Here is a 104,288-nt window from a genome sequence, read left to right as displayed (position 1 = left end):
TGGCGGGGGTGTTTGGGGGGGGGGGGGGGGGGGGGGGGGGGGGGGGGGGGGGGGGGCGCCCCCCCCCCCCCCCGCGGCCGGTGACGGGTCCCGCTCCGCGCGCCCCCGTCCCGCCATCCGCCGGCCGGCGTCCACCGGAGGCCGCGGCCCCGGGGCGACGGGCGTGACGGGCCGCAGCAGCGGCGCCTCGGCGCGGACCGGCGAGGCCGGACGTGGAGCCGGGTCGAACGGGCCCCGCTCCGTGCGTACGACGGTGCGCTCCCGTTCCGTGTGCGTACGGGTCTCGGCGACCGCCGGGCGCGGTGCGTCCGGCGGCGGTACGGCCGCCGGCGCGGTGGCCGGCCACAGCAGCGCGTCCTCGTCCGGTGCCGGTGCGGCGGCCCGTACCGCCTCGACCCGCTCGAACGGGCCGGGCAGCCGGGGCCGTACCCGCGCCGCGGCCGGTCTCGGGGCGGCGTGCCGTGCCAGCAGCCGATCGAAGAAGTCGGGGCCGTCCGGCGCACCCTGGGTGTCAGACATCGGCACACAGCTCCAGGTAGTAGCGGCGCCGCGTCGGGCTGAGCGCCAGGATCTCCGGCTCGGTCCAGCCGTAGGCGGTGGCGAGCAGATGGACGTCGAGCAGTACGTCCCGTGCCCAGGCGTCCAGTTCGGTCCACAGGTAGGAGGCGATGTCGAGTTCGGATCGGGTGGCCTCGCCGCACTCGGGGCAGGCGACGTTGAGCGCCAGGTCGGCACCCGGGTCGGCGGCCTCGACGGCTTCGGCGATCCGGCGCTGCACCGGCGCGGGCAACTCCCCCGCCGGTACGGCCGTCCCGTGGTGCACGGCCGAGACCAGGCACCGGGCGAGCAGCGCGGCACGCGGGTGCGCCGAACGGGCCGCGGTCTGCAGGTCGGCGACCCCGGGCAGCCTGAACTCGACGTCCCAGCCGTCCTGTTGCACCCGCACGACAGACTCACCCGAAGAGCCCACCGACCCCGCGAGCTCCCCGGCGTCCAGGTCGAACTCCATGTCCGCCCCGCACGCGGCGCACTCCAGCCGCACCTGCATCCGCTCGCCGAACAGCGCCCGGCGCAGCGCGAACAGGTCCGCCTCGCGCTCGCCCACCGGAAGCTGCGGCAGCCTCCCGGTGTCGACCTCCGGACGCGCCGTGCGGTGCAGCAGCAGCGCCCGGCCGACCGGCGGCTCGCCGAGCCCCGCCTCCCAGGCGGCCAGCAGTTCGGCCGCCCCGGTGATCGCCATGCCCCTCCCCGTTTCCCTCGGAGCCCGTGTCATATCCCCGGCCAGGCATCGCGCGCCCGGCCGGGGATATGACAGGGGCTCTCAACTACCAGCTGTTCATGCCGGGTTGAGGAACGACGGCTCCTCGGGCTCGGGCACCTCGTAGTCCCGCTCCCAGCCCTCGCACTCGAGCTTCAGCGACTGGATGGCCACCGCGTTGGCGTTGGCGTCCAGCTCGCCGAGGACCTGGTACTCGCTCGGCCAGGTCCGGTAGAGCTTGTGCGAGACAGCCACCTGGCCGGCCTCGTTGAGGACCTGGATGACGATGTCCTTGCGGAAGTCCGCGAGGGACACCTCCGAGCCGAGCCCCGCGCCGACCTGCCAGACCTTGTTGGCCCAGCGGTCGAACTCGGGGTCGTGGGTCACCCCGCGCTCGAGGGTGATGCCCTCGAACTCGGAGCGGCCCGGCGACTTGCGCGGGGAGGAGGGGTCGCCGCCGTGACGGTGCTTGACGACCTCCGTGGTCCGCTTCAGCGGACTGATCTTGCTGATGCCGGCGACCGTACGTCCGTCCCACAGGACCAGGAACTTGAAGTTCTTGTACGGGTCGAAGCGATGGGCGTTGACCGTGAACTCAGCCATCGATTTCCTTCAGCTCTCCGAGATTGACGGGCCGCTAGAGAGCGAACTGCCCGGACGTCTGCTGGATCTTGACGACCACGAACTCGGCCGGACGGACCGGCGCGATGCCCACGAGCACGTTGACGACGCCGTTTTCGACGTCCTCGTCGGTCGTGGTCTCGCTGTCGCACTTGACGAAGTACGCCTCGCGCGGGGTGCTGCCCTTGAAGGCCCCCTGGCGGAAGAGCGTGTGCAGGTACGAGGAGGCGGACAGCCGGATCTGCTGCCACAGGCTCTCGTCGTTGGGCTCGAACACGACCCACTGCAGGCCGCGTTGGAGGCTCTCCTCCACATGCAGCGCGAGCCGTCGCACCGGCACGTACTTCCACGCGCTGTCGAGGGCGTCGGAACCCTCCAGCGTGCGCGCGCCCCACACCAGCGGGCCGGTGAGCGGGAAGGTGCGCAGGCAGTTCACGCCGAGCGGGTTGAGCAGCCCCGTCTCACGGTCCGTCAGATCGACGGTGAGCGAGTGCACTCCGACGAGCTGCGCCTCCGTACCGGCCGGTGCCTTCCAGACACCGCGCTCGGAGTCGGTGCGCGCGATGACGCCGGCGACCGCGCCGGACGGCGGGAAGGCGCGCAGCCGCCCGGTGAGCGGGTCGGTGAGCTGGATGTGCGGGAAGTACAGGCCGGCGTGGTTGCCGCGCACGGGGTCGAAGGCGGACAGCCCGGCCCGTGCGGAGTCCACGCTCACCCAGGTGCTGGGCGCGTCGACCAGCAGGAAGATCCGCCGCTCCTCGCACAGCCGCTGGGCGGCCGACACGACGGTGAGCGCGTCCTCGGTCTTCTCGTACGAGGCGAGCTCCGGCAGCGAGAGCAGGTTGACGTCGGCCACCCCGCGCAGCGCCTGGATGCCGGTCTTGTCGGCCTCGGAGCCGATGAGGTCGCGCGGACCCGGCGCCGCGCCGTCCTCGCCGCCCTCCAGCGGGAACACCGGCGGGTTGACCGAGGCCTCCAGGCCCAGGTCGTTGGCGCACTCGCCGAGGAAGCGGACGACGTCCTCGGGGTCGGTGGAGCCCGCGACCACCTGGATGCGGCGGCCGAAGACGGTGACCTCGACGCCGGCGAAGGCATGCTTGCCGGGCGCGTCGGGCAGCGCCCGCAGCTTGCGCTCGAGCAGCAGCGCCAACTCGGCCACGGAGGACGGGGCTTCGCCGTCGCAGTCGGGGTCGTAGAGCTTGAACTCGCGCTCCACGTCGCCGATCTTCACCGTCAGGTCGACGGCGAGGTCGGGCAGTTCGTGCCCGAACGGCTTGGAGACGGTGCCGGACGGGTCGGGGCGGCCCTCGCCGACGACCTCGACGCGGATCAGCCGCGAGCCCGCGTTGATCACGGTCGGCGCGTAGTTGCCGCTGCCGGCGTCGGTGGACAGGCCGGTGAAGCTCTCGCGGGCGTCGCCCTTGGCGTCGTAGACCCGCAGGTTGAAGGTCTCGTCGGGGCAGGGCGTGTCGTAGTCGACGGCGACGCGCAGACCGTTGCCCCACACGCCGGGTTCCTTGGCGTGGACCTCGAGGACCCGGCTGGAGCTGTGGCCCTCGGTGGACTCCAGGACGACGCAGGCGGCCTTGCCGCTGCCCGCCTTGGCGACCCGGACGATCACGGCGACGGAGCCGCCGTTGCCGAAGAACTGGTGGACCGCGTAGGCGAGCGGGCTCTGCGCGCTCAGACCGCCGAAGCGCCGCTCGAAGTCGGCGAACCCGGTGACGCGCACCGGCTCGTTGAGCGGACCGCGCCGAGTGTGCCCCACGAAGGCGGTCACCGAGGTCGTCACGGCGGAGATGGTGCGGGTGCTGCTGGGAAGCTCTTCGACGTAGACGCCCGGATATGTCGGCCTCGCGGCGCTCACGGCATTCGTCGGCATTCCCCCTCCTATCCCTACTCAGGCACCGGTTGGCAGGCACCAAGAGGCGGCAGAGGGAGAGGTCTCGCTCACGGCACGCGGCAGTCCGCCGACACGCCCTGTTCGCGCCGGCCCGCGCACCCCGTATCAGTTCCCCCGTCAGTGCCCCGGACGGACGGCCGCCCGGGTCAAGCACACACGCTTGTGACTCCTGATGCTCAAGTGCTCAACCCACCTTGGGGAGTTGGGCGTTGCAGGAGCAAGGCAGGTTTACGCCAGTCCGAAAGGAGGTTCGATGAAGGAGGCCCAGTACGACCCGCACACGATGCGCACGTGTCGGAACAGCTGGTTCACAGATTCCACACAGCGCATGGTGCAGCAGAATGGACCCCATGTCCCGACGTACCTCGCAATCCCGGCGGCAGCACGGCTCCGCCCCAGTTCACAAGCCCTCCTGCCCTTGCGGTCTTGCGGAGACGTACGAAAGGTGCTGTGGCCGATTCCACCGGGGTGAGGCCACGGCCCCGACCGCCGAGACACTGATGCGTTCGCGCTACAGCGCTTTCGTGAAGCGCAACGAGGCGTATCTGCTGCGGACTTGGCACCCGCGGACCCGTCCCGCACAGGTCGACTTCGACCCCGGGATGCGCTGGACGGGCCTGGAGATCCTGGACACGGCCGACGGCACGGCCTTTCACGCCACCGGGACGGTGACGTTCCGGGCGTCCTTCAAGGGCGGTTCACTGCACGAGCGCAGCCGGTTCGAGCGGGTCGACGGGGCATGGGTGTACGTGGACGGGGAGTTCCTCACCGATTAGAGACGGCCGAGTTCCGCGTGGAGCCGGACGCAGGTGTCCGTGCCGCGGTGCAGGCGGGCGAGGGCGAAGCGCTCGTTCGGGGCGTGGATGCCGTCGTCGGGGAGGCCGAAGCCCAGGAGCAGGGTCTGGACGCCCGTCGTCGCGGCCAGGTCGCTCACGAAGGGGATCGAACCGCCCGAGGGCAGCAGCAGCGGTGCGCGGCCGAAGACGGGGGCGGCGGCCCGGCACGCGGCGGCGACCTCCGGACCGCCGAGGTCCAGGGCGTACGGCGGGCAGGCGGCCAGGACCGTCAGCCGGCCGCGGACGCGGTACGGGATGTGCTCGGCCAGGTGACCGCGCAGCGCTCGGACCACGCTGTCCGGTCGCTGGCCGGGGACCAGACGGATGCTCAGCTCGGCGGTGGCCCTGCGCGGGATCGCGGATCTGGCCGCCGCGCGGAGGGCCGTGACGACGAGGGCCGGGCGGACGGTGGCGCGCTCGAAGGCGGAGTGGCCGGGTTCGCCGTGTCCGAAGGGGACTCCGGCCGGGGCGAGGAGCTGCCGGTCGGTGGGTCCGTCGCGGGCGAGGCGGGCGCGGGCGGCGGGGCGCAGGGGCCGTACGCCGTCGTGGAAGCCGTCGATCGCGATGCGGCCGTCGGGCCGGTGCAGGCTCGCCACCAGGGCGCACAGGGCGCGGGCTGGTTCGGCCACGGCGCCGCCGAAGGCGCCCGCGTGCAGGTCGGTCGCGGGGCCGGTCGCCTCGATACGTACGGCGAGGGAGCCGCGCAGGCCGGTGACGAGGACGGGGGTGTGCGGGTCCCGCATCCGGGTGTCGGAGACGACGGCGAGGTCCGCGCTGAGGTGACGCGGGCGGCGGCGCAGGTCGTGCCGGAGCGTGGGACTGCCGATCTCCTCCTCCCCGTCGAGGACGACCCGCACATTCACGGGCGGCCCTCCGCTCGCCGACCAGGCCTCGATCGCCGCGAGTTGAGCGACGAGCTGCCCCTTGTCGTCGCTGGCGCCGCGCGCGTGCACGTACCCGTCGCGGACCACCGGACGGAACGGCTCGGTGGTCCAGGCGGTGCGGGGTCCGGCGGGCTGGACGTCATAATGGCCGTAGACGAGCACCACGGGGGCGCCCGGTCGCCGCATCCATTCGCCGGTCACGAGGGGCGCGACGCGGCCGGGGCGCACGGCGACCGAATCGAGCCCGATGCGCCGCAGGTGCCGGGCGAGGAGTGCGGCGCATCGGTGCATGTCGGCGCGGTGGGCAGGCGCGGCGCTGACGGTGGGGTACCGCAACAGCTCGCAGAGGAGGGCGAGCGTGCGGGGGCGCCGGGCGCGGGCGAGACGGAGGGCGGCGGCGGTGCGGTCCCGGCCGAAGGGTGGCGCGGGGCGGGCCGGGTCGACGCGCTCGCGGCCCGGGAGCTCGGCCGGGTCCGAGCAGCCGACGTCGGCATACTCCCGCCCGACGGACGGGACACCCCTCGAGCGGGCCGTGCGATCACCTCCTGACTGCGGACGGCACGCGGGCGGACCACGTCGATGCGCTCACCCCTGTGTGCCGGAAGACGCCCGTGCGGTCGGACTCCGTGCCCCGGGCGGGGGCTCGGCCCACCTCGGCGGGCCGAGCCGTGTCCCTGTATGCCCGGCGCACATGGTCCGTCCCGGCAGCACGGCCTCGGATCACACCCGCGCCCCGTTGAGCGGCGCGGGAACCCGGCCCCTCGTGCCCGCGCCCGGACCGCGGACCGCCGGAGGTGCCGGTGGGCGCGGGCGGGTGACGCGCTGGGCGCCGGCCACGGGAGCGGCGGAGCGGTCCCACGGCATGCCGCGGCGGTCCTCCTGGCGGACCGCGACGCCGAGCGACTGGGCGCTGGTGAGCCACTCCTCCGAGCTCTCGGCGATCTCCAGCAGCAGCGTCTCGAACTTCGCCCGCTGGGTCTGGAGGATGTGCGGCTGGGCGAGCCAGCGCATTACCTCACGGCCCGCGATGGCCATGCGCTGCCGGGGCGAGGTGACCAGACGCTCGCCGAAGTACTGGGCGAGCACGATCTCGACGACGTCCCAGGCGGTGTCGGCGCCGTACAGCCGCTTGATGTCGTCGGAGCCGAGGATCCGGTACGCCTCGTCGAGGAGCTGCATGACCTCGACGCGGAGCACGTTGACATGGCCGTACGAGGTGAACTTCAGGTTGTTGCGCAGATCCAGGCCGGCCCGGCGGACGACGGCGATGCTGCCGAAGCTCGGGTCGTACGCCCGCTCGCGCACCACGTCCGCGATCCGCTTGTCGCGGTGGAACAGGGCGACCTGGTTGACGAAGTGCTCGAACAGTCCGTGGAAGTCGCTGTTGGCGCGGGAGCCGGCCGGAACCGGAGCCCGGCCGTACCCGAACGCCCGCCGGTAGGCGGCCAGTCGGTCCCGCCGGGTGTAGCGCAGCACTTCACGCCGGTCGAACTGGTAGAGCGCATACGCGCCCGCGCCGCTCGACAGGTACACGGCGCCCGCGCGGAACAGCTCCTGGAGCTTCTGCACGGCGCGGAACACGCCGATCATCTCGTGCTGGTAGATGTAGTAGAGGTCGGCCATCGCCACGAGCCGCTCGGACGACACCGTCTCGTCGTACGGCTCGATGGCCTGCGGCAGCCGCGTCTTGCCGAGCGCGTCGGCGGCCTGCTCCCCGATGCCGACCAGCTGGGCGAGGCCCTTGTCCGGCGGCGGCTTCTGCTCCAGGTCCGCCTTGACCGCGGACTGCAGCAGGTCGTCGATCTGCTTGGTGAGCACGTCCGCCAGCTGCGGATCCGAGACTAGCTGCGCGGACAGCCGGTCGGTGACGGTCTCCCGGAGGGCCGCGATGCGGTCGAGGAAGGCCTGGTAGTCCTGTTCGTTCGCCATGGGTCTCCTCCGTCAGGTCGTCAGGGCCTCGACCGTGTTGCTGCGGATGCCGCCCGGGTTGATGAGGGTGACCACCCAGGTCAGGTCGTCGTCCGGGGGCAGCGGGTCGAAGGTCGCCACCGCGCGGCCGGGCCGGCCGGTGTTCACGGCGTCGCGCGAGAGGAGGACCGGCAGGTCCGGGTCCTCGACCGCGGAGAGTTCCGCCGTGGCGCCCGGCAGGAAGCCGCGCCCGACCAGGGTGACGTCCAGCTCACCGGATTCGCCGACGCTCACGTCGTTGACGAAGATGATGAACGGCGGCTCGGTCCGCTGCACCGCCCGGGCCAGCGACACCGTGTCGTCGAGCTGTTCCTCCAGCTCCTGCAGGGCGCGCCGCACGCGCGGCGTCCGCATGCCGTCCGGCAGCCGCTCTCCGCCCGGCATGGTGCCGTGCCGGGTGAGCTGCCGGGTGCGGTGCACCAGGTCGGCGAGCTGGGTGAGGACGCCGGTGATGGCTATCACCCCGTCCTTGCCGGCGTCCCGGATCAGCCTCGGCCCCTCTTCGGTGGCGACCCGGCTCACCCAGTCCAGCAGGTCCGACAGGAGGATCGACGGCGGTTTCGGCTCGGTGCCCCTGGCCGGGAACTCCAGCCTGATCGTCTGTCGCTGTGCCGCGTCGATGAAGACCGAGTCCAGGGTGAAGACCGTCTCCTCGACGGACTGCGCCACCACGTCCAGGCTGCGGGAGAGCCGGATGAGCACGGTGCCCAGCGAGGTGTCCGACGTGGTGTCGTCGAACAGCCTGCGGTAGCCGTCCCAGCCGGCCCTGAGGGCGAGGACATGGTCGACGACGATGCGGAAGTTGGTGACGATCCGCTCCTCGTCGAGGGTGCCCACCCGGCTGGTGGTCAGGCCGAACCGGTCGCGCAGCTGCAGCAGTTGACCGCCGATCGCGTCCGGGTTGAGGGCGCTGCCCGGCCCGATCAGCAGGGTGAACAGCTCGTCCACCCGCTGGATGCGCGGCCCGCCCTCGACGGCCAACTCGTCGACCAGCTCGCCGAGTTCGGCCCGGACGATGGTGCGGATCGCCTCGGTGTCCTGCGGGTCGGCGGCAGGGTCCAGCGGTGTGAGCCCGTCCAGCAGCGGAGTGATCTGCTCCAGGGCGTTCTTCGCCCGGTTGTAGATGCTCGCCTGTGCTCCGGTCAGCGCGCCCAGGTCGGCCTGGACGGCGTAGCCGCGCGGATGCCAGGTGAACTCCGTGTGCCCCTGTACGTCGCGCAGCTCGAAGGCGCCGTTCAACGCCGCCTGAAAACCTGAGGTGTTGGAGCCGGGGCGCCAGCCGAGCACGTCCCGCAGGGCGCCCTCGACGATCTGCCCGTAGCCGGCCGAGCGGTCCCCGCCGCCGGCGATCGGAGCACGTCCGCCACCGCCGATCTCCTCCGTCAGGACCGGGAAGGCGGACAGGTCGGAGAGTTCCCTCTTGATGGGTGACGGGTTCTTGTGGGAGTCGCTCCCGGACGGGCGTACGACGGTGAAGTCGACGACGGGCTCGGAACTCACCTTGACGGTGGCCCACTCCCCCGGTTCCCCGTCCTCACCGAGGACGCAGACCCGGTAGGTGCCCGCCGTACGGACGGAAATCCGGTAGCCACCGCTTCCGTCCGTCCTGGCGCTGCCGACCCGGACCTTCTCGTCCGCGCTGTAGAGCACCACGTTCATGCCCTCGACCGGATCGCCCGCCCGGTCGCGCACATGCCCCGTGACCGCGCGTTTCTCCGGGCCACGGAGGCCTCCCGGCGGCCCGCCGTCCGGGGCCGGGGCGAACCTGAAGTGCTCCGACAGGTCCTCCGCGGAACCGGGCGAGGCCCGCAGGGCGGTCCTTCGGTACTTCGGATCGACGGTGACCGGCCGGCCACCGCACCGCGCCCCGGACACGTCGACGACGGCGATTCCGACCATGCCCTCCTGGACCTGGTCGAAGAAGCAGAGGCCGGTGTCGTCGGTGCGCCGCCGCTCGGGCTGCAGGCCCTCCCGGCCGTCGGCCCGGGTCAGTTCGAAGACGACTCCGCTCACGGGCATGGCGTTCACCGCGGCCCTGATGACGAGACGGGCGTGCACGGCCCGGTACTCCACCGTCACGGGCCCCCCGTGTCCCACCTCGGCCTTCTTCAGGATCTCCAACGGCTGGTGCGCCTCGGTCGGGTGCGCCATGATCTCGATGCTCTCCTCCTTGCTGGCCACATGGATGTACCCGTCGGACCTGCTGGTGTACGAGGTGCCCTGCACGTCGACCGCCGCGCCCGGCACCGGTTGTCCGTCCCGCGTCTGGGCCCTGAGCGTGACGAGCCGTTCGCCGATGTCGGGGAGCAGCAGGGCCTGCACCTCCGTGCCGGTACCGGGCGGCACCACCAGTTCCGCGGGGTCGCCGTCGCCGAGGACGCGCAGTGCGGCGAACGCGGGCGGAGCGGTCCCCGGCTTGACGGCGACCGTGTAGGTGCCGGCCGGCAGCTTCTCGTACGCGACGAGCCCGTACTCGTCCGACGGACCCGCCTCGATCGGCGGCCGGTCGCCCGCGTCCTTGGCCCCGCCCTTCTTGCGGAGTTCGAGGAAGACACCCTCGGGCGTCGGCCAGGTGTCCGTTTCCGGCACCAGGCCCTCCTCCGCGCTGGGACCGAGGAAGACCTGGATCGTGAGCTTGGGCATCGTGCTCTCCTTCCTCTCCAGGTCAGCGGCCGGTGCCGGACGTGGAGCACGGGCTGGTCTGCGCGGCGATCTCCTGCCAGTAGGCGAGTGTCGCCGGAAGCACGTCGCTCCAGAGCGACTGCTGGCACGCCTGGACGCAGCGGACCACCTCGTCCGCCCAGGCGCCCGCCTCCCGGCCGTGTTCGCCGCCGAACGCGCCCAGTTCGGCGAGGCGTTCGGGCGCCGCGAGCTGTGCGACCAGGACGCGGCCCAGGAGGTTGACGTACGACTGACACAGGGCGACGGACGAGGCGTCGGCGCCGTGCAGGGCGGTGGCCGCGCGTTCCACCGCACCCGTGGTCTCCAGCACCGCGTTCCCCACGACGTCCACCAACACCACGTCCTGGCACCGGGGTTGGTCGGACACCGCGATCAGTTCCAGTTCGCGCGCGGTGTCGCGCAGGCGGTGCAGGGCCGCCGTGAGGGCTGCGTGCGCGGACTGGACGGTCACCGTCATCGCCTCGCCAGTTCCGTGTAGAAGTTGCGGGTGATCACGCCCGGGCGGGCGAGGCCGCGGTCGAGAGCGGATCGGGTGGCGCCGATCAGGAAGCGGGCCGGGATGATGCCGGGGTCGGTGCCGGCGGCGAGACGTTCGGCGGCCTCCAACTGCATCGCGTACTCCTTGGTGCCGAAGGGCAGCACCTGGGTGAGGCTGCGACGGCCGAGCTGCGGGAAGGGACGGAAGCAGAGCGCGTCGACGACCGCCGGGTGCGCGGCCTCGAAGGTGGCGACCAGCTCGCGGGGCAGGGTCCCGGCCCGCGGGTCCGGATAGATGGACGCCCACAGGCGGCCGTAGCGGTCGGCCTGCTCCGGAAAGCCCGTGCGGCGCAGCAGTTCGATCGAGATCCAGGCCCGGAACCAGGGCGTCGGGTGCGGGCCGAGCGGGCTGTACGTCAGCACGGTCCGCGGCGAGCGGCCGATCACGTCGAGCAGCGAGCCGACCACCGCGGGGCCGCCGAGCAGCAGGGCGCACAGGTCGGCGTAGATCTCACGGTTCCAGCGCACCCAGGTGCGGACCACGGCCGGCGGGCAGCCCTCGTCGAGAAGACGGCGTGCGATCGCGCGGGGTACCGCCGCGTCGAGTCCCAGGTCGCTCTGGAGGTTGTGGGAGACCTCGTGCAGGACGGCGCCCAGGGTCCAGGGGTTGACCAGGCGGTGGTAGGGGAGTTGGACCAGCGGGAACGGGTTGAGGCGGCGGCCGAGGCGGCGCAGCGGGATGCCGCGGCGGAAGGTCGCCGGAGAGAAGCCCGTGCGCATGAAGGAGAACGGGGGCGGGGCGGGCAGCGGCTTGGCCTCGCCCACGCCGAGATATGCGGCCTGGTAGCAGGACAGAGCGATGCGGTCGCAGGAGAGCAGGGCGTCGGCGAAGACGGACTGCCGCTGCCCGAAGAGCTCGAAGTAGAAGTCCCAGATCCGCTCGACCTCGCGGACCCAGTCGTGCGCCCGCTCCTTCGCGGCGAGCAGGCTCTGCAGCCGCCGGGTGTCCGGCCGCGCCGCGGCGCTGCGGGCCAGCCCCCGCACCTGCTCGCTCTGCCGCAGCAGTTCGGTGCGCAGCCGGCTCAACAGGGCGTTCACGGCCTGGAGATGACCGGCGGTGGGCGCCGCGGCCCCGGCACCGAACTCGCCCGGCCGGAAGGGCCGCAGGGCGGCCGCATGCCGGGTGACGTTCAACCCCTGGGCACGCAGCCAGGGTTGCCGCACGGCCACGGCGTCCGGCACACGACGGGCAGCCCGACCGGACTGCACAACCGCGGTACCGGGATCCGGCGTACGGACCGGCTTCCCGGAGCGGCGGGTCCCGGCACCGGGCTCGGACATCTCCGCCGGCCCTGCCCGGCCGGGGCGGACGCGCTTGCCGGCCGTCTCAATCGCCGTACCGGGCGCCGACGTTCGTGCGCCACCCGCCTGACCGGCACGGACCCGCCTCCCGGAGGCGGCTCCCATCCGGACCCGGTCGGCCGGAGCCCGACCGGTCCGCATCCCCGGGGCGCCCATCGCGGCACCGAGATCCGACATCGCGGCCCGGGGCGTTCCGGCTCCGGGGTTCGGTGGCCTGGCCTCGGCGGCTGCGGCAGTGCGCGTCCGCTTCCGGGGGCGAGCCGTCCCCGTGCCGGGGCCCGCCGGTCCGGGCTGGTCGGCGGAGGGGGTGGGCGCGGTCATGGCCGGCCTCCGGTCAGATGCCGTACGGCCCGCGTGGGCGGACCGGGCGGTAGGCGGGCACCGGCACCCACGCGACGGACATCGGCGGCAGGCCGGTGGGGCGGCGGCGCGGGCCATAGCCACGGCGTGGGCCTGCGGCGGCCGTCGGCCGCGCCCGCACGACGGCGCTCGTCGGGCCCGCCGCCACCGATCGGGCGGCCGCCGCCGAGACCGGCGCCACGCCGGGCGCACCGGACCGTACGGCCCGGTGGTAGCGGCGGTCGACGGCCCGGGCCCGGCGCAGCACCGCGCGGCGGCGGCGCGGGTCGGACAGGACGGCGGCCGTCTGCCCGGCCAGGGTCCGGATCGCCGAGCGCGCGGTGACCGGGCGGCCCTGCGCGACCTGGCGGGCCAGGCTGCGCGTGGTGCGTACGGCGATGGTGGGCAGCGCCCGGACCAGGGGCCGGGTCGCGGGGTTGCGGCGCAGGGTGCGGGTCACGCCCGCGAGGCCGCGGACCAGTTGCGGGGCGCTGCGGATGACGGCGGGCGCGGCCCGGCGGACCAGACCCACGGCGATGGGCGCGAGGGCGCCGATGAACGCCTCGGCCTCCGCTTCGGACTCGGCCTCGGCGGCGGCGTGCCCCAGGTGCTCCATCAGGGCGTCCGGGTAGACCCGCCGCAGCGGGTTGGTCATCCCCTCGCCCTCGTACTCGAACTCGTGGAGCGACTCGTCCTCGTAGAGGGACTCCTCCTCGAACTCGCCCTCGTACAGGGCCTCGTCCTCAAACTCGCCCTCGAACTCGCCCTCCGCCTCGAAGAGATACTCCTCCTCGGCGTCGCCACCGGTCAGCGCACCCAGCGCCGAGCGGGCCGCACGGCCGGCCAGTCCGGCGAGCGAGGAGAGGAACTCCTCGCCCTCGTCCTCGTACAGGCTCTCCCACTCCCCCTCGAGTTCGGGGAGCGGCGCCGCGCCGGACGCCCTGGGACCGGCACCGTTGGTGATCGTGCTCATGGCCGCAGTCCTTCCTCTGCCTCAGCGCAGGGCCGCGTAGCCGGGGCGGCGGGGCCGTGCGCCCGCGTAGGGGCGGCGGGTGCGGGCGGCGGGCGACGCGGCGCGGACCGCGGTGGCCGCACGCACGTTGCGCTGCAGCGCGCGGGTGGTCTGCTGCGGGCTGCCGAGCACCCGGCGGGTCTGCCCCGCCATCACACGCGCGGCGGTACGGCGGTCCGCGGGCCGTCCGGCGGCGGCGCGGGCGCCGAGCACACGGGCGGTACGGCGGACGATCAGCGGCACGGCGCGCACGGCGGGCCGGGTGGCTCGCTGTCGGCGCAGCAGCCGGGTGAGCACGCAGGTGGCGCGGACCAGATGGGGCAGCAGCCGGCGCAGTACGGCCCGGTCCCGGGCGGACAGCGCGCTCACGGTGGCGGCGCCGATCATCGCCTCGGCCTCGGCCTCGGTCTGGGCCTGTGCGGCGACCGCGGCCATCATCTCGGCCATCGCCTCCTGCTGGGTCAGCGGCCGGGCCGTCTCCTCCTCGGCCTCCGCCTCGAACTCGTCCTCGCCCTCCTCCTCGTAGAGGTACTCCTCCTCGAACTCGCCCTCGCCCAGGGCCCCGGCGGCTGCCCTCCCGAGCGCACCGCCGAGCGGCCCGCCGATCGCGGTGCCCACCATCGGGGCGGCGACGCGGGCTACGCGGCGCAGGATCGGGGCGGCGCGGCGGACGAAGGAGCGGATCCGGCGGAAGAAGGCCTCTTCCTCGAACTCGCCCTCGTACTCGCCCTCCCACTCGCCCTCGTACTCCTCCTCGAACTCGCCCTCGCCCTGGCCGAGGAGGCCGCCCAGGGCACCGGCGATCCGGCCGAGGAACTCCTCGCCCTCGCCCTCCTCCTCGTAGAGGTACTCGTCCTCCTCCTCACCGGCGCCCTCGAACTCGCTCTCCAGGGCGGCTTCGTCCTCGTACTCCAGCTCGGCCTGGCGCATCTGCATCGCCGCCTCTCGTCACGCGGTCGGACAACTCACCCTGTGCGCTCGGAAGTTGGGGCACCAGTCACACGTCCTGCGGTCGATCGGACCGGTCGCGTTCGGATGAGCGTCCCTCGGACGTGCTACACGCAAATGGGGCACAGCGCGGTCGCACCCGCTGTTAAAGTGCGCAGCATGCCGACTGGCGTGGAACCGGGTGAGGTTCCGGTCCGCTGAGGCAAGGGGGCTGGCGATGAAGGACGGGGCAGGCACCGGACTACTGGCCAGGGAGGAGACCGGCGCGGAAGTCGAGGCGCTGGCGGTGGAGTTGATCGGGAAGCTGGCCGCCGCCGACGGGCATGTCCTGCTGGACCTGGAGATCGACGGCGTGCGCTGCCTGGTCCTGCGTGGCGAACGGACGGGCCCCGTCTCTTTACTGAGCCCGCGCGAGCTGGAGATCGCCCGCATGGTCGCCTGCGGCCACCCCAACAAGACGATCGCCTCGGTGCTGGAGATCAGCACCTGGACGGTGGCGTCCCATCTGCGCCGCATCTTCGTGAAGCTGGACGTGACGTCCCGGGCGGCGATGGTGAGCCGGCTGACGTCGGGAGATCAGCAACTGGGGCCTGATCCCGTCGAACTGACGCAACCTCAGCTGATGCCGGAGGGGTAGCACCATGGTGTCCCGATGGGACCGCCGGTCCCAGGCGGACGGTGCGAACTGGCTCGAGATCTACGGTGAGAGCGATCCCGTCTCCGTCCCGCTGGCCAGTCTGTTCCGCACCGACCCCTCGCAGGAGTTCGCCGCGTATCTCTACGTCTGGACGCTCGGGTACACGGGGGACGCGCCGGACAGGGCGGAGGTCCGACTGCTGTTCCCCGCGGTCGACCGCTGGCGGGTGAAGGACGTCCAGGCGCTGGTGTACCACCTGCCTCCGGTGCAGGAGGAGCGGGAATGGCGCACCGCTCTGGCCGAGGATCTGAACGCGCTCGCTCCGGCGGTGGGGCCGGCCGGGGAGATAGCGGCCAACGTGACCCCGCTGCCCGGACTCAGCGCGGCCTCGGCCGCCATCGCCCACCTGAAGATGCGCAGCGCGCCGCAGGTCGGCAGGGACGCCTGGTTCGTGCGCAGGATCCACCGGGTCGTGGACGGGGCGCCGTACTACGGAGTCGAGTGGACGCTCCCCGGCAAGCTCCTCCAGCAGGTCGGCACCCGGGTCACCGGGGCGCTGCTCGTGCAGTACTTCACCGCCGAGCCCGTGCGCGGCGGCGGCCGGCCGGGCGGTGCGCTCCTCTCCCACGCCAGGCTGACCGTCGAGGGCGGGCCCGTCGACCTGCCGGCCGGATCCTGGCCGGACGACGCCACGGTAGACGACTTCGTCATGCTGCCCCTCAGCGTGACGGCGCAGGGCACGGACGGGTAGCCGCCCACAGCTTCCCGCCCTTACGGCGCCAGGATGTCCAGCTCCTGAAGCGCCCCCACCGTGATCTCCCGGGTCAGTTCCTCCGCGCGGGCCGCGTCGCCCTCCCGCACCGCCTCCGCGACCTGGACGTGCAGCGTCACGGCCGCCGGGTCGGGGTCCTCGAACATGACCTCGTGGTGAGTGCGGCCGGCGAGGACCTCGGCGACGACGTCGCCGAGGCGGGCGAACATCTCGTTGCCCGACGCGGCGAGGATCACCCGATGGAAGGCCATGTCGTGGACGAGGTACGCCTCCAGCCTGTGGCCGCGCGAGTTGGCGACCATGCCGAGCGCGCACTCGGTGAGCTCGGCGCACTGCTCGGGGGTGGCGTGCTTTGCGGCGAGGCCCGCCGCGACCGGCTCGACCGCCGAGCGCAGGACGGTGAGGGAGCGCAGCTGGCGGGGGCGGTCGGCGCCCTCCAGACGCCAGCGGATGACCTGCGGGTCGTAGACGTTCCACTCGGACTTCGGGCGGACGGTCACGCCCACCCGGCGGCGCGACTCGACCAGGTGCATGGACTCGAGCACACGGACCGCCTCCCGCATCACCGAACGTGACACGTCGAAACGCTGAGCCAGCTCGTCCGTGCGCAGAACGCTGCCCGGCGGGTACTCGCCCGCGGTGATCGCGGGGCCGAGGGAGTCCAGTACATGGCCGTGCAGCCCCCGGCCCGGTGTGCTCATGCACTCAGCGTACGGGGCACGTCATGCCCATAAAAAGTCAGACTTATTCATCACAGGGTCTTGAATTCGTCGTACCTAATCGGTTTCAGTTGCGTCGACATCACGTGTCGACGAGGACAGCGAGGCAGCAATGACCACCCCCCATGTCGTCGTGGTCATGGGCGTCGCGGGCACCGGGAAGACCACCATCGGTCCCCTGCTCGCGGCCCGGCTCGGCGTTCCGTACGCCGAGGGCGACGACTTCCACCCGCAGGTCAACATCGACAAGATGTCGGCCGGCACCCCGCTCCAGGACGAGGACCGGTGGCCGTGGCTCGACGCCATCGGTGCCTGGGCGCACGGGCGGGCCGGGCTCGGCGGGGTGGTCAGCAGCTCGGCGCTGAAGCGGTCGTACCGCGACCGGCTCCGGGCCGCCGCCCCCGGTGTCGTCTTCGTGCACCTCACGGGCGACCGCGCCCTCATCGAGGAGCGGATGTCGCACCGGCAGGGCCACTTCATGCCCACGGCGCTGCTCGACTCCCAGTTCGCCACGCTGCAGCCGCTGCAGCCGGACGAGGCAGGAGTCGCGGTGGACGTCACCGGCAGCCCCGAGGAGATCACCGAACGGGCCATGAAGGCGCTCGCCGCACTCCCCCACGCAACCCGATAACACCTCCCCCTGTCCCCGTACCTGCAAGGGAACCCCCGTGACCAGACTCAGCGTCGAGATGCTGGCAGCGGACGCACCGGAGCCGATCACCTCGGCCGGCCACGCTCAGCTGGGCATCGCCGTTCTGGTGGGCATCGCCGTCATCGTCCTGCTCATCACCAAGTTCAAGCTGCACGCCTTCCTGTCCCTGACCATCGGCTCGCTGGTGCTCGGCGCCGTCGCGGGGGCCCCGCTGGACAAGGTGATCACCAGCTTCACCACCGGGCTCGGCACCACGGTCGCCGGCGTGGGCGTGCTGATCGCCCTCGGCTCGATCCTCGGCAAGATGCTCGCCGACTCGGGCGGCGCCGACGAGATCGTCGACACGATCCTCGCCAAGGCGGGCGGACGGGCGATGCCCTGGGCGATGGTGCTGATCGCCTCGGTGATCGGTCTGCCGCTGTTCTTCGAAGTCGGCGTCGTGCTGCTGATCCCGGTCGTGCTGATGGTCGCCAAGCGCGGCAACTACTCGCTGATGCGCATCGGCATCCCGGCGCTGGCGGGTCTGTCCGTGATGCACGGTCTGGTCCCGCCGCACCCCGGCCCCCTGGTCGCGATCGACGCGGTCAAGGCCAACCTCGGCGTCACGCTGGCGCTCGGCGTCCTCATCGCGATACCGACGGTGATCATCGCCGGTCCGCTGTTCTCGAAGGTCGCCGCCCGCTGGGTGGACGTCCCGGCGCCCGACCGCATGATCCCGCAGCGCGCCTCCGAGGACCTGGACAAGCGCCCGGGCTTCGGCGCCACACTGACCACCATCCTCCTGCCGGTCGTCCTGATGCTCTCCAAGGCGCTGGTCGACATCGTCATCGACGACCCGACGAACCTCACCCAGCGCGTCTTCGACGTCATCGGCTCCCCGCTGATCGCCCTGCTCGCGTCCGTGCTGCTGGGCATCTTCACGCTGCTGCGGCCCGCCGGGTTCGGCAAGGAGAACCTCACGCCCCTCGTCGAGAAGGGCCTCGCCCCCATCGCCGGCGTCCTGCTGATCGTCGGCGCGGGCGGCGGCTTCAAGCAGACGCTGATCGACACCGGTGTGGGCCAGATGATCCTGGACATCTCCAAGGACTGGTCGATCCCGGCGCTGCTGCTCGGCTGGCTGATCGCGGTGATCATCCGTCTGGCGACCGGTTCGGCGACGGTGGCGACGGTCTCGGCGGCCGGTCTGGTCGCCCCGCTCGCGGCCGACATGTCGACCACCCACACGGCCCTGCTGGTCCTCGCCATCGGCGCCGGTTCGCTCTTCTTCAGCCATGTCAACGACGCCGGGTTCTGGCTGGTGAAGGAGTACTTCGGCCTGAGCGTCGGCCAGACCGTCAAGACCTGGTCCGTCATGGAGACGATCATCTCGGTGGTCGCGGGCGGCCTGGTCCTCCTCCTCTCACTGGTCATCTAGGGGTACGGGAATGAGTCACCCTCTGTTCGACATCAGTGGCCGCACGGCCCTGGTCACCGGTTCCAGCCGGGGCATCGGGCTCGCCCTCGCCCGCGGTCTCGCGGAGGCCGGCTGCACGGTGGTCCTCAACGGAAGGGACGCTGACCGCCTCGCCAAGGCGGCCGGTGAACTGCCCGGCGACGTCCACACGGCCGTGTTCGACGTGACCGACGGCCCGTCGGTGGCCGCCGGCATCGCGGACGTCGAGGAGCGGGTCGGTCCGCTCGACATCCTCGTCAACAACGCGGGCATGCAACTGCGCGCCCCGCTCCTGGAGTTCACGGACGGCGACTGGCACCGCATCCTGAACACCAACCTCACCAGCGCGTTCCTGGTCGGCCGCGAGGCCGCCCGCCGGATGACGGAGCGCGGCCACGGCAAGATCGTGAACATCTGCTCGCTGCAGAGCGAGGTGGCCCGCCCCGGCATCGCGCCCTACGCGGCCACCAAGGGCGCCCTGAAGATGCTCACCAAGGGCATGTGCGCGGACTGGGGTCCCCACGGCGTCCAGGTCAACGGCCTGGGCCCGGGCTACATCGAGACGGAACTGACCAGGCCCCTCGTCGAGGACGAGGAGTTCAGCGCCTGGGTGCACCGCCGCACCCCGGCCGGCCGCTGGGGCACGACCGAGGACCTGGTGGGCGGGGTGCTGTTCCTCGCCTCGTCGGCCGCGGACTTCGTGAGCGGCCAGGTGCTGTATGTCGACGGCGGAATGACGAGCGTGCTGTGAAAGGGGCTTCGGGGATGCTCGGTTGTGTGATCCACGCTCAGGACGACCTGCGCGTCGAGGAGTTGCCGGTCCCGGAGCCGGGGCCCGGTGAGGCACTGATCGCCGTCCGCTACGGCGGCGTCTGCGGCTCGGACCTGCACTACTGGCGGCACGGCGGGGTCGGCGACTTCCGCCTCAAGGAACCGATGCTGCTGGGCCACGAGGTGGTGGGCACGGTCCTCGCGTACGGTGCCGGGGCGTCAGGTCCCCTTCCCGGTACGGCCGTTGCCGTGCACCCGGCGACGCCGTGCGGCGCCTGCCCCGAGTGCGTGGACGGGCGGCGCAACGTCTGCCGGGACACCCGCTACCTCGGCAGCGCGGCCCGCTTCCCGCACGTCCAGGGCGGCTTCGCGGCCCAAGTCGTCGTACCGGCCGAACAGTTGAGGCCGCTCCCGGAGGGCCTGGCGCTGCGGCGGGCGGCACTCGCCGAACCCCTCTCCGTCGCCCTGCACGCCGTACGCCGGGCGGGCGACGTGACCGGCAAACACGTCCTGGTCACCGGTGCCGGCCCCATCGGCTGCCTGGTGGTCGCGGCGGCCAAGGCCGCGGGCGCCGCACGGGTGACGGTCACCGACCTGCTCCCGGCGGCCCTGGAGTACGCGCGGATCGCCGGCGCCGACACCCTCGTACGGGCCGACGATCCGGAGGACGCCGGGTGGCCGGCCGAGGTGGACGTGGCCGTGGAGGCGTCCGGGGTGGCCGCCGGGCTGGACACCTGTCTGCGTCTGGTGCGGCGCGGTGGGGTCGTCGTCCAGCTGGGGATGCTGCCGCCGGGGCCGAGCCCGTTCGCCGGGAACCTCGTCGTGAGCCGGGAGATCGACCTGCGGGGCGCGTTCCGCTTCGACACGGAGTTCGACCAGGCGCTGCGGCTGCTGGCCGCCGAGCCGGCGTTCGACGGGCTGGTCAGCGCGGTGGTTCCGGTGACGGACGCGGAGCCGGCGTTCGCCCTGGCGGCCGATCGCAGCCGTTCCTGCAAGGTGCTGCTGGACTTCGGCACTTCCTGAACATCCACTAACGATCAGCAAAAGACGGCTTCCCCGACGGCACGGTCGGCCCGATGATGAGGAGACCCCCTGGACCACGGGCTCCAGGGGCTTTCCGTGTCGGGGGGCGTCATGGCGGTTTCCCTCGGGATGCGCATCTCGGGGCTGCTCGTGGTCGGAGCGGTGGCGGTGGCCGTCGCGGCCTTCGGCGGTGACGGAAGTGGCGGGCCGGACCGTGGGGGCCGGGAGGGCACAATCGTGACCGTCGGTCCGTCGGACAGCCCGCGTGCCCATGGGTCGTCCGCCTCCCCCACTCCCCGGACCTCACCCGCCGGGGAGGCGAGCGGCACGGTCGGCCCGGGCGGCCCGCACCACACCCACACCACCACACCGCCCCCGAGCAGCGCCTCCCCCACCCCTTCCGCCGGCAACAAGCCCCTCCTGAGCCCCGGTTGGCTCCCACGGGGCCCCGTCTCGCCCAACGCCGACGCCGTACCGGACCCGTCGAGCGTCTACGACCGCCTTCGCGACCCCGCCCGGTGCCGGGCCGCCCTCAAGGTGATCCCACCGGTCTCCGCGGACCCGGAGTGGCGGGTGCTGCGGGCCCTCGCCACCGCCTGTCTGGCCGTCCAGGGCAAGGGCGGCAGCTGGGAGACCGCGGCCCGGGAGTACACCGCTCTCGCGGGCAAGGCCGACACCTGCAAGGGCCGCGCCGCCTACGCCGTACTGGGCGGGCTGCTGGACTTTCACCGGCAACACCCCGACGCCACCGTGCAGTTGCAGGCCTCGTCGGGCGGCACGCCCGCGTGCGCCTACCGGATCGCCGGGGTGGACAGGGACGAGGCCCAGCCGGGCGACACGGTCGGGATCGAGCTGCGCGGCACCTACTTCGACCATGCCGAACTGCTGCGGTACGGCAGCGTGTTGATCGGCGGCAGGCTGCTGCCCGGGCCACCGGTGCCGCGGTCCGAGTCGGGTGACGAACTGGTGCTGTCCGCCGTCGTCCCGGCCCTGGACGGCTACCCGAAGACCGTCGACGTGGTCGTCCGGTACGGCGCCGTCGAGGTCCGGCTCGTGGACGCGTTCACCGTCGTGGCGCCGAACGTGCTCCCGTCGCCGAGCGTGCCGTCAGGGACGCCACAAGGGATGCTCTCGTTCGGCCCACTCCCGGCTCACCTTCCCCGTCCGTAGCCCCTGCCGCGCCTGCGGATCACCGATCGCCATGCCGATGTGCCCGGCGAGGACGATGCCGATGGTCAGGGCCAGCCAGTCGTGGACGAAGGTCGCGCTGGTGCGCCACATCAGCGGGGTGAGGTGGGTGAACCACATGATCAGCCCCGTGCCGAGCATCACCAGCGACGCCCCGGCGATCCAGGCCGCGTAGACCTTCTGCCCCGCGTTGAACTTCGCCGCCGGACGCTGCGACTGCCGCTTGTCCCGGCGCAGGGCCGCACGCAGCCAGATCTTGTCGTGCGGGCCGAAGCGGTTCAGATGCCCCAGGTCGGCTCGGAAGTGGCGGAAGACGAGACCCACGAGAACCGGCACCGGCAGGGCGAGCCCGGCGCACTCGTGCACACGGACCACCAGCTCACGGCGGCCGACCAGTTCGGCGAGCTCCGGGACGTACAGGAAGGCGGCCGTGACCACGCACACGCCCATCAGCGCGGCCGTCGTGCGGTGCACCCACTTCTGCACCGGGCCGAACCTGCGGATCTCGGTGACCGGCGCGGTGTGCGCCTCAGCTCGTAGGGTCATCGTCCCGCCCGTTCGACTTGCCGACCCAGGCGTCGACGTCGTAGCCCCGCTCCTCCCAGTAGCCCGGCTTCACGTCCTCGGTGACGGTGATGCCGGAGAGCCACTTGGCGGACTTGTAGAAGTACATGGGCGCCACATACAGGCGGACCGGGCCGCCGTGGTTGTGGCCGATGTCCTTGTTCTGCATGCGCAGCGCGACCAGGACGTCGGAGCGGCGGGCCTGTTCGAGGGTGAGGCTCTCGGTGTACGCCCCGTCGAAACAGGTGAAGCGCACCGCCCCGGCCTTGGCCCGCACCCCCGCGGCGTCCAGCAGCCGGGACAGGCGCACCCCTTCGAACGGCGTGTCCGGCACCCGCCAGCCGGTCACGCACTGGACGTCCTTGACCAGCTTGGTCTGCGGCAGGGCGCGCAGGTCGTCGAGTGTGTAGGTCTTCGGGTGGTCGACCAGGCCGTCCACCGTGAGCCGGTAGTTCGAGGCGTTCTTGTGCGGTACGGAGGAGGTCACCGAGTAGTACCGGAAGCCGCCGCCGTTGGGCAGCAGACCCGTCAGGCCGGTGGGGTCCTTGTCGGCCGCGGCGCCGAGGAAGCCCTCCAGCGCGCGCTGCAGCGTGGGCGCGGCGACCACGCCGAGGGCGCCCAGACCGATGGTGCCGAGCAGCACGCGCCGGCCGACCGGAGTGCCGCGTTCCTCGGGCGGCTCCGGCTCGCCCGGTTCCTCGGGTTGTTCGGGGTTCACGTACCCATTCGAACACCCGCGACCCCGGCCGGGCCAGGAATCGCGGGTGCTCGTCAGGGTTCCGTAATCACTTCTTACGGCGTTCTCAGAAACCCGGGTCCCTACGGCGTCTCGTGCGCCGCCTTGTCCAGTTGGAAGGCCTCGTTGCCGAGCCCGATGCGGGCGTGGGTCTCGGGCGAGCGGGAGCGCAGCACCAGGCCCTGGACGAGGCCGACGACCAGGGCGAGGCCGATGATGCCGGGCAGCACCCAGTTCAGGGACGAGTCGGGTCCGGCGCCGACCAGGACGTCGAAGTCCTTGACCGTGTAGCCGGCGATCACCAGCAGGGCGACGGCCGCGAGCGCGGAGGTGACCAGCCGCCAGGCCTGGGCGCCCACGGCCCCGCGCCGGGCGAAGAAGACGATGACCGAGACGGAGGCCGCCGCCATCAGCAGGATCACGCCGAGCGCGCCGATGTTGCCGAACCAGGTGAACAGGTGCAGGACGGGTTCGGTCGGGTCGCCGGTGGGCTTGTCGTCGACGACCGCGAAGGCGATGACGACGACCGCGGACACGGCGGTCTGCAGCAGGGAGCCCGTGCCGGGCGCACCGCTCGCGCCCGTCGTACGGCCGAAGGTCCGCGGCAGCAGTCCCTCGCGGCCCATGGCGAAGGCGTACCGGGCGACGACGTTGTGGAAGCTGAGCAGGGCCGCGAACATGCCGGTCACGAACAGGACGTGCAGGACGTCGGTGAAGGTGGCGCCGAGCCGGTCCTCGGTCAGGAAGAACAGCAGCCCGGCACTCTGCTTCTGTGCGGTGCCGACGATCGCGGACGGCCCGGTGGCGACGGTGTACGCCCAGGAGCTGATCGCGAAGAAGACGGTGACGAAACCGACCGCGAGCAGCATCACGCGCGGGACGAGGACGTGCGGCCGGCTGGTCTCCTCGGCGTACACGGGCGCCTGCTCGAAGCCGGTGAAGGCGGCGATGCAGAAGCACAGGGCGGTGCCGACACCGGCGCCGGTGAGCGTGTCCGGGTTGAAGGCGTGCAGGGAGAGGCCTTCCTTGGCCGGGTCGGCGATCGCCGCGAAGTCGAAGACGACGACCAGGATCACTTCGACGACCAGCAGCACGCCGAGCACGCGCGCGTTGACGTCGATCTTCAGCCAGCCCAGCGCGCCGACGACCAGCACGGCCGCCAGCGCCGGTATCCACCAGGAGATGTCGACGTCGGCGTAGGTGGCGAACAGCCCCGAGACCTCGAAGCCGAAGATGCCGTAGATGCCGACCTGGAGGGCGCTGTAGGCGGCAAGGGCGACCAGGGCCGCGCTCGCTCCGGCCGTACCGCCCAGGCCGCGGGAGATGTACGCGTAGAAGGCGCCCGCGTTGTGGACGTGCCGGCTCATCTCCGCGTAGCCGATGCTGAAGAGGACCAGCACCACACCCAGGACGACGAAGAGCAGCGGCTGTCCGACGATGCCCATCACCGCGAATGTGGTGGGCATGACACCGGCGACCACCATGAGGGGTGCGGTCGCGGCGAGCACGGAGAGCAGCAGGCCTCCCGTGCCGAGGCGGTCGGCGCGCAGGGCGCGTTCCTCGCCGAGATAGGTGCTGATGGCGGCGGGTCTGCTCGCACTCGAATTGCCCGTGGTCATCGGGGGACCATCCTTCTGTCGACGTCGTCTGTCATGCCGTGCCGAGCGCGGCGGCGCGCGCGGCACGGAAGGCGGAGAGCGGATCGCGGTCCGGGTACGACCAGGGCGCGGCGGTGGCATGCTCGCCGATCCGGTGGAACAGGGCGGCGGCCTCGGCGCCCCGGCCCTCGCAGACCTTGGCGTGGGCGAGGAAATTGAGGTCGACCAGGCGGCGCGGGTGGCCCTCGTGCTCCCACTCCAGCCACCAGTCGAAGGCGGCCTTCATCACCTGCCGGGCCCGGCGCCCGCTCCAGTGGCGCGAGGCCGCCGGGTCGGCGGGCTCGAATCCGGCGGCGGCCAGGACGCGGTAGCGCTCGGCGTGCGCGACGACCGGGAGGATCGCGAGCGGTGAGTCGGCGGGGGCCTGTTCGGCGGCCCAGTTGGCGAAGTCGTAGACCTCGTGCAGCGGGTCCGGTCCGGCGTCGGCGCGGCGCTCGGCGAGGCGGGCGACCATCAGGTGGTGGGCGTGATGGTGGTCGGCGTACCGGGCCCGTACCTCGTCGAAGAGCAGATCGGTCTCCGCCCCGCCGCCGACGGCACGCTCCAGCATCAGCAGCCCGAGCCACGGGGTGGGATCGGCGGGCACGAGCGCGGCGGCGTCCCGGCAGGCACCGCGGGCGCGGTCCGGTTTCTCCTTGCCGCGCAAGGCCTGCTGGACGAGCGAGAGCGCGAGCAGTACGGCGGCGTCGACGGAGTCGGGCTCGGCGAGCAGCCAGTCCCGGGCCCAGGCGGAGCTGTACGGCTCCAGGGCGAGGACGGTGACCCGGTGTCCGCGCCGGTCCCAGTCGTCGCCGGTCTGGACGAGCAGTGACCGCGCGGCCTGCCACCGCCCCTGCGCCAACGCGGCCCGGGCGCCGACGAGTTCGGCGTCGTCCAGGGCCGCGTCGAGAACCTGGGCCGCGCGCTTGCGGCCCCGGCCTAGAGAGGGCGGGGGTGGTGGCACCGCGGAACCTGGTTTCGGTTTGCCGTCGACTGGTCACGCACAGCAAACCCGCAGCCAACGGTTTGCGTCAAGGGATGGACTGGCGTTACACGCGTCAACTTCCGTTACTGGAGGGGTACTTGTGAACCCACCCTCAGCTGTCGCCGCGGTGCCGCCGGTCACCCTGTGGCGTACGCCATGGCGCGCCCCGCTCCGGCCCCGCACCATGGCGGAACAACCGAGTCGCCGCCCTTGATCGCCCCCATGATCGTCCGGGCGACGTGACCGAGTCGACGGCCCGGATCCGGGCACTCCCAGGGGCAAGCCGGGCCCTGGGACGCTACAGTCACCCACTACGCACCCCGTGGCCCGGCCTATCTGACTCGAGGTACGCAGCGTGTCCGTCCTGGTTCTGATTCTCGCCGTGAGCGCCGCCTGCTGCCTGGGCTTCGGGTTCGTGCTCCAGCAGAACGCGGCCCAGCGGGCGCCCCTGAGCGACTTCCTCTCACCGCGGCTGCTCTTCGACCTGATGCAGGTGCCGCGCTGGCTGGGCGGTATCGCGCTGATGGTGGCCGGCATGGTCCTCGGGGCGATCGCCCTGAGCCAGGGCGAGATCTCTCTCGTCGAACCGCTCCTCGCCACCAACCTCCTCTTCGCCCTCGCCCTCTCCCGCAGGCAGACCAGACAGCCGCTGGGCCGCCAGGGCTGGGCGGGCCTCGCACTGCTGGCGGGCGGCGTCACGGCGTTCATCGTCGCGGGCGAGCCGCGCGGCGGCACCGCGATCACCGATCCCTTCCGCCACTGGCTGATCATCGGCGCCATGATCGGCCTGGCCCTCCTCCTGACGACGTACGCGAAGCGCTCCCGCCTGAGCGCCGCCCCCGTCCTCCTCGCCCTCGCCGCGGGTCTCCTCTACGGCGTCCAGGACGCCCTCACCCGGGTCAGCGGCCAGCGGTTCTCCGAGGGCGGCCTCACCGACCTGGTGACCGGCTGGCAGCCGTACGGCGTCGTGGTCCTCGGCGTCACGGGCCTGGTCCTGGTGCAGAGCGCCTTCGAGACGGCTCCCCTGCGCATGTCGCTGCCCGCCCTCACCGCGGCCCAGCCGCTCGCCGGCATCCTCTGCGGGGTGGGCTTCCTGGGCGACCGCCTGCGCACCGACACCGGCGCGCTCGCCTGGGAGGCGGCGGGCCTCGCGGCGATCGTCGGCGGCATCGTCCTGCTCGGCCTGCACCCCTGCATGCCGAGCGGCTCGGCCAAGCCGGAGCGGGTGCGGGACCTGCAGCCGAACTGACCGCCGTGCCGCCGTACTGCTTGGATGGCGGCATGACGACCCCCGCAGACGAGATCCTCGACATCGTCGACGAGAACGACCAGGTCATCGGCCGGTCCCCGCGCGGCGAGGCCTACGCGAAGGGCCTGCGCCACCGCTGCGTCTTCATCCAGGCCCGGGACTCGGCCGGCCGCCTCTTCGTCCACCGCCGCACCCCGACCAAGCTGGTCTTCCCCTCCCTCTACGACATGTGGGTCGGCGGAGTCGTCGGCGCGGGCGAGTCCTACGACGACGCGGCCCTGCGCGAGGCCGAGGAGGAACTCGGCGTCCGTGGCCTCCCGAGCCCGCACTTCCTCTTCAAGTTCCTCTACGACGACGGCGCCGGCCAGACCTGGTGGTCGGCGGTGTACGAGGTCCGCTGCGACCTGCCGGTCAGCCCGCAGGTCGAGGAGGTGGCCTGGCACGACTTCCTGCCGGAGGCCGAGGTGGAGCGGCGGTTGGCCGAGTGGGAGTGGGTGCCGGACGGGGTGGCGGCGTACCGACACTGGAAGGCCTACCGAGGCAAATCCAGCCCGTCCGGTGTTTGAGGACGAGGCCTTTCGGGCCGAAAGGGGGTCCGGGGGGCAGCCCCCAGGGTCGGTAGGGTCGACACCGTGATCGAATTCGCGCGAAACGTCCGGCTCTGGTTCCACCCCGAGCAAGTCCGGCAGGACGGCCGCACCCCGGACTACCGCTTCTCGCTGGCGAACGAACGCACCTTCCTGGCCTGGCTGCGCACCGCCCTCGCCCTGATCGGCGGCGGCTTCGCGGTGGACCAGTTCCTGCCCGACCTGCGCTGGGCCTGGCGCGTGGGACTCGCGCTCGCACTGCTCGGCGCCGGCGTGCTGTGCTCCCTGCGCGCGGTCAACCACTGGATGCGCTGCGAAAGGGCCATGCGGCGCGGGGAGGACCTGCCGGTCTCCCGCTTCCCGGCGGTGCTGAGCGTCGTCGTCGCGGTCGTGGCCGTCGCCATGGTCGTCGTCGTACTCGTCGGGTGGGAGGGATGAACGCCGCCGCGGACCGGGAACGCGACCCCGGGCTGCAGCCGGAGCGGACCCGGCTCGCCTGGCGGCGCACGACCCTGGCGAGCACCGTCGCCGCCGTGCTCGCCGTCAAGACCGCACTGCACGGCGGCCCCTCCGTGACCGGGATCGTCGCCTGCGCCCTGTGCTGTGCGCTCTGGCTGTGCTTCCTCCTCATCGCCCACCGCCGCATCCGCACCCTGGCGTCCGCCGCCAGCCCGCGGCCGCTCGTCCCCCGGAACGCCACGGCGGCGGTCCTGTGCACGGTGGCGCTGGCTGTGTGCGGGGCCGCACTGGTCTTCTGACCGGACGCTCCCGCCCCACCGAACCGGGACGCCACGCAAGCCGAATGACCCGATATGCACGGTTCGCGTGGCAGCCTGTGCGACGTCACCACCCGCACTTCCCGAAGGTGAGCACCATGACCGCCCTCCACCTGGAACACGCCTCCCACTCCCACGCCCACGGCCCGGGCTGCGGACACACGGAGGTGCCCCACGGAGACCATGTCGACTACGCGCACGACGGGCATCTGCACCGCGAACACAACGGCCACTGGGACGAGTGCGAGCCGAACGGCCACGCCCCCCACGACACCCACGAGCACCGGCACGGCGAGGGCTGCGGACACGAGAGCGTGCTGCACGGCGACCACGTCGACTACCTGCACGACGGCCACCGGCACGCCCCGCACAACGGCCACTGGGACGACCACTGACCCGGCACCGCCCCCGCATCGGCCGAAAAGCACAGCCCGACAGCTCCCCGCCGCACCCGGCGGGGAGCTGTCGGCCTATCGTGGCTCCGATCACCTTCACCCCGCCCACTGGACTACATACCGACCAGTCGGCATGATGGTGTGAGTCCCGTTCACGCGCGCGTAAGGAGCATCGATGAGCCCCGACCACCCGCCAGGTCTCGATCTCGACCGGCTGCGCGGCCTGCTCGACCGCGAGCGGCCCGGTCTGGTGCACGGCCCCCTGACCGGCCGGCTGATCGAGGGCGGACGGTCGAACCTCACGTACGCGCTCTCGGACGGCACCTCGAAGTGGGTCGTACGACGTCCGCCGCTCGGCCATGTGCTGGCCACCGCGCACGACATGAAGCGCGAACACCGGGTGATCAGCGCGCTGCACCGCACGGACGTGCCGGTGCCGCGCCCGGTGCTGCTGTGCGAGGACGAGGAGGTGCTCGGGGCTTCCTTCTACGTCATGGAGTTCGTGGAGGGCACGCCGTACCGCACGGCCGACCAGCTCGCCCCGCTCGGTCCGGAGCGCACCCGGGGCGCGGTGCTGTCCCTGGTGGACACCCTCGTCGAGCTGCACGCGGTGGACCCCGCCGAGGTGGGACTCGGCGACTTCGGCCGCCCCGAGGGCTTCCTGGACCGCCAACTGCGCCGCTGGGGCAAGCAGTTGGACGCCTCCCGCAACCGCGATCTGGCCGGCATCGACGAGCTGCACGCCTCGCTCGGCCGCCAGCTGCCCGCCTCCCCCGCGCCGACCGTGGTGCACGGCGACTACCGCCTCGACAACGTCCTGATCGGCAAGGACGACAGGATCAAGGCGATCCTGGACTGGGAGATGTCCACGCTCGGCGACCCGCTCACCGACCTGGGTCTGCTGGTGATGTACAGCATGCCGCTGGGTATGCCCGACTCCCCGGTGTCCACGACCGCCGAGGCCCCCGGCCACCCCTCCCCCGCCGAGCTGATCGAGCGCTACGCCGCCCGCTCGGGGCGCGACGTCTCGTCCGTCTCCTGGTACACGGCGTTCGCCTGGTTCAAGCTCGCCGTGATCCTCGAGGGCATCCACTACCGCTACACGCTGGGCCAGACGGTCGGCCGCGGCTTCGACCGCATCGGCGACCTGGTGCCCGTCTTCATCGAGCACGGCCTGACCACTCTCCAGGAAGGCTGACCTGTCATGGACTTCGCGTTCGACGCGCGCACCGAGGAACTGCGCGCCAAACTCCTCGCCTTCATGGACGAGTACGTCTACCCGGCCGAGGCGGTCGCGGAGGAGCAGCGGGCCGCTCTGGCATCCCCCTGGGACACGCCGGCCGTGGTCGAGGAGCTCAAGGCGGAGGCGCGCAGGCAGGGCCTGTGGAACCTCTTCCTGCCGGACGCCGAGCACGGCGCCGGTCTGACCAACCTCCAGTACGCGCCGCTGGCCGAGATCACCGGCCGCAGCCCGCAGTTGGCGCCGACGGCCACGAACTGCGCGGCGCCGGACACCGGCAACATGGAGGTGCTCGCGCAGTTCGCCGACGAGCAGCAGAAGAAGCAGTGGCTGGAGCCGCTGCTGGCCGGTGAGATCCGCTCGGCGTTCGCGATGACGGAGCCGGAGGTGGCCTCCTCCGACGCCACCAACATCACCACGCACATCGAGCGGGACGGCGACGAGTACGTCATCACGGGCCGCAAGTGGTACATCTCCGGGGCGATGAACCCGGACTGCAAGATCTTCATCGTGATGGGCAAGACCGACCCGGACGGCGCGGACATCCGCCGCCAGCAGTCCATGGTGCTGGTCCCGCGCGACACCCCGGGCGTGACCGTCAAGCGCGCGATGCAGGTCTTCGGCTACGAGGACCACTACCACGGCGGCCACGCCGAGGTGATCTTCGACCACGCGCGCGTGCCGGTGTCCAACCTGATCGGCGAGGAGGGCGGCGGCTTCGCCATCGCCCAGGCCCGCCTCGGCCCGGGCCGTATCCACCACTGCATGCGGCTGATCGGCATGGCCGAGCGTGCGATCGAGCTGATGTGCCGCCGGGCGGTGTCCCGTACGGCGTTCGGCAAGGCGCTGGCCCAGCAGGGCGTGGTGCACAACTGGATCGCCGACGCGCGCGTGACGGTGGAACAGCTGCGGCTGCTCGTGCTGAAGACGGCCTGGCTGATGGACACCGTCGGCAACAAGGGCGCCCACGCGGAGATCCAGGCCATCAAGATCGCCACGCCCCGCGCGGTCGTCGACATCATCGACCGGGCGATCCAGCTGCACGGCGCGGGCGGCGTCAGCCAGGACTTCCCGCTGGCCGAGCTGTACGCCGGAGCGCGGACGCTGATGATCGCGGACGGCCCGGACGAGGTGCACCAGCGGTCGCTGGCGCGACGGGAGTTGAAGAAGTACCTGTAAGGGCATGCGGTAAGGGGCGGTCGCCATTGGCGACCGCCCCTTACACATGTCGGCTTGCGCGTATGCGCCTTACGGGCGCAGTGCCCGCAGCAGCAGATCGGCCAGGTGGTCGGCGACCTCCTGGGGGCTCATCGGCCCGTCGGGGCGGTACCAGGTCGACAGATGGTGGACCGAGCCGAAGTGGTAGTCCACCACCAGGTCGGCCGGGGTCGCCTTCGAGAAGACGCCCGCCTCCTGGCCCTCCTCCACCAGCGCACGGAAGCGTTCGTGGTAGCGACGGCGCTCGGCGCGCACCTGCTTGTTCTTCTCGGGGCTCAGGTGGTGCATCGAGCGGAAGAAGATCATCGCGTCGTCGAGGTTCTCGATCGTCGTGACGACGACGTCGGCCGCGGCGCCCCTGAGGCGCTTCTCGATCGGCTCGTCGGCGTCGGCGAACGCGTCGAGGCGCTCCTGCTGGACGCGCAGCACGCGCGCGTACACCTCGTGCAGGAGGTCGTCCTTGGAGCCGAAGTAGTGGTACAGCGCCCCCTTGGTGACGCCGGCCGCCTCGACGATCTCCTGTACGGACGTGCGGTCGTAGCCCTGCTCGGCGAAGAGCCGGGTGGCGGCGGCCAGCAGCCGCTGCGGGACGGGCGTACCGTCTCCGTCCGTCGTCCTGGGCACTGTGCCGCCACCTGCCTTCCGGGCGCTGAGCCGTAGTTCTATTCGCTTGCTTGCCTGCGGGAACGAAGCTCCCGACGGAGGATCTTCCCACTCGCCGTCTTCGGCAAGTCGGGCAGGATCTCCACCTGCCGCGGGTACTTGTAGGCAGCCAGTCTCTCCTTGCAGTACACCGCGAGTTCATCCGGGTCCGTCTCGGCGCCCGGACGCAGGCTGATGTACGCCTTGACGGTCTCACCGCGGTACCCGTCGGGCACCCCGACGACGGCCGCCTCGCGGACCGCAGGGTGCGTGTACAGGACGTCCTCGACCTCGCGCGGCCACACCTTGAAGCCGGACGCGTTGATCATGTCCTTCTTGCGGTCGACGACGTACAGCCAGCCCTGCTCGTCCATGAACCCGATGTCGCCGGTGCGCAGCTCGCCGCCCGGGAAGGTCTCGGCGGTCGCTTCGGGCCGCCGCCAGTAGCCGGGCACGACCTGCGGCCCGCGCACGAGGATCTCGCCCTGCTCTCCGAAGGGAACCTCCTGCCCCTGCTCGTCGACGATCCGTACCACCGTCTCCGGCCCCGGCAGACCCACGGCCAGCGTCCCGGACACCGGGTCGACGGGTGCCTCCAGACCGGGCGGCACGGAGGCGCAGGGGGCGGTGCACTCGGTGAGCCCGTAACCGTTGCGAATGTACGGCCCGAAGCCCGCCCGGAACTTCTCCACCAGCGCCGGCGGCACGGGCGCACCACCACTGGAGATGTTCACGAAGGACGAGAAGTGGTCCGGGGTGACGTCCGGACGGGCGGCCAGCGCCATGAAGGCGGTCGAGGGCCCGACCGTGTAGTGCGGCCGGTGCTCGGCGAACGCCTCCAGCACCACGCCCGCCTCGAAGCGGTACGTCAGCACGAGCGTGCCCGCGCTGTTGAGGCAGGCCCCGAGCTGGCACACCATCCCGGTGATGTGGAACAGCGGCGCGAGCGCGTAGTAGACGGGCGCGTCCGGCAGCGCCAGCCCCGTCCGCTGCCGCTCGGCGTTGTACATGATGTTGCCGTGCGTGTTGGTGGCGCCCTTGGGGGCACCGCTGGTGCCCGAGGTGTAGCTGATCAGCGCGATGTCGGAGGGCCTGAGGCGGCGCCCCTCGGGCGCCTCGTAGCCGGCGCGGGCCACGGTCGTCAGGTCGGCGGCGTCCGTGGCCTGCGGCAGCCGCTCGAAGGCCAGCACACGCGCGTCGCCACGCGTCTGGAAGTCCAGCTCGCACCCGGTGAGCACGATCGACACGGGCGAGTCGGCGGCCGTCTCCCGCAGATACGAGTCCCACGCCCGGTCGGAGCAGATCAGCGCGGCCACCTCGCCGTCCCGCAGGACGTGCGCGACCTCCCCCGACTTGTACATGGGGTTCACGGGCACGACGGTCGCGCCCGCCTTCCACGCCCCCAGCAGCGCCAGCACGAACAGCGGCGAGTTCTGCAGCAGGATCGCCACCCGGTCGCCGTGCTCCAGACCGCGGGCGGCGAGATGCCCGGCGACGGAGTCGCTCAGCTCGTCGACCTCCCGATAGCTGAGCCGCCCGTCGAAGTAGGCGAGGAAGTCACGGTCCGGAGCCTCCCCGACGGCCCGCCGCAGGGCGTGCACCAGCGAGTCGGCCGGGTTTACGGGGGCACGCTGGGCCTCGTTGAGCAGAGCCACCCAGGGCTTGGCCGCGTAACGGGAGTCGGTCACCGTACCTCCTCCCACTTCTGCTGGAGGTGGTTCATGTTGGCCAGCCACCGGTCCGGCTCGGCGGCCCGCAGCTGGTAGTACCCGGCGACCTCCGGGTGCGGCAGGATCAGGAACCGGTCCTCCTCGATCCCCTTGAACAGGGCGTCCGCCACATCCGCCGGCTCGATCGCGGTCGGCTGCAGCACCAGGTTGCCGGCGGTGCCGGTGGCGGCGAGCATGTCCGTCCGGACCCCCTGGGGGCAGATGGCGTGCACCTTCACCCCACGGTGCCGGTACGTCAACGACAGCCACTCGGCGAAGGCGTACGCCCCGTGCTTGGTCACGCTGTACGAGGGCGCCCCGATCATGGTCAGCAGCCCGGCGGCGGAAACGGTCGACACGAACCGGCCGCTCCCGCGCTCCAGCCACTCCGGGAGCAGCTCGTCGGCCGCTCGCACATGGGCCATGACATTGACGTCCCAGGAAGTGGCCCACGACTTCTCGTCGGCCGACAGCCCCTGTGCCCCGTCGTCGAAGGCGACCCCGGCATTGGCGCAGTACACGTCGACGGTCCCACCGAGCGCGTCCCGGGCGTCGCCGACGATGGCGGAGGCGTCGCCGGGTACCGCGATCCCGCCGATCTCGTCGGCGACCGCCTTGGCCCGGTCACCATCGAGATCGTTCACGACGACCCGAGCCCCCTCAGCGGCAAACCGCCGGGCAAGAGCGGCCCCGATCCCCCCTCCGGCCCCCGTGACGACCACACCAGCACCTTGAACGGCTTCCACCATCGGTCTCCTTCGACTGCGGCTCCGGCTGCCACGTCAGACTAACCGGTCGGTATGTAACAACGAAAGGGCGAGATGAGCGCCGTCAAGGGGCGCGGGGAACGGCGCGACAAGCCACGACGAACCCGCACCTTCCACACAACCCGCGGGAGCAATACCGTGCCCCACATGCGCCTATCCAGACGAGCTCTACTCGCAGCGACAACGGCAGCAGCTTCCCTCACAGCGGCACCCCCGGCCTCCGCAGCCGCCCCCCGCAACAAACTTCGCACCGGCTTCGAACGCCTCTCCGCCGAAGGCTACGCACTCCTGGACGGCCAACGAGTGGGAATCGTCACCAACCCCACCGGCGTGACCCGAGACGTCCACCACATCGTCGACGTGATGCACGCGGACGACCGAGTGAACCTACGGGCCGTCTTCGGCCCGGAACACGGCTTCCGCGGCACGGCCCAGGCAGGCGGCTCCGAGGGCCGCTACGACGACCCCGCCACCGGCCTCCCGGTCTACGACACGTACCTCAAGAGCGGCCAACCCCTCGCCGACATCTTCACCACGTCCGGCGTGGACACCGTCGTCTTCGACATCCAGGACGTCGGCGCCCGCTTCTACACGTACATCTGGACGCTCTACGACTGCATGGAGGCCGCCCAGCTGGCCGGCAAACGCTTCGTCGTCCTCGACCGCCCCAACCCGGTGACCGGCCGCGAGGCCCAAGGCCCGGTCCTGCACAAGGAGTTCGCGACCTTCGTCGGCCGGCAGCCGATCTCCCAGGCGCACGGAATGACGGTCGCCGAGCTGGCCCGGCTGTTCAACGGGGAGTTCCTGACCACCGCCGTCCCCCTCGAGACCGTACTGATGACGGGCTGGAAGCGCTCGGAGTTCTACGACGCCCACGGCCTCCCCTGGGTACCTCCGAGCCCCAACATGCCGACCCCCGACACGGCGCTGGTGTACTCGGGGACCTGCATGTTCGAGGGCACCAACCTCTCGGAGGGCCGCGGCACCACCCGCCCCTTCGAACTGCTCGGCGCGGACGGCATCGACGGGAAGTGGGCGGCCGCGGCCAACGAACTCGGCCTGCCCGGCGTGCACTTCAGGGAGGCCTACTTCGCGCCGACCTTCTCCAAGTTCCAGGGGAAGACGATCGGCGGCGTACAGATCCATGTGCACGACCGGGCCGCATACGACCCCGTGCGCACCGGAATCGCGCTGCTGGTGACCGCCAAGAAGGTGTGGAGCGGCTTCGGCTGGCGTTCCGACAACTGGATCGACAAGCTCACGGGCTCCACGCGCGTGCGTACCGCGATCGACGCGGGCGCGAGCACCGACGAGGTGGTGGCGGGCTGGCGGGAGGAACTGGCCTCCTTCCGGAGGATTCGAAAGGAATACCTCCTCTACAAGTGAGTCGGGACGTATGGCCATCCTCGCCCGGTAGCAGGACGATGCGCCCACATCGCACTGCTACGGGGGACGAGGGGGACCGTCATGGCACAGCCGGCAATGAGCGTGACGCCGTACTGGGAGCTGACCTTCGACGCGGACGGGGACGTCGACGGCCGGGAACGGGACGCGCTGCTCGCCGAGGTACCCGATCGCGGTGTCCATGACCTGATCGTCTTCGCCCACGGCTGGAACAACGACCGCTCCGGCGCGACCGCGCTCTACCGGCGGTTCTTCGCCCCGATCCCGAAGCTCGCACCGGCGGCGAAGATCGGGTACGTGGGCGTGGTCTGGCCGTCGATGCGGTTCTCGGACGAGCCGATCCCCGACTTCCCGAAGTCCGCGGTGGCCATGGAGGCGGAGGCGACCCCGGCGCCGGCGCTCGACAAGGACACCCGGCACGCACTGCTGGAGACGTTCCCCGGGCGGGCCACCGTGGTCGACCAGATCGCCCGGATGCTGGACCAGCGGCCCGAGAACGAACTCGAGGAGTTCGGACGGCTGGTGCGGCTGCTGGTGGAGGTCGTACCGGGCGGGCCGCAGCCGCTGTTCGCGGCGGACACCCTCGCGGAGGGCGTCCCGCAGAGCGAGCCGGTGCTGTTCACCGGGGACACGGCGACGCTGTGCGACGAGTTCGCGCAGGCCCTGGCGGCCCTCCGCTCCGGTGGCGACGCGGAGGGCTTCTCGTTGCCGAACCCCTGGGACGGGGCGAAGGAGCTGCTGCGGCAGGCGACGTACTACGCGATGAAGCGGCGCGCGGGAACCGTCGGCGAGCGCGGACTCGGGCGGCTGGTCGGGCAGTTGGCCGCCGCGGCACCGGACGTGCGGGTGCATCTGGTCGGGCACAGCTTCGGCGGCCGGCTGGTGTCGTTCGCACTACGCGGGCTGCCCGAGGGCGTGCACACGGTGAAGTCGGTGACCCTGTTCCAAGGGGCCTTCTCGCACTACGCGTTCGCGGCCCGGCTGCCGCACGACGCACACGCGGGAGGTGTGCTGCAGGGCCAGCAGAACCGTGTCGACGGCCCGTTGGTGTGCTGCTTCTCCCACTTCGACTCGGCCCTGGGCACCATCTATCCGCTGGCCTCCCGCATGGCGGGCGACGCGCAGGGCGCGGTCGAGGGCTTCAGTCTCGCAGGGGCGCTCGGCGCCAAGTGGGGAGCGATGGGGCACGACGGCGTGCAGGCCGTGCCGGGCACGCGCGCGTACAAGCTCCCCGACGCGCTCAACAGCACGCTGCCCACCTCGGGTTGCGTGAACATCGACGCGGCGGCGGTGGTCAACAAGGGTGGGCCGCCGACCGGGGCGCACAGCGACATCGTGCATGCCGAACTCGCGCGGGTGGTGCTGGCGGCGGGCCGCATCCGCTGACCCGCCGCCGGTCAGTGGTATGTCACATACCACCCGGGTAGTGCTATGTCACATGTCACCGATGTGACGTGTACTCCACCACCTGCTGGAAGGTGGGCCGGTTCTGCCAGCTGATGTTGTAGTGCTTGATGCCGCCGAGGGTGCGCTGGACGATCGAGTCGGCGCACCACTGGTCGCCCGCCGAGCACAGCGAGTCCCCGGGGTAGACGGTGGACGCGGAGGTGCCGGCCGCCGTCTTCAGGGTGCTGATCAGGATGTCCCGGCAGGAGCTGAGGACACCGCCGCCGCAGTACTTCTCCGCCAGCGGGCCCTTGACCGTCTCACCGAGCACCGCCCGGATGTCCTTGTCGACGTAGCTCCACCAGCCGTACTGGAAGGAGCTGCCCGCGTGCGAGCCGGTGGGCCCGTGGGCGGCCGACGGGGACTCGTCGATGGGCAGGTTGTTGCCGAAGGCGGTGTACAGGTCGCTGCCGAGGCCGGGTTGGAACTCGGCCTTGACCAGCAGCGGCCACCAGGCGTCCAGGATGCGGATCGCGTCGGCGTTGGCGTACTTCTTCGAACCGGCCGACGTCTCCGTGCGCTTGGCGCCCGCGGTCACCCACGCCTGCAGCTTGCTCACGGCGTCCGCGGCCGTCGAGTCGGTCACCGTACTGCTGTTGATCACCTTGAGGAGCTTCGGCAGCACGTCCTCGGCGCGCAGGTCGGCGAGGGCCGCGTCCGCCATCGCCTGCACCAGCTTCGTACGGGTCACCCCGCCGGCCGAGACCAGCTTCTTCACCCGGTCCTCCAGCAGGTTGCCGCGGTGCACGGACCCGTCGCCCCAGGGCGCGGTCGTGTAGTCGAGGGCCTGCTTGTTGTTCCAGGAGATGTAGTAGTCCTGGTCGATGGAGTTGGGGTGGGCCGAAGCGGCCGTGTAGTCGGCGGTGTTGGTGGTCGGGTCCCAGTTCTTCCACTCGTACGCCGCCTGCGCCCACACCGGGAACTCGGCGTCCACGCCGCTCGCGCGCACCGGGTTGTTGCCGCTGTTGTAGTACGCGGTGTGCGAGGAGTCGGCGTAGAACCAGTTGAAGGTGTAGTTGATGTGCTGCGCCGCGCTCTGGAACGTCTGCGGGCTCTTCACGTAGTCGGGGTCGTTGAGCATCTGGAAGCCGATGATCGAGTCGGCCTCGTGCATGTAGGAGGAGCGCAGGGTGGTGTAGGCGACCTTCTTCCCGCCGACGGTCGCCCGGTACTCCACGGGCCCGTACTTGGTCTTCCAGACTCTCATCGTGTACGACCCGGCCGCCGTGCCGTCGGCCGTGGTGGGCGTCCAGGAGTTCTTCTGCTCGACCTTGTCCATGGCCGTGCAGGTGCCGTGGTACAGGTAGTGGTAGTCGTCCGTGCACAGCTCGACGGCGTAGGTGTCGATGATGTCCTGGCCGGAGGTCGTCGCGGACCACGAGTAGTCCTGGCCGCGGCCGAGTTCGACGTACATGCTCAGGCCGGCGAAGGAGGCGCCGCGGGCGCTGATGCCCGGGCCCTGGATCTCCTGGAGCATGAGCAGCTGGGGGGCGAAGTAGCCGGTCTGCGGTCCGAAGACGGCAATCGGGTGGCCGCTGGCGGTGTACTTGCCGCTCACCACAAGGGCGTTGGACATGCCGCGCTTGGCGGAGCTGAGGGCCGTCGCGGTCGCCGTGGCGGAGGCGGCCTGGGCGCTCTGGCTCGCTCCGGTGCCCGTGGCGTCGTAGACCAGCGGCTCCGTGGTCACCGAACCGGCGTCGGGCAGGGCCTCGCCCTGGGGGCTGTCCGGCTTGGTGGCGTACGGGAAGCTCTCGCCGTTGTGGACGGTGAGGACGGCCTCGGCGTCGTTGCGCTCGCGGAAGGACTCCCAGACCTTGGTGCCCTCCTCCACGCCGTACTTGGACTGGGCGGCGATCAGTGAGAGCGCGTTGTTGACCTCGCCGCCACCGCCGGAGCCGAACAGGGAGCCGACGACGGAGCCGAGCGCCACCAGGTCGGTGATCTTGAAGTGGTCGATGGTGCCGGCGTTGGTGACGGAGTCCTTGTGGCCGGTGAGGACGTACTCACCGGGGAAGTAGCGACCGCTGTCGGAGGCGTCGATGTAGGCGTTGATGCCGGCGAGGTAGGCGTTGGCGTCGTCGAGGGCCTGCCGGCCGCGGGCGCCGTTGCTGGCGACGGCGTTGTCGATCTGGGCCTGCAGATCGGCTTCGGAGTAGGGCGCGTTGCGGTAGAACTCCTGCTCCAGGCCCTGGTTGGAGGCGGCACCGCCCGCGAAGGTGGTCAGCTGGCCGCGGCCGACGTGACGGAAGACGTCCATGAGCCACAGCCGGTCCTCAGCCGCGGCATACCCGGCCCCGAACTCCGTGCCGTATCTGGTGGTACCGGTGATGTGGGGAATGCCCGCCTTCTTGTCGCGGACGATCGTCACGTCGGTGCGGCCCGCAGGCTTCTCGGTGGAGGCGACTTGATCGGAAGAGACCCCGAACGACGCGTCGTTGAAGAACGTGTTGATCGTCGAGTCGGTGAGCGTGGAGTAGCCCTTGGCCAGGTTGGAGTACGGGCCGAGCTGGTCCTCCGCGTGGTCGGGCTGGGTGCCGAACGCCTGGTTGAGCAGGATCTGGGCGAGGGTCGCGTTGCCGTTCTCACCGGGCGGCAGGATGTCGGAACACTGACCGCCGCAGTAGTCGTTCGAGGTCGCCGCCACCGCCGTCGCTTGGGAAAGCGGGGACAAAAGACCTGCAATCAGGGCGCATATGGATGCGGTCTTCAGGAACCCGGCGAGTCTGCCGGGAGTTCTCAGTCTGTCAAGGGCGATGCGCGAGGTACGCCGTGGCATGGCAGCTCCTACCGACGGGGGTGAGCCGGGACGTTACCGCCGGTATCCCCGGGATTGAAGATGAACATGCGTCAAGTTTTGGTAGCCGGTACGGCGGCTTATGGAGGTCATCGGAAATCGGATGGAGCCGAATCGCTTGTCGATACGTCTATTCGGCGACGTCCGTACGACGACGCCGAAGTGACCGAAGTACAGGTGCAGGTGTGACGGAGGTGCAGGGCGATGGCCGGTTTCCGGAGTCTGGCGAGACAGGTCCGCGATCCGCGGTGCGATCTGGCACTGCGGCGCTACTCACTGCGCAAGTGCCTTGAGCGGTTCGCTCCTTACGGGCACAGGGCGACCTGGGACCATTTGTGCTCCCGGGCAGGGTTCGGTCCGGAGGACCGGTCCCCCGACCCAGCGCGGCTCGTGGCCGCACTGGAGGAGTTGGAAGAGGCGCGTTCGGTCTGGCTGGCCTATGAGGTCGAGTTCGCCGAGCGGCGCAAGAAGGAGAAGCACGACGGGCTGCGCCGGCCGGGCACCGTGGACGACTGGCACCGGCTGACCTGGGGCGGTTTCGGTGTCGCCTGGTGCGACGACCCGCGGGTCCACCCCCGTGAACCGCTGGCCGAGGTGCTTCGCCGACTGATCTCCGCCTTGGAACGCGAACCGGGCGCCGAGTGCCCGGTGTGCAGCGGAGAGCGTCTGATCTGGACGTACGACCTGGACCACGAACCCTCGGCGGGTCCGGTCTGCACTCACTGCGGAATTCTCGTGCCACGGCCCGTGCTCAAGCCCGAGGCCCTGGCGGACGCAAGGCGCGGAAGGCTGCTGGTGTCGGCCTAGCTCGGCGGGGGTGCGCCGGGGATGCCGCACCCCCTGTCTGTCGTTGATGGTCATGGGCTGTTGTCAGTGGTGGCTGGCAGTCTTGAGGCATGGTGCAGGTGTGTCTCAACGGACCGCGGGGGTCCGCCGACGGTGCGATGGTGCCGCTGACTCCTCAGGCAATGGCCGAGTCCGCGGCGCGTGCCGTCGCGGCAGGGGCCACGGACATCCACGTCCACCCCAAGAACCCGTGCGGCCACGACTCCCTGTCGCCCCGGGTGCTCGCGCCGACGCTCCAGGCGATCCGGGCGCGGGTGTCGGTCCCGGTCGGGGTGACCACGGGCGCCTGGGCGGAGCCGGATCCGGCGGCCCGGCTGAAGCGGATACGGAGCTGGGCGGACCTGCCCTCGCTGCCCGACCACGCCTCCGTCAACTGGCATGAGGAGGGCGCGGAGGAGATCGCCGCGGCTCTGATCGACCTCGGGGTGGGGGTCGAGGCCGGCATCTGGTCGGGGACGGACGGGGCGGCGCGGTTCGCCGTGTCCCCGCTCGGGGGGCGGGTGTTGCGGGTGCTGGCCGAGGTGACGGATACGGCGGTGGATACGGCCGAGGACACCGCACGCGGACTGCTGGCCGACCTGGGCCGGGCGCTCCCCCACTCTCGGCTTCGCTCGAGCGGGAGGGGCCCCATCGCCCCGTGCTGCTGCACGGCGAGGACGGCGGCGCCTGGCCGGTGTTGCGGCTGGCGGGGCGGCTGGGGCTCGCGACCCGGATAGGCCTGGAGGACACGCTGGCCCTGCCGGACGGGGAACGGGCCGGGTCCAACGCTCAGTTGGTCGCCGAGGGGCTGCTCCAGTACGGGTGAGCCCAGCGCCGGTCGTCGGGGAGGACCTGAAGCTCGGCGCGTGTGGCGAGGTCGTCCTCGCCCTGGGCGCGGAGGCGGGCGGCGCCCGGGCCGGCCAGCCAGGTGCGCAGATCCGCGACGCCGGCGTCCTCGCTGCCGTCGTACCACCAGGAGAACGGGGAGGAGTCGGACAGCAGGTCGTACAGCCAGACGTCGACGCAGTGGACGAGGTGTGCGTCGGCGACCGGGCTGCGGACCCACCGGTCGAGGAACGGAGTCACGGTCCTGGCGATCGTGACGCAGGTGTCGAAGATGTCGTCGATGCCGTACGGCGGCTCGGGCCTGGTGAGGGCGTCCTGCCACCAGGCGTGCAGGAAGGTCTCGATCGCGGCGGCCTGCTCGGCCGGCCAGGAGCGCCAGTCCACCCGGCTCAGCCCGTGGGCCCCGTAACCGATCGAGCCCAGGGTGCCGTCGGCCATCGCCCGCGCGGCCTGTGGCAGCAGGCGCCGCATCGCGGCGGCGTGGTCGTCGAAGTGGTCGGCCACCTCGAAGAGGTAGTACCGCACCACGTCCACGGGCACGTGCACGTGCGGCGTGCGCAGATACGCGGTCTCCTCGGGCGCGTGGCAGTAGCCGCAGCCGGTCTCGTCAGGGCTGGCGAAACCGCTGAAGACCGTGTCGATGTCCGCGAGGGCGGCGTCAAGGGCAGGTGAGAACAAGGGAATTGATCCCGTCAGGACTCCGTGCACGGCGTCTCGGTCGGCCGAAGATCCCGACGCTACCAGCCGCTAATCCGCTCGCTCCACCCCTTTCCCGTCCGGACAGTTGGACGCGATGAAACCGAACTGAACGACCCCGGAACCGAGGTGTCCCATGTCGACGCTCCGCGTCACCGCCGAAGTGCTGACCGTCCACGAGCATCCGGGCGCCGACGCGCTCGAACTGGCCCAGGTGGGTCTGTACCGCGCCGTCGTCGCCAAGGGCGCCTACCGCACCGGCGATGCCGCCGTCTACATCCCCGAGCAGGCGGTGCTGCCCGCCGGGCTGATCGAGGAGCTGGGACTGACCGGGCGGCTCGCGGGAAGCAAGTCCGACCGGGTCAAGGCGGTGCGGCTGCGCGGCGAGCTGTCGCAGGGCATCGTGTGCCGGCCGAAGGCACTGGCGGACGTCGACCTGGCGCGTGCGGCCCTGGACGGGACCGACTTCGCCAAGACACTCGGCATCACCAAGTGGGTGCCTCCGATCCCGCCCACGATGAGCGGGGAGGTGGAGTCCGCGCCCGATCTGCTGCCCTGGGTCGACATCGAGAACATCCAGCGGTTTCCGGACATCTTCACACCGGGCGAGGCTGTGGTCCTGACGGAGAAGCTGCACGGTTCGGCATGCCTGCTGACGTATCTCGCCGACGAGGGGCGGGTGCACGTCTCGTCCAAGGGGTTCGGGTCCAAGTCCCTTGCCCTGAAGGAGGACCCGCGCAACCTGTACTGGCGTGCGGTGCAGGGGCACGGCGTCGCCGCGACCGCGGCCCGGCTCGCCGAGCGGCTGGGTGCACGCCGGATCGGGATCTTCGGCGAGGTGTACGGCGCGGGGGTCCAGGACCTGACGTACGGCGCGGACGGGCGCCGCGAGACCCTGGGGTACGCAGTGTTCGACGTCTCCGCGGAGATCGACGGCACCGTGCGCTGGCTGGACGCGGCCGAACTGCTCGACGGGGAGCTGCCGTTGGTGCCCCGGCTGTTCGAGGGGGCGTACGACATCGATCGGGTGCTGGAGGTTGCGAGCGGCCGGGAGACCGTGTCCGGACGCGGGCTGCATCTGCGCGAGGGAGTCGTGATCCGTCCGTCGACGGAGCGGTACAGCTCGGTGACCGGCGGTCGGGCCATCGCCAAGGCGGTGAGCGCGGCGTACCTGACCCGGAAGGGCGGTACGGAGTACGAGTAGGGCGGGCGGCCGCAGGAAGCAGGCCCTAGGGTCTGTCCGGCGGTTCGATCAGGTCGGCTGCAAGAGACGGTGCTTCTTGGCCGCGCCGAGCGGGGCCATGGGGGTCCCCCCGCTCGGCTGCAAGGCGGAGGAGGGAGTCGACGCGGAGCGATGGGGGCCCCTCCCGCTCGAGCGAAGCCAAGAGTGGGGGAAGTGACGACAACGCGGCTGGGGGTCCCCCACGCCTTCAAGGCAGTGGGGGAGGGCGTGCCAGGGCCCGCGACGCCGAGCTGATCCGCCGGAGGCCCTAGCGCTGGTCCTGCTTCCCGCGGCCTCCCCCTCGCTCCACCATCAGCCGCGAGCCGCTCCGGCGTTCGCCGAAGACGTCGTCCGGGTTGGACAGGACGCAGGTGTCCAACGACAGGCAGCCGCAGCCGATGCAGTCCGTGAGGTGGTCGCGCAGGCGGTTGAGCTGCTTGATGCGTTCGTCGAGTTCCGAGCGCCAGGCCTCGGAGAGACGGGCCCAGTCCTCCCGGGTGGGGGTGCGTTCCTCGGGGAGCTCGGCGAGCGCATCGCGGATCGTCGCCAGCGGGATGCCGACGCGCTGGGCGGCGCGGACGAACGCGACCCGGCGCAGCGCGTCCCGGTGGTAGCGGCGCTGGTTGCCCGAGGTGCGGCGGCTGCTGATCAGGCCCTTGGACTCGTAGAAGTGCAGGGCGGAGACGGCGGCACCGCTGCGCGCCGCGAGCTGGCCGACCGTGAGCTCGTGGATCTTCTCTGGAATCTGGGGCATCCCTCGAACCCTACCCATGCCTCCGTTGACACGGACCTCGAGGCCGACCATGCTAAGCAGTCGCTTAGAGTTTGGGACGAGGAGGCGGGACATGGCAGAGCCGAGGGTCTTCACGGGCGCCGACGAGCTGAAGGCGGCCGTTGGCGAGCAGCTCGGGTACACCGACTGGCTGGAGGTCGACCAGAAGCGGATCGATCTCTTCGCCGATGCCACCGGTGATCACCAGTGGATCCACATCGATCCGGAGAAGGCCGCCGCCGGGCCGTTCGGGACCACCATCGCGCACGGGTATCTGACCCTGTCGCTGCTGCCGCTTTTCGGACCGCAGCTGATCAAGGTCGAGGGCGTGAAGATGGGCGTCAACTACGGCACCAACAAGGTGCGTTTCCCGTCACCCGTGCCGGTCGGCTCGCGCCTGCGCGCCACCGCGGTGATCACCGGGGTCGATGACGTGGCGGGCGGCGTCCAGGTGACCGTCGCCTTCAGCGTCGAGCGCGAGGGCGGCGACAAGCCGGTGTGTGTCGCCGAGTCGGTCTCGCGCTACTACCTCTGACGCCTCCGAGCGGTCACTTGGCCGCTCCCACCATCCGCAGCACGAGGTCGGCGTCGAGCGCGCCGACCTCGTCCGGCGTCCAGGGCCCGTCGACGTTGAACCAGCGGGCGACATCGATGCAGAGCGACATGACGGCGAGGGTGGTGCCCTTCACGTCCAGCACGTCGAACTCGCCTGCCGCCACGCCGTCCTCGATGATCCCCCGCACCTCGGCGTCGCACTGCCGGCGCAGCGCGAGGATCTCCTCACGGGCGTCCGGCCCGAGCGAGTCGAGCTCGTACTGCACGACCCGGGCGGTGGTGCGCCCGCCCGCGTGCCAGCGGACGAAGGAGCTCACCGCGTCGGCGAGCCGCTCGGCCGCGGTGCCCTCCCGCCGGGCGGCCGTCTGCAGGATCTCGAGGGCCTTCTCGTGGCCGATCCGGCTGATGCGGTGGAGCAGCTCTTCCTTGGTCTTGTAGTGGATGTAGAGCGCGGCCGGGCTCATACCGGCACGGCCCGCGATGTCACGGGTCGTCGTGGCGTGGTACCCGCGCTCGGCGAAGGCCTCCACCGCGGCGATCAGCAGCCGCCGGGCCGCGTCGGGCGTGACCTCGCCCCACGCCGACGTCTCGTCGCCGGCCGTGTCCTCCGCCGTACTCATAGCTCGCTCGCCCCTCTCGCCCGCCCGTCTTCCACCACCGCCCTCAAACGAGACCCATCGGGCCACCTTTTGATCGGGCGAACCCCCACCATACCGCCGACGGTGAGCGAGCGCTTAGTCCGGCCGCTCAGAGCTTTCAGAGCTTCTCGAAGGGGTCGTGCTCGGCGAGCAGCTTCTCCAGCCGGGCCTGGTCGACGCGGCTGACGATCTGCCCGGCCTCCTGCCGGTCCCGGATCACCTTGGCCAGGGTGAAGGCGGAGGTGACCAGGTACAGCACGGCGATGGCGAGGAAGCCGCGCACCCAGGCGTTGGCGTCCAGCCGGAAGATCCCGACGGCCGTGGCGATCATGGCGAGGGCGAAGGAGGCGACGGCCTGGCCGTAGAAGGCGGCCGTGCTCTGCTGCTTGACCGGTGTGTCACTCATGCGATCAAGGGTCGCCGGAGGTGGCCCGCGCCACATCCGCCGAGATACTCAGCTCAGGTACTCAGAACGCCGAAATCCCGGTCAGCGCACGGCCGATGAGGAGTTTCTGGATCTGGCTGGTGCCCTCGTACAGGGTCATGACGCGGGCGTCGCGCAGCAGTTTGCCCGCCGGGTACTCGTCGATGTAGCCGTAGCCGCCGAAGACCTGGAGGGCGTTGTTGGCGGCGCGGACGGCGGCCTCCGAGGCGAACAGCTTGGCCTTGGAGGACTCGACGGCGAAGGGCTGCCCGCGGTCGATCAGGTCGGCGACCCGCCAGGTGAGCAGACGCGCCGCGTCCACGTCCACGGCGATGTCGCTGATCAGTTCCTGTACGAGCTGGTGGTGGGCGATCGGCTTGCCGAACTGCTCGCGCTCGCCCGCGTACTTCACCGCCGCGTCCAGCGCGGCCTGGGCTATGCCGACGCAGCCGGCCGCGACCGACATCCGGCCCTTGGCGAGGGCCGACATGGCGACGGAGAAGCCCTTGCCCTCCAACCCCAGCATCGCCGCGGCCGGGACGCGTACGTCCTCAAGGACCAGTTCGGCTGTCGCCTGACCGCGCAGGCCGAGCTTGCCGTGGATGGTGCGGCGGGTCAGGCCGGGCGTGTCGGTCGGCACGAGGAAGGCGGAGACACCCTTGTGGCCGGGGGCGTCGGTGGAGCGGGCGAAGAGGAGGACGACATCGGCCCAAGTGCCGTTCGTGATGAACATCTTGGCGCCGTTGATGACGTAGTCGTCGCCGTCGCGCACCGCGCGCGTGGCGAGGTTGCCGGCGTCGGAGCCGGTGCCGGGCTCGGTGAGGCCGAAGCAGCCGACGTACTCGCCGGAGGTGAGGCCGGGCAGCCAACGGCGCTTCTGCGCCTCGCTCCCCCAGGCGGCGATCGTCTTGGCGACCAGCCCGAGCGAGACGGACACGATGCCGCGCACCGAGGAGTCACCGCGCCCGAGCTCCTCTGTGACCAGGCAGTACGCGAGGTGGTCGCCGCCGGAGCCGCCGTACTCCTCGTCGACGGTCAGCCCGAGGAACCCGACCTCGCCGAGCTTCTTCACGATCGACCGGTCGACCTCCTCGGCGCGGTCCCAGGCGACCACGTGCGGAGTGATCTCACGCGCCACGAAGTCCCTGGCCAGTCCGCGGACGTCGGCCTGCTCCTCGCTGAGCTCCAGATTCACGGTCACCCCACATCAGTCGCCCCGCCGCACCGCAGCCGTCGTACAGGTGCTGCGGTTTTAAATTAGCACTGCTAGTTTCCGGTTCGCAGCCCTACTATGTGCGCCATGGCCCGACCGCGCAAGCCCCTCCTGAGCACCGACCGGATCGTCGACACGGCACGCGCGCTGGTGGACGCGGAGGGCCTCGCGGCGGTCTCGACGCGTCGGCTCGCCGCCGAGCTGGGGGTCAGCGGACCCTCGCTCTACAACCACTTCCGCACCAAGGACGAGATCCTGGAGGCGGTCGCGGACTCGGTGAGCGCCCAGGTCGACCTGTCGATGTTCGAGGACGGGCGGGAGTGGCGGACCGCGCTGCACGACTGGGCGATCTCCTACCGGGCCGCACTGCGCGACCACCCCAACATCGTCCCGGTGCTCGCCACGGGCCCCGGCCGCCGACCGGCAGGGCTGCGCCTCGCGGACGCGGTCTACGGCGCGATGGTCGACGCGGGCTGGCCGCCGGCGCAGGCCACGTCCATCGGCGCGTTGATGCGGTACTTCATCATGGGCTCCGCGCTCGGGTCCTTCGCCGGGGGCTTCGTGGACGACGCGAGCGCGTACGACCCGGCCGACTATCCGCACCTCGGGCAGGCGCACCTCCTCTCCGAGCAGCAGGAGAAGATCGACGAGCGGGCCTTCGAGACGGGGCTGACGGCGCTGCTGGACGGGCTGGTGCAGCAGTACGAGCAGGTGAAGCGGACCGCGTAGCGACACTTCGGCGGGGGCCGAACCGTCCGTGCCCCATGCTGGGGTGCATGACCTCCAAGGACCCTCAGGCGCCGCAGCTGGCCCGGTTCGCCGGGCTGATCGCCGACGAGACGCGGGCCGCGTGTCTGCTGGCGCTGCTGGACGGGCGGGCGTGGACCGCGGGTGAGCTGGCGCGGCACGCGGGGGTCGCCGCGTCGACGCTGAGCGAGCACCTGGGCAAGCTCGTCGCGGGCGGCCTGCTCACCGAGGAACGGCAGGGGCGGCACCGGTACGTCCGCCTCGCCGGCGCGCGGGTCGCCCAGCTGGTGGAGGACCTGGCCGCACAGATGGGTCCGGGGAATGTCGTACGGCCGCGCAGTCTGCGGGAGTCGAGCGCCGGGTCGGCGATGGCTCGGGGGCGCACCTGCTACGACCACCTGGCGGGGCGGCTCGGGATCGCGGTCACCGATGCGCTGACCGAGCGGGGGCTGTTGCTCCAGGACACCGGCTTCGCGCTCACGGAGGCGGGCGTGCGGTGGTTCGACGCGGCCGGGATCGCGCTGGACCGCAAGGGCCGCCGCCCCCTGGCCCGTGCGTGCCTCGACTGGACGGAACGGCGACCGCACCTCGCAGGGGTGGCGGGTGCCGCGCTGTGCCGGCATGCGCTGGATGGGGGCTGGTGCGTACGCATCGGCTCCGAGCGGGCGGTCAAGGTCACGACCACGGGCGAGCATGCGCTGCACGACCTGCTCGGCATCGAGTCGACGTCACTGAACTGACCTCCCGACCGCTCCCATCACCCCGTCCGAAATCCGCCAGCCCTCACCCTCACTCCCCTCCTAGCCTCAGGAGCATGATGAACGTCTCCCCTGCCCACCCCGCCCGTCGCGCCCGGCTGCTCGCCACCGGTGCTGCTGCCGTCACCGTCGTGCTGTGGGCCTCCGCCTTTGTGTCGATCCGGAGTGCGGGTGGCGCGTACTCGCCGGGGGCGCTGGCGTTGGGGCGGTTGCTCGCCGGTTCTCTGGTACTCGTCGCCATGCTTGTCGTGCGGCGGGAGGGGCTGCCGCCGCGGTCGGCCTGGCGCGGGATCGCGATATCCGGGGTGCTGTGGTTCGGGTTCTACAGCGTGGCACTGAACTGGGGCGAGCAGCAGGTGGATGCCGGCACCGCGGCCCTGGTCGTGAACATCGGGCCGATTCTCATCGCCCTGCTCGGCGCGCGGCTGCTCGGTGATCCGATGCCGCCGCGGCTGCTGGCCGGGATGGCCGTGTCGTTCGCGGGCGCGGTGACGGTGGGCCTGTCGATGTCGAGCGGGGGCGGTTCCTCGGTGCTCGGTGTGGTGCTGTGTCTGCTCGCGGCGGTCGGGTACGCGGGCGGTGTCGTCGCGCAGAAGCCCGCGCTCGGGCGGGCGAGCGCGCTGCAGGTGACCACGTTCGGATGTCTGGTCGGCGCGGTGCTGTGTCTGCCGTTCGCCGGACAGCTGGTCCACGAGGCGGCCGACGCCCCGGTCTCCGCGACGCTCAACATGGTCTACCTGGGCGTCTTTCCGCTGGCGCTCGCCTTCACGACCTGGGCCTACGCCCTCGCCCGTACGACCGCCAGCCGCATGGGCGCGACGACGTACGCGGTGCCCGCGCTGGTCGTGCTGATGTCCTGGCTGGCGCTCGGCGAGGTGCCGGGGCTGCTCACGCTCGCGGGCGGGGCGCTGTGCCTGGCCGGCGTGGCGGTGTCGCGGTCGCGGGCACGGGCCGCGGCACCGGAGACGATTCCGGGGTCGCAGCCCGAGCGCGCGCCGGACTCAGTCTGAACTCGCCCTGCCCGCAAGGACCTTGATGGAGAGCAACGCGATCACGGCCAGGCCGATGATGTAGGCGGACACCGCCATCGACGTGCCCGTCGCCTCCAGCAGCAGGACCATCACGAAGGGCGCCAGGCCACCGCCGAGCACGGCCGCGATCTGGTAGCCGAGGGAGGCACCCGTGTAACGCATCTCGGGCGTGAACAGCTCGGCGAACAGGGCGGCCTGGGGACCGTACATGATGCTGAGGAAGCAGCCAGCGACGAACGTGCCGACCGCCAGCCACAGCAGTGAGCCGGTGTCGATCAGCAGGAACATCGGTACGGCCCACAGCGCGATGCCGACCGCCCCGAGCGCGTAGATCCGGATGCGGCCGACGCGGTCGGAGAGCGCGGCGGCGGCCGGGATCAGCACGAGCTGGGTGAGGCTGATGCAGAGCGAGACGGTGAGCACCGCGTCGCGCTTCATGCCGAGTTCGCGGGTCGTGTAGTCGAGGACACCGGTGATCAGGATGTAGAAGGTCGCGGTGTTCACGGCGAAGGAGCCGCCGGCGAGGAGGACCGTGCCGAGGTGGCCCCGGAGGATCGCGCGCAGGGGCGAGTTCTGTTCGGCCTTCTCCTTCTGAGCCAACTCCCTTTCCGCCTGCCGGAATTCGGGGGTCTCCTCGACGTGCCGGTGGATGTACCAGGCGAGTACGAGCACGAACAGGCCGACCAGGAAGGGCAGTCGCCAGCCCCAGGCCGCGAAGGCGGAGTCGGAGGTGAAGGCGCCGGCCAGCAGGAAGACCGTGTTGGCGGTCACCACGCCGATGGGGACGCCGAGTTGGACGAAGCTGCCGTAGATGCCGCGCTTGCCCTCGGGGGCGTACTCGGTGGCCAGCAGCATCGCACCGCCCCACTGTGCGCCGACCGCGACGCCCTGTACGACGCGCAGCAGGACCAGCAGGATCGGGGCGGCGACGCCGATGGTGTCGTACGTCGGGAGCAGGCCGATGCCGGTGGTGGCGATGCCCATGAGCGTGAGCGCGAGGACCAGCATCGGCTTGCGGCCGCGTTTGTCGCCGAGCTGACCGGCGACGATGCCGCCGATCGGGCGGGCCAGGAAGCCGACGGCGAAGGTGGCGAAGGCGGCGAGCACTCCGGCGGTGGGGCTGCCCGCCGGGAAGTACAGATCGCCGAGGACGAGCGCGGCGGCTATGCCGAAGACGAAGTAGTCGTACCACTCGACGGCCGAGGCGAGAGCGGCGGCCGTGGCTACGCGGCGGCGGTTGACCGTGGGGAGGGCGGTCGTGGGAGCGGATTGAGCGGAGGGGGCCATGTCCATGCGTGCACACTCCGATGGGTGCGGTGGGGACGTTCCCGGGAACATACTGACCGGACGGTATGGGGTCAACGGTCGTGCGCGAAGGTTGCCCGGAGCACCCGGAGGCTCCGGGCAACCTTGAAGCGTCAGAAGACGACCAGCGCCCTGCCGCCCTTGCCCGCCAGCATGTTCTCGAACGCCGCCGGGATGCCGTCCAGGCCGATCCGTTCCGTCACCAGCGCGCCCAGGTCCAGGCGGCCCGCGCGTACGTGTTCGGCGAGCAGCGGCAGGTCCTGTGCCGGGTTCGAGTTGCCGTAGACGCAGCCCGAGAGGGTCCTGCCCCAGTGGAAGATCTCCAGCGCGTTGAAGGTGACCTGCTGGTCCTTGCCGCCGATGCCGACCACCGTGGTGCGGCCGCCGCGGCGGGTGGAGTCCCAGGCCGTACGGATCGTCTGCGCGCGGCCCACGCACTCGACGGCGACGTCGACGCCCTGCTTGTCCGTCAGGCCCCGGATCTCGCGGGCGGTGTTGTCGGAGGCGAGGACGTAGTCCGTGGCGCCCGCAGCGCGCGCCAACTCCTCCTTCGCCGGGGAGACATCGACCGCGACGATGCGTGCGGCGCCCGCGATGCGCGCCGCCTGGAGTGCCGCGAGGCCCACTCCCCCGACGCCGTACACGGCGACCGTCTCGCCCGGCTGCACCTTCGCCGAGTGGTGGACCGCTCCGTAGCCGGTGAGGACGGCGCAGCCCAGGAGGGCCGCGTCCGTGAGGGGGATGCCCCCGGGGAGGGGCAGGACACAGCTCGCGGACACCACCGTCTCCTCGGCGAACGCGGCGACGTTCAGGCCCGGATGGAGGTCGGTGCCCGCTGCCGTTCGGGCATACACATCCGCGGCGCCGTTCAGCGCGTTGGCGCACAGCCACACCTCGCCGAGCGAGCAGGCGTGGCAACTGCCGCAGGACGGGGCCCAGTTGAGGACGATCGGGTCGCCGGGTGAGACATGCGTGACGCCGTCTCCCACAGCCAGGACCGTGCCCGCGCCCTCGTGGCCGAGGACGGCGGGCACCGGCACCCTCATCGTGCCGTTGGACAGGGACAGGTCGGAGTGGCAGACACCGGCGGCTGCGAGTCGGACGCGGACCTGGCCGGGGCCGGGATCCGGAAGCTCGATGTCCGTGATCTCCAACGGGGCGCCCACTTCGGGCAGGACGGCTGCGCGAACCACGGATACGCTCCTCAGAACTGCAGGGACTTGGTCTGGAGGTACTCGGTCAGGCCGTGCGCGCCGAGCTCGCGGCCGACACCCGACTGCTTGTAACCGCCGAACGGGGCAAGGGGGTTGAAGCGGCCGCCGTTGATGTCGACCTGGCCGGTCTCCATACGGCGCGCGAAGGCCACCGCCTCCGCCTCGTCGCCGGCCCAGACGGCGCCGGCGAGGCCGTAGACCGTGCCGTTGGCGATGCGCAGGGCGTCCTCCTCGTCGTCGTAGCGGAGGATCGACAGGACCGGGCCGAAGATCTCCTCCTGGGCGATCGTCATGTCGGGGGTGACGTCCGCGAAGACGGTCGGGGAAACGAAGTAACCCTGTTCATGCGGGGATTCGGGGCCGCCCGCGACCAGCCGTGCCCCTTCCGCCACACCCTTCTCGATGTAACTCCGCACCCGCGCCTGCTGCTTGGCGTTGACGACCGGGCCGATGCGCGAGCCGTACTTCGCGGCGGCCGTCGCGGCCAGTTCGACGGCCTCCTCGTACCGGACGTGGTGCACCAGCATCCGCGTCCAGGCGCTGCACGTCTGGCCTGAGTTGGACATGACGTTGGCGACCCCGACGTTGACCGCCTTGGCGAGGTCGGCGCTCGGCAGGATGACGTTGGCGGACTTGCCGCCCAGTTCCAGGGCGACCTTCTTGATCGCGGCGCCCGCCGTCGCGCCGATCTGCCGGCCGACGGCGGTGGAGCCGGTGAAGGAGACCAGGTCGACGCCCGGGTGCTCGGCGAGGGCCTGGCCCGCGACCGGGCCAAGGCCCGTGACCAGGTTGAAGACCCCCGCCGGGATCCCCGCCTCGTGGACCGCCTCGGCGAAGAGCTGGGCGACCAGCGGGGTGTCCTCGGCCGGCTTCAGCACGACCGTGCAGCCCGCCGCCAGCGCCGGGGCGACCTTGGCGACGACCTGGTGGAGGGGGTAGTTCCAGGGCGTGATCGCGCCGACCACGCCGACCGGCTCCAGATGGACGGTCGAGTTCCCGGCCTTCTCCTCGAAGGAGTACGTCGCGGCCAGCTCGGCGTACGAGCCCGCGACCGCGATCGGCACGGCGGCGTGGACGTTCTGCGAGAACTGCAGCGGCGAGCCGAGCTCGGCGGTGACGGTCTCGGCGATCTCGTCCTTGCGCGCCACCAGCACGTCCCGCAGGGCGGCCAGGCGGGCGGCCCGCTCGGCGGGCGGGGTCGCGGCCCAGCCCGGGAGGGCGGCACGGGCGGCCCGTACGGCGGTGTCGACGTCCTCGGCCGTCCCCGCGGGGACTCGGCCGATCACCTGCTCGTCGACGGGATTCACGACATCGATCACGTCCTGACCTGCGGCGGGCCGCCAGGCGCCGTCGATGTACAGGCCGTCGTGTGCCTTCATGGTGCTCCTCCGAGGCGGGGTGCGTCGTCCGCGTCACAACCTACCGACAGGCACATAAACTAGCGACGATAGTTTTCGGACGCCAGACACCCCCTCGCGAAGAGCCCCGGCTCCCTACTCGTCCAGGTCGGGCAGCCGGTCCGGATGCGGGCAGATGCGTTCCCCATGCTGGTCGAAGACGAACAGGTGGGCGATGTCGACGAGCAGCGGCACCTGCATGCCGTGACGGATGTCGATGTCGGGGGTGGTGCGGACGACGAGGTCGCCCGGGAGGCGCGGTTCGGTGGACGCGGGTGCGGAGTCCTGGTCCGGCGGGTCGTCCAGGACCACCACCGGACCGGCACGCAGCGCCTCCGCCCGCTCGCGCAGGCGCTCGAGGACGTTGGTTCCGCCCTCCCTGCGGCGGCGCCGGGGCGTACGGGAGGCGGGCCGTGGGGCCTCCAGGTCCGATACGACGGCGGGCTTGGAGCCGGTGTTGAAGTGGACGAGCACCTCGTGGCCCTGGAACTCCACGTGCTCCACCAGGCCGGTGAGCGCCACCTCTCCGGGGCGGGCGGAGGCGGGCTTGGCGATGCGGACGGCCTCCGAGCGCAGCCCGACGATCACCTCCCGGCCCTGCTGCACCCGCAGCAACTGGTGGTCCAGGGACAGGGGTTCGGGCAGCCGCAGGAACTGCTTGCCGAGGCTGATGGTCATCGCGCCGTCGAGCGGGGCGCGCACCAGGCCGCGCAGCAGGTTGATGCGCGGGGTGCCGATGAAGGCGGCGACGAAGACGTTGCGGGGCAGGGCGTACACCATGCGCGGGCTGCCCAGCTGTTGCAGGACGCCGCCGCGCAGCACGGCGACCCGGTCGCCGAGCGACATGGCCTCTGCCTGGTCGTGGGTGACGTAGACCGTGGTGACGCCCAACTCCCGGGTGAGCTTGGAGATTTCGGCGCGCAGATGGTTGCGGAGCTTGGCGTCGAGGTTGGACAGCGGCTCGTCCATCAGGAAGACGGAGGGGTGGCGTGCGATGGCCCGGCCCATGGCGACGCGCTGGCGCTCGCCGCCGGAGAGCTGGCTGGGGAAGCGGTCGAGGAGGTCCTCGATGCCGAGCATGCGGGCGGTGGCGTCCACGCGTGGGCGCGGGTCCTCGCCGGGGTTCTCGACGCGCAGCGGGAAGCCGATGTTCCCGCGGGTCGTCATGTTCGGGTAGAGGGCGAAGTTCTGGAAGACCATCGCCATGTTCCGCTCGGACGGGAGGAGGTCATTGGCCTCCTCCCCGTCCAGCAGGAGTGTGCCCTCGGTGATCTCCTCCAACCCGGCGATCATGCGGAGCACGGTGGACTTGCCGCAGCCGGACGGCCCGAGGAGCACGAGGAACTCGCCGGGCCGGATGTTCAGCGACAGCCGGTCCACCACGCGGACGCCCCGCGTGTAGGTCTTGCTCACGTCGTGCAGAGAGATGGCGCGTGTCATGACAGTGCCCCCGGGGGCTTGCCGGGCGAGCGTTGATTCCCGGCGGTCGAATGGCCCGTGCGGGTCGTACGGGCTGTGAGTCACGGAAGTTAACGGACCGTGCGTACTCGGGGGAAGACACTCGCCGGAATCGGGTCCGGCGTTCCGCGGAGCGAGAAACGTCAGCGGGTCGCGGTCAGGTGCGCGAAGACGACAACGTTGCTGGTGTAGCCGGTTCTGCGGTTGAACAGGCCGCCGCAGGTGATCATCCGCAGCTCGGGGCGTCTGCTCGGCCCGTACACCTCCTTGTCGGGAAATCTGGCCTTGTCGAAGACCCGTACGCGGTCCACGGTGTAGACGGCGGCACGGCCGTCGGCGCGCCGGACCTCGATGCGGCTGTCGCGGGGGATCTGCGCGAGCGCGGCGAAGACCGCCGCGCCGGTCCTGGTGTCCCGGTGGCCGACGGCGACGGCCGTACCGGTCTCGCCCGGGGACGGCCCGTCCTGGTACCAGCCGACGAGGTTGGCCTTGTCGACCGGCGGCGTCCCGAGCTGGTGGTCGGCGCCGACCTTCAGCCCGACGACCGGTGCGTCGATGCCCAGGGACGGTACGCGCAGGTTGGTGGCCGGCGACCGGGGCAGCGGCGGGGGTGCCGGGGTGGGCGTGGCCCTGGGTGTGGGCGTGGCGGTCGGCTCGGACGCCCGGGGCCGCCCGTCGACAGCCCCGGCGGCCGGGGCGGCGCGCGACTCGGAGGGTGACCGGGCGGGCGACTCGGCGGGCGACTCGGCGAGGACCGGGCCCCGGACCCGGTCGGGGAAGTCCGGGCCGTGGTGCCCCCCGCACCGCACGACTGTCACCAGGACGGCGACGATCAGAGCCGTCCTGGTGAGGCGGTAGGCGCGGGTCCGGTACCAGGGCCTGCGTCTGCGCCTACGCGGCACCATCGTTGCGACGACGGAGGCGGACGTACACGACTCCCCCGACCGCGACCAGCCCCACGGCCGCGGCACCGCTCAGTGGCGTGTAGGCCTGCAGGGTGTCGACGAGACCGCCGCCGCCGGCGTGGACGCCGCCCTTCGGCCCACCGTCACCGCCCTGGCGTGGGTGGTCCTCGATCGTTCGGCTCGGACCCTGCTGCCCCCGGTCGGGGTCGCGCCGGTGGCAGTCGACGGTGAAGACCTTTGCCTTGGGCGTGATGGGGGTCGCGCCCGGCAGGGCCGGAGTGAAGGTCCAGGTGAGCGTGTATCTGCCGTCGGCCAGCCCCAGAACATCGGTGTGTCCGGCACCGCCGGCCAGGGAGATCGTGCCGCTCACGGTGGCGGCGGTCGGCAGTGGCGGCTGCGCCGTGATGGTGTAGGCGACGCTCGTCACTTCGCCGAAGTTCGCGGCATCGAGGTAGAACCTGCAGACCGCGGGGTCGTCCTTGGCGACACCGTAGGGCACCCGCTCATTGTGGATCCTGATGTCGGCACCGTCGCCGGGGGCGGCCACGGCGGCCGGCGTCGCGAGCAAGGAGGCCCCGGCCGCGGTGAGAACGGTGAGAGCCGCGGCGCCGAGGCGGGCGCTGAGGGCGGACGGGGGCATCGAGGTCGGCATGGATGTTCCTCCGAGTCAGACGATTTTCATACAAATCGCTCTTTCACCTGACTCTCTTTCACATCCACCCGTGGTCTACCGGGAGCACCACCCGACTCGCCGTCAGATATCGCTCGACCGGCGCAACGCGGTTCCCTCGCGCGGCCCCTGGGGAGCCGGCACGGCCGCCGGACCGCTCCCCGGGGGCGCCGAAGCACGCAGCGCGCCGCCCGCCGAGAGCAGCAGCAGCGCGCCGAGCATCAGGAACGGAGCCGCCACTCCCGCGACCCCCGCGACCAGGCCCGCCGCCGCCGGCGCGGCGACCTGGCCGAGGCGGTTGCCGGTCAGCCGCAGGGCGAGGGCGGTGGAGCGCGCGTCGTCGGGGGCGGCCTGGACGACCGTCGTCATGGACAGCGGCTGCCCGACGCCCAGGCAGAAGCCGAGTGCGGTCAGCAGGACGGCCAGCGCCCACACGGGCAGCGGCAGCGCGATCCCGGCGCACAGTACGGCCGCCAGCCCGCAGGTCGCGCCGAGCAGCACCGCGCGGCCCAGCAGGCGCAGCAGCGGGGTCAGCACCAGGCGGCAGGCGATGGTGGCCGCCGCGCGCAGACTGAGCAGGACACCGACGACGGAGGGGGCGATGCCCCGGTGCTCGCCGACCACCGGCAGATAGGCGGTGAGGATGTCGGTGGCGGACAGCACGGAGAGGCTGACGAGCATCCCCGCGGGCACGCCCCGGGCACGCAGGATGCTGCCGACGGGGACGCGGTCGCCCTGTGCGGTACGGGACTTGACCGCCGTACGGTCCTCGATGCGCCACAGCGACGTGAACGCGACCGCGGCGCCCACGCCCGCCACCACGAGGGCGAGCGCGCTGGTGCCCGCCATGTCCGGGCCGCCGATCAGCGCGCCCGCCGCGACGGGGCCGACGAGCTGGCCGAGCGAGGCGCCGATGGTGAAGTGGCCGAAGTTGCGGTCCTGTTCGTGCGGGGCGGACTGGCGGGCGACCAGGGACTGGGAGCCGATCACGAAGCAGAGGTGGCCGAGGCCCATCACCCCGCTCCAGATCGCCATCGCCCAGAGGGAGTTGGCGAGGCCGCTCAGTGCGCAGCCGCCGGCTATGAGGACGACGCCGAAGGGCAGCAGGGGTGCGCAGCGGCCGTGGTCGGTGCGGCGGCCCAGCGGCACGGCGGCGAAGAGGGGCAGCAGCGCGTACACGCCCGCGATGACGCCGACCGCCCGCTCGTCGGCGCCCAGCGCGAGGGCCCGGTAGGAGACGGCGGGCCGGGCCATCGACACCGCCCCCTGCGCGAAGGAGAAGGCGATGACGAGGCGGAGCAGCCAGCCGCGGTTCCCACCGGGCCTCATGTGAAGGACCTCCGAGTGCGGGTCAGATGATGCAGAAGGGTCAGATGATGCCGAAGAGGATTCCTGCCCCGAGCACCACGAGTGATGTCAGCGCGGCCCACTTGACCACGAACCTGGTGTGGTCGCCGAACTCCACCTTCGCCATGCCGACCAGGACGTAGACGGCCGGGACGAGCGGGCTCGACATGTGCAGCGGCTGGCCGATGAGGGAGGCGCGGGCGATCTCCAGGGAGGAGACGCCGTGGGCCTGCCCCGCCTCGGCGAGCACCGGGAGGATGCCGAAGTAGAAGCCGTCGTTGGACATGAAGTATGTGAGCGGGATGCTCAGGATGCCGGTGACGAAGGCCATGTGCGGGCCCATGCCGTCGGGGATGTTGTCGACCAGCCACTTGGCCATGTGGTCGACCATGCCGGTGCCCTGCAGGACGCCGGTGAAGACGGCGGCGGCGAAGACCATGCCGGAGACGTTGAGGACGTTCTCGGCGTGCGCGCCGAGGCGGGCCTTCTGGTCGGGCATGTGCGGGAAGTTGACGGTGAGCGCGGTCGCGGCGCCGAGCAGGAACAGCACCGGGATCGGCAGCCACTCCATGATCATCGCGGTGAGCAGGACCACCGTGAGCAGCGCGTTGAACCAGTACAGCTTGGGGCGCAGGGTCGGCCGGTTGGGGTCGAGGCCCTGGAAGCCCTCGTCCTCGTCGTCGGGAAGGTCCGCGTCGGTGCCGGAGCCGGAGCCGCCCGTGGTGCGCTTGCCGTCCTTGCCGGAACCGGAGCCGGCACCCACGAGGACCGTCTCGGTCTCCTTCTCCTCGACCAGCACCTCGTCCAGCGTCAGCACGCCGAGCCGCTTGCGCTCGCGGCGCCCGAGGACGTACGAGAGGGCGATCACGAAGACCAGGCCCATGGCGAGCGCCGGGATCATCGGGACGAAGATGTCGCTCGCGTCGAGCTTCAGCGCGGTCGCGGCGCGGGCGGTCGGGCCGCCCCACGGCAGGGTGTTCATCACGCCGTTGGCCATGGCGGCGACACCGGTCATCACGACCAGGGACATCTTCAGGCGCTTGTACAGCGGGTACATCGCCGAGACGGTGATCATGAAGGTGGTCGAGCCGTCGCCGTCGAGTGAGACGATCGCGGCGAGCAGCGCGGTGCCGACGACGATGCGGAGCGGGTCGGCCTTGCAGAACTTCAGGATTCCCCGAACGATCGGGTCGAAGAGGCCGACGTCGATCATCACACCGAAGTAGACGATCGCGAACATGAGCATCGCCGCGGTGGGGGCGAGCCCGGTGACGCCGTCGATGACGTAGTCGCCGAGCTTGGCGCCCTTACCGACGAAGACGCAGAACAGTGCCGGGATCAGCACGAGCGCCGCGATCGGCGACATCTTCTTCAGCATGATCAGGACCAGGAAGGTCGCGATCATGGCGAAGCCGAGGATGGTCAGCATGAGTGGATACCTAACGTTCGCCCTTGAACATCCCACCGGGGCAGGCGGTGCGATGACGTTAGGTCCGTTCAAACGGCGTTAACAAGACGTTGACGTGTGAGCAATAAGCGCAAAACTGCAGGTCACAGCTTTGCTCAGGTCAGCGGCATGAGCTTTTCGGCCGCGGGGGCCACCGCGGCGACCTCCACGGGCACTCCATTGAGGACCGCGTTGCCCGAGAGCGGGTCGAGCAGGCTGCCGTCGAGGAGCTGGTTGACGTTGACTCCGGGGTCGGTGGCCGCGTGGCTCATCCGGGTGCCGGGCCGGTCGTGACCCCAGCCGTGCGGCAGGCTCACCACGCCCGGTCGCACGCCGTCGGTGACCTCGGCGGGCGCGGTCACCTCTCCGCCGGCGCCCTTGACGCGTACGGCGGCCCCGTCCCGCACGCCGAGCCGCTCGGCGTCCTCGGGGTGGATGTGCAGGGTGCAGCGGTTGGTTCCGCCGGTGAGGGCGGGGACGTTGTGCATCCAGCTGTTGTTGGAGCGCAGATGGCGGCGGCCGACGAGGACGAGTTCGTCGGGGAGCCGGTCCAGGGCCTGCCGCAGCCGCGGCAGATCGTCTGCAATCGGCTGCGGCAGCAGCTCGACCTTGCCGCTCCTGGTCTTCAGGGGCTGGGGCAGCCGGGACCGCAGCGGGCCGAGGTCGATGCCGTGCGGGTGGGCGAGCAGCTGCTCCAGGGACAGCCCGTCCTCTCGTACGCCGAAACCGTCGCCGTAGGGGCCGAGGCGCAGCATCATGTCGAGCCGCCGCTCGGGGCCGGTCCCGCCGGTGAGCTGTGCCGCGAGTTCCTGCGGGTCGCGGCCGTGCACGGGCGAGTGGGGCTCCTTGACCGCCTTGCCGAGGGTCTGGCCGATGACGAGGTCGTCGACGGCCGACGGGTCGGCGCCGTGCATGCCGGTCGCGGCCAGGATCAGCCGGGCGAGGATCTCGGTCTCGGCCATGCGGCCGGGCTCCAGGGGCACGGCGGGCCGGGAGTAGCGGACCTGGTTGCGTACGGCGAGGGTGTTGAAGGCGAAGTCGTGGTGGGCGCTCTGGGAGGGCGGGGGCGGCGGCAGCACGACGTCCGCGTGGCGCGAGGTCTCGTTGAGGTAGGGGTCGACGCTGACCATGAAGTCCAGGGAGTCCAGGGCCTTGTCGAGCCGGTCGCCGTCGGGCGCGGAGAGCACGGGGTTGGCGGCGACGGCGATGAGCGCCCGGATGGGCTCGCCCTCGTCGGTCGCGGTGTCGATCTCCTCGGCGAGCGCGGACAGCGGCAACTCGCCCTTGGCCTCCGGGTGTCGGCTGACCCGGGAGCGCCAGCGGGCGAGCTGGAAGCCGTGGCCGGGTCCGGCCGGGCGGGGTGTCCTGTCGGTGGCGGCCTGCGGGAAGAGGGCGCCGCCGGGGCGGTCGAGGTTGCCGGTGAGGATGTTGAGCACGTCGACGAGCCAGCTGCCGAGGGTGCCGTACGGGACGGTGCAGCTGCCGATACGGCCGTACACGGCGGCTGTGGGGGCGGCCGCGAGCTCGCGGGCGAGAGTGCGGATCGTGTCGGCGTCGATGTCGCAGGCACCGGCGACGGCTTCGGGGGTGAAGTCCCCTACCGCCGCGCGCAGTTCGTCGAGGCCCTGGAGGTGCGGGGTCAACTCCCCGGTGTCGACGAGGTCTTCCTCGAACAGGGTGTATGCCATCGCGGCGAGCAGCAGCGCGTCGGTGCCGGGGCGGATCGCGAGGTGGCGGTCGGCGAGCTTGGCGGTGCGGGTGCGGCGCGGGTCGATCACGGTGAGGTGGCCGCCGCGCGCCTTGAGGGCCTTCAGCTTGCCGGGGAAGTCGGCGGCGGTGCACAGACTCCCGTTGGATTCCAGGGGGTTGGCGCCGATGAGGAGCAGATGGTCGGTGTGGTCCAGGTCCGGCACCGGGATCGCGTTCGCGTCGCCGTAGAGCAGTCCGCTGGAGACGTGCTTGGGCATCTGGTCGACCGTGGACGCGGTGAAGATGCTGCGGGTGCCGAGGCCGGCCAGCAGCACCGGCGGGTAGAGGCCGCCGGCGATGGTGTGGACGTTCGGGTTGCCCAGGACGACGCCGACGGAGTTGGCGCCGTACCGCTCGACGACCGGCCGGATCCCGGCGGCGACCGCGTCGAAGGCCTCCTCCCAGGTGGCCTCGCGCAGCTCGCCGTCCTTGCGCACGAGGGGCGTGCGCAGCCGGTCGGGGTCGCCGTCGACGGCGCCGAAGGAGGCACCCTTGGGGCAGATGAACCCCTTGCTGAACACGTCCTCGCGGTCACCGCGGGCGCCGGTGACACGGGTGCCCTCGATGGTGAGGGTCAGCCCGCAGGTGGCCTCGCACAGGGGGCAGATTCGCAGGGCGGTGCGGGACACGGGTCCTCCCGGTGGGCGACGACGGTGACGCTCGTAGACGCGACCGAGCATACCGACCGGTATGCACGGACGGGAGGCCCCTCAGGGGGTGAGGTCGGAAATTCGCGGGCCGCCCGCCTCGCCGCCGCCCGGAGGACTCAGTCCAGTACCCGCGCGAGATACGCCCGCAGCATCTCCCGCGCCTCCTCGATGATCTTCTCGTCGCCCTCCGGGGCCATCCGGAAGGCCAGGTGGACCAGGGTGTCGGCGGTTTCCACGGCGATCAGGAAGCAGCGCCGCAGATCGTCGTCCGGCTCCCGGTCGAGGTAGCCGGAGAGCAGGTCGGTCAGGCGGTCGGCGACGCGGTGGTTGGGTTCGGCGTCACGGGCGCCGACCGGGATCTGGTTGCCGAAGTCGACGAGGGAGAAGCCGGGCGCGGTGCGCTTCATGGCCAGGTACTCGTCGAGGACGGCGTCCATGGCCGAGCGCCAGCCTCCGTCGCGGGCCGCCTTCAGCCGCTCGGTGACCTGCTCGGTGAAGCGTTCGAGATTGCGTTGGGCGAGAGCGTCGGCCATCTGCCTCTTGTTGCCGAAGAAGCGGTAGACCGAACCGATGGGGACTCCGGCGCGCAGGGCCACGGCTCGGGTGCTCAGGGCGTCGTAGCCGACCTCGTCGAGGAGGTCGGCACAGGCGTCGAGGATCCTGGTCAGCCGTTCGGCACTGCGTCGCTGCACGGGGGCTCGGCGTAGCGATGTCGCGTGGGGCACGGACTTCATGATGCCGTTCCTGAGCCGTTCGGTGAACCTCGCCCCCCGCTAGGGGGATAGCTGCCGGATGCACCCAGTGCGGCCGTGCTCGGGGTGCCGTCCGGCGTGGCCTGTGCCTCCGACGCCGTGATGTCGGCCGTGCTCTCGACCGGCTTGCCGTTCACGGCCCAGGCGGTGCCGTCGTCGGCGTACAGACGGGCGGTGACGTGGTGCGTGCCGCGCGGGACGAACCGGGCCGGGAGCCGGTAGCCGAGGCCGCGCAGGCGGGTGACGGGGCGGTCGTCGACGAAGAGGTGGACATAGCCGCGGCCGGCCACCGCCTTCGGCTTCGCACCCTCGGGCGAAAAGCGGAAGTTGTGGAGGGTCAGCCGTACGTCCCAGGTGTCGTCGGCGTCCGGCTGCACCTCGATGCCGACCTCGGGCGCACCTTTCTTGTCCACCTCGCGCAGATGCCGCCCCTCCTCGTCGGTGTCGTCGAGGAGCTTGCCGACCGGCGAGGCCGACTCCCCGTTCTTGCCCTCGTGCGCATCACTGGAGCCGCAGCCCGCGGATCCGGTCAGCAGCAGGACACAGACCGCGAGCAGGGCAAGTGGTCCCCGCGTCCACGACATGCCCGTGAGGCTAGAACACCGGTCCGACAGTTGGATCCCCCTGGAGTCGTGTTCTCGTTCCTCCCTGGTGAGGACGTCCGGTGGACCCCTTGCGCGCACGAAACCGCAATCCTACGGTGATGCATAGGAATCAGACCGCACAGTCCGCAAGGGAGCGATCATGAGCGGGGACGCGCACAAGACGGCCGAGGGGCTGACCTACCTCTCCGGCTTCGGCAACGAGCACAGCTCCGAGGCCGTGCCCGGCGCCCTGCCCGAGGGCCGCAACTCGCCGCAGCGCGCCCCTCTCGGGCTCTACGCGGAACAGCTCAGCGGTACGGCGTTCACCGAGCCGCGGGCCCACAACCGCCGCTCCTGGCTCTACCGCATCCGCCCCTCGGCCGCGCACCCGGCGTTCACGCACACGCACAACGGCTGGGTCCGCTCGGCGCCCTTCACGGAGTCCGTCCCCGACCCGAACCGCCTGCGCTGGAGCCCCCTGCCGGACCCGACGGAGGGCACCGACTTCCTCGCCGGTCTGTGGACCCTCGGCGGCAACGGCGACGCGACCCAGCGCACCGGTATGGCCGTGCACCTGTATCACGCCAACTCCTCGATGGACCGCGTCTTCAGCGACGCCGACGGCGAGCTGCTGATCGTCCCGGAGCGCGGCGGCCTGCTGCTGCACACGGAGTTCGGGCTGCTGCACGTGGAGCCGGGGCATGTGGCACTGATCCCTCGCGGGGTGCGCTTCCGTGTGGAGCTGCTCGACGACGAGTACGCCCGCGGTTATGTGTGCGAGAACTACGGCGCCCCCTTCCGCCTGCCCGACCTCGGCCCGATCGGCGCCAACGGCCTTGCGAACGCCCGCGACTTCCAGGCGCCCGTCGCCGCGTACGAGGACGTCGACGGCCCGGTCGAGGTCGTGAACAAGTTCTGCGGCAATCTCTGGACGGCCACCTACGACCACTCGCCTCTGGACGTGGTCGCCTGGCACGGCAACTATGTGCCGTACGTCTACGACCTGCGCCGCTTCAACGTCATCGGCACCATCTCCTACGACCACCCCGACCCGTCGATCTTCACCGTGCTGACGTCCCCGTCGGACACCCCCGGCCTGGCCGGCGTGGACTTCGTGGTCTTCGCGCCGCGCTGGCTGGTGGGCGAGGACACGTTCCGGCCGCCGTACTTCCACCGGAATGTGATGAGCGAGTACATGGGCCTGATCGAGGGCGCCTACGACGCCAAGGCGGAGGGCTTCGTGCCCGGCGGCGGCTCGCTGCACAACATGATGTCGGCGCACGGACCGGACCGGGAGACGTTCGACAGGGCGAGCGCGGCGGAGCTGAAGCCGCAGAAGGTGGACGACGGGCTGGCGTTCATGTTCGAGACGCGCTGGCCGGTCACGCTCACCGCGCACGCGGCACAGGCGGAACATCTGCAACCGCACTACGACGACGTGTGGCGGGGCCTGGAGCGGCATTTCCGCCCGTTGCACTGATCGCGGACGACCGGTACGGATAGCCCCGTGACCTCCTTCGCCCCGGACTCGATCGTCCTGAACCGCAAGCTGCCGCTCTGGTACCAGGTGTCGCAGTCGCTGCGCGCCTCGATACTCGGCCGCTCACCTCAGGACCCGCTGCGGCTGCCCACCGAGGAGCAGCTGGCGGGCCACTACGGGGTGAGCGTGCTGACCATGCGGCAGGCGCTGAAGGAGCTGGAGGACGAGGGGTTGATCACCCGCCACCGCCGCCGGGGCACCTTCATCGAGCCCCATGCGAAACGGGGCACCCCGGTGCGGCTGCTCGGCTCGGTGGACGCGATCGTGGCCCAGCAGTCCGGCATGACGACCGAGCTGCTGGACCACGGCAAGGCGCCGGTGCCGCCCGAACTCGCCGAGTACTTCCCGGAGATCGACGAGGTGGCCACGTACCACCGACTGCGCAGCGACGAGAAGACGGGCGAGCCGACCAATCACGCGCGCAACTACGTCCGTCCCGAACTGGCCGCCCGTATCGACCCGTCCGACCTGGTGCGCTGGCCGATGACCAAGGTGCTGCGGGACGTCGTACGGGCCGACATCAGCCGTATCACGGACACCGTGGAGGCCCGCCTCGCCGACCCGGAGACGGCGCGGCTGCTCCAAGTCCCGCTGCTCAGCCCGATCCTGCACTACACGGGTGTGACCTACGACGGAGAGGGAAGGGTGCTGGACGCGGCGGTGATCCACTACCGGGGCGACCGCTTCTCCTTCACGGTCACTCTGGACGCCACATGACATCACTGTCCGTGCCAAGTCGTACGATGCCCAGCGTGACGCACGACGACGCTCCGCTGCTGGCGGACCTCATGCCGTGGTCCGTCGCACCGCCGCGGCTCGGCCGGGGGTGGCCGACGGGCCCCGACGCCGCATCCCTGAAAGCCCGCTGGGACGCGCTGCTGAAGGCCGAAGGGCCGGACCGGGAGGCCCTGTTCGAGCCGACGCGCTCGCGCACCCTGCACTCGGCGGTCGGCCAGCTGCCGGGCCAGTCGAGCGGCACGGAGAAGCTGGTCCGAGCGTCGGCCTCCTGCCCCGAGCCGGTGCGCGTCCTGCACGCCCCCTTCGACGAGCAGTGGCTGATCCCGGACCACCGCCTGATCGACTCGGCCCGCCCGGAGCTGTGGCGGGTGGCGGACGAACACCAGATCTTCGTCGTGGAGACCCCCTCGGACTCGGGCGCCCCGCCCCTGCTCGCCACGTCGCACCTCCCGCTGCTGCGCCCCGGCCGCATCCGCCCGCTGTACCGCCGCCCCGGCGGCACGGAACCCAACCTGGCGCCGGGCCTCGTGGAGCACCTGAACTCCCGTCTCGGCCACCCGCCCACCGCGCCGGACGTGCTCGCCTGGACCATGGCGACGGTACGGCCCGACCTGACGGTGCCGCTCACCGAGGACAGCGAACTCTGGGCGCACGGCGTGGAGTTGGGCCGCCGCATCCTCTGGCTGATGCGTCGCAACGGCGACCGCCCCAAGCTGCCGGGCGGCCGCCGCCCGTACGTCCGCGCCCCGCTGCCGTCACGCCCCTTCACGATCGGCTACGACCGCGACGAGGAGACCCTGCTGCTCGACGAGGGCCGCATCTCGCCGGTCCCGCCCGAGGCCTGGGACTTCGAGGCGGCGGGCGTCCGGGTCCTGGAGCAGTGGTTCACGGCCCGCACGACGGAGGCCGAACCGGGAGCCCTTGCGGCGATCCGCCCGGCGACCTGGCCCCAGACATGGACCTCTGAGCTGCTGGAGCTGATCACGGTCCTGGCACTCCTGGCGGAACTGCGGCCGCAACAGCAGGAGTTGACGGTGACGGCGCCGATCACGGCGTCCGAGCTGCACAAGGCGGGGGTGCTTCCGGCACCGGAGGCGGCACGCAAGCCGGCTTCGGTCCTGGACCACCACGAGGAGGGCCCGGAAGGCCAGTTCGCCCTGATCTAGGTTCTGTCGGGATCGAACCCGTCGAGAACCCTGTCCAGCGCCAGCTCGAACACGGCCTCCAGATCGATCGGACCCGGATCCTCCGTGAACGCCGCCGCCATCCGCGGGTACGCCCCGTCGGCGATCCGGCTCCCCAGATAGGCGCTCCGCACGGCGTTCTCCTGCTCCTCCGACCATGGCAGGTTCCGCGACCGCTCGGCCGTGGCGAGCTCGTTGGTCACGTACATCGTCACCACGCCGTTGAGCAGCCCGACGAGCTGCATCTTCATGCCGTACGTCATGTCCTCGAGCGGATCCAGACAAGCCAGGCAGTGCTCCAGATACCGCAGGGCGTTGGGGCTGAACCCGTACACCGGTGACATCAGCCGCGTCATCCAGGGATGCCGGTGCATGAGCGCGCGCGTCTGATGAGCCACCCGCATCATGTCGGCCCGCCAGTCCCCCGACGGCTCCCACAGCTCGTGCTCCCCGCTGACCGCGTCCACCATCAGCTCGTACAGGTCCTCCTTGCGGGGGACGTAGTTGTACAGCGACATCGTCCCGCAGCCCAGTTCGGCCGCGACATGCCGCATCGACACCGCGTCCAGCCCGCTCGCGTCGGCGATCCTCACCGCCGCCGCCGCGATGTCGGCACGGGTGTACGCCGGCCTCGGTCCCCGGCCCGCCCGCTCGGGGCGCGTCCAGATCACTTCGGGTACAGCCGCTCGGCCCGCCATCGATCATCACCTCGGCCACCATCCTAGTTACGTACAGCGTACGTAGTGCGCTATGGTCAAGCCATGACTTCTACGTACGCTGTACTTAGTGAAGGTCTGAAGAAGAGGTTCGGCGAGGTGCACGCGGTGCGCGGGCTGGATCTCGCGGTGGCCCGGGGCACGGTCTGCGGTGTCCTCGGGCCGAACGGGGCGGGCAAGACGACGGCCGTACGGCTGCTGACGACGCTGCTGCGGCCCGACGCGGGCTCGGCCCGGATCGCGGGGCACGACCTCGTCCGGGAGGCGGCAGCCGTACGGCGCTCGATCGGCGTCACCGGGCAGTACGCATCGGTCGACGGCGACCTCACCGGCCGCCAGAACCTGCGGCTGTTCGCACGGCTGCACCGGGTGCGGGCACCCGGGCGGCGCGCCGACGAGCTCCTCGACCGGTTCGGGCTGACCGAGGCCGCAGGCCGGACCGCGTCGACGTACTCCGGCGGGATGCGGCGCCGGCTGGACCTGGCGGCGAGCCTGATCCGCCGACCCGAGGTGCTGTTCCTGGACGAGCCGACGACCGGACTCGACCCGGCCAGCCGCAACCTGATCTGGGACGCGGTGCGCGAGCTCACGGCCGACGGTACGACCGTGCTGCTGACCACGCAGTATCTGGAGGAGGCCGACCAACTCGCCCACGACATAGCCCTGGTGGACCGCGGACGGGTGGCGCACACGGGATCGCCGGCGCAGTTCAAAGCGCTCGTCGGGGCGTACGTCGAGGCCGTCGTCGCCGATGCGGACGTGATGGCGAAGGCGGCGGGTGTGCTCGATCAACTCACGGGCGCGCAGCCGTCGTTCGACCACGAGCGGAACGCCGTCGGTGCGGTCACCCGGGACTCGACGCTCACCCTGCCCCGCCTGGTGCGCGAACTCGACGCCGCGGGCGTGCCGTTGCTCGACGCGAGCCTGCGTCCGCCGACGCTCGACGAGGCCTTTCTCCGGCTCACGGAAGAACCCCCTGCCGACCCCAAGGAGGCTGCGGCATGAGCGCGTTGGCGTACGACGGTTTCGCGATGGTGGGCCGGCAGCTGCGGCGGGTCCGCAACAGTCCGGGACTCGCGATCCTCACCCAGGTCATGCCGATCAACATGCTGCTGTTCTTCGGCTACGTCTTCGGCAGCGCCCTCGCGATGCCCGGCCGCGAGTACCGCTCCTTCCTGGTGCCGGGGCTGCTGGTGGCGACGGCCGCGGGCGGGATCATGACCGGGATGTTCCAGGCCGCGGCCGACTCGCACCGGGGAGTCATGGACCGGTTCCGCACGATGCCGGTGAGCCGGGCCGCCGTGCCGCTCGGGCAGGCGGTGGCCGACCTCGTGGTCACGGCGATCGGGACGGTGCCGCTGCTGCTGGTCGGGCTCGCCGTGGGCTGGCAGATCGAGGGGTCCGCGCCCGAAACCCTGGGCGCCGTGGGGCTGTTGCTGCTGTTCCGGTTCGCGTGCACGTCGATCGGGATCTTCCTCGGGCTGCTGACCCGCAGCGAGGACGCGGCCGGGCAGCTCGGCGCCTCGACGTTCGTGCTGCCACTGCTGTCCAACGCCTACATCCCGACCGAGGGGCTCGCGGGCTGGCTGCGCACGATCGCCGAGTGGAATCCGATCAGCGCGGTGACGACGGCGCTGCGGGACCTGTTCGGCAACGCGCCCGTGCCGAAGGGCGCCGCCTGGCCGGTGGCGCACCCGATCGCCGGGTCACTGATGTGGTGCGCCGTACTGATCGCCGTGTTCATGCCGCTTGCGGTGCGGAAATACGCACACGGCGAACGGTGAACGGCTGCTTCCCCGAGGGGAATTGAGAGCCATCACTGCCGGGCGGGGACGGGGCAGGGATGGGGGCGGGCGGGGACCCGGGCTCGGGTGTCGCACCTGGACGTCGCTGCAGTGCCGTGGGGATGACGGACGACGAGTACGCAGCGCTGCGCCGGGACGGTGCGGTCACCCGAGCTCGGGCTCGCGAGGAGCGCCGGTGTACCTCAGCGTCCGCCGAACAGCGAGCGACGCAGTCGGCGCAGTGGTGCGAAGAGCAGGACGCGGCTGATTCGCGCGCCCCTGGCGCTGCGCTCACGCGGGGTGTCACGTGCGGTCAGCTCACGCATCAGCGATGTCGCCTCGGCCGCCTCCCGCTGCGGGACGGCAGGACCTCCCAGCACCGAGAGATGGCGGTCGAGGCGCGAACTGGTCGCGCTGCTCCCGCAGGTGATCGCAGGGACCCTGGCCCTGCTGCGCACTGTTATCTGTTCCATGTCACTCCCCACCCGTACGAGTCCACCCGGCCCGGGCAGGGTAACCCTATCGCTCCCGTGGGGCACTCGTGTATCGCGGTCACAGGATTCACCTTCCCCGTAAGGGTGTTGACGACTCTTCGTTCGTCACTCTCCGAATCCAACCGATTTCAGGGCGAGTTGGACAACCGGCTGGCTGGTGGGCTGTGGTGAGCCGCCGTCGGGCTCGACCGTCACAGCGAGTGATGTTGCCGACTTGTTGAGGCCGGTCGCGACCAAGGGCGTGTCGCCGCCCTTGAAGAGCCCGAGGGAGCGTGGTTGCGCATCGGGGCGCATGAGCCACAGCTGGTGCACGCGTCCGCTGGGCAGATCGGCGTATCCGCTGAGCGTGACAACGGCCCGCCCCTCGGATGCGGAGGCGATCGCTCCGATACTTCGGCCCTGGGCGCCCTTGCGTGTGGTCGCGCGCGCGTCGGGAGCTGCGAGAACGTGGGCGATCTCACGTGACTGCGCCTGCGCGGCGTCCAGCTTGTCCTGGGTCTGCCTGGCCTGCACGGCGAAGAGCGAGGCGACGACGAGGGCCGCGGCGGCCGTCGCCGTGGCGAGCGGAACGAAGAAGGGGCGGCGCTCGCGGGGCGCACGGGTGCGCGACGGCGGCGGCTGCGTGCCCCAGACGTGCGGCGGCAGCTGGGGCGTGTGCTCCCGTGCCATCGACGGCTCCTGCGGAGTGGCGCGTACGGCGGCCAGCACCCGGTCGCGCATCGCGGCCGGCGGCGGCGCGGCGGTCGACCAGGCAAGCCGGACGGCGTCCTCGGACAGGGCGCGGACCTCGGCGGCACAGCTGTCGCACGTCTTGAGGTGCTTCTCGAAGCGGAACCGCTCCGCGGGCTCCAGCGCATCGAGTGCGTAGGGGGCCGCGAGCGAGTGCAGATCCTCACGGCGGAACAGTCGGGCGAGGGCACTCATGCGACACCTCCCAGGCACTTGCGCAGCTGGGTGAGTCCATCGCGCATACGGGTCTTGACGGTGCCCAGCGGCAGGGAGAGCCGCTCGGCCACTTCACGGTACGTGTAGCCGTCGTAGTAGGCGAGGGTGACGGACTGGCGCTGCAGGGCGGTGAGGCGGTCCAGGCAGCGGCGCACCCATTCGCGTTCCAGGCCCGCCTCGACCTCCTCGGTGACCTGGTCGAAGGCGGGGTGGTGGGCCCGGCGGGCCTCGCGCTGCTCGCGGTCGACGGCCGCGCGGGCGCTGCGCACCCGGTCGACGGCGCGGCGGTGGGCGAGGGTGAGGATCCAGGACAGCGCGCTGCCGCGCCCGGGGTCGAACTTCGCGGCGGACCGCCAGAGTTCGAGCAGCACCTCCTGGGCCACCTCCTCCGACTGCGCCGGGTCCCGCACGACGCGTCGGACCAGCCCGAACACCGGACCGGACACCAGTCCGTACAGCTCCTCGAATGCCTTCTGGTCCCCGTCGGCCACGAGTACCAGAAGCTCGTCCGCCTCCACTCGGTCCCCCTCTCTGCGCCCGCATGGGCCCCGTCCTGTCACACCAGGCATTCGCAACGAACGCACCTCCGGATGGGGTTACGGATCAGCAAGCCCAAAACGCGGGTCGGCGTTCGACGAAACAAGATTGCCGGTTCTGCTGAAACAAGATCCCGCCTTCGCCGTAAAGACGTTTGGGATTCGACCAATCCACCCTGCCGACCGCTCCGAATCAGCGTTCGTCAGGCAAGTTGGGACTGAGGACGGACGGCATGACAACTGACTCCAGGAGCGGCGCGGGACGCAGGAGCATCGCGACCCTCATAGCTGGTGCGCTGGCTGCCGGCGGGCTCGCGGCCGCCGGCGTGGCCACGCTGGAACCGGGGGCGGCCTCCGCCTCCAGCCACCGGGAGGCTCCGCTGATCTCGGGGCAGCCCCAGTACGACAACACGGACGTGTACGCCTTCGTGAGCCCGGACAAGCCGGACACGACGACGATCATCGCGAACTGGATCCCCTTCGAGGATCCGGCGGGCGGCCCGAACTTCTACACATTCGCCGACGACGCCCAGTACGACATCCACATCGACAACAACGGTGACGCGCAGGGCGAGTTGCTGCTGCGCTACACGTTCAAGACGCACACGAAGAACAAGAAGACGTTCCTCTACAACACGGGCGCGGTCACCAGCCTGGACGACCCCGACCTGAACGTCACGCAGTCGTACGACATCGACCTGATCAAGCTGCACAACCAGAAGGTCGTGTCGAAGACGAAGCTCGCCGACAACGTGCCGGTGGCCCCATCGAACGTCGGCAAGGCGTCGATGCCGGACTACAACACGCTGCGCAAGCAGGCGATCTACAAGCTCGCCAACGGCGCGCAGACGTTCGCGGGCCAGGCCGACGACCCGTTCTTCCTGGACCTGCGCGTCTTCGACCTGCTGTACGGCGGGAACCTCTCCGAGGTCGGCCGGGACACCCTCAAGGGCTACAACGTCAACTCGATCGCCCTGCAGGTCCCGACGGACATGATCACCGAGTCGTCGAAGCAGCCGATCGTCGGCATCTGGTCGACGACCCAGCGCAAGAACGCCCAGGGCTACTACGAGCAGGTCTCGCGCCTGGGCAACCCGCTGGTCAACGAGGTCGTCAACCCGCTGAAGGACAAGGACAAGTTCAACGCGTCCTCGCCCTGGTACGACGCGCAGTTCCTGAAGAACGTGACCAACCCGGAGCTGCCGAAGCTCATCGAGTCGATCTACAAGATCAAGGCGCCGGCCGAGCCGCGCAACGACCTGGTCGACGTCTTCCTGAAGGGCGTGAAGGGCCTCAACCAGCCGCCGAACGTCCGCCCGGCCGAGGAACTGCGCCTGAACACCTCGATCAAGCCGGCGGCCGACCCCAAGCGGCTCGGTGTCCTCGACGGTGACAACGCGGGCTTCCCGAACGGACGCCGCCTCACCGACGACGTGATCGACGAGTCACTGCAGGTCGTCGAGGGTGAACTGGTCGGTTCCAAGAACGACTTGGGCGACGCGGTCGACAAGAACGACAAGAAGTTCGGCCACTCCTTCCCGTACCTGGCCAACCCGACGGCCGGTTCGCGCGGTGCCACCGCCAAGGGTGTCACCAGCGGCAACGACGTCCGCAACCAGCTGGGCGACGCGCTGCAGCCGGCCGGCTCCTCCAGCGGCATGAGCAACACCGGCCTGATCGCCGCCTCCGCGGGTGGCGGCGCCGCCGGTATCGCCCTGATCGGCGCCGGCCTGATGTGGTGGCGCCGGATGCGGAGCCGGGTGTACTAGGCCGACTGTGACCGGCGGACCGGGCGGCTTCTTCGGAGCGGCACCGCCCGGTCCGCGGGCTTCGGCCCATCGAGGGCCCTGGCCCATCCACCGACTGGCGCGGCCCGCTCGTACCCATCCCCCACGGCGCGGGCCGCGCCGCATCCCCCACAACTTCCTTGGACAGCAAGCCGATTGAGGAGAGGGCATGGCCCCGCGTACGAACGAGACCGCACCGGAGAGGGAGAGCGGCGAGACGCCGGTCACCCCACCGGGAACCGAGGTCGCGCCGGCCGCCGAGCAAGCCCGGGACGGGAACGAGAGCGCGGTCCCGGACCCCGAGCCCGCTGCCGAGGGGGACAAGGCGGACGACGAGCGGGTCGCCGCCGTCCGCCGGGTCGGTGCAGCCGGTCGGCGTATGCGGGCCCTTCAACTCGGCGGCTCCGCAGTCCTGTTGGCCATTGCGCTCACCGCCGGGTCGATCGCCTACGGAGCCATCCGGGACAACGGCGGTACGACCGTCGCCGCCGCGCCGAGTGCCATGTCACCGGCGCTGCTGAACAGCGGGGACCTCGACGCGAGCATCGCCTCCCTGCAGGCCCATCTCCGGGCCCAGCCGAAGGACTTCGGCAGCTGGGCCACCCTCGGACTCGCCTACGTCGAGCAGGCCCGCACCAAGGGCGACCCCTCCCGCTACCCGCAGGCCGACAAGGCCCTTGCGCGCTCCCTCGACCTGAAGCCCGGCAACGAGCAGGCCGTCACCGGCCGGGCCGCCCTCGCCGCGGCCCGGCACGACTTCAAGGACGCCCTGAAGTACGCCGACCAGGTCCTCAAGGAGAACCCGTACAGCCAGAACGCCCTCTCCTCGCGCATCGACGCCCTCGTCGAACTCGGCCGCTACGCCGACGCGTCGAAGGCCGCAGACACCGCCGACTCCCGGCGCCCGGGCGTCCCCGTCTTCACCCGGTACGCGTACGTGCACGAACTGCGCGGTGACGTGAAGACGGCACGACGGGTACTGGAGCAGGCGCTCGCCACCTCCACCACCCGCGGGGACATCTCCTACGTCGCCGCCCAGCTCGGCCAACTCGCCTGGAACCAGGGCGACTACAAGAGCGCGCTCACGTACTACGCCCGCGCGCTGGCCGCCGACGAGAACTACCTCCCCGCCCTGGAGGGCCGCGCCCGCGCCCAGTTCGCGAGCGGCGACCATGCCGCCGGGATCAAGGGCATGGAGCAGGTCGTCGCCCGCTACCCGCTGCCGCAGCCGCTGGTCGAACTCGGCGAGATGTACGAGAACCGCGGCGCCGGGGGCGACAAGGCCAAGGCCCGCGACCAGTACGCCCTCGTCGACGCCTGGATCGCGCTCGCCCGCGCCAACGGCGTCAACGCCGACCTCGACACCGCGCTCGCGGCCGCCGACCACGGTGACAAGGCCTCCGCCCTGCGCGCGGCCCGCGCCGAGTGGGCCCGCCGCCACACCGTGCACACCGCGGACGCGCTCGCCTGGGCCCTGCACGTCAACGGCAAGGACGCCGAAGCCCTCCTGTACGCCAGGCAGGCCACGGCGACCGGCTATCGCAACGCCTCCTTCCTCTACCACCGCGGCGTGATCGAACGCGCCACCGGCCACGAGAAGGACGCCCGCGACTCCCTGAAGGCGGCCCTGAAGCTGAACCCCGGCTTCTCACCACTGGGCGCCGCCCAAGCCCGTAAAGCCCTCGAAGACCTGGAGGCGGCGAAGTGAACCCCCGTCGATTCCTCGCCTCCACCATGGCCGTCCTCACGGCGGCCTGCGCGCTCGCACTGGTTCCTTCCGCCAGTGCGAGCGCGCACCCCCTCGGCAACTTCACCGTCAACCGCTACGACGGCCTGGTGGCCGCACCGGGCCAGTTGCGCGTCGACCACGTCGAGGACCTCGCCGAGATCCCGGCGACCCAGGCCAAGCCGGACATCAAGCGGCTCGGCATGACCGAGTGGGCGCGCGAGCGGTGCGCGAAGGCGGCCGAGGGCAGCAAGGCCACCGTCGACGGCCGTGCCGCCGCCCTGACCGTCGGCAGCAGCAAGGCACAGGTGCGCCCCGGCCAGGCGGGCCTGAACACCCTCCGGGTGGAGTGCCGGCTGACCGCCCCGCTGCCCAGGTCCCAGAGCGTCACCCTCGGCTTCCACAGCGAGGGCGCCACCTCCGGGCCCGGCTGGCGGGAGATCACCGCGCGCGGCGACCGCATGACGCTCACCGCGTCGGACGTACCGAAGAAGTCGGTCTCCCACGAACTCACCAGCTACCCCAAGGAGTTGCTCTCCTCCCCCGCCGACACCTCGTCCGCGTCGCTGCGCGTGCGCGCCGGTGGTCCGGCCCTGGTCGAGGAGCAGCAGGACGCCCCCGCCGCCTCCGTGCTGCCGCGCGGCGCCGACCGCTGGACCCAGGCCCTGAACAACCTGGTCGCCCGGCACGACCTCACTGCCGGCTTCGCCGCGCTCGCGCTGCTCATCGCGATCGTCCTGGGCGCGATGCACGCGCTGGCGCCGGGCCACGGCAAGACCCTGATGGCCGCGACGGCAGCCGCCCGCGGCGGCCGCGCCCGCCTCAAGGACGTCATGCCCCTGGCCGCCTCGGTCACGGTCACCCACACCCTGGGCGTGGTCGCCCTCGGCCTCCTCGTCACGGCCGGCTCAGGAGCGGCCCCCTCGGTGATCGCCTGGCTGGGCATCGCGAGCGGCGTCATGGTGACGTGCGCGGGCGCGACCCTCGTACGCCGGGCATGGCGCAACCGCGGCCACGGGCACACCCATGACCACGGGCATGGCCATACGCACGACCACGACCACCCGCACCCCCACCCGCACGGCCCCGGCGGACACACGCACACGCACGAGACCGACGAGCCCGAGGAACGCGCGCTGGTCCTGGTCGCCGCCCGCACGGAAACGGCCTCGACGACAGCCGAGACCCACACCCACACGCACTCCCCGGGTCACACGCACGATCACGACCACCACGACCACGACCACAGCCACGACCCAGACCACGGCCACAGCCACCCTCACCCCCACAAACACCCCAAGAAGCACTCCCACACCATCGAGCACACCCACGGCGGCTTCACCCACACCCACTCCACCGCCCCCACCATCCGCGGCACGATCCTGCTCGGCTTCGCCGGTGGTCTCGTGCCCAGTCCCTCCGCCGTCGTCGTGCTGGTCGGTGCGATGGCGCTCGGGCAGGCCTGGTTCGGGCTGCTGCTGGTCGTGGCGTACGGCGTCGGGCTCGCCCTCACGCTGACCGCGGCCGGGTTCGCCGTGGTCAAGCTGGGTACCGGGATGAACCGGGTGCTGGACAGGCGCCCGCGCTGGACCGCCCACCCGATGGCGACCCTCGTCCGCAGGACCGCTCCTTTGGGGTCGGCGTTGCTCGTCGTGGCTCTTGGGGCCGGACTGGTGCTCAAGGGGGCGGCATCCGCACTCGGCTGAGCTACGTTTGTGGAGAAATCACGCGAGGTGGAGAAAGCACGCGGATGCGAATGGGGGACGCCCGTGTCCGAAGAATCGGGCAGTGAACGTCTGATCGCGGGCCGCTACCGTCTCCTGTCCCCCCTCGGCGAGGGCGGCATGGGAACCGTGTGGCGGGCCCGGGACGAGGTGCTGCACCGTGAGGTCGCCGTCAAGGAGGTGCGCGCACCCGCCGGGCTGCCGGCCGTGGACGTCGAGCGGATGTACGCCCGCCTGGAGCGGGAGGCGTGGGCGGCCGCGCGGGTGGCCAACCGCAACGTTGTCACGGTGTACGACGTGGCCACGCAGGACGGCCGGCCCTGGATCGTGATGGAGCTGGTCCGCGGTATCTCGCTGGCCGAACTCCTGGACGCCGAGGGCCCGTTGGATCCCCAGCGGGCCGCGCACATCGGCGCCGAGGTGCTGGCCGCGCTGCGGGCGGCGCACGAGGCCGGGGTGCTGCACCGGGACGTGAAGCCGGCCAACGTGCTGCTGTCGAACGACGGCCGGGTGGTGCTCACCGACTTCGGCATCGCGCAGGTAGAGGGCAGCTCGGCGCTGACCATGACCGGCGAGGTCATCGGCTCGCCCGAGTTCCTGGCCCCGGAGCGGGCGCTGGGCCGTACGCCCGGCCCGGAGTCCGACCTGTGGTCGCTCGGCGTCCTGCTGTACGCGGCGGTGGAGGGCAACTCCCCCTTCCGTCAGGCCACTCCGCTCAGCACGCTGCGGGCGATCGTCGACGAGGAACTGCCGCCGCCGCACCGGGCCGGTCCGCTGGCACCCGTCATCGAGGGGCTGCTGCGCAAGGAACCGGCCGAGCGCCTGTCGCCCGACCGGGCCGAGCACGACCTGCGGATCATCGCGGCCGGGGGGACGCCCCGCTCGGACGACGTGCCCACGTCGCCGTACGCCCCGACGATCGCGGCCTTCCCGGAGCCGCCGTTGCCGACCTCGCCCACGCCGTACCCGACCGCCCCGACCCAGCCCGTGCCGGGCCCGGCGACGACCGCCACGGCCGCGCCGCCGCCGGAGCGCAACCGCCGAGCCGGTGTCGTGCTGCTCGTCGGCGTGGTCGTCCTCGCCCTGGCCATCGCGGGGCTGACGTACGCGCTGCTGAACCGCGGCAACGGCGGCGGAGGAGACAACAACGCCGACAACACCCGTTCGGACACCGGGACTTCGTCGACGGCCACGCGGAGCAACCCGGGCGGCGGCGCGAGCCCGACGCCGAGTCCGAGCAAGAGCGCCTCCAAGGCGGCTCCCCAGTCCGTGAGCGTCACGCTGTCCGGCGCCAACACCGACTACTCCGGCGCCTGTCCCCCCGCCCAGGGCGATGCGCCCGGGTTCACGGCGACCTTCACGGTGGGGCGGCTGCCGGCCGAGGTCAGCTACCGGTGGGTGTCGAAGGACGGGCAGGTGATGGATCCGGGATGGAAGACCATGTCCTTCCCGGAGGGTGGTGGGAAGACCAAGCAGGACAAGGCGTTCGTGACGACGTACAACAGCACCGGGACCTTCCGGAACTCGATCAGTGTCGAGGTGCGCTCGCCGAAGCAGACGACGTCCAACTCGGTGCCGTTCTCGGTGACGTGCGTGGCGGAGACCCCGACGGGCGGGGCCTCCCCCAGTACTTCGCCGTCACCCTCGCAGTGATCAGGCCGCGCTGGTCAGGACCGGCAGATAGCCGCCGGACTGGCCGGCCGCGGTCGGGTGGTACGACTCGCCGATGTTGAGCCAGTTGACACTGTGCAGCCAGGAGCTGCCGGAGCAGATCTCGTGGCCCGTGAAGGTGGCGCGGACGTCGGCGAAGGCGAAGCCGTGGTTCGCCGCGACCTTGTCGGTGGCGGTGTCCAGGTAGTCCGCCGCGTCGTTGATCGCCTTCCGCTTGGTCTCGGAGAGGCCGACGCAGGTGGTGCCGAGCTTGTAGAAGCGGGGGTAGCCGAGGACGACGACACGGGCGTTCGGCGCCTTGCTGCTGATCGCCGAGTAGACACTGTCCAGCTGACCGGGAAGTGTCGAGTCGACGTACGCCTTCGCGGTGTTGATCCGGGAGAGGCAGGCGCTGTCGGACTGGAGCACACAGGTCGTCATGACGTCGGAGAAGCCGGCGTCATTGCCTCCGATGCTGATGGAGACCAGACCGGTGGAGGCGCTGAGCGGGCCGAGCTGACTTGCCAGAACATCACCCGTTCGGGCGCCCGAGCAGGCGGTGAAGTCGAAGGTCGAGGGCGCGTGGGCGGCCGCCCAGAGGTAGGGGTACGCCTTCGTGCTGCGCTTGCAGTCGCCGCTGGAGCTGATGTAGCTGCCCGCTCCCACTCCGGAGGAGTAGGAGTCGCCGAGCGCCACATAGCCGGTGGCCGCGGCCTGTTGGGACGCCTGCGCCGCCGTGGCCCCGGTGAGGGCCATTCCGGCGGCGAGGAGGATCGAGCTGACGAAAGCGACAATTCGGGAACGTCTCATGGAACCTCCCTTTAGCACGATCTCTGCCACAACCGTCGTAGCAACTACGCGTGTTGACAGGAAGTGTCCATGCCAAGAGATTTTCGGCCTTTTCGGTACCTTTCCGAGGCCTCCACGGGACGTTCGATTACGCGTGCATGACAAACACATGACAGGCCGTCAACTCCCTTGAGCTACGCCCGTAGACCGCAGATTCTTTACTCAGTCATGGGGTGGAACGCGACGCTCCTTGACCATGCGTGCGACGGCGTGCGCATCCCCCACAGACGCGCGCCCGACCCAGGCGCGCGCCGCCTATGAGGAGGACTCCCTCGTAATGGCACAACTGCGTAGCAACAAGCTCCGGTTCGCGGCCGTGACCGGCCTCGCGACCGCCGCCCTCGTCGGCGGGCTCACCACCCTCCCTGCCCAGGCCGCCCCGGCCGAGGGGAAGGTCCTGGCCGCCGGCTCCCCCACCGCGATCAAGGACAGCTACATCGTCACGCTCAAGAAGACGGCCGGCCTCAAGGCGGCCTCGAGCGCGGGCAAGGGCCTGATCAAGGAGTACGGCGGCACGGTCGGGAAGACCTTCGACACCGTGCTCAACGGCTACACGGCCACGCTCTCGGCGACCGAGGCGAAGAGACTCGCGGCCGACCCTTCGGTGGCCTCCGTCGAGCAGAACCAGACGGTCCATCTGACCGACACCACGCAGTCGAGCGCCCCTTGGGGCCTGGACCGCATCGACCAGGCCGCACTGCCGCTGTCCGGCACGTACACCTACCCGGACACCGCGGGCAGCGGCGTGACGGCGTACGTCATCGACACCGGCGTCCGCATCACCCACAGCCAGATCAGCGGCCGTGCCTCCTACGGCTACGACGCGGTCGACGGCGACACCACCGCCTCCGACGGCAACGGCCACGGCACCCATGTGGCCACGACGATCGCAGGCTCGACCTACGGCGTCGCCAAGAAGGCGAACATCGTGGCGGTCCGGGTGCTCGACAACAGCGGCTCCGGCACCACCGCGGGCGTCATCGACGGCATCGAGTGGGTCACCGAGAACCACACCACGCCGGCCGTCGCCAACATGTCGCTGGGCGGCTCCGCCTCCTCCTCGCTGGACACGGCGGTCGCCAACTCCATAGCCGGCGGCGTGACCTACGCGGTCGCGGCGGGCAACAGCTCCGCCAACGCCTCCTCGTACTCCCCGGCCCGTGTCTCCACCGCGATCACGGTCGGCGCCACCACGAGCTCGGACGCCAGGGCCAGCTACTCCAACTACGGCTCGGTCCTGGACATCTTCGCCCCCGGCTCCTCGATCACGGCGGGCTGGAACACCAGCGACACCGCCACCAACACCATCTCCGGTACGTCGATGGCGACCCCGCACGTCGCGGGCGCCGCGGCGGTCTACCTCGCGGGCCACACCTCGGCCACCCCGGCCACGGTCGCCTCGGCGCTGGTGGGCGGCGCCACCTCCGGCGTGCTGACCGGCGTGGGCACCGGCTCGCCGAACAAGCTCCTGAAGATCGTCCCGTGACACCCGCTCGCTGAAATACCGCTCGACCCGAACGACCGTTCCCCGGAGGCAGCCGGCGCCTCCGGGGAACGCCTGTTCCCGCATGTTTCAAGAGTGCACAAGAACAGGTCTGCGGCTGTTTAAGCATCTTGACGCCCCCTCTTGCACTGCGCGACATTGAAGTCCGGCATCCGGCGCGCTGGGGGGCAAAGTCGCCAATGCAGACCATCCGTATCAAGAGAGCTTCAACAGACGGCGCGGAGCGTGCGCGACCGGGTCCGGGGAGGGACCTGTCGCCGCTGCTCGCGGGCGCCGCCACGGCCGTGGGGGGATTCGGCGCGCTTCTGGCGCTCGTCGAATCGGACTCGCCCCTGCGTGGGCCGCTCACCCTGTTCTTCCTCCTCGCGGCACCCGCGACGGCCATCGGCCTCGCGCTGCGCGGGCTGGAACCATTCGGTCGCGTCCTCGCCGCAGTCGCGGGCGCGATCGTCCTCAACATGCTCGTCGCACAAGGCATGTTGGCCGTCCATCGCTGGTCCGTGCGCGGCGGGATCATCGCCGTGACCGTGATCAGTTTCCTCCTTCTCCTAAGTTGTGTAACGGTCAAACCAACAAAAACGTGAGGCCTCGTTCCAGGCCTTGCCATACGGTCTCAATCATCAATACCGTCGTATATCTCACTCGCATCGGACCATCACCAAGCGGCTCTAGGGGAGGGCTCAAGGACCGCGATGGATTCCGGGGCGGGGCGCGGTAGGGGGGTGCCGTGCTCGGTGACCGCACTTGTGACCGAGTCGTGCCGCGCGACCGGCTGCCATTCGGTGGCAGACGGCCGGCTTTGCCAGCTCGCTTCGGCGTGCACGGAGATCCATTTCGTCATGCCACAGGCGTGAATACCCCCCTTTCGAACCGGACACGAAGCCGGGCCGCCCAGGGGCGGGCGGTCCACCGGACGAGAGGGACCAGACTCATGAGTTCTGTTCTGCGGCCGGCGACCACGGGCCAAGATCCGTCAACTGCCAGCAAATACCGGCCGATCTCTTCTCACCTGGCCATTGCGCCGCCGGTGAGTGTGGTGATCCCCGCCATGAACGAGGCGGAGAATCTTCCCTACGTCTTCAAGACACTTCCGGACTGGATACACGAAGTGGTTCTTGTGGACGGCAATTCCACGGACGACACCGTCGAAGTGGCCCGCGATCTGTGGCCGGAAGTCAAGGTCGTCGAACAGCAGGGCAAGGGCAAGGGGGATGCCCTGATCACGGGTTTCGAGGCGTGCACCGGCGACATCATCGTGATGGTCGACGCGGACGGCTCGGCCGACGGCAACGAGATCGTCTCCTATGTCTCCGCCCTGGTATCGGGCGCGGACTTCGCCAAGGGTTCGCGCTTCGCCAACGGCGGTGGCACGGACGACATGACGTTCATCCGCAAGCTCGGCAACTGGGCGCTGTGCACCATCGTCAACCGCAAGTTCGGCGCCCGCTACACCGATCTCTGCTACGGATACAACGCGTTCTGGCGGCACTGCCTCGACAAGATCAGCCTGGACTGCACCGGGTTCGAGATCGAGACCCTGATCAACATCAGGGTGGTCAAGGCCGGGCTCAAGGTGCAGGAGATCCCCAGCTACGAGTACCTCCGCATCCACGGCACGAGCAATCTGCGGGCCGTGCGGGACGGGTTCAGGGTGCTCAAGGTGATCCTCAAGGAGCGCTCCAACCGGCGGGAGCTGCGCCGCCAGGAACACCACTCGCCGATGCTCGAATCGGTCCAGGGAGAGGTGTCTTGAGCGATCTCGACTTCTCCGTCGTGATCTGCGTCTACACCGAGGACCGCTGGGAGGACATCCTCGCGGCGGTCGCCTCGGTGCGGGCGCAGTCGTACCCCGCCCTGGAAACGCTGTTGGTCGTCGACCACAATCCGGCCCTGCTGGACCGACTGACCAAGGAATACAAGGAAGTCGACGAGGTGAGGGTGCTCGCCAACGCGGGCCCCCGCGGCCTGTCCGCAGGGCGCAACACGGGGATTTCGGTCTCCCGCGGCGAGTTGATCGCCTTTCTCGACGACGACGCCGTGGCCGAGCGGGAGTGGCTGCGGCACTTCGCCGAGGGGTACGCCGACCCGCGGGTGATGGCCGTCGGCGGCCGTACGATGCCGATCTGGGCGTCGGGCCGCCGTCCGGCCTGGTTCCCGGAGGAGTTCGACTGGGTGGTGGGCTGCACGTACAAGGGGCTGCCTCAGGGTCGGGTCCGGGTGCGCAACGTCCTGGGCGGCAACGCCTCGTTCCGTCGTACCGCGTTCGACGCTGCGGGCGGCTTCGCGACGGGTATCGGGCGGGACGGCGACAAGCGGCCGCTGGGCTGCGAGGAGACGGAGCTGTGCATCCGCCTCACCCGCGCCAGACCCGAGGCGGTCCTGCTGATCGACGACCGTGCGGTGATCCACCACAGGGTGCCCGAGGCGCGCGAGCACTTCGGGTACTTTCGCACGCGTGCCTACGCCGAGGGCCTGTCCAAGGCGCTGGTGGCGCGAAGTGTGGGTGCGGACAAGGGACTTGAGTCCGAGCGCCGGTACACGACGCGCGTGCTGCCGGCCGGCGTGGCGCGCGGTCTGCGCGACGCGGTGCTGGCCCGGCCGGGCGGTGCGGGCCGGGCGGGCGCGATCGTCGCCGGGGTGCTGACGGCGGCCGGCGGGTACGTGGTGGGGAGCGTACGGGCCCGCAAGGGCGGCGCCACGTTCTCCGTGGCGGAGATCAACGGCGGGGATCAAGGGGGAGACCTGGGTGGAGATCAGGGGGGATCTCATGGCTGAAGCGCCCGTACCCGTTCTCATGTACCACTCGGTCGCGACCGCGCCGAACGACGCCACCCGCGCGCTGTCGGTCGCGCCGGAGGCGTTCGCCGAGCAGATGGCGCTCGTCGGCGACCTGGGGCTCACCCCGGTCAACACGGCGGATCTGGCAGCGAGTTGGCGCTCGGGCCGCTCGCTGCCGGCGCGCCCGGTCCTGATCACCTTCGACGACGGCTACGAGGGTGTGCACCGGCACGCCCTGCCCGTGCTCGCCAAGCACGGCTTCGCGTCCACGCTGTTCGTCTCCACCGGCTGGATCAAGGGCGCGTACGACACCGGGGGCGGCCTGGACACCATGCTGGACTGGGACCAGGTGCGCGAACTGGCTGCGTCGGACGTCGAGATCGGCGGGCACAGCCACACCCACCCGCAGCTCGACCAGCTCGACGACGACACCCTGCGGCACGAGCTGATCCACTGCAAGGAGATCGTCGCCGACGAACTCGGCGCCGTCCCGGCCTCCTTCGCCTACCCGTACGGCTACTCCAGCCGCCGGGTGCGCGAGGCCGTGCGCGAGACGGGGTACGCCCAGGCGCTCGCCGTCGGCAACGGCCTCGCGCGCCGCCGGCAGGGGCCGTACGCCCTGCAGCGCGTCACCGTGCGCCGCAGCACGGGCATCGAGGAGTTCGGGCGGCTGGTCGAGGGCCGCGCGATCGCCCGCAACTTCGCCAGGGACCGTGCCCTCACCAAGGCGTACGCCATGGTCCGCAGAGCACGACAGATCCGCCGGAAGGCCATCCGTTCCCGTGTCTGACACGACGACCACGACCGAGGCCTCACAGCCCGCGACCGAGGCGCCCGAGCAGTCGGGGCGCCGTCTTCGGCTGCCCGGCATGGGCAGGGGAAAGGGCGGCAGCCCGCTGTTCCGCAACGCCTACGCCCTGATGCTGAACACCGGCATCTCCGCGGTACTGGGCCTGGGCTTCTGGCTGGCCGCGGCCCGCTACTACTCCGAGTCCGCAGTAGGCCAGGGCTCCGCCGCGATCGCCGCGATGAAGTTCCTCGCCGGCCTGACCGCGGTGACCCTGACCGGTGCCCTGGCCCGCTTCATCCCGGTCGCCGGACGGGCCACCGCCCGGCTGATCTTCCGTACGTACGCGGGCAGTTCGCTGGTCGTGGCCGTCGCGGCGGGGATCTTCCTGTTGACGCTGAACGTGTGGGGGCCGTCGTACCGCTTCCTGCACGGGCCGCTCAACGGCCTCGGGTTCATCGCGGCCGTCGTCGCCTGGAACGTGCTCACGCTCCAGGACGGAGTGCTGACCGGCCTGCGGAGCGCGCCCTGGGTGCCGGTGGGCAACACCGTGTTCTCGGCGGTGAAACTGGGGCTGCTGGTCGCGTTCGCCGTGGCGATACCGACGACCGGTGTCTTCGTCTCCTGGGTCGCCGCGATCGCGACGTCCGTGGTCCCGCTGGGCTGGCTGGTGTTCCGGCGGCTGACGCCCAAGCACGTCAAGGCGACCGAGAATCACGCGAAGCCGCCGACGCTGAAGGAGATCGGCCGGTTCCTCGCGGGCGACTACACCGGCTCGCTGTTCTCGCTCGCCGTCGTCTACCTGATCCCGGTGATCATCGCCTCGCAGGTCAGCTCCGAGGACAACGCGTACTTCTACATCACCACCACGATCGGCGGCACGGTCAACCTGCTCGCCATCAACATGGGCGCCTCGCTGACCGTGGAGGGCTCGCACGACCCGGGCCGGCTGTCCGCCAACACCCGCGCGGCGCTCAAGCGCATGGCGCGGATCATGCTGCCGATCTGCGGGCTCCTGTTCATCGGGGCGCCGTGGATCCTGGGCGTCTTCGGCGCGGGCTACGCGGACGCGGCGACGCCGCTGCTGCGCTGGTTCGCGGTCGGCGCGCTGCTCAGGGTCGTCATGGAGACGTACTTCGCGGTACTGCGCGCCCAGAGCCGCACGGCCGGACTCGCCTGGCTGCAGGGTCTGCTGTGCGTCCTGGTGCTCGGCCTGACGCTGCTGCTGCTCCCCCGCATGGGGCTGACCGGCGCGGGCGTCGCCGAGATCTCCTCGCTCGCGGTGATCGTCCTGATCGCCGCGCCCAAGCTGTACCGGACCGTCAGGGCCGCACCGACACCCGCCGTCTCCGAGTCGGCCGCACCGGACGGGGACCTCGCCGACCTGGGGGCGCGCGAGGTCCCGGCCACCGAGAAGCCGCGCAGGCACCCGGCCTGGGCGCTGGACACCGACACCCTCGCGCTCGGCATCCACGTCGACTTCGACCACCTGGAGCGCCGCCCGGACGTCCGTCCGGGGCCGGGAACTCCGCCCACCGGCACACCCGTCGTACGTCACGACCACCGGCCGACCTGGGCGAAGAACCCCGAGGTCGGGCTGCCCGTGGAGGAGCGGGAGCCGGGCTCGGAGGCCTCGCTGGGTCCGGCCGAGCGGGAGGTGGACGCGCCCTTCGACGCCGAGTTCGAGGCCGACTTCGCCTCCAGCCCGCTGAGCGCGTCGGGCACTCCGAGCGCCTCGAACACCTCGAGTGCGTCGAGCGAGGAGGTCGTACAAGAGACGGAGGCGTCGCTCGTACGCGAAGAGGCGCCCGTACGAGTGCCGGAAGCGCCGCCTCCGTCCTGGCGGGAGCGGCTGCAGCCCACGCGGCTGGGAGTGATACTCGGCTGTCTGCTGGTCGCCGCGCTGCTGCTGTACTGGGTGCCCGCGCTGCGCCTCGGCGAGGCCGATCTGGACCAGATGGGCGGACTCGGGCTCATCTCGATCCTGCCGCTGCCGACGCTGATCGGGGCCGCGCTACTGGTGGCGGTGTTCGCCTCGCTGCTGTGGCTGGGCCGTGAGCACAAGGCGCTGCTGCTGGTCACGCTGCTCGCGACCGTGGTCTCGCTGCACGCGCTGCCCGCGGTGATCGAGACCGAGCCGCGGTTCCCGACGGCCTACCAGCACCTCGGCTTCCTCGACTACATCGACCGCACCGGGTCCGCCGTACCGGACCTGGACGCACGCTGGAGCTGGCCGGGCTTCTTCGCGGTGGCCGCGTTCGTCACCAAGGCCTGCGGGGTCACGGATCTCACCGAGGTCATCCGCTGGTGGCCGCTGGCCATCCAACTCCTCTACCTGGCCCCGATGTTCCTGCTCGTACGCTCGATGCGGGCGAGCTGGCGGGCCAAGTGGACCGGCATCTGGATCTTCGTCCTCAGCGGCTGGGTCGGCCAGGACTACTTCTCCCCGCAGGGCTTCACGTACCTGCTGTACCTGGCGTTCGTCGCCGTCCTGCTGGTCTGGTTCCGGGCGCCACGCGTGATCTGGACGAAGAAGCGGCCGGGCGAGGCGGAGGTCGAGCCGACGACCCGCCGCCAGAAAGCCGTCCTGCTCGGCGTGTTGATCGGTCTGTTCGCGGCGAGCGTCCCGGCCCACCAGCTCACCCCGTTCGTGATGCTGGGCGTGCTCGCGGTGCTCGTCCTGATCGGCAAGTTGGAACTGCGCGGCCTGCCCATCCTGTTCGGCGTGCTGGTCGCGGTCTGGCTGGGCTTCATGGCCGAGCCGTACTGGTCCGGGCACTTCCAGGACCTGTTCGGCGGGGTCGGCGGCGTCGGCAGCAATGTGTCGACGTCCGTCTCCGGCCGTATCCAGGGCGGCAGTTCGACCCACAAGCTGGTCCTGTACACGCGCGTGCTGCTGGCCGGCGGTGTGATGGCGTTCGCCTGCTGGGGCTGGTGGCGCAGACGCGACCACAAGTACCGCGAGCGTTCGCTGCTGGTGCTGACCTTCGTCCCGTTCCTGGGCTTCGGCATGCAGTCGTACGGCGGCGAAATGGCCCTGCGGGTCTTCATGTTCGCCGTGCCGGGCGCGGCGCTGCTGGCCGGTCTCGCCCTGTTCCCGCGCACCGGTGTCACCGCCGAGGAACGCGACAAGGACCGCGTCAGCCTGGCCCCGCTGGCCGCGCTGATGGCGGGCCTGGTCCTCATGGGCGGCTTCCTGGTGGCCCGTTGGGGCAACGAGCCGTTCGAGCGGGTGCGGCCCGGCGAGGTCGCGGCCATGGACTACGTGTACGCCCACGACAAGCCGACCGTACGGCTGCTGTGGCTGAGCAACGACACGGTCAACGACGTGACACCTGCGCTGCCGTGGGGCACGAAGGACATGGAGAAGGTCAACTACGTGCCCACGCTGGCGCCGGCCGACCCGGTGCTGGTGTCGAGCCTGGTCAAGGCGCTCAAGGACGCGGGCCCGAACTCGTACCTGATGATCAACGAGAGTCAGGTCACCTATCTCCAGATGGACGTCGGCTACTCGGAGTCCTGGGAGCCCCGGCTCATCCAGAACCTGGACCGGCGGAGCGAGCTGCAGAAGGTCTTCGTCAACGACGACGCGACCATCTACCAACTGAAGAAGCAGCCCGCGGGCAAGGTGCCGAAGGCCGATCCGGGTCCGATCGGGCCGCAGATCACCTGGACGCCCTGGTCGGTCGTCGGCGGCCTGGCCGCCCTCGCGCTGATCGTGATGCTGACGGCGCGCGAGGTCGTACGGGTCGCGATGCGGCCGAGCGTGCGGCAACTGCGCCTGCTGCAGAGCAGTTTCTGGTTCTCGCTGCCGCTGCTGGCGGTGCTGCTGGCCGCGTTGGTGCAGAGGTTCCTGACGATGGCGTGAGGTTCGGGTGCCGTGAAGTGGCTCAGCCGGATTACCGGTTGAGCCACTTCACTTCGTACGCCTGCATCGTGAACCGCTTGCCGTCGATCTTCGCGCTGATGGACCGGTCGAGGATGTTGACCACCAGGACGCTCTTGTCGGTGGCGAGGACGCGGACGTTGGGCACGTCGTCCGCGGCGACCGCGACCGTCCTGTATGTCGTCCCGGGCGGGAACTCCTTGTGGAAGCGGGAGACCAGGTCGAACATGGGCAGCTTCCTGCCGCCGGACGAGTTGTTCGTCGGCGTCCACAGGCAGCCGACGCAGTCGTCGCCCTTCTCGTCCTCCGGGTTCCAGTAGAAGCCGGAGGAGGCGCCGCCCTTGACCATGGCGATCATCCCGGCGGCCTGGACGGCGACCCGGCGGGTCTCGGACCAGCCCTTGCGCTCGTCGTTGCCGTCGGCGGGCTCGACGTAGTACTCGGCCCACCACAGCGGCAGGTCGTCCGTCTGCTGCCGCACCCACTTGCCGACGGCGGTGAACTTCTCGGTGGCCGCGAACTCGTTCGGCAGCATCTCGTCGTCGTTGGTGTAGCTGGAGCCGTCGACCACGACGAAGTCGGCGCCGGCCTTGTTCTTGTTCCAGTAGTCGAAGGCGTCGATGATGCGCTGGTCCATGGCGCCCCACGGGCCCTTGAAGGTCTTCGACGCCTCGTCCGCGCGCGGGTCGACACTGTCCATGACCAGGTACGGCCCGCCGACCATGATGTCCTTGTCGACCTTCTTCAGGGCCTTGTACACGAGGTTGTAGAGCTTGGTGTAACCCTCGTAGTCCCAGCGGCCCTTGGCGTCGTTCCAGAAGCCCTTGAACTCGTTCCAGACGATGAAGTGGCGTACGTCCGGATAGCGCTTGGCGACGGTCGCGGCGAGCGCGGCGAAGTCCGCGTAGTGCTCGGGCTGCGGGGCGGTCTCCAGCGCGGACTGGCTCCAGTCGGTGTTGTCGACGCCGGCCTTGCCGCCCTTCATCCAGTCCGGGGAGCAGCACAGGGTGACCACCGGGGTGCCGCCGGACTTGCGGATGAAGTCGATCCGGCGGTCCATCGCGTCGAAGTCGTAACGCCCCTTCACCGGCTCGGGGTTGTCCGCACCCCAGCCCATCATCGCCTGGTCCTGCGGCATCCCCCCGGCGTCCGAGATCAGCCCCTCGACCCGCTCGGTGGCGGCGGAACTGCCCTCGTCGGCGCTGTACTGGGTGTGGGTGAAGCCCCAGCCGACCTCGGGCCTGTCCTGGTCGGGCGGGGTCACCGGTGTGCCGTGCACCGTGTCGCCGTTGCGCGAGGTGCCCCTGGTGCCGTTGCCGCTGTCCGGAAGGGTGTTGATCAGCGTCACGATCAGCGCCAGTGCGGCCATGCCCACGCCGAGCAGCGCGGTGAGCCGCCACCGCCGTGCCCCCGAAGTCCACTCATGACGTCCCATCGAAGGCAACAGTAACCGCGGGAATGCCAGGTACGGCAGATGTGGTGAATGCACAGCTCTGTAACAGGACGGAGGGGATACGGGGGGCATGGAACAGGTGTACAGAGGCTGACATACCGGGAGCACGGAAACAGGACGGGCACGGCCGACACAACCGGCGCACTGCGGAAACCGGGTGCACCCGGGGCCCTCGTGCCGGATCATGGACGCCATGTCTGCGAACCCACACGACGCTCTGCCGATCCGGCTCAACGTCGACGACAGCGACTCGCCGTCCGATGTCGTCGACGCGCTGTTCCTCGGCCGCTTCGCGACGGGCGAGCAGCCGTACTCGCATGCGGCGAACATCGACCGTGTGCGGTCCGGTGCGACATTGCTGCCGCCGGGTGCCCATGTGCTGCGCGTGGCCCGCGACGACGACCGCAGCGCGACGCTGGCGGAGGGCGACGGCTGGACCCTGCTGATCTCCCGCTGGAACAGGGGCGCGGACGTCACGGTCACGGCGACCACCGCCGAGCTGGCGAAGAAGGTCCTCGACCAGGCCACGGACGGCGCGGCGGACGAGCCCGAACCCCAGCCGGAGAACGTGACGATGGGCTTCTGGTACGTCTCCCCGAGGCGCGGCCCGCACCGCACGACGCGGCAGATCTCGGCCGGCACGTGGGACGACGTACGGGAGAACTACACCGCACCGGTGGCGGACGCGATGGACCGCCTGATGAAGACGACCCCGGAGGACATCGCGGGCCGTCTCCTGCTGCTGCACGGCCCGCCGGGCACGGGCAAGACCTCCGCCCTGCGCACCCTCGCCCGCTCCTGGCGGGACTGGTGCCAGGTGGACTGTGTGCTCGACCCCGAGCGTCTCTTCTCCGACGTCGGCTATCTGATGGACATCGCGATCGGCGAGGAGGACGGCGCGGGCAAGGGCCGCTGGCGGCTGCTGCTCCTGGAGGACTGCGACGAGCTGATCCGCGGCGAGGCCAAGCACACGGCGGGCCAGGCCCTGTCGCGTCTGCTCAACCTGACGGACGGCCTGCTGGGCCAGGGCCGCAACGTGCTGGTGGGCGTGACGACGAACGAGGACCTGGAGCGTCTGCACCCGGCCGTGGTCCGCCCCGGCCGGTGCCTCGCCCGTATCGAGGTGGGCGCGCTGACCCGCCGTGAAGCGGTGAACTGGCTCGGCACCGAGGAGGGCGTGGGCCGCGAGGGGGCGACGCTGGCGGAGCTGTACGCACTGCGCCGGGGCACCTCGCCGACGACGCTGCCGGAGCCGCGGGACGGGGCGGACGCGGGGCTGTATCTGTAGTGCTTTGATTGAGGTATGACCCTGTTCGTCGGGACGTCGGGGTGGCAGTACAAGGACTGGCGGGGCGTGCTCTACCCCGCCGGATGTCCTACGCGGCTGTGGCTGGAGGAGTACGCGGAGCACTTCGCCACGGTGGAGATCAACAACGCGTTCTACCGCCTCCCGACACGGGAGAACTTCGAGAGCTGGCGGGAGCGGGTGCCGCGGGATTTCGTGGTCACGGTCAAGGCCAGCCGCTATCTGACGCACATCAAGCGCCTGAAGGATCCCGAGGAGCCGGTGGACCGCCTGATGACGCACGCGGCCGGCCTGGGCGACCGGCTGGGCCCGGTGCTCCTGCAGCTGCCGCCGACACTGAAGGCCGACGCGGAGCTGCTGGACGCCTGCCTCGCCTGCTTCCCGTCGGGCACACGCCTGGCGGTCGAGCCGCGGCACGAGTCCTGGTGGACGCCGGAGGTCCGCAAGGTCCTTCAGGCCCGCGGCGCGGCCCTGTGCTGGGCCGACGTCCAGGCCCACCCGACGACCCCGCTGTGGCGCACCACCGACTGGGGCTATGTCCGCTTCCACGAGGGCCGCGCGAAGGCGTGGCCGCACTACGGGCGACGGGCGCTCGAGACATGGGTGGGCCGCATCGCGGACACCTGGGCGGCGGACCAGGACGTGTACGCGTACTTCAACAACGACCCGACGGGGGCGGCGGTGGAGGACGCGATGACCTTCGCGGGGGCGGCGAGGGCTGCGGGCCTGGAGGTGACCCGCACCCCGGAGCGCCTGGCTCAGGCCTCCCCGTAAGCCGCCCGCAGGGCATCCCGCACGGCGGCGAGTGCCGCATCCTCGTCCAGCCCGAGCCGCCGAGCACGCTCCACATAGGCCTGGGCGGCCGCCGCCAACTCCCGTTCCGCGGCCGAGCCGGCGGCAGCGACGAACGTACCGTTGCGCCCCCGCGTCTCGATCACGCCGTCGCTCTCGAGCGCCCGGTACGCCTTGGCCACCGTGTTCGCCGCCAGCCCCAGCGACTCGGCGAGCCCGCGCACGGTCGGCAGCCGGTACCCCACCGGGAGCACCCCGGCCCGCGCCTGCTCGGAGATCTGCGCCCGCACCTGCTCGTACGGCGCCGCGCTGTCATCGATGTGGATCTTCAAGGTCACGCTGCCGATTCTCCCGCACCCGCAGGAAAATGAGGGGCGCCCCCGCGTGTTCCCCACGTAGCGTGCGCGCACATGACTGTGACAGTGCGCGACCTGCGCCCCGACGACCGGGCCGACGTCGAAGCCTTCGCCCGGGTGCGGCACCTCGCGCTCCCCTACATCCTGTGGACCCCGGACGCCATCACCCACCGCCTCGCCCACACCCACCCCGACGCACGCTTCGCGTCCCTCGTCGCGGAGGAGGACGGCGAGGTCATCGGCACGGCCCAGGTGCAGTTGGCGCACGACAGCCCGGAGCCGGGCCAGGGGATGCTCAACATCTACGTGCACCCCGACCGGACCCGCCGCGGCGCCGGCGACCTGCTGGTCCGTGCCGCCGAGAAGCACCTGACCGAGCACGGCGCGACGAAGCTGTACGCCTGGGTCCTGGACGAACCGGCCAACCGCGCCTTCGCCGAACGGCACGGCTACCGCGCCGCCCGCGCCGCCCACTTCCTCCGCCTGGACCTGACCACCGGCGTGCTCCCGCCCCTCCAGTCCCCTCCGCCCGGCGTCGAGTTGCGTACCGCGGCCGACCTCGCGGACGATCCGCGCCCGATGTTCGAGCTGGACGCAGCGACGACCCAGGACGAACCGAGCGACGTGGACACCGAGTTCACGGACTACGAGAACTGGATCGAGGAGAACTGGAAGCACCCGCTGCTCGACCGGGAGCTGACCACGATCGCGTTCGTCGAGGGCCGCCCCGCCGCGTTCAGCGTGGCCTGGACGGACGCCGCCACCGGCCGCTACGCCACCGCGATGACCGGCACCGCCCGCGCCCACCGCGGCCGCGGCCTGGCCAAGCTCGCCAAGAACGACTCCCTGCACCGCGCCCGCGCCGCCGGATACACCCGGGCTTTCACCGGCAACGACTCCGGAAACGAGCCGATGCTCGCAATCAACAAGTGGTTCGGGTACGAGATCTGCGCGTCGGAGGTGCGCCATGTCCGCGAACTCGGCTGACCAGGCACGGCTGTTGAACATCGTCCTCGTCAAGGCGGGCCGTACGAAGATCAGTTACAAGGCCGAGCTGCTCGGCGACGACGGCACCCGCATCGCCGTACGCGCCCCCTGGGCGGGCGACGGGGTCCGCGACTTCGGCTTCGTCCGCTTCGAGAGGGGCGACGTCTTCACCGAGTACTACTGGCGGAACCGCTGGTATGCGGTGAAGGAGGTCCGCGACGCCGAGGGCGGGCTGAAGGGCTGGTACTGCGACATCACCCGCCCGGCCGCGCTCTCCGGCGCCGAGTTGGTCGTGGAGGACCTGGACCTGGACCTGTGGGTCTGCGCCGACGGCAAGGACGTACGCCGGCTGGACGAGGACGAGTTCGAGGACAGCGGTCTGTCGGAGACGGACCCGCAGGCCGCGGCGGCTGCCGTGGCCGCCCTGGACGAGCTGGAGGCGCTGGCCCGCGAGGGCGGCCTCGACGCGCTGCTCGCCTGAGGCGGTCTCCGGGCCCCTCATACCACCGCCACCACCGCGTACCGCTCGTCCGCGACCTCCTTCCCCCACAGCACCGCCTCCCCCGACAGCCGCTCCACCCGCACCTCCGCGGCGAGCGGTGCCAGCAGGCCGGTGACCACGTCCGCCGGGATGCCCACCGGGGTCACCGTCCCCCACACCCCCTCGACCAGCACGAGCCGCCCTCCCGGCCGCAGCAGTCCCCGCCAGTGGCGCAGGGCGCGGCCGGGGTCGGGCAGGGCCCACAGCACATGCCGTACGAGCACGACGTCGAAGCGCTGCTCCCCCACCGGCGGCGCCGCCGCGTCTCCGACGAGGAACGCCGCGTCACGGCCGGCCAGCTTGGCTCTCGCCAGGTCGATCATGGACGCCGAACTGTCCACGCCGGTGACGCGGTGTCCCTGTTCGGCTGCGAGGAGCGACAGACTGCCCGTGCCGCAGCCGAGGTCGAGGACGTCGCCCGCCCGCTCCGGGAGCCAGGAGGCGAGCCGGGCGGCCCACGCCCGCCGGATCTCCGGGTCGCGCAGTCCGTGGTCCGGCTCGTCGTCGAAGGAGGCGGCCTGCGCGTCCCAGTCCACGTCCGCGCCGGTCAGCGCCTCGTTGCGATGCTCAATGTCATCCGTCATGAGCCCAAGAGTGACACCCGCCACTGACAGTCGATTCGTGACAGCCACCACAGACAGACCCGCACCGATGAGTCACTCTCCCGAAAAGGGTCTACCTCCGTGAGAACGCGGAACCCGGTGACCCTGAAGGAGGCAGCCATGCGCCGGACCACTGTGCACAAGCCCCTGAAGAAGTCGGACTCGCGCAGGGTCCGCGAGGAGGCCGACGCGCGCCCTGCGGGACGCCCCGAGGTGCGCAAGGACATCGCTCGAACGTGGTGGCCCGACGGCTGACCGGCCCAGGTCAGTCCAGTCGCTTGCGGTAGTGGAGGCGGTCGTAGGGACCGTCCGCACGCCGCTCCACGAGTTCGTACCCGTACTTCGGATAGATCTTCTGGTTCTCCCACATCATCGCGTTGGTGTAGAGCCTGACCTCGGGCAGCCCGAGCGCACGCGCGCGTGCGTCCACGAACTGCAGCAGCAGCCGCCCCACGCCCCGGCCGTGTGCGTCCGGGTGGACGGCGATGCTGTCGAGGAACAGATGGTCGTCGTGCTCCTCGAGCACCACGAGCCCGATGACGGGGTCCCCCGTCACGAACACCTTCCCCGCGGCCACGTTCGCCGCGTGGTCCGCCTCCATGGGCACCGGCACCACCCCGATCCGCTCGATGTACGGGTGGTACGCGGCGTCGGTCACGGCCTTCACGGCCGCCACGTCGCCGCCGACGGCCGGCCGGATCTCGTGCTCTCCCATGCCGTGAACGGTACCTACCTGATCCCAGTCTCAGCACTCCCTTAAGACGACCATAAGGATCTCCATCACCCGCCCCCAGCAGGCGATTTCACGGTTTCTTGGGGCTAGCTTCTGATCGCGCCCCACGGGATCCGTCCCTCCCGGGATTCACCCCACGCATCAGACGAACCGTTCCGAGGAGATTCCGCATGCCCGCACGCCGCCGCAAGGTCGCCGCCTTCGCCGCCCTCGGCGCGGCCCCGCTCGCCCTGACCGCCCTCGCCGCCGCCCCGGCGTCGGCGCACGGCACGATGGGCGACCCGGTCAGCAGGGTCGCGCAGTGCTACGCGGAGAATCCGGAGAGCCCGAAGTCGGACGCGTGCCGGGCGGCGGTCGCGGTCGGCGGCACGCAGGCGCTCTACGACTGGAACGGCATCCGGATCGGCGACGCGAACGGGCAGCACCAGACGCTGATCCCGGACGGCAAGCTGTGCAGCGCGAACAGCGAGGAGTTCAAGGGGCTCGACCTGGCCCGCGCCGACTGGCCGGCGACCAGCGTGAGAGCAGGCTCGTACACCTTCAAGTACCGCGTGACCGCCCCGCACAAGGGCACCTTCAAGGTGTACGTCACCAAGGCCGGCTACGACCCGACGCAGCCCCTGGCCTGGTCCGACCTGGACCTGGAGCACCCGGTGGCGACGGCCACCGACCCGGTCGCCTCGGGCGGCTTCTACACCTTCTCCGGCGCCCTCCCCGAGCGCTCCGGCAAGCAGATCCTGTACGCGATCTGGCAGCGCTCGGACAGCCCGGAGGCGTTCTACTCCTGCTCGGACGTCACGTTCGGCGGAAGCAGCAACGGCGGCGGTGGTGGTACGCCGAGCAGCGCGTCCCCGGCCCCGACGGCCTCCGCCCCCTCCGACGAACAGATCGAGGAGGGCGCCGACAAGTCGACGGTCGAGCACCACGGGCACGGTGACGCCGACGCAAGCACGTCGGCGGACCCGACCCCCGCCGCCGCGGCCAACGAGCCCAAGGCAGCAGGGAGTTCGGAGAACCTCGCCGAGACGGGCGCCGACGACACCACCCCCTACCTCGCCATGGGCGGCGCGGCCGCCCTGGCCCTGGGCGCGGCGACCCTGTTCGCCTCGGTCCGCCGCCGCTCGACCGGCAGCGACGGACGACACGGCCGCTAGGGAGTGTCCGGCCACGGGGGGCGGGGCCTGTCCGGCGGCTCAGGTCGGACAGGCCCCGAGGTGTGCGTCAGCGGGTGTGTCAGCTGAGCACGGACGCGCAGGTGGTCGTGGTGGCGTGTGCCGGGTCGAGCGCGTTGGCCACCTCGTGGAAGGCGATACGGTCGGTCAGCCCGAGCAGGGCGTGTTCGGAGAGGTCGAGCGAGCACAGGTTCTGGATCAGGACGTTGTGCACGTCGGAACCGCTCAGGAACTGACTGCGGTACGGCGTGACCACCTCGTCGTACTTGGTGGCGATCACCGTGTAGTGGACACCGGGGACGGTGTCGCCGCCGGCGTTGAGCTTGGTCAGGAAGGCGGATCCGACGACCTGGTCGGCCAGCGCGGGCGTCGAGGCGGAGAGCAGGTCCCCGATGCCCGGGAAGTACGGCAGCAGGTTGGTGAACCCGTCCAGGTCGGTGCCGTGGTTGCTGGGCGCGACGCCCACCAGGGCGTTCACCTTGGCGGCCCCGCCGAGGAACTTGAGGTAGTAGCGGGGCATCATGCCGCCCTGCGAGTGACCGACGAGGTCGGCCTTGGCGGAGCCGGTCGCGGCGAGCACCTTGTCGACGAAGACGGACAGTTGCTCCGCCGACTTGTCGATGGGGCCGAGGCCGTAGAAGAGGGGCACGCCGGACAACTGGCCGTAGTCCAGGGAGAAGACGCAGTAGCCGCGGTCCTCCAGGTACGGCGCGAGGGCCAGCCAGTTGTCGACGGAGTTGGCGAAGGTCCCGTGAACCAGGACGACGGGTCGGGGATGGGCGGCGGACGGCTTGCAGGAGTAGTCGTTCCAACCACTGCTGGAGGCGTCGGCCGCATGGGCGGCGGTTGCGGGGACGATGGCGACCGCGGCGGTCAGCAGCAGGGCAGCCAGGGGTCTGAGCAGTCGTTTCCAGGGCAGCATCGTGTGATCTCCTTGCGGCTCAAGGGAGTTGCGATGGCCTTACGCCCTGTGATCCGGATCACGAAGGATGCTGTTCACTCGTCAAGTTACGAGCGAGTAGTGCAAGTGTGAAGTTACGCGTCAGTAAAAACTTCCAGTGATAACTGACTCGCCAGTAGCCCCTGATGAACCATCACCAGGCAGGCCTGATGGGCCCATTGGGCGCAACACGCCACAACTGCCCATGCAGCGACCGCACTTGATGCTCCCCCAGCACATCGACCCACCCCTGCACGACCTCAGCAGCAGCTTCCTCCGCGGCCCGCGTACAGGCCCAACCCCGCTCGGTCAGCACCACCAACCGAGCCCGCGCATCCACCGGATGCGCCCGCCGCTCGGCATACCCCTTCCGCACGATCTCGTCGACGAGCTGACTGGCGGCCTGCTTCGTCACCCCGAGGTGGACGGCGAGCTCGGTGACCGTCGCGCCGTCCGGAGCGAGCCGGGCGAAGGCGAACCCGTGCGCGGGCCTCACCCCTTCGAACCCACGGGCGACGACACCCGCATGAATACGTTGCGTCAGCTCACCCGCGACGGCGAGCAGGGTGGCGGACAGGGCCATGGCCTCGGAGTTCTGCACGGAGGCATTGAAACACCCTTGACGAATTGGTCAAGCAGCTTGACCATGGGCCACATAGTCAAGCAACTTGACCATTCGAAACGGTCCATCACCGGAGGCAGCCCATGCCCGTCATCCGCACGTCCGAGGCCGTCACCCACGAGATCCACGGCGCCCGCTTCGTCTCGTACGCCACCCCGCTCACCGGCAGCAAGGAACTCTGCGCCTGGCGCGGCGAGATCCCGCCCGGTACCAAGGCCCCCGTCCACACCGTCACCCGCGAGGAGATCTTCCACCTCCTCATCGGCGAACTGCTCATCACCCTCGACGGCCGCACCGAGCGCATCACGGCGGGCGACACGGTGATCGTCAACCCCGGCGCGACCCTGGGCGTCGAGAACCCGACCGATCAGACGGCGATCTCCTGGGTCACCACGTCGATCGGCCTGGAGGCGGAGCTGGAGGACGGGTCGAGGATCACTCCGCCGTGGGCCAACTGACCCTTTCGGCAAGGAGTTCCGCACGGACCAGCTCCAGCAGGCGGCCGGTCCAGTTGCGACCGCTGTCGTCGCGGGCGTCCCTCCAGTACGGGGACTCCGAGTAGCCGGTGTACCTGATCCTCGCGTCACCGGTGCCGAGCAGGATCTCCGCCGGCTCGGAGTGCTGGGTGAACTTGGCCCGCAGCAGGCCCGCCATGACGGCCAGGCGCACATCCGGCCAGTCGTCACGCCGTGGGGCCCGGCCGCCCAGGTCGTGGGCCTCGCCAGGGGTCGAGGCGTCGCGCACGGCAATGCGGTCGGTCTCCTCGGCCGCCGACAGGGCCCAGTAGCCGTGGAGGACGGAGGGGTAGGTGTCGCCGGCGTATCGGACGGGCGCCGGGAAGTCGTTGCGCAGGGCGGACAGGCCGGGGTCTGCGGGGCGGCCGTTCGGGAAGTGGGTCTCGTGCAGGACGACGGTCGGCGGTCCTGCCGTCGTCGGGTCGTCGGCGTGCAGGACGGCCAGCTGTTCCCGCTCCCGCTCGACGCCCTCGTCCCCGCGCGCGAAGTACTCCAGCGCCCACTGGTGCAGTTCGTCCGTCGCCACCGGACCGTCCCCGTCGACCCGTTCGCCGATCGCGGTGAGCAGGATCTTCACGGGGCGGTCCTGATGGTCCATGTCGCCCAGGAAGTAGACGCGCCGATGTGCCGGGATCGCCAGATAGGCCTCCCGGAGCAGCTCCCGATTGGCCTCGGTGGGTGCCTTCCGGAACGTGTCGACGGCAGCGCGGCAGCGTTCGGCGGCCGTCGGCCGACCCGCCAGCTCCTCGACGGTGTCGGCGATTTCGAGAAGGAAGCTCTCCGGGGTCAGCGGCTCGGGATAACGGCATCCCCACCTGTTCTCGGGCTCCCGGAAGGGCGGCGCCGCGGGATCCGTGACCACGATCCGGCCGGACTCCAGCATCCGCTCCAGCCCGGCCAGGTCGGTCAACTCCATGCAGCCGACCGCCCCGTCGGCATAGACGAACAGGTCGTCGACGAAGTACGTGTCGTCCCACTGGGCCCGCCGCCAGACATGGGTCCAGGTCCCGCTGATCCTCTCCCCGTCCACTCTCCGAAAGGTCGGCCGCCGCAACATCATCCGGGCACCCTATGTCACCTCACGCCGCGAGCGCCCCCGGCATCACGGCCCCCGCCCCGAACCGCGCCCGTAGCCGGTCCGCGGCCTCCTCGATGCGGCGGAGTTTCTCGTCGGTCGGGTCGAAGGTGAGCTGGTGGGAGGAGTGTTCGGCGGGGGTGAGGGACTCGGCGCGGAGGGCGAGGGCGCGGACTCGGGCGCGCTGGAGGCCGAGCGCCTCGTACATGTCGTACGCCGTCCTGGTCAGGGCGGCCGAGTGCGCGGTCGGTTCCTTGAGGGTGCGGGTGCGGGTCGTGGAGGTGCGGTCGGCGTAGCGCGCCGTGAGGGTGAGCGTGCCGCAGACCTTGTCCAGGGCGCGCAGCCGGGCGCCCAGTTCCTCGGCCGCCGAGAGGAGGGCGCGGCGGTGGCGGTCACCGTCCAACTCGTCGCGCTCGAAGGGGCGTTCCGTGGCCAGCGAGCGGGAGACCGCGTTCGGGACGACCCGGCCGCGGTCGACGCCGTTCGCCTTCTCGTGCAGTTCCCGGGCCGCCTTTGCTCCGATCAGGCGCTGGAGTGTGGAGAGGGGTGCGGCGGCGACCCGGCCCAGGGTGTCCAGGCCGTACTCGCACAGGGTGCGGGCCGTCGCCGTACCGACGCCGGGGAGCGCGGAGACCGGACGGTCCGCCAGGAACTCCGCGATGCCGTCCGGATCGCCGGGGACCTCGCACGTCAGCCCCGGCCGGGCATCGCGCAGCGCCACCCGGGCCAGCATCGGCCCCGGCCCCGCACCGATCACGCAGTCGACGCCGTGCAGGGCGAGGGCGCGCACTCGGATCACCGAGGCCAGTTCGACGGCACCGCGCCCGAAGTACCGTTCGGCGCCTCGCAGATCGGCCAGCGCCCCGTCCGGCGGCAGCGCCTCCACGACCGGGGTGAACTCCTCCAGCAGCCCGAGCAGTCCGGGCAGCGCCGCCTCGTGCGTCGGCGGCAGCTGGAAACGTACGCACACGATGGTCATCCCGCACTCCCCGGACTCTGGTGCCACAACTTCCGTACCTGCGAAGGCTCCTGACCCGCCGGACGCAGATCGGCCCACGGGTTCATTTCGTATCCGGTGGGCATTTGGATTCGCCGACCTCGCGCCGGATCCGAGCCCTGCCCCTCCGGCACCGGCTCCGCCAGCCGCTTCGCCACCTCGTCGAGCCCGCCCTCGGCACGCAGTTCGACCAGTTCGGCGAGGTTCCAGGCGGCGGCGCCCACCACGCTGAGGCTGCGCGGGCCGCGCCGCTGCACCACCCCGCGCACCAGCAGCAGCCAGGAGTGGAAGACGGTGTGCGCGCAGGCGTCGTGGGAGTCGTCGAAGAAGGCGAGGTCGACCAGGCCCGTGCCGTCGTCCAGGGTGGAGAAGATGACCCGCTTGCCGGACCGGATCGGCGGCGTCTGGGTGGCCGCCTTGGCCCCCGCGACCAGCACCGTCTCGCCGTGCCGCGTCTCGCGCAGCCGACGCGCCGACACCACGCCCAGCTCCTTCAGGAACTCCCGGTGGTCGTCCATCAGATTGCGCGAGGCGTCCATCGACAGCACCCCCAGCTCGGCACTGAGCTTCTCGGCCTCCGACAGATCCGGCAGCCCGGCCGACGCGGTCTTCCGCCCACCCGCCAGCGGGAGTTGACCGCCGCCCGCACCGCGCGCACCCCGGTGCAGCTCGGTCAAGTGCAGTTGCAGATCACGCCGGTTGGCACCGAAGGCATCCAACGCGCCCACCTGGGCAAGCCGCCCCGCCAATGGCCTGCTCGGCCGCGCCCGCTCCCAGAAATCCAGCAGCGAGGCGTACGGCTGCCCCTCCGCGATCCGCGCCGCCTCGGCCTCACTGATGCCGTGCACGTCGGAGAGCGCCAACCGCAGCCCCCACACCCCGGAATCAGACACCAGTTCGATACGGTAGGCGACTCCCGACTCGTTCACGTCCAACGGCAGCACCGGCACCCCCCGCCGCCGCGCGTCCGCCAGCAGCAGCCGCTTCGGATACATCCCGGGATCATGCGTGAGCAGCCCCGCATAGAAGGCGGCCGGGTGATGGGTCTTCAGCCACGCGGACTGATACGTCGGCACGGCGAAAGCAACGGCATGCGCCTTGCAGAAGCCGTACGAACCGAAGGCCTCGACGATCTCCCAGGTCCGCTGAATCGTTTCCGCGCTGTACCCGTTCGCCGCCGCGTGCTGCGCGAACCAGATCCGGATCCGCCCCTGCGACTCCGGATCGGACAGCCCGCGCCGCACCTGGTCCGCCGTCCCTCGCCCGCAGCCGGTCATGATGTCGACGATGTCGATGATCTGCTCATGGAAGACGACGACTCCGTACGTCTCCTTCAGCGGCCCCTCGAGATCCGGGTGCGGGTACCTGATGGGCGCCCGCCCGTGCCGCGCCTCGATGAACGGCCGCACCATGTCGGCGGCGACCGGCCCGGGCCGGAAGAGCGAGATGTCGACGACGAGATCGTGAAAGGTGGCCGGCTGCAACCGCCCCACCAGATCCCGCTGCCCGGGCGACTCGATCTGGAAGCACCCCAACGTCTCGGTGGACCGGACGAGTTGATAAGTCGCCGGGTCGCCGCCCCGCAGTGCATCCAGGTCGATCCGCTCCCCCGTGACCCGCTCCACCTCGGCGACCGCATGCGCCATGGCCGACTGCATCCGCACGCCGAGCACATCGAGCTTGAGCAGCCCGAGATCCTCCACGTCGTCCTTGTCGAACTGCGACATGGGAAACCCCTCGCCACTGGTCGGCATGACCGGCGTACGGGCAAGGAGGGAGTCGTCGGAGAGCAGGACCCCGCAGGGGTGCATGGCGACCCCGCGCGGGAGGGCGTCGAGAGCCTCGACCAGTTCCCAGAGTCGCCCGTACTGCTCCTTCTCCCCTGCCAGCGCCTTGAGTTCGGGCAGCTCCTCCAGTGCCGCGCGGGCGTCGCGTGCCCGGATGTGCGGGAAGGACTTGGCGATGCGGTCGATCTCGGCGGGGTCCATGGACAGGGCCGCCCCCACGTCCCGGATCGCATGCCGCACCCGGTAGGTCTCCGGCATCGCGACCGTCGCGACCCGCTCCTCGCCGAACCGGCCGATGATCGCGCGGTAGACCTCCAGCCGACGCGCGGACTCCACATCGATGTCGATGTCGGGCAGCGCGACCCGTTCCTTGGACAGGAAGCGCTCCATCAGCAGCCCGTGCTCGATCGGATCGGCGTTGGCGATACCGAGCAGATGGTTCACCAGCGACCCCGCACCGGAGCCACGCGCGGCAACCCTGACGCCCATCTCCCTCACGTCATCCACCACTTGAGCAACCGTCAGGAAGTACGAGGCGAAGCCGTGGTGGGCGATGATGTCCAGCTCCCGGTGCATCCGCTCCCAGTAGGCGCGCCTGCCGGCATAGCCGTGCAGCACCATCCCGGCCGCCGCCCGGGAGGCCAGCGCCCGCTGGGCGGTGCGGCGGCCCGCGCCGACGAGGTGCGGTTCGGGGAAGTGGACGGTGCCGATGCCGAGGTCGTCCTCGGGGTCGACCAGGCACTCGGCGGCCGTCGTCTGCGTCTGCTCCAGCAGGCGGTGGGCGGTGTCGCGCCGGTAGCCCGCGGCCTCGACGATCCGCTCGGCGGCATGCACCATGGCGCCCGCGTCCTTGAGCCAGGCCTCCCCGGAGTCCAGTTCCTTCCTCGGGTCGACGGGGACCAGACGGCGGGCCGCGTCCAGGACGTCGGCGACCGGGCCGAGGCCGGGGTCGGCGTAACGGACGGCATTGCTGAGCACCGGGCGGATTCGCTGCTCGACGGCGAAGCCGACGGTGCGGGCGGCCAGCCGGAGGGAGCCGGGGCCGGTGCCTGTGCGGTCGTGCCAGACGACCTCGAGACGCAGGGCGTCGCCGTAGATCTCACGCCAGGGTGCGAGCAGCTTGGCCGCACGGTCCGGACGCCCGGCGGCCAGCGCACGGCCGACGTCGGAGGCGGGGCCGAGCAGAACGGTCAGACCGTCGGCATGGTTGTCGGACCAGGGCAGCAGAGGCGGCCCCTCGCCGGCATGCCCCGCCGTGACCAGACGACACAGCTCGGCCCAGCCGCGGGCACCGTCCCGGGCGAGGAAGGTGACGCGGGGTGTCGACTCATCGATGAAGGCACCGCCGCGCACAGGGGTGCGGCGCCTGTCCCGTCGTACGGGATCGCCCTCCTGCACCCGGGCGACCTGCTCCACCCCCAGCTCCACACCGAACAGCGGCCGCACCCCCGCCCTGGCACAGGCCTTGGCGAAACGGACCGCGCCCGCCAGGGTGTCGCGATCGGTGAGGGCGAGGGCATCCATGCCCCGCTCGGAGGCACGCTCGGCCAGCCGCTCCGGGTGCGAGGCCCCGTATCGAAGCGAGAACCCGGAGACGGTGTGCAGATGTGTGAAGCCAGGCATCCGCACCTCCCGATATCGAACATCAGTTCCCGACTGCCCCACCCCCACCATAGACCAAAAACCGAACTACTGTGCGACAACCGTTCGGCCCTTCCCTACCTGCGGAAACACCTACCGCCTCGGACTGTGAGGACATGACCCAGAGGACCTTTCTCGCCGAGGTGAAGGACGCCGTCACCCCGCGGGCCACGCTGCTGGTGATCGGTGTGGTCGCCCTCGCCCTGCTCTTCATCGCCTCCTATGTGGGGGCGCTGCACGACCCGAAGCCCAAGGACGTGCCGTTCGGCGTCGTAGCACCCCCGGCCGCCGCCCAGCAGGCGGTGTCCCGCCTGGAGAAACTGCCCGGCGACCCCCTGGACCCGCGCGCGGTGACCGACGCCGCGACGGCCCGCAGACAGATCCTGAACCGGGACATCGACGGGGCACTGATCATCGACCCGTCCGGCACCACCGACACACTGCTGGTCGCCACCGGCGGCGGCAGAGTCCTGGCCACCACCCTGACAACCCTGATCACCACCCTGGAGAAGTCCGAGCGCCGCACGGTGCGCACCCTCGACGTGGCCCCGGCCGACACCCAGGACGCCAACGGCCTCTCCTCCTTCTACGTGACCGTCGGCTGGTGCGTGGGCGGCTACCTGTGCGCGTCGATCATGACGATCAGCGCGGCCTCCGGCCACAACAACCCACGCCGGGCGGTGATCCGCCTGACCGCCATGGCCGCGGTCGGCATCGTCGGCGGCCTGGGCGGCGCCCTGATCATCGGCCCCATCCTCGGCGCCCTGCCCGGCAGCTTCATGGCGTTCTGGGGACTCGGCGCCCTGATCATCTTCGCGGTGGGTGCCGCCACGCTCGCGTTCCAGGGCGTCTTCGGCCTGGCCGGCATCGGCCTGGTCATCCTGCTCGTGGTGATCCTCGGCAACCCGAGCGCAGGCGGCGCCCTGCCCCCACCACTGCTCCCCCCGTTCTGGAGAGCCATCGGCCCCGCACTGCCACCGGGCGCGGGCACCTGGGTGGCCCGCTCGATCGCGTACTTCAAGGGCAACGCCACGACAGGACCACTGCTGGTGCTGTCGGCATGGGCAGCCGCAGGCATCGCGGTGACCCTGACAGCGGCAGCACTGCGGGAGCGGCAAGCAAAAACGAGGCAGCCGACCGAGGCGTCGTAGAACCACGCATGCGGAGGTCCACGCGAAGACGCACCCGCCCACGGCGAGAAGGGGACGTGCCGGGGGGTGTCCGCCCGCAGCGGCGGGCGTCACCGCCGAGCACAGCCCACAAGACAGCAACAGGACGACCTAGGACGGACACCCCCCGGCAC

At 71.1% G+C, this 104,288-nt stretch carries 96 protein-coding genes and 1 pseudogene; 48 read left to right on the top strand and 49 right to left on the bottom strand.

The features are described from left to right. Nucleotides 1-511: 511 nt before the first annotated feature. From ABZ880_RS46950 to ABZ880_RS46940, 3 genes are all read right to left on the bottom strand, one after another. Complete coding sequence (locus ABZ880_RS46950) at nt 512-1,240, bottom strand: hypothetical protein (protein WP_361277168.1); 729 nt, start codon at nt 1,238-1,240, stop codon at nt 512-514. A gap of 96 nt (nt 1,241-1,336) precedes the next feature. Further along, nucleotides 1,337-1,861: a phage tail protein gene (locus ABZ880_RS46945; RefSeq protein ID WP_004003113.1), complete on the bottom strand. Its 525-nt coding sequence runs from the start codon at nt 1,859-1,861 to the stop codon at nt 1,337-1,339. A gap of 34 nt (nt 1,862-1,895) precedes the next feature. Next, a complete protein-coding gene (locus ABZ880_RS46940) occupies nt 1,896-3,761 on the bottom strand; it encodes a phage tail sheath subtilisin-like domain-containing protein (RefSeq protein ID WP_361277167.1) in 1,866 nt (621 codons plus the stop codon). A 371-nt stretch (nt 3,762-4,132) separates the two neighbouring features. Between ABZ880_RS46940 and ABZ880_RS46935 the strand changes: the two genes are divergently transcribed. Further along, entirely contained in the window at nt 4,133-4,558 is a 426-nt protein-coding gene (locus tag ABZ880_RS46935; protein WP_361277166.1) for a YchJ family metal-binding protein, read from the top strand. Here ABZ880_RS46935 and ABZ880_RS46930 read toward each other — a convergent pair. Then, on the bottom strand, nt 4,555-5,838 hold the full coding sequence (locus ABZ880_RS46930; protein ID WP_361277165.1) for a M20/M25/M40 family metallo-hydrolase: 1,284 nt from the start codon (nt 5,836-5,838) through the stop codon (nt 4,555-4,557). The genes ABZ880_RS46935 and ABZ880_RS46930 overlap by 4 nt on opposite strands. Here ABZ880_RS46930 and ABZ880_RS46925 point away from each other — a divergent pair. Then, complete coding sequence (locus ABZ880_RS46925) at nt 5,788-6,051, top strand: hypothetical protein (protein ID WP_361277170.1); 264 nt, start codon at nt 5,788-5,790, stop codon at nt 6,049-6,051. The genes ABZ880_RS46930 and ABZ880_RS46925 overlap by 51 nt on opposite strands. Before the next feature lie 171 nt (nt 6,052-6,222). Here ABZ880_RS46925 and ABZ880_RS46920 read toward each other — a convergent pair whose 3' ends face one another. From ABZ880_RS46920 to ABZ880_RS46895, 6 genes are all read right to left on the bottom strand, one after another. Then, on the bottom strand, nt 6,223-7,431 hold the full coding sequence (locus ABZ880_RS46920; protein WP_361277164.1) for a hypothetical protein: 1,209 nt from the start codon (nt 7,429-7,431) through the stop codon (nt 6,223-6,225). Between the two features lie 12 nt (nt 7,432-7,443). After that, nucleotides 7,444-10,113, bottom strand: coding sequence for a carboxypeptidase-like regulatory domain-containing protein (locus ABZ880_RS46915; RefSeq protein ID WP_361277163.1), 2,670 nt, complete (start codon nt 10,111-10,113; stop codon nt 7,444-7,446). 22 nt (nt 10,114-10,135) lie between these two features. After that, the gene (locus ABZ880_RS46910) at nt 10,136-10,609 is read right to left on the bottom strand and encodes a hypothetical protein (protein WP_361277162.1); all 474 of its coding nucleotides are present in this window, start codon (nt 10,607-10,609) and stop codon (nt 10,136-10,138) included. Then, nucleotides 10,606-11,859, bottom strand: a complete 1,254-nt coding sequence (locus ABZ880_RS46905; RefSeq protein ID WP_361277161.1) for a hypothetical protein — start codon at nt 11,857-11,859, stop codon at nt 10,606-10,608. Before ABZ880_RS46905 ends, ABZ880_RS46910 begins: the two co-directional genes overlap by 4 nt. Nucleotides 11,860-12,325: 466 nt before the next feature. Continuing rightward, entirely contained in the window at nt 12,326-13,303 is a 978-nt protein-coding gene (locus ABZ880_RS46900; RefSeq protein ID WP_361277160.1) for a hypothetical protein, read from the bottom strand. A 21-nt stretch (nt 13,304-13,324) separates the two neighbouring features. Continuing rightward, nucleotides 13,325-14,278, bottom strand: a complete 954-nt coding sequence (locus tag ABZ880_RS46895) for a hypothetical protein (RefSeq protein ID WP_361277159.1) — start codon at nt 14,276-14,278, stop codon at nt 13,325-13,327. A 229-nt stretch (nt 14,279-14,507) separates the two neighbouring features. Here ABZ880_RS46895 and ABZ880_RS46890 point away from each other — a divergent pair, with 229 nt between their 5' ends. Further along, entirely contained in the window at nt 14,508-14,927 is a 420-nt protein-coding gene (locus ABZ880_RS46890; RefSeq protein ID WP_361277158.1) for a LuxR C-terminal-related transcriptional regulator, read from the top strand. Between the two features lie 4 nt (nt 14,928-14,931). Then, nucleotides 14,932-15,678, top strand: a complete 747-nt coding sequence (locus ABZ880_RS46885; protein WP_361277157.1) for a hypothetical protein — start codon at nt 14,932-14,934, stop codon at nt 15,676-15,678. 20 nt (nt 15,679-15,698) lie between these two features. On the opposite strand, the gene ABZ880_RS46880 is transcribed toward ABZ880_RS46885, so the two are convergent. After that, nucleotides 15,699-16,400: a FadR/GntR family transcriptional regulator gene (locus ABZ880_RS46880; RefSeq protein ID WP_361277156.1), complete on the bottom strand. Its 702-nt coding sequence runs from the start codon at nt 16,398-16,400 to the stop codon at nt 15,699-15,701. Nucleotides 16,401-16,530: 130 nt separating this feature from the next. Between ABZ880_RS46880 and ABZ880_RS46875 the strand changes: the two genes are divergently transcribed. The 5 genes from ABZ880_RS46875 (at nt 16,531) to ABZ880_RS46855 (ending at nt 21,466) form a co-directional block, all read left to right on the top strand. Continuing rightward, nucleotides 16,531-17,049 (top strand): gluconokinase, encoded by a 519-nt coding sequence (locus ABZ880_RS46875; protein ID WP_361277155.1) that lies wholly within the window; start codon nt 16,531-16,533, stop codon nt 17,047-17,049. A 37-nt stretch (nt 17,050-17,086) separates the two neighbouring features. Then, nucleotides 17,087-18,484, top strand: a complete 1,398-nt coding sequence (locus ABZ880_RS46870) for a gluconate:H+ symporter (protein ID WP_361277154.1) — start codon at nt 17,087-17,089, stop codon at nt 18,482-18,484. Nucleotides 18,485-18,494: 10 nt separating this feature from the next. Further along, the gene (locus ABZ880_RS46865; RefSeq protein WP_361277153.1) at nt 18,495-19,253 is read left to right on the top strand and encodes an SDR family oxidoreductase; all 759 of its coding nucleotides are present in this window, start codon (nt 18,495-18,497) and stop codon (nt 19,251-19,253) included. A gap of 14 nt (nt 19,254-19,267) precedes the next feature. Next, the gene (locus ABZ880_RS46860) at nt 19,268-20,296 is read left to right on the top strand and encodes an L-idonate 5-dehydrogenase (RefSeq protein WP_361277152.1); all 1,029 of its coding nucleotides are present in this window, start codon (nt 19,268-19,270) and stop codon (nt 20,294-20,296) included. A gap of 111 nt (nt 20,297-20,407) precedes the next feature. Then, nucleotides 20,408-21,466, top strand: coding sequence for a hypothetical protein (locus ABZ880_RS46855; RefSeq protein ID WP_361277151.1), 1,059 nt, complete (start codon nt 20,408-20,410; stop codon nt 21,464-21,466). On the opposite strand, the gene ABZ880_RS46850 is transcribed toward ABZ880_RS46855, so the two are convergent. The 4 genes from ABZ880_RS46850 to ABZ880_RS46835 form a co-directional block, all read right to left on the bottom strand. Beyond that, nucleotides 21,404-22,030: a cytochrome b/b6 domain-containing protein gene (locus ABZ880_RS46850; RefSeq protein WP_361277150.1), complete on the bottom strand. Its 627-nt coding sequence runs from the start codon at nt 22,028-22,030 to the stop codon at nt 21,404-21,406. The genes ABZ880_RS46855 and ABZ880_RS46850 overlap by 63 nt on opposite strands. Next, nucleotides 22,014-22,766, bottom strand: a complete 753-nt coding sequence (locus ABZ880_RS46845; protein WP_361277149.1) for a molybdopterin-dependent oxidoreductase — start codon at nt 22,764-22,766, stop codon at nt 22,014-22,016. The genes ABZ880_RS46850 and ABZ880_RS46845 overlap by 17 nt, the downstream gene beginning before the upstream one ends. A 101-nt stretch (nt 22,767-22,867) precedes the next feature. Further along, entirely contained in the window at nt 22,868-24,403 is a 1,536-nt protein-coding gene (locus tag ABZ880_RS46840) for an APC family permease (RefSeq protein ID WP_361277148.1), read from the bottom strand. Nucleotides 24,404-24,434: 31 nt separating this feature from the next. Next, nucleotides 24,435-25,385: a hypothetical protein gene (locus ABZ880_RS46835; protein WP_361277147.1), complete on the bottom strand. Its 951-nt coding sequence runs from the start codon at nt 25,383-25,385 to the stop codon at nt 24,435-24,437. 376 nt (nt 25,386-25,761) lie between these two features. Here ABZ880_RS46835 and ABZ880_RS46830 point away from each other — a divergent pair, with 376 nt between their 5' ends. The 7 genes from ABZ880_RS46830 (at nt 25,762) to ABZ880_RS46800 (ending at nt 30,832) form a co-directional block, all read left to right on the top strand. Beyond that, entirely contained in the window at nt 25,762-26,655 is an 894-nt protein-coding gene (locus tag ABZ880_RS46830) for a DMT family transporter (protein ID WP_361277146.1), read from the top strand. A gap of 32 nt (nt 26,656-26,687) precedes the next feature. Next, the gene (locus ABZ880_RS46825; protein WP_361277145.1) at nt 26,688-27,221 is read left to right on the top strand and encodes an NUDIX domain-containing protein; all 534 of its coding nucleotides are present in this window, start codon (nt 26,688-26,690) and stop codon (nt 27,219-27,221) included. 66 nt (nt 27,222-27,287) lie between these two features. Then, entirely contained in the window at nt 27,288-27,680 is a 393-nt protein-coding gene (locus tag ABZ880_RS46820; RefSeq protein WP_361277144.1) for a DUF202 domain-containing protein, read from the top strand. Further along, nucleotides 27,677-28,000 (top strand): DUF202 domain-containing protein, encoded by a 324-nt coding sequence (locus tag ABZ880_RS46815; protein WP_361277143.1) that lies wholly within the window; start codon nt 27,677-27,679, stop codon nt 27,998-28,000. The genes ABZ880_RS46820 and ABZ880_RS46815 overlap by 4 nt, the downstream gene beginning before the upstream one ends. A 116-nt stretch (nt 28,001-28,116) precedes the next feature. Beyond that, on the top strand, nt 28,117-28,413 hold the full coding sequence (locus tag ABZ880_RS46810) for a hypothetical protein (protein ID WP_361277142.1): 297 nt from the start codon (nt 28,117-28,119) through the stop codon (nt 28,411-28,413). A 175-nt stretch (nt 28,414-28,588) separates the two neighbouring features. Further along, nucleotides 28,589-29,611, top strand: coding sequence for a phosphotransferase family protein (locus ABZ880_RS46805; RefSeq protein WP_361277141.1), 1,023 nt, complete (start codon nt 28,589-28,591; stop codon nt 29,609-29,611). A 6-nt stretch (nt 29,612-29,617) separates the two neighbouring features. Beyond that, a complete protein-coding gene (locus ABZ880_RS46800) occupies nt 29,618-30,832 on the top strand; it encodes an acyl-CoA dehydrogenase (protein WP_361277140.1) in 1,215 nt (404 codons plus the stop codon). Between the two features lie 69 nt (nt 30,833-30,901). Here ABZ880_RS46800 and ABZ880_RS46795 read toward each other — a convergent pair whose 3' ends face one another. From ABZ880_RS46795 to ABZ880_RS46785, 3 genes are read right to left on the bottom strand one after another with little or no spacing between them, the layout of a single operon-like run. Further along, complete coding sequence (locus ABZ880_RS46795) at nt 30,902-31,495, bottom strand: TetR/AcrR family transcriptional regulator (RefSeq protein ID WP_361277139.1); 594 nt, start codon at nt 31,493-31,495, stop codon at nt 30,902-30,904. Between the two features lie 38 nt (nt 31,496-31,533). Beyond that, nucleotides 31,534-33,201 (bottom strand): AMP-binding protein, encoded by a 1,668-nt coding sequence (locus ABZ880_RS46790; RefSeq protein ID WP_361277138.1) that lies wholly within the window; start codon nt 33,199-33,201, stop codon nt 31,534-31,536. Continuing rightward, complete coding sequence (locus ABZ880_RS46785; RefSeq protein ID WP_361277137.1) at nt 33,198-33,971, bottom strand: SDR family oxidoreductase; 774 nt, start codon at nt 33,969-33,971, stop codon at nt 33,198-33,200. The genes ABZ880_RS46790 and ABZ880_RS46785 overlap by 4 nt, the downstream gene beginning before the upstream one ends. Nucleotides 33,972-34,136: 165 nt before the next feature. On the opposite strand from ABZ880_RS46785, the gene ABZ880_RS46780 reads away from it, so the two are divergent. Next, entirely contained in the window at nt 34,137-35,375 is a 1,239-nt protein-coding gene (locus tag ABZ880_RS46780; RefSeq protein ID WP_361277136.1) for a DUF1343 domain-containing protein, read from the top strand. An 81-nt stretch (nt 35,376-35,456) separates the two neighbouring features. Then, nucleotides 35,457-36,779 (top strand): serine-threonine protein kinase, encoded by a 1,323-nt coding sequence (locus ABZ880_RS46775; protein ID WP_361277135.1) that lies wholly within the window; start codon nt 35,457-35,459, stop codon nt 36,777-36,779. Between the two features lie 55 nt (nt 36,780-36,834). On the opposite strand, the gene ABZ880_RS46770 is transcribed toward ABZ880_RS46775, so the two are convergent. Continuing rightward, a complete protein-coding gene (locus tag ABZ880_RS46770; protein WP_361277134.1) occupies nt 36,835-39,615 on the bottom strand; it encodes a penicillin acylase family protein in 2,781 nt (926 codons plus the stop codon). A 222-nt stretch (nt 39,616-39,837) separates the two neighbouring features. On the opposite strand from ABZ880_RS46770, the gene ABZ880_RS46765 reads away from it, so the two are divergent. Then, the gene (locus tag ABZ880_RS46765) at nt 39,838-40,440 is read left to right on the top strand and encodes a hypothetical protein (protein ID WP_361277133.1); all 603 of its coding nucleotides are present in this window, start codon (nt 39,838-39,840) and stop codon (nt 40,438-40,440) included. An 89-nt stretch (nt 40,441-40,529) separates the two neighbouring features. Next, nucleotides 40,530-41,284, top strand: a pseudogene (locus ABZ880_RS46760) (3-keto-5-aminohexanoate cleavage protein). On the opposite strand, the gene ABZ880_RS46755 reads toward ABZ880_RS46760, so the two are convergent. Continuing rightward, the gene (locus ABZ880_RS46755; RefSeq protein WP_361277132.1) at nt 41,248-41,982 is read right to left on the bottom strand and encodes a hypothetical protein; all 735 of its coding nucleotides are present in this window, start codon (nt 41,980-41,982) and stop codon (nt 41,248-41,250) included. The pseudogene ABZ880_RS46760 and the gene ABZ880_RS46755 overlap by 37 nt on opposite strands. Before the next feature lie 154 nt (nt 41,983-42,136). Here ABZ880_RS46755 and ABZ880_RS46750 point away from each other — a divergent pair, with 154 nt between their 5' ends. Continuing rightward, nucleotides 42,137-43,204, top strand: a complete 1,068-nt coding sequence (locus ABZ880_RS46750; protein ID WP_361277131.1) for an RNA ligase (ATP) — start codon at nt 42,137-42,139, stop codon at nt 43,202-43,204. Nucleotides 43,205-43,490: 286 nt separating this feature from the next. Here the strand turns inward: ABZ880_RS46750 and soxR are convergent, their stop codons facing one another. Next, nucleotides 43,491-43,976, bottom strand: coding sequence for a redox-sensitive transcriptional activator SoxR (gene soxR, locus ABZ880_RS46745; RefSeq protein ID WP_361277130.1), 486 nt, complete (start codon nt 43,974-43,976; stop codon nt 43,491-43,493). 91 nt (nt 43,977-44,067) lie between these two features. Here soxR and ABZ880_RS46740 point away from each other — a divergent pair, with 91 nt between their 5' ends. Then, nucleotides 44,068-44,529 (top strand): MaoC family dehydratase, encoded by a 462-nt coding sequence (locus ABZ880_RS46740; protein ID WP_361277129.1) that lies wholly within the window; start codon nt 44,068-44,070, stop codon nt 44,527-44,529. A gap of 13 nt (nt 44,530-44,542) precedes the next feature. Here ABZ880_RS46740 and ABZ880_RS46735 read toward each other — a convergent pair whose 3' ends face one another. From ABZ880_RS46735 to ABZ880_RS46725, 3 genes are all read right to left on the bottom strand, one after another. Continuing rightward, nucleotides 44,543-45,169 carry a TetR/AcrR family transcriptional regulator gene (locus ABZ880_RS46735; RefSeq protein WP_361277127.1) on the bottom strand — a complete coding sequence of 209 codons (627 nt, stop codon included), beginning with the start codon at nt 45,167-45,169 and terminating at the stop codon, nt 44,543-44,545. Nucleotides 45,170-45,305: 136 nt separating this feature from the next. After that, nucleotides 45,306-45,593: a YiaA/YiaB family inner membrane protein gene (locus ABZ880_RS46730; RefSeq protein WP_123964134.1), complete on the bottom strand. Its 288-nt coding sequence runs from the start codon at nt 45,591-45,593 to the stop codon at nt 45,306-45,308. Between the two features lie 61 nt (nt 45,594-45,654). Beyond that, nucleotides 45,655-46,806: an acyl-CoA dehydrogenase family protein gene (locus ABZ880_RS46725; protein WP_361277169.1), complete on the bottom strand. Its 1,152-nt coding sequence runs from the start codon at nt 46,804-46,806 to the stop codon at nt 45,655-45,657. Nucleotides 46,807-46,911: 105 nt separating this feature from the next. Between ABZ880_RS46725 and ABZ880_RS46720 the strand changes: the two genes are divergently transcribed. From ABZ880_RS46720 to ABZ880_RS46710, 3 genes are all read left to right on the top strand, one after another. Beyond that, nucleotides 46,912-47,553, top strand: coding sequence for a TetR/AcrR family transcriptional regulator (locus tag ABZ880_RS46720; RefSeq protein WP_361277125.1), 642 nt, complete (start codon nt 46,912-46,914; stop codon nt 47,551-47,553). Between the two features lie 47 nt (nt 47,554-47,600). After that, complete coding sequence (locus tag ABZ880_RS46715; RefSeq protein ID WP_361277124.1) at nt 47,601-48,311, top strand: winged helix-turn-helix domain-containing protein; 711 nt, start codon at nt 47,601-47,603, stop codon at nt 48,309-48,311. 74 nt (nt 48,312-48,385) lie between these two features. Beyond that, complete coding sequence (locus ABZ880_RS46710; protein ID WP_361277122.1) at nt 48,386-49,339, top strand: DMT family transporter; 954 nt, start codon at nt 48,386-48,388, stop codon at nt 49,337-49,339. Here the strand turns inward: ABZ880_RS46710 and ABZ880_RS46705 are convergent. From ABZ880_RS46705 to ABZ880_RS46655, 11 genes are all read right to left on the bottom strand, one after another. Continuing rightward, on the bottom strand, nt 49,331-50,653 hold the full coding sequence (locus ABZ880_RS46705) for an MFS transporter (protein WP_361277120.1): 1,323 nt from the start codon (nt 50,651-50,653) through the stop codon (nt 49,331-49,333). The genes ABZ880_RS46710 and ABZ880_RS46705 overlap by 9 nt on opposite strands. A gap of 125 nt (nt 50,654-50,778) precedes the next feature. Continuing rightward, on the bottom strand, nt 50,779-51,858 hold the full coding sequence (locus tag ABZ880_RS46700) for a Zn-dependent alcohol dehydrogenase (RefSeq protein ID WP_361277118.1): 1,080 nt from the start codon (nt 51,856-51,858) through the stop codon (nt 50,779-50,781). A gap of 11 nt (nt 51,859-51,869) precedes the next feature. Further along, entirely contained in the window at nt 51,870-53,258 is a 1,389-nt protein-coding gene (locus ABZ880_RS46695; protein WP_361277116.1) for an aldehyde dehydrogenase family protein, read from the bottom strand. Nucleotides 53,259-53,372: 114 nt separating this feature from the next. Further along, nucleotides 53,373-54,716, bottom strand: a complete 1,344-nt coding sequence (locus ABZ880_RS46690; protein ID WP_361277114.1) for an ABC transporter ATP-binding protein — start codon at nt 54,714-54,716, stop codon at nt 53,373-53,375. 161 nt (nt 54,717-54,877) lie between these two features. Then, complete coding sequence (locus tag ABZ880_RS46685; protein WP_361277112.1) at nt 54,878-55,639, bottom strand: class F sortase; 762 nt, start codon at nt 55,637-55,639, stop codon at nt 54,878-54,880. Then, nucleotides 55,626-56,291, bottom strand: coding sequence for a hypothetical protein (locus ABZ880_RS46680; RefSeq protein ID WP_361277110.1), 666 nt, complete (start codon nt 56,289-56,291; stop codon nt 55,626-55,628). Before ABZ880_RS46680 ends, ABZ880_RS46685 begins: the two co-directional genes overlap by 14 nt. A 102-nt stretch (nt 56,292-56,393) precedes the next feature. Beyond that, a complete protein-coding gene (locus tag ABZ880_RS46675; RefSeq protein ID WP_361277107.1) occupies nt 56,394-57,638 on the bottom strand; it encodes an MFS transporter in 1,245 nt (414 codons plus the stop codon). Between the two features lie 40 nt (nt 57,639-57,678). Continuing rightward, nucleotides 57,679-59,085, bottom strand: a complete 1,407-nt coding sequence (locus ABZ880_RS46670) for a CitMHS family transporter (protein ID WP_361277105.1) — start codon at nt 59,083-59,085, stop codon at nt 57,679-57,681. A gap of 134 nt (nt 59,086-59,219) precedes the next feature. Beyond that, the gene (locus ABZ880_RS46665; protein ID WP_361277103.1) at nt 59,220-61,481 is read right to left on the bottom strand and encodes a molybdopterin oxidoreductase family protein; all 2,262 of its coding nucleotides are present in this window, start codon (nt 61,479-61,481) and stop codon (nt 59,220-59,222) included. A 137-nt stretch (nt 61,482-61,618) separates the two neighbouring features. Beyond that, on the bottom strand, nt 61,619-62,236 hold the full coding sequence (locus tag ABZ880_RS46660) for a TetR/AcrR family transcriptional regulator (RefSeq protein WP_361277101.1): 618 nt from the start codon (nt 62,234-62,236) through the stop codon (nt 61,619-61,621). Continuing rightward, a complete protein-coding gene (locus ABZ880_RS46655; protein WP_361277099.1) occupies nt 62,233-62,838 on the bottom strand; it encodes a hypothetical protein in 606 nt (201 codons plus the stop codon). The genes ABZ880_RS46660 and ABZ880_RS46655 overlap by 4 nt, the downstream gene beginning before the upstream one ends. Nucleotides 62,839-62,998: 160 nt before the next feature. Between ABZ880_RS46655 and hmgA the strand changes: the two genes are divergently transcribed. The 3 genes from hmgA to ABZ880_RS46640 are packed head-to-tail and all read left to right on the top strand — an operon-like array spanning nt 62,999 to nt 66,282. Further along, entirely contained in the window at nt 62,999-64,318 is a 1,320-nt protein-coding gene (gene hmgA / locus ABZ880_RS46650) for a homogentisate 1,2-dioxygenase (RefSeq protein ID WP_361277097.1), read from the top strand. A gap of 27 nt (nt 64,319-64,345) precedes the next feature. After that, nucleotides 64,346-65,095, top strand: a complete 750-nt coding sequence (locus ABZ880_RS46645; protein ID WP_361277095.1) for a GntR family transcriptional regulator — start codon at nt 64,346-64,348, stop codon at nt 65,093-65,095. 26 nt (nt 65,096-65,121) lie between these two features. Continuing rightward, entirely contained in the window at nt 65,122-66,282 is a 1,161-nt protein-coding gene (locus tag ABZ880_RS46640) for a type ISP restriction/modification enzyme (RefSeq protein WP_361277093.1), read from the top strand. On the opposite strand, the gene ABZ880_RS46635 is transcribed toward ABZ880_RS46640, so the two are convergent. Continuing rightward, nucleotides 66,279-66,998: a TetR/AcrR family transcriptional regulator C-terminal domain-containing protein gene (locus ABZ880_RS46635; protein ID WP_361277091.1), complete on the bottom strand. Its 720-nt coding sequence runs from the start codon at nt 66,996-66,998 to the stop codon at nt 66,279-66,281. The two genes, ABZ880_RS46640 and ABZ880_RS46635, sit on opposite strands and share 4 nt — an antisense overlap. A 63-nt stretch (nt 66,999-67,061) precedes the next feature. Between ABZ880_RS46635 and ABZ880_RS46630 the strand changes: the two genes are divergently transcribed. Continuing rightward, nucleotides 67,062-68,021: an ATP-binding cassette domain-containing protein gene (locus ABZ880_RS46630; protein ID WP_361277089.1), complete on the top strand. Its 960-nt coding sequence runs from the start codon at nt 67,062-67,064 to the stop codon at nt 68,019-68,021. Beyond that, entirely contained in the window at nt 68,018-68,800 is a 783-nt protein-coding gene (locus ABZ880_RS46625; RefSeq protein ID WP_361277087.1) for an ABC transporter permease, read from the top strand. The genes ABZ880_RS46630 and ABZ880_RS46625 overlap by 4 nt, the downstream gene beginning before the upstream one ends. A 203-nt stretch (nt 68,801-69,003) precedes the next feature. Here ABZ880_RS46625 and ABZ880_RS46620 read toward each other — a convergent pair whose 3' ends face one another. The 3 genes from ABZ880_RS46620 to ABZ880_RS46610 form a co-directional block, all read right to left on the bottom strand. Continuing rightward, the gene (locus ABZ880_RS46620; RefSeq protein ID WP_361277085.1) at nt 69,004-69,273 is read right to left on the bottom strand and encodes a hypothetical protein; all 270 of its coding nucleotides are present in this window, start codon (nt 69,271-69,273) and stop codon (nt 69,004-69,006) included. Nucleotides 69,274-69,399: 126 nt separating this feature from the next. Next, nucleotides 69,400-70,218: an anti-sigma factor gene (locus ABZ880_RS46615; RefSeq protein WP_361277083.1), complete on the bottom strand. Its 819-nt coding sequence runs from the start codon at nt 70,216-70,218 to the stop codon at nt 69,400-69,402. Further along, nucleotides 70,215-70,757, bottom strand: a complete 543-nt coding sequence (locus ABZ880_RS46610) for a sigma-70 family RNA polymerase sigma factor (protein WP_361277081.1) — start codon at nt 70,755-70,757, stop codon at nt 70,215-70,217. The genes ABZ880_RS46615 and ABZ880_RS46610 overlap by 4 nt, the downstream gene beginning before the upstream one ends. 251 nt (nt 70,758-71,008) lie before the next feature. On the opposite strand from ABZ880_RS46610, the gene ABZ880_RS46605 reads away from it, so the two are divergent. The 4 genes from ABZ880_RS46605 (at nt 71,009) to ABZ880_RS46590 (ending at nt 77,665) form a co-directional block, all read left to right on the top strand. Then, nucleotides 71,009-72,544 (top strand): DUF4331 domain-containing protein, encoded by a 1,536-nt coding sequence (locus tag ABZ880_RS46605; protein WP_361277079.1) that lies wholly within the window; start codon nt 71,009-71,011, stop codon nt 72,542-72,544. A gap of 187 nt (nt 72,545-72,731) precedes the next feature. Beyond that, nucleotides 72,732-74,270, top strand: a complete 1,539-nt coding sequence (locus tag ABZ880_RS46600) for a tetratricopeptide repeat protein (RefSeq protein ID WP_361277077.1) — start codon at nt 72,732-72,734, stop codon at nt 74,268-74,270. Beyond that, entirely contained in the window at nt 74,267-75,994 is a 1,728-nt protein-coding gene (locus tag ABZ880_RS46595) for a sulfite exporter TauE/SafE family protein (protein WP_361277075.1), read from the top strand. Before ABZ880_RS46600 ends, ABZ880_RS46595 begins: the two co-directional genes overlap by 4 nt. 63 nt (nt 75,995-76,057) lie before the next feature. Next, entirely contained in the window at nt 76,058-77,665 is a 1,608-nt protein-coding gene (locus ABZ880_RS46590) for a serine/threonine-protein kinase (RefSeq protein ID WP_361277073.1), read from the top strand. Here the strand turns inward: ABZ880_RS46590 and ABZ880_RS46585 are convergent, their stop codons facing one another. After that, complete coding sequence (locus tag ABZ880_RS46585) at nt 77,666-78,472, bottom strand: SGNH/GDSL hydrolase family protein (protein ID WP_361277071.1); 807 nt, start codon at nt 78,470-78,472, stop codon at nt 77,666-77,668. It abuts the gene before it with no gap. Between the two features lie 316 nt (nt 78,473-78,788). Here ABZ880_RS46585 and ABZ880_RS46580 point away from each other — a divergent pair, with 316 nt between their 5' ends. From ABZ880_RS46580 to ABZ880_RS46555, 6 genes are all read left to right on the top strand, one after another. Continuing rightward, nucleotides 78,789-79,997, top strand: a complete 1,209-nt coding sequence (locus ABZ880_RS46580) for a S8 family peptidase (protein ID WP_361277069.1) — start codon at nt 78,789-78,791, stop codon at nt 79,995-79,997. Nucleotides 79,998-80,194: 197 nt separating this feature from the next. After that, complete coding sequence (locus ABZ880_RS46575) at nt 80,195-80,599, top strand: hypothetical protein (RefSeq protein ID WP_361277067.1); 405 nt, start codon at nt 80,195-80,197, stop codon at nt 80,597-80,599. A 347-nt stretch (nt 80,600-80,946) separates the two neighbouring features. Further along, nucleotides 80,947-81,768, top strand: coding sequence for a glycosyltransferase family 2 protein (locus ABZ880_RS46570; protein WP_361277065.1), 822 nt, complete (start codon nt 80,947-80,949; stop codon nt 81,766-81,768). Continuing rightward, on the top strand, nt 81,765-82,790 hold the full coding sequence (locus tag ABZ880_RS46565) for a glycosyltransferase family 2 protein (protein ID WP_361277063.1): 1,026 nt from the start codon (nt 81,765-81,767) through the stop codon (nt 82,788-82,790). The genes ABZ880_RS46570 and ABZ880_RS46565 overlap by 4 nt, the downstream gene beginning before the upstream one ends. Next, nucleotides 82,783-83,583: a polysaccharide deacetylase family protein gene (locus ABZ880_RS46560; RefSeq protein WP_361277061.1), complete on the top strand. Its 801-nt coding sequence runs from the start codon at nt 82,783-82,785 to the stop codon at nt 83,581-83,583. Before ABZ880_RS46565 ends, ABZ880_RS46560 begins: the two co-directional genes overlap by 8 nt. Continuing rightward, entirely contained in the window at nt 83,576-87,448 is a 3,873-nt protein-coding gene (locus ABZ880_RS46555; RefSeq protein WP_361277058.1) for a lipopolysaccharide biosynthesis protein, read from the top strand. The genes ABZ880_RS46560 and ABZ880_RS46555 overlap by 8 nt, the downstream gene beginning before the upstream one ends. Nucleotides 87,449-87,479: 31 nt before the next feature. On the opposite strand, the gene ABZ880_RS46550 is transcribed toward ABZ880_RS46555, so the two are convergent. Beyond that, nucleotides 87,480-88,901 (bottom strand): xylan 1,4-beta-xylosidase, encoded by a 1,422-nt coding sequence (locus ABZ880_RS46550; protein WP_361277056.1) that lies wholly within the window; start codon nt 88,899-88,901, stop codon nt 87,480-87,482. 211 nt (nt 88,902-89,112) lie between these two features. Between ABZ880_RS46550 and ABZ880_RS46545 the strand changes: the two genes are divergently transcribed. Continuing rightward, nucleotides 89,113-90,207: a DUF5925 domain-containing protein gene (locus ABZ880_RS46545; protein ID WP_361277054.1), complete on the top strand. Its 1,095-nt coding sequence runs from the start codon at nt 89,113-89,115 to the stop codon at nt 90,205-90,207. 15 nt (nt 90,208-90,222) lie between these two features. Further along, nucleotides 90,223-90,999: a DUF72 domain-containing protein gene (locus ABZ880_RS46540; protein WP_361277052.1), complete on the top strand. Its 777-nt coding sequence runs from the start codon at nt 90,223-90,225 to the stop codon at nt 90,997-90,999. Here ABZ880_RS46540 and ABZ880_RS46535 read toward each other — a convergent pair. Continuing rightward, a complete protein-coding gene (locus ABZ880_RS46535; protein ID WP_361277050.1) occupies nt 90,984-91,355 on the bottom strand; it encodes a GntR family transcriptional regulator in 372 nt (123 codons plus the stop codon). The two genes, ABZ880_RS46540 and ABZ880_RS46535, sit on opposite strands and share 16 nt — an antisense overlap. 72 nt (nt 91,356-91,427) lie before the next feature. On the opposite strand from ABZ880_RS46535, the gene ABZ880_RS46530 reads away from it, so the two are divergent. Both ABZ880_RS46530 and ABZ880_RS46525 read left to right on the top strand, forming a co-directional pair. Then, on the top strand, nt 91,428-92,360 hold the full coding sequence (locus ABZ880_RS46530) for a GNAT family N-acetyltransferase (protein WP_361277048.1): 933 nt from the start codon (nt 91,428-91,430) through the stop codon (nt 92,358-92,360). Beyond that, complete coding sequence (locus tag ABZ880_RS46525; protein WP_361277046.1) at nt 92,341-92,841, top strand: DUF402 domain-containing protein; 501 nt, start codon at nt 92,341-92,343, stop codon at nt 92,839-92,841. The genes ABZ880_RS46530 and ABZ880_RS46525 overlap by 20 nt, the downstream gene beginning before the upstream one ends. Nucleotides 92,842-92,858: 17 nt before the next feature. Here ABZ880_RS46525 and ABZ880_RS46520 read toward each other — a convergent pair whose 3' ends face one another. Continuing rightward, nucleotides 92,859-93,485 carry a class I SAM-dependent methyltransferase gene (locus ABZ880_RS46520; protein WP_361277044.1) on the bottom strand — a complete coding sequence of 209 codons (627 nt, stop codon included), beginning with the start codon at nt 93,483-93,485 and terminating at the stop codon, nt 92,859-92,861. A gap of 138 nt (nt 93,486-93,623) precedes the next feature. Here ABZ880_RS46520 and ABZ880_RS46515 point away from each other — a divergent pair, with 138 nt between their 5' ends. After that, nucleotides 93,624-93,758, top strand: a complete 135-nt coding sequence (locus ABZ880_RS46515; RefSeq protein WP_361277042.1) for a hypothetical protein — start codon at nt 93,624-93,626, stop codon at nt 93,756-93,758. Nucleotides 93,759-93,768: 10 nt separating this feature from the next. On the opposite strand, the gene ABZ880_RS46510 is transcribed toward ABZ880_RS46515, so the two are convergent. Beyond that, the gene (locus tag ABZ880_RS46510) at nt 93,769-94,218 is read right to left on the bottom strand and encodes a GNAT family N-acetyltransferase (protein WP_361277040.1); all 450 of its coding nucleotides are present in this window, start codon (nt 94,216-94,218) and stop codon (nt 93,769-93,771) included. Between the two features lie 188 nt (nt 94,219-94,406). Between ABZ880_RS46510 and ABZ880_RS46505 the strand changes: the two genes are divergently transcribed. Then, a complete protein-coding gene (locus ABZ880_RS46505; protein ID WP_361277038.1) occupies nt 94,407-95,390 on the top strand; it encodes a lytic polysaccharide monooxygenase in 984 nt (327 codons plus the stop codon). A 79-nt stretch (nt 95,391-95,469) separates the two neighbouring features. Here ABZ880_RS46505 and ABZ880_RS46500 read toward each other — a convergent pair whose 3' ends face one another. Both ABZ880_RS46500 and ABZ880_RS46495 read right to left on the bottom strand, forming a co-directional pair. After that, nucleotides 95,470-96,330, bottom strand: a complete 861-nt coding sequence (locus tag ABZ880_RS46500) for an alpha/beta fold hydrolase (RefSeq protein WP_361277036.1) — start codon at nt 96,328-96,330, stop codon at nt 95,470-95,472. A 172-nt stretch (nt 96,331-96,502) separates the two neighbouring features. Next, a complete protein-coding gene (locus ABZ880_RS46495; protein WP_361277034.1) occupies nt 96,503-96,949 on the bottom strand; it encodes a MarR family winged helix-turn-helix transcriptional regulator in 447 nt (148 codons plus the stop codon). A gap of 104 nt (nt 96,950-97,053) precedes the next feature. Here ABZ880_RS46495 and ABZ880_RS46490 point away from each other — a divergent pair, with 104 nt between their 5' ends. Beyond that, on the top strand, nt 97,054-97,428 hold the full coding sequence (locus tag ABZ880_RS46490) for a cupin domain-containing protein (RefSeq protein ID WP_361277032.1): 375 nt from the start codon (nt 97,054-97,056) through the stop codon (nt 97,426-97,428). Here the strand turns inward: ABZ880_RS46490 and ABZ880_RS46485 are convergent. From ABZ880_RS46485 to ABZ880_RS46475, 3 genes are read right to left on the bottom strand one after another with little or no spacing between them, the layout of a single operon-like run. Then, on the bottom strand, nt 97,406-98,515 hold the full coding sequence (locus tag ABZ880_RS46485; RefSeq protein WP_361277030.1) for an NADAR family protein: 1,110 nt from the start codon (nt 98,513-98,515) through the stop codon (nt 97,406-97,408). The genes ABZ880_RS46490 and ABZ880_RS46485 overlap by 23 nt on opposite strands. Nucleotides 98,516-98,564: 49 nt before the next feature. Beyond that, nucleotides 98,565-99,539 (bottom strand): hypothetical protein, encoded by a 975-nt coding sequence (locus ABZ880_RS46480; protein WP_361277029.1) that lies wholly within the window; start codon nt 99,537-99,539, stop codon nt 98,565-98,567. Further along, the gene (locus ABZ880_RS46475) at nt 99,536-102,967 is read right to left on the bottom strand and encodes a DNA polymerase III subunit alpha (RefSeq protein WP_361277027.1); all 3,432 of its coding nucleotides are present in this window, start codon (nt 102,965-102,967) and stop codon (nt 99,536-99,538) included. Before ABZ880_RS46475 ends, ABZ880_RS46480 begins: the two co-directional genes overlap by 4 nt. A gap of 134 nt (nt 102,968-103,101) precedes the next feature. Here ABZ880_RS46475 and ABZ880_RS46470 point away from each other — a divergent pair, with 134 nt between their 5' ends. Next, the gene (locus ABZ880_RS46470; RefSeq protein WP_361277025.1) at nt 103,102-104,136 is read left to right on the top strand and encodes a DUF3533 domain-containing protein; all 1,035 of its coding nucleotides are present in this window, start codon (nt 103,102-103,104) and stop codon (nt 104,134-104,136) included. Nucleotides 104,137-104,288 lie beyond the last annotated feature (152 nt).

Source organism: Streptomyces sp. NPDC047043 (genome assembly GCF_040644055.1).
GTDB lineage: Bacteria > Actinomycetota > Actinomycetes > Streptomycetales > Streptomycetaceae > Streptomyces.
The sequence above is the reverse complement of the archived record's forward strand: the minus strand, read 5'-3'. Positions and strand labels throughout refer to the sequence as shown.

Bases quoted from the DNA above. Each gene is read 5' to 3' on its own strand.
- ABZ880_RS46950 (WP_361277168.1), bottom strand. From the start codon at position 1,240: ATGGCGATCACCGGGGCGGCCGAACTGCTGGCCGCCTGGGAGGCGGGG.
- ABZ880_RS46945 (WP_004003113.1), bottom strand. From the start codon at position 1,861: ATGGCTGAGTTCACGGTCAACGCCCATCGCTTCGACCCGTACAAGAAC.
- ABZ880_RS46940 (WP_361277167.1), bottom strand. From the start codon at position 3,761: ATGCCGACGAATGCCGTGAGCGCCGCGAGGCCGACATATCCGGGCGTC.
- ABZ880_RS46935 (WP_361277166.1), top strand. From the start codon at position 4,133: ATGTCCCGACGTACCTCGCAATCCCGGCGGCAGCACGGCTCCGCCCCA.
- ABZ880_RS46920 (WP_361277164.1), bottom strand. From the start codon at position 7,431: ATGGCGAACGAACAGGACTACCAGGCCTTCCTCGACCGCATCGCGGCC.
- ABZ880_RS46915 (WP_361277163.1), bottom strand. From the start codon at position 10,113: ATGCCCAAGCTCACGATCCAGGTCTTCCTCGGTCCCAGCGCGGAGGAG.
- ABZ880_RS46910 (WP_361277162.1), bottom strand. From the start codon at position 10,609: ATGACGGTGACCGTCCAGTCCGCGCACGCAGCCCTCACGGCGGCCCTG.
- ABZ880_RS46900 (WP_361277160.1), bottom strand. From the start codon at position 13,303: ATGAGCACGATCACCAACGGTGCCGGTCCCAGGGCGTCCGGCGCGGCG.
- ABZ880_RS46895 (WP_361277159.1), bottom strand. From the start codon at position 14,278: ATGCAGATGCGCCAGGCCGAGCTGGAGTACGAGGACGAAGCCGCCCTG.
- ABZ880_RS46890 (WP_361277158.1), top strand. From the start codon at position 14,508: ATGAAGGACGGGGCAGGCACCGGACTACTGGCCAGGGAGGAGACCGGC.
- ABZ880_RS46885 (WP_361277157.1), top strand. From the start codon at position 14,932: ATGGTGTCCCGATGGGACCGCCGGTCCCAGGCGGACGGTGCGAACTGG.
- ABZ880_RS46880 (WP_361277156.1), bottom strand. From the start codon at position 16,400: ATGAGCACACCGGGCCGGGGGCTGCACGGCCATGTACTGGACTCCCTC.
- ABZ880_RS46875 (WP_361277155.1), top strand. From the start codon at position 16,531: ATGACCACCCCCCATGTCGTCGTGGTCATGGGCGTCGCGGGCACCGGG.
- ABZ880_RS46865 (WP_361277153.1), top strand. From the start codon at position 18,495: ATGAGTCACCCTCTGTTCGACATCAGTGGCCGCACGGCCCTGGTCACC.
- ABZ880_RS46860 (WP_361277152.1), top strand. From the start codon at position 19,268: ATGCTCGGTTGTGTGATCCACGCTCAGGACGACCTGCGCGTCGAGGAG.
- ABZ880_RS46855 (WP_361277151.1), top strand. From the start codon at position 20,408: ATGGCGGTTTCCCTCGGGATGCGCATCTCGGGGCTGCTCGTGGTCGGA.
- ABZ880_RS46850 (WP_361277150.1), bottom strand. From the start codon at position 22,030: ATGACCCTACGAGCTGAGGCGCACACCGCGCCGGTCACCGAGATCCGC.
- ABZ880_RS46840 (WP_361277148.1), bottom strand. From the start codon at position 24,403: ATGACCACGGGCAATTCGAGTGCGAGCAGACCCGCCGCCATCAGCACC.
- ABZ880_RS46825 (WP_361277145.1), top strand. From the start codon at position 26,688: ATGACGACCCCCGCAGACGAGATCCTCGACATCGTCGACGAGAACGAC.
- ABZ880_RS46815 (WP_361277143.1), top strand. From the start codon at position 27,677: ATGAACGCCGCCGCGGACCGGGAACGCGACCCCGGGCTGCAGCCGGAG.
- ABZ880_RS46810 (WP_361277142.1), top strand. From the start codon at position 28,117: ATGACCGCCCTCCACCTGGAACACGCCTCCCACTCCCACGCCCACGGC.
- ABZ880_RS46805 (WP_361277141.1), top strand. From the start codon at position 28,589: ATGAGCCCCGACCACCCGCCAGGTCTCGATCTCGACCGGCTGCGCGGC.
- ABZ880_RS46800 (WP_361277140.1), top strand. From the start codon at position 29,618: ATGGACTTCGCGTTCGACGCGCGCACCGAGGAACTGCGCGCCAAACTC.
- ABZ880_RS46785 (WP_361277137.1), bottom strand. From the start codon at position 33,971: ATGGTGGAAGCCGTTCAAGGTGCTGGTGTGGTCGTCACGGGGGCCGGA.
- ABZ880_RS46780 (WP_361277136.1), top strand. From the start codon at position 34,137: ATGCGCCTATCCAGACGAGCTCTACTCGCAGCGACAACGGCAGCAGCT.
- ABZ880_RS46775 (WP_361277135.1), top strand. From the start codon at position 35,457: ATGGCACAGCCGGCAATGAGCGTGACGCCGTACTGGGAGCTGACCTTC.
- ABZ880_RS46770 (WP_361277134.1), bottom strand. From the start codon at position 39,615: ATGCCACGGCGTACCTCGCGCATCGCCCTTGACAGACTGAGAACTCCC.
- ABZ880_RS46765 (WP_361277133.1), top strand. From the start codon at position 39,838: ATGGCCGGTTTCCGGAGTCTGGCGAGACAGGTCCGCGATCCGCGGTGC.
- ABZ880_RS46750 (WP_361277131.1), top strand. From the start codon at position 42,137: ATGTCGACGCTCCGCGTCACCGCCGAAGTGCTGACCGTCCACGAGCAT.
- soxR (WP_361277130.1), bottom strand. From the start codon at position 43,976: ATGCCCCAGATTCCAGAGAAGATCCACGAGCTCACGGTCGGCCAGCTC.
- ABZ880_RS46740 (WP_361277129.1), top strand. From the start codon at position 44,068: ATGGCAGAGCCGAGGGTCTTCACGGGCGCCGACGAGCTGAAGGCGGCC.
- ABZ880_RS46735 (WP_361277127.1), bottom strand. From the start codon at position 45,169: ATGAGTACGGCGGAGGACACGGCCGGCGACGAGACGTCGGCGTGGGGC.
- ABZ880_RS46730 (WP_123964134.1), bottom strand. From the start codon at position 45,593: ATGAGTGACACACCGGTCAAGCAGCAGAGCACGGCCGCCTTCTACGGC.
- ABZ880_RS46720 (WP_361277125.1), top strand. From the start codon at position 46,912: ATGGCCCGACCGCGCAAGCCCCTCCTGAGCACCGACCGGATCGTCGAC.
- ABZ880_RS46715 (WP_361277124.1), top strand. From the start codon at position 47,601: ATGACCTCCAAGGACCCTCAGGCGCCGCAGCTGGCCCGGTTCGCCGGG.
- ABZ880_RS46710 (WP_361277122.1), top strand. From the start codon at position 48,386: ATGATGAACGTCTCCCCTGCCCACCCCGCCCGTCGCGCCCGGCTGCTC.
- ABZ880_RS46705 (WP_361277120.1), bottom strand. From the start codon at position 50,653: ATGGACATGGCCCCCTCCGCTCAATCCGCTCCCACGACCGCCCTCCCC.
- ABZ880_RS46695 (WP_361277116.1), bottom strand. From the start codon at position 53,258: ATGAAGGCACACGACGGCCTGTACATCGACGGCGCCTGGCGGCCCGCC.
- ABZ880_RS46690 (WP_361277114.1), bottom strand. From the start codon at position 54,716: ATGACACGCGCCATCTCTCTGCACGACGTGAGCAAGACCTACACGCGG.
- ABZ880_RS46685 (WP_361277112.1), bottom strand. From the start codon at position 55,639: ATGGTGCCGCGTAGGCGCAGACGCAGGCCCTGGTACCGGACCCGCGCC.
- ABZ880_RS46680 (WP_361277110.1), bottom strand. From the start codon at position 56,291: ATGCCGACCTCGATGCCCCCGTCCGCCCTCAGCGCCCGCCTCGGCGCC.
- ABZ880_RS46675 (WP_361277107.1), bottom strand. From the start codon at position 57,638: ATGAGGCCCGGTGGGAACCGCGGCTGGCTGCTCCGCCTCGTCATCGCC.
- ABZ880_RS46670 (WP_361277105.1), bottom strand. From the start codon at position 59,085: ATGCTGACCATCCTCGGCTTCGCCATGATCGCGACCTTCCTGGTCCTG.
- ABZ880_RS46660 (WP_361277101.1), bottom strand. From the start codon at position 62,236: ATGAAGTCCGTGCCCCACGCGACATCGCTACGCCGAGCCCCCGTGCAG.
- ABZ880_RS46655 (WP_361277099.1), bottom strand. From the start codon at position 62,838: ATGTCGTGGACGCGGGGACCACTTGCCCTGCTCGCGGTCTGTGTCCTG.
- hmgA (WP_361277097.1), top strand. From the start codon at position 62,999: ATGAGCGGGGACGCGCACAAGACGGCCGAGGGGCTGACCTACCTCTCC.
- ABZ880_RS46640 (WP_361277093.1), top strand. From the start codon at position 65,122: ATGCCCAGCGTGACGCACGACGACGCTCCGCTGCTGGCGGACCTCATG.
- ABZ880_RS46635 (WP_361277091.1), bottom strand. From the start codon at position 66,998: ATGGCGGGCCGAGCGGCTGTACCCGAAGTGATCTGGACGCGCCCCGAG.
- ABZ880_RS46630 (WP_361277089.1), top strand. From the start codon at position 67,062: ATGACTTCTACGTACGCTGTACTTAGTGAAGGTCTGAAGAAGAGGTTC.
- ABZ880_RS46625 (WP_361277087.1), top strand. From the start codon at position 68,018: ATGAGCGCGTTGGCGTACGACGGTTTCGCGATGGTGGGCCGGCAGCTG.
- ABZ880_RS46620 (WP_361277085.1), bottom strand. From the start codon at position 69,273: ATGGAACAGATAACAGTGCGCAGCAGGGCCAGGGTCCCTGCGATCACC.
- ABZ880_RS46615 (WP_361277083.1), bottom strand. From the start codon at position 70,218: ATGAGTGCCCTCGCCCGACTGTTCCGCCGTGAGGATCTGCACTCGCTC.
- ABZ880_RS46605 (WP_361277079.1), top strand. From the start codon at position 71,009: ATGACAACTGACTCCAGGAGCGGCGCGGGACGCAGGAGCATCGCGACC.
- ABZ880_RS46600 (WP_361277077.1), top strand. From the start codon at position 72,732: ATGGCCCCGCGTACGAACGAGACCGCACCGGAGAGGGAGAGCGGCGAG.
- ABZ880_RS46585 (WP_361277071.1), bottom strand. From the start codon at position 78,472: ATGAGACGTTCCCGAATTGTCGCTTTCGTCAGCTCGATCCTCCTCGCC.
- ABZ880_RS46580 (WP_361277069.1), top strand. From the start codon at position 78,789: ATGGCACAACTGCGTAGCAACAAGCTCCGGTTCGCGGCCGTGACCGGC.
- ABZ880_RS46575 (WP_361277067.1), top strand. From the start codon at position 80,195: ATGCAGACCATCCGTATCAAGAGAGCTTCAACAGACGGCGCGGAGCGT.
- ABZ880_RS46570 (WP_361277065.1), top strand. From the start codon at position 80,947: ATGAGTTCTGTTCTGCGGCCGGCGACCACGGGCCAAGATCCGTCAACT.
- ABZ880_RS46560 (WP_361277061.1), top strand. From the start codon at position 82,783: ATGGCTGAAGCGCCCGTACCCGTTCTCATGTACCACTCGGTCGCGACC.
- ABZ880_RS46550 (WP_361277056.1), bottom strand. From the start codon at position 88,901: ATGGGACGTCATGAGTGGACTTCGGGGGCACGGCGGTGGCGGCTCACC.
- ABZ880_RS46545 (WP_361277054.1), top strand. From the start codon at position 89,113: ATGTCTGCGAACCCACACGACGCTCTGCCGATCCGGCTCAACGTCGAC.
- ABZ880_RS46540 (WP_361277052.1), top strand. From the start codon at position 90,223: ATGACCCTGTTCGTCGGGACGTCGGGGTGGCAGTACAAGGACTGGCGG.
- ABZ880_RS46530 (WP_361277048.1), top strand. From the start codon at position 91,428: ATGACTGTGACAGTGCGCGACCTGCGCCCCGACGACCGGGCCGACGTC.
- ABZ880_RS46525 (WP_361277046.1), top strand. From the start codon at position 92,341: ATGTCCGCGAACTCGGCTGACCAGGCACGGCTGTTGAACATCGTCCTC.
- ABZ880_RS46520 (WP_361277044.1), bottom strand. From the start codon at position 93,485: ATGACGGATGACATTGAGCATCGCAACGAGGCGCTGACCGGCGCGGAC.
- ABZ880_RS46515 (WP_361277042.1), top strand. From the start codon at position 93,624: ATGCGCCGGACCACTGTGCACAAGCCCCTGAAGAAGTCGGACTCGCGC.
- ABZ880_RS46510 (WP_361277040.1), bottom strand. From the start codon at position 94,218: ATGGGAGAGCACGAGATCCGGCCGGCCGTCGGCGGCGACGTGGCGGCC.
- ABZ880_RS46505 (WP_361277038.1), top strand. From the start codon at position 94,407: ATGCCCGCACGCCGCCGCAAGGTCGCCGCCTTCGCCGCCCTCGGCGCG.
- ABZ880_RS46500 (WP_361277036.1), bottom strand. From the start codon at position 96,330: ATGCTGCCCTGGAAACGACTGCTCAGACCCCTGGCTGCCCTGCTGCTG.
- ABZ880_RS46490 (WP_361277032.1), top strand. From the start codon at position 97,054: ATGCCCGTCATCCGCACGTCCGAGGCCGTCACCCACGAGATCCACGGC.
- ABZ880_RS46480 (WP_361277029.1), bottom strand. From the start codon at position 99,539: ATGACCATCGTGTGCGTACGTTTCCAGCTGCCGCCGACGCACGAGGCG.
- ABZ880_RS46475 (WP_361277027.1), bottom strand. From the start codon at position 102,967: ATGCCTGGCTTCACACATCTGCACACCGTCTCCGGGTTCTCGCTTCGA.
- ABZ880_RS46470 (WP_361277025.1), top strand. From the start codon at position 103,102: ATGACCCAGAGGACCTTTCTCGCCGAGGTGAAGGACGCCGTCACCCCG.